At 60.6% G+C, this 113917-nt stretch carries 102 protein-coding genes and 5 pseudogenes (1 of these 107 cut by a window edge); 45 read left to right on the forward strand and 62 right to left on the reverse strand.

Features of this window, described 5'->3' with window-relative positions; translation table 11 throughout:
* The 3 genes and pseudogenes from JQC81_RS32890 to JQC81_RS03080 form a co-directional block, all read right to left on the reverse strand.
* Positions 1-617 (reverse strand): annotated as a pseudogene (locus JQC81_RS32890) (transposase); the annotation flags it as partial.
* Positions 618-1256: 639 nt separating this feature from the next.
* Positions 1257-2444 carry a multidrug effflux MFS transporter gene (locus tag JQC81_RS03075; RefSeq protein WP_312887463.1) on the reverse strand — a complete coding sequence of 396 codons (1188 nt, stop codon included), beginning with the start codon at positions 2442-2444 and terminating at the stop codon, positions 1257-1259.
* Between the two features lie 227 nt (positions 2445-2671).
* Positions 2672-3268: a TetR/AcrR family transcriptional regulator gene (locus JQC81_RS03080; RefSeq protein ID WP_203270257.1), complete on the reverse strand. Its 597-nt coding sequence runs from the start codon at positions 3266-3268 to the stop codon at positions 2672-2674.
* A 78-nt stretch (positions 3269-3346) separates the two neighbouring features.
* Between JQC81_RS03080 and JQC81_RS03085 the strand changes: the two genes are divergently transcribed.
* The 4 genes and pseudogenes from JQC81_RS03085 to JQC81_RS03100 all read left to right on the forward strand — a co-directional run.
* Entirely contained in the window at positions 3347-4537 is a 1191-nt protein-coding gene (locus JQC81_RS03085) for a thiolase family protein (protein ID WP_203270258.1), read from the forward strand.
* Positions 4538-4672: 135 nt separating this feature from the next.
* Positions 4673-5782: an ABC transporter substrate-binding protein gene (locus JQC81_RS03090; RefSeq protein ID WP_203270259.1), complete on the forward strand. Its 1110-nt coding sequence runs from the start codon at positions 4673-4675 to the stop codon at positions 5780-5782.
* 63 nt (positions 5783-5845) lie between these two features.
* The gene (locus tag JQC81_RS03095) at positions 5846-5992 is read left to right on the forward strand and encodes a hypothetical protein (RefSeq protein WP_203270260.1); all 147 of its coding nucleotides are present in this window, start codon (positions 5846-5848) and stop codon (positions 5990-5992) included.
* Positions 5993-6213: 221 nt separating this feature from the next.
* A pseudogene (locus tag JQC81_RS03100) lies at positions 6214-6413 on the forward strand (MFS transporter); the annotation flags it as partial.
* 96 nt (positions 6414-6509) lie between these two features.
* On the opposite strand, the gene JQC81_RS03105 reads toward JQC81_RS03100, so the two are convergent.
* From JQC81_RS03105 to JQC81_RS03140, 8 genes are all read right to left on the reverse strand, one after another.
* Positions 6510-7652 (reverse strand): M24 family metallopeptidase, encoded by a 1143-nt coding sequence (locus JQC81_RS03105; RefSeq protein WP_203270261.1) that lies wholly within the window; start codon positions 7650-7652, stop codon positions 6510-6512.
* 172 nt (positions 7653-7824) lie between these two features.
* Complete coding sequence (locus JQC81_RS03110; RefSeq protein ID WP_203270262.1) at positions 7825-8595, reverse strand: ABC transporter ATP-binding protein; 771 nt, start codon at positions 8593-8595, stop codon at positions 7825-7827.
* The gene (locus JQC81_RS03115) at positions 8595-9431 is read right to left on the reverse strand and encodes an ABC transporter ATP-binding protein (protein ID WP_203270387.1); all 837 of its coding nucleotides are present in this window, start codon (positions 9429-9431) and stop codon (positions 8595-8597) included. The genes JQC81_RS03110 and JQC81_RS03115 overlap by 1 nt, the downstream gene beginning before the upstream one ends.
* A 16-nt stretch (positions 9432-9447) precedes the next feature.
* Entirely contained in the window at positions 9448-10365 is a 918-nt protein-coding gene (locus JQC81_RS03120; protein ID WP_203270263.1) for an ABC transporter permease, read from the reverse strand.
* Entirely contained in the window at positions 10362-11390 is a 1029-nt protein-coding gene (locus JQC81_RS03125; protein ID WP_246520193.1) for an ABC transporter permease, read from the reverse strand. The genes JQC81_RS03120 and JQC81_RS03125 overlap by 4 nt, the downstream gene beginning before the upstream one ends.
* A 116-nt stretch (positions 11391-11506) precedes the next feature.
* A complete protein-coding gene (locus JQC81_RS03130) occupies positions 11507-13099 on the reverse strand; it encodes an ABC transporter substrate-binding protein (RefSeq protein WP_203270264.1) in 1593 nt (530 codons plus the stop codon).
* 17 nt (positions 13100-13116) lie between these two features.
* Positions 13117-13605: a GAF domain-containing protein gene (locus JQC81_RS03135; protein ID WP_203270265.1), complete on the reverse strand. Its 489-nt coding sequence runs from the start codon at positions 13603-13605 to the stop codon at positions 13117-13119.
* A 9-nt stretch (positions 13606-13614) separates the two neighbouring features.
* Complete coding sequence (locus tag JQC81_RS03140) at positions 13615-14187, reverse strand: helix-turn-helix domain-containing protein (RefSeq protein ID WP_203270266.1); 573 nt, start codon at positions 14185-14187, stop codon at positions 13615-13617.
* Positions 14188-14903: 716 nt separating this feature from the next.
* Here JQC81_RS03140 and JQC81_RS03145 point away from each other — a divergent pair.
* Positions 14904-15042, forward strand: a pseudogene (locus tag JQC81_RS03145) (integrase core domain-containing protein); the annotation flags it as partial.
* A 278-nt stretch (positions 15043-15320) separates the two neighbouring features.
* Here the strand turns inward: JQC81_RS03145 and JQC81_RS03150 are convergent.
* Positions 15321-15761 carry a VOC family protein gene (locus tag JQC81_RS03150; protein WP_203270267.1) on the reverse strand — a complete coding sequence of 147 codons (441 nt, stop codon included), beginning with the start codon at positions 15759-15761 and terminating at the stop codon, positions 15321-15323.
* Between the two features lie 93 nt (positions 15762-15854).
* Positions 15855-16637, reverse strand: a complete 783-nt coding sequence (locus JQC81_RS03155) for an AraC family transcriptional regulator (RefSeq protein ID WP_203270268.1) — start codon at positions 16635-16637, stop codon at positions 15855-15857.
* 1967 nt (positions 16638-18604) lie between these two features.
* Between JQC81_RS03155 and JQC81_RS03160 the strand changes: the two genes are divergently transcribed.
* From JQC81_RS03160 to JQC81_RS03170, 3 genes are read left to right on the forward strand one after another with little or no spacing between them, the layout of a single operon-like run.
* Positions 18605-18934, forward strand: coding sequence for an NIPSNAP family protein (locus JQC81_RS03160; protein ID WP_203270269.1), 330 nt, complete (start codon positions 18605-18607; stop codon positions 18932-18934).
* Positions 18931-19305, forward strand: a complete 375-nt coding sequence (locus tag JQC81_RS03165) for an antibiotic biosynthesis monooxygenase family protein (RefSeq protein WP_203270270.1) — start codon at positions 18931-18933, stop codon at positions 19303-19305. The genes JQC81_RS03160 and JQC81_RS03165 overlap by 4 nt, the downstream gene beginning before the upstream one ends.
* Positions 19286-20239, forward strand: a complete 954-nt coding sequence (locus JQC81_RS03170; RefSeq protein WP_246520196.1) for a DMT family transporter — start codon at positions 19286-19288, stop codon at positions 20237-20239. Before JQC81_RS03165 ends, JQC81_RS03170 begins: the two co-directional genes overlap by 20 nt.
* Before the next feature lie 202 nt (positions 20240-20441).
* Here JQC81_RS03170 and JQC81_RS03175 read toward each other — a convergent pair whose 3' ends face one another.
* Entirely contained in the window at positions 20442-21182 is a 741-nt protein-coding gene (locus JQC81_RS03175; RefSeq protein WP_203270271.1) for an alpha/beta fold hydrolase, read from the reverse strand.
* Positions 21179-21976: a DinB family protein gene (locus JQC81_RS03180; protein WP_203270272.1), complete on the reverse strand. Its 798-nt coding sequence runs from the start codon at positions 21974-21976 to the stop codon at positions 21179-21181. Before JQC81_RS03180 ends, JQC81_RS03175 begins: the two co-directional genes overlap by 4 nt.
* 606 nt (positions 21977-22582) lie before the next feature.
* Here JQC81_RS03180 and JQC81_RS03185 point away from each other — a divergent pair.
* The 5 genes from JQC81_RS03185 to JQC81_RS03205 all read left to right on the forward strand — a co-directional run bounded on the left by JQC81_RS03185 (position 22583) and on the right by JQC81_RS03205 (position 26541).
* Entirely contained in the window at positions 22583-23167 is a 585-nt protein-coding gene (locus JQC81_RS03185; RefSeq protein WP_203270273.1) for a GbsR/MarR family transcriptional regulator, read from the forward strand.
* A gap of 2 nt (positions 23168-23169) precedes the next feature.
* Positions 23170-24594 (forward strand): cytochrome ubiquinol oxidase subunit I, encoded by a 1425-nt coding sequence (locus tag JQC81_RS03190; RefSeq protein WP_203270274.1) that lies wholly within the window; start codon positions 23170-23172, stop codon positions 24592-24594.
* 3 nt (positions 24595-24597) lie between these two features.
* A complete protein-coding gene (gene cydB, locus JQC81_RS03195) occupies positions 24598-25605 on the forward strand; it encodes a cytochrome d ubiquinol oxidase subunit II (RefSeq protein ID WP_203270275.1) in 1008 nt (335 codons plus the stop codon).
* Positions 25605-25727: a DUF2474 domain-containing protein gene (locus JQC81_RS03200; protein WP_203270276.1), complete on the forward strand. Its 123-nt coding sequence runs from the start codon at positions 25605-25607 to the stop codon at positions 25725-25727. The genes cydB and JQC81_RS03200 overlap by 1 nt, the downstream gene beginning before the upstream one ends.
* A gap of 115 nt (positions 25728-25842) precedes the next feature.
* A complete protein-coding gene (locus tag JQC81_RS03205; protein ID WP_203270277.1) occupies positions 25843-26541 on the forward strand; it encodes an IS6 family transposase in 699 nt (232 codons plus the stop codon).
* Positions 26542-26623: 82 nt separating this feature from the next.
* On the opposite strand, the gene JQC81_RS03210 is transcribed toward JQC81_RS03205, so the two are convergent.
* Positions 26624-26791: a hypothetical protein gene (locus tag JQC81_RS03210; RefSeq protein ID WP_203270278.1), complete on the reverse strand. Its 168-nt coding sequence runs from the start codon at positions 26789-26791 to the stop codon at positions 26624-26626.
* A 28-nt stretch (positions 26792-26819) separates the two neighbouring features.
* Here JQC81_RS03210 and JQC81_RS03215 point away from each other — a divergent pair, with 28 nt between their 5' ends.
* Complete coding sequence (locus JQC81_RS03215) at positions 26820-27164, forward strand: hypothetical protein (RefSeq protein WP_203270279.1); 345 nt, start codon at positions 26820-26822, stop codon at positions 27162-27164.
* A 651-nt stretch (positions 27165-27815) separates the two neighbouring features.
* Here the strand turns inward: JQC81_RS03215 and JQC81_RS34610 are convergent.
* From JQC81_RS34610 to JQC81_RS03265, 10 genes and pseudogenes are all read right to left on the reverse strand, one after another.
* Positions 27816-28100: pseudogene (locus JQC81_RS34610) on the reverse strand (transposase); the annotation flags it as partial.
* Between the two features lie 238 nt (positions 28101-28338).
* Positions 28339-28422: pseudogene (locus tag JQC81_RS03225) on the reverse strand (IS6 family transposase); the annotation flags it as partial.
* A 93-nt stretch (positions 28423-28515) separates the two neighbouring features.
* Positions 28516-31257, reverse strand: coding sequence for a PAS domain S-box protein (locus tag JQC81_RS03230; protein ID WP_203270280.1), 2742 nt, complete (start codon positions 31255-31257; stop codon positions 28516-28518).
* Positions 31235-31429 carry a type II toxin-antitoxin system ParD family antitoxin gene (locus JQC81_RS03235; protein WP_203270281.1) on the reverse strand — a complete coding sequence of 65 codons (195 nt, stop codon included), beginning with the start codon at positions 31427-31429 and terminating at the stop codon, positions 31235-31237. Before JQC81_RS03235 ends, JQC81_RS03230 begins: the two co-directional genes overlap by 23 nt.
* A gap of 161 nt (positions 31430-31590) precedes the next feature.
* A complete protein-coding gene (locus tag JQC81_RS03240) occupies positions 31591-32748 on the reverse strand; it encodes an RHE_PE00001 family protein (RefSeq protein WP_312887465.1) in 1158 nt (385 codons plus the stop codon).
* 431 nt (positions 32749-33179) lie between these two features.
* The gene (repB, locus tag JQC81_RS03245) at positions 33180-34256 is read right to left on the reverse strand and encodes a plasmid partitioning protein RepB (protein ID WP_203270282.1); all 1077 of its coding nucleotides are present in this window, start codon (positions 34254-34256) and stop codon (positions 33180-33182) included.
* The gene (gene repA, locus JQC81_RS03250; protein WP_203270391.1) at positions 34256-35452 is read right to left on the reverse strand and encodes a plasmid partitioning protein RepA; all 1197 of its coding nucleotides are present in this window, start codon (positions 35450-35452) and stop codon (positions 34256-34258) included. Before repA ends, repB begins: the two co-directional genes overlap by 1 nt.
* Positions 35453-36053: 601 nt before the next feature.
* Positions 36054-36338, reverse strand: a complete 285-nt coding sequence (locus tag JQC81_RS03255; RefSeq protein WP_203270283.1) for a site-specific integrase — start codon at positions 36336-36338, stop codon at positions 36054-36056.
* A gap of 147 nt (positions 36339-36485) precedes the next feature.
* Positions 36486-36719: a hypothetical protein gene (locus tag JQC81_RS03260; RefSeq protein WP_203270284.1), complete on the reverse strand. Its 234-nt coding sequence runs from the start codon at positions 36717-36719 to the stop codon at positions 36486-36488.
* Positions 36720-36735: 16 nt separating this feature from the next.
* A complete protein-coding gene (locus JQC81_RS03265; protein ID WP_203270285.1) occupies positions 36736-36945 on the reverse strand; it encodes a hypothetical protein in 210 nt (69 codons plus the stop codon).
* Between the two features lie 229 nt (positions 36946-37174).
* Here JQC81_RS03265 and accD point away from each other — a divergent pair, with 229 nt between their 5' ends.
* Together accD and JQC81_RS03275 are read left to right on the forward strand one after the other, a co-directional pair.
* Positions 37175-38122: an acetyl-CoA carboxylase, carboxyltransferase subunit beta gene (accD, locus tag JQC81_RS03270; protein WP_203270286.1), complete on the forward strand. Its 948-nt coding sequence runs from the start codon at positions 37175-37177 to the stop codon at positions 38120-38122.
* 109 nt (positions 38123-38231) lie between these two features.
* Complete coding sequence (locus JQC81_RS03275; protein WP_203270287.1) at positions 38232-38612, forward strand: hypothetical protein; 381 nt, start codon at positions 38232-38234, stop codon at positions 38610-38612.
* A gap of 299 nt (positions 38613-38911) precedes the next feature.
* On the opposite strand, the gene JQC81_RS03280 is transcribed toward JQC81_RS03275, so the two are convergent.
* Complete coding sequence (locus JQC81_RS03280) at positions 38912-39817, reverse strand: recombinase family protein (protein ID WP_203270288.1); 906 nt, start codon at positions 39815-39817, stop codon at positions 38912-38914.
* A gap of 751 nt (positions 39818-40568) precedes the next feature.
* Between JQC81_RS03280 and JQC81_RS03285 the strand changes: the two genes are divergently transcribed.
* On the forward strand, positions 40569-41150 hold the full coding sequence (locus JQC81_RS03285; RefSeq protein WP_203270289.1) for an Hsp20/alpha crystallin family protein: 582 nt from the start codon (positions 40569-40571) through the stop codon (positions 41148-41150).
* 184 nt (positions 41151-41334) lie between these two features.
* The gene (locus JQC81_RS03290; RefSeq protein ID WP_203270290.1) at positions 41335-42408 is read left to right on the forward strand and encodes an NAD(P)-dependent alcohol dehydrogenase; all 1074 of its coding nucleotides are present in this window, start codon (positions 41335-41337) and stop codon (positions 42406-42408) included.
* A 25-nt stretch (positions 42409-42433) separates the two neighbouring features.
* On the opposite strand, the gene JQC81_RS03295 is transcribed toward JQC81_RS03290, so the two are convergent.
* The gene (locus JQC81_RS03295) at positions 42434-44305 is read right to left on the reverse strand and encodes a PHA/PHB synthase family protein (protein ID WP_203270291.1); all 1872 of its coding nucleotides are present in this window, start codon (positions 44303-44305) and stop codon (positions 42434-42436) included.
* 175 nt (positions 44306-44480) lie between these two features.
* On the opposite strand from JQC81_RS03295, the gene JQC81_RS03300 reads away from it, so the two are divergent.
* From JQC81_RS03300 to JQC81_RS03325, 6 genes are all read left to right on the forward strand, one after another.
* Entirely contained in the window at positions 44481-45314 is an 834-nt protein-coding gene (locus JQC81_RS03300) for a universal stress protein (RefSeq protein WP_203270292.1), read from the forward strand.
* 27 nt (positions 45315-45341) lie between these two features.
* Positions 45342-47939 (forward strand): cation-translocating P-type ATPase, encoded by a 2598-nt coding sequence (locus JQC81_RS03305; RefSeq protein ID WP_203270293.1) that lies wholly within the window; start codon positions 45342-45344, stop codon positions 47937-47939.
* Complete coding sequence (locus JQC81_RS03310) at positions 47936-48517, forward strand: NAD(P)H-dependent oxidoreductase (RefSeq protein ID WP_203270294.1); 582 nt, start codon at positions 47936-47938, stop codon at positions 48515-48517. The genes JQC81_RS03305 and JQC81_RS03310 overlap by 4 nt, the downstream gene beginning before the upstream one ends.
* A gap of 137 nt (positions 48518-48654) precedes the next feature.
* Complete coding sequence (locus JQC81_RS03315; RefSeq protein WP_281400218.1) at positions 48655-50259, forward strand: MBL fold metallo-hydrolase; 1605 nt, start codon at positions 48655-48657, stop codon at positions 50257-50259.
* Between the two features lie 117 nt (positions 50260-50376).
* Positions 50377-50784, forward strand: coding sequence for a hypothetical protein (locus JQC81_RS03320; protein ID WP_203270295.1), 408 nt, complete (start codon positions 50377-50379; stop codon positions 50782-50784).
* Positions 50781-51092, forward strand: a complete 312-nt coding sequence (locus JQC81_RS03325; RefSeq protein WP_203270296.1) for a c-type cytochrome — start codon at positions 50781-50783, stop codon at positions 51090-51092. The genes JQC81_RS03320 and JQC81_RS03325 overlap by 4 nt, the downstream gene beginning before the upstream one ends.
* 12 nt (positions 51093-51104) lie before the next feature.
* Here JQC81_RS03325 and JQC81_RS03330 read toward each other — a convergent pair whose 3' ends face one another.
* The 4 genes from JQC81_RS03330 to JQC81_RS03345 all read right to left on the reverse strand — a co-directional run bounded on the left by JQC81_RS03330 (position 51105) and on the right by JQC81_RS03345 (position 53804).
* Entirely contained in the window at positions 51105-51542 is a 438-nt protein-coding gene (locus tag JQC81_RS03330) for a universal stress protein (RefSeq protein WP_203270297.1), read from the reverse strand.
* 48 nt (positions 51543-51590) lie between these two features.
* A complete protein-coding gene (locus JQC81_RS03335; RefSeq protein ID WP_203270298.1) occupies positions 51591-52433 on the reverse strand; it encodes a universal stress protein in 843 nt (280 codons plus the stop codon).
* Between the two features lie 62 nt (positions 52434-52495).
* Complete coding sequence (locus tag JQC81_RS03340; RefSeq protein ID WP_203270299.1) at positions 52496-53479, reverse strand: zinc-dependent alcohol dehydrogenase family protein; 984 nt, start codon at positions 53477-53479, stop codon at positions 52496-52498.
* A 40-nt stretch (positions 53480-53519) separates the two neighbouring features.
* Entirely contained in the window at positions 53520-53804 is a 285-nt protein-coding gene (locus tag JQC81_RS03345; RefSeq protein ID WP_203270300.1) for a hypothetical protein, read from the reverse strand.
* A 264-nt stretch (positions 53805-54068) separates the two neighbouring features.
* Between JQC81_RS03345 and JQC81_RS03350 the strand changes: the two genes are divergently transcribed.
* Together JQC81_RS03350 and JQC81_RS03355 are read left to right on the forward strand one after the other, a co-directional pair.
* A complete protein-coding gene (locus JQC81_RS03350) occupies positions 54069-54266 on the forward strand; it encodes a hypothetical protein (protein WP_203270301.1) in 198 nt (65 codons plus the stop codon).
* A gap of 56 nt (positions 54267-54322) precedes the next feature.
* Positions 54323-54874 carry a pyridoxamine 5'-phosphate oxidase family protein gene (locus JQC81_RS03355; protein WP_203270302.1) on the forward strand — a complete coding sequence of 184 codons (552 nt, stop codon included), beginning with the start codon at positions 54323-54325 and terminating at the stop codon, positions 54872-54874.
* A 248-nt stretch (positions 54875-55122) separates the two neighbouring features.
* Here the strand turns inward: JQC81_RS03355 and JQC81_RS03360 are convergent, their stop codons facing one another.
* The 3 genes from JQC81_RS03360 to JQC81_RS03370 all read right to left on the reverse strand — a co-directional run bounded on the left by JQC81_RS03360 (position 55123) and on the right by JQC81_RS03370 (position 58261).
* Positions 55123-55842 (reverse strand): Crp/Fnr family transcriptional regulator, encoded by a 720-nt coding sequence (locus tag JQC81_RS03360; protein WP_203270303.1) that lies wholly within the window; start codon positions 55840-55842, stop codon positions 55123-55125.
* Positions 55843-55932: 90 nt separating this feature from the next.
* Positions 55933-56232: a YdhR family protein gene (locus JQC81_RS03365; RefSeq protein WP_203270393.1), complete on the reverse strand. Its 300-nt coding sequence runs from the start codon at positions 56230-56232 to the stop codon at positions 55933-55935.
* Positions 56233-56524: 292 nt separating this feature from the next.
* Entirely contained in the window at positions 56525-58261 is a 1737-nt protein-coding gene (locus tag JQC81_RS03370; RefSeq protein WP_203270304.1) for an ABC transporter ATP-binding protein/permease, read from the reverse strand.
* 463 nt (positions 58262-58724) lie between these two features.
* On the opposite strand from JQC81_RS03370, the gene JQC81_RS03375 reads away from it, so the two are divergent.
* Together JQC81_RS03375 and tolA are read left to right on the forward strand one after the other, a co-directional pair.
* Positions 58725-59126, forward strand: a complete 402-nt coding sequence (locus JQC81_RS03375; protein WP_203270305.1) for a cupredoxin domain-containing protein — start codon at positions 58725-58727, stop codon at positions 59124-59126.
* A complete protein-coding gene (tolA, locus tag JQC81_RS34680) occupies positions 59123-59626 on the forward strand; it encodes a cell envelope integrity protein TolA (RefSeq protein WP_512699539.1) in 504 nt (167 codons plus the stop codon). Before JQC81_RS03375 ends, tolA begins: the two co-directional genes overlap by 4 nt.
* A gap of 278 nt (positions 59627-59904) precedes the next feature.
* Here the strand turns inward: tolA and JQC81_RS03380 are convergent, their stop codons facing one another.
* Positions 59905-61080, reverse strand: coding sequence for a PRC-barrel domain-containing protein (locus tag JQC81_RS03380; protein ID WP_203270306.1), 1176 nt, complete (start codon positions 61078-61080; stop codon positions 59905-59907).
* A gap of 955 nt (positions 61081-62035) precedes the next feature.
* Here JQC81_RS03380 and JQC81_RS03385 point away from each other — a divergent pair.
* Positions 62036-62494: a hypothetical protein gene (locus tag JQC81_RS03385; protein ID WP_246520198.1), complete on the forward strand. Its 459-nt coding sequence runs from the start codon at positions 62036-62038 to the stop codon at positions 62492-62494.
* Between the two features lie 234 nt (positions 62495-62728).
* On the opposite strand, the gene JQC81_RS03390 is transcribed toward JQC81_RS03385, so the two are convergent.
* On the reverse strand, positions 62729-63538 hold the full coding sequence (locus JQC81_RS03390; RefSeq protein ID WP_203270307.1) for a hypothetical protein: 810 nt from the start codon (positions 63536-63538) through the stop codon (positions 62729-62731).
* 247 nt (positions 63539-63785) lie between these two features.
* Positions 63786-64730 (reverse strand): endonuclease/exonuclease/phosphatase family protein, encoded by a 945-nt coding sequence (locus JQC81_RS32895; protein ID WP_203270308.1) that lies wholly within the window; start codon positions 64728-64730, stop codon positions 63786-63788.
* Positions 64731-65473: 743 nt separating this feature from the next.
* On the opposite strand from JQC81_RS32895, the gene JQC81_RS03400 reads away from it, so the two are divergent.
* Entirely contained in the window at positions 65474-65905 is a 432-nt protein-coding gene (locus tag JQC81_RS03400; RefSeq protein ID WP_203270309.1) for an EF-hand domain-containing protein, read from the forward strand.
* A 155-nt stretch (positions 65906-66060) separates the two neighbouring features.
* The gene (locus tag JQC81_RS03405) at positions 66061-67308 is read left to right on the forward strand and encodes a DUF1236 domain-containing protein (protein WP_203270310.1); all 1248 of its coding nucleotides are present in this window, start codon (positions 66061-66063) and stop codon (positions 67306-67308) included.
* An 87-nt stretch (positions 67309-67395) separates the two neighbouring features.
* Here the strand turns inward: JQC81_RS03405 and JQC81_RS03410 are convergent, their stop codons facing one another.
* Together JQC81_RS03410 and JQC81_RS03415 are read right to left on the reverse strand one after the other, a co-directional pair.
* On the reverse strand, positions 67396-68958 hold the full coding sequence (locus JQC81_RS03410) for a phospholipase D family protein (RefSeq protein WP_203270311.1): 1563 nt from the start codon (positions 68956-68958) through the stop codon (positions 67396-67398).
* A gap of 603 nt (positions 68959-69561) precedes the next feature.
* Positions 69562-69942, reverse strand: a complete 381-nt coding sequence (locus tag JQC81_RS03415; protein ID WP_203270312.1) for a response regulator — start codon at positions 69940-69942, stop codon at positions 69562-69564.
* Positions 69943-70385: 443 nt separating this feature from the next.
* Here JQC81_RS03415 and JQC81_RS03420 point away from each other — a divergent pair, with 443 nt between their 5' ends.
* The 4 genes from JQC81_RS03420 (at position 70386) to JQC81_RS34250 (ending at position 76709) form a co-directional block, all read left to right on the forward strand.
* The gene (locus JQC81_RS03420) at positions 70386-71504 is read left to right on the forward strand and encodes a branched-chain amino acid ABC transporter substrate-binding protein (protein WP_203270313.1); all 1119 of its coding nucleotides are present in this window, start codon (positions 70386-70388) and stop codon (positions 71502-71504) included.
* Between the two features lie 185 nt (positions 71505-71689).
* Complete coding sequence (locus JQC81_RS03425) at positions 71690-72235, forward strand: GNAT family acetyltransferase (protein WP_203270314.1); 546 nt, start codon at positions 71690-71692, stop codon at positions 72233-72235.
* Positions 72236-72549: 314 nt separating this feature from the next.
* Positions 72550-73662, forward strand: a complete 1113-nt coding sequence (locus tag JQC81_RS03430; RefSeq protein ID WP_203270315.1) for a mechanosensitive ion channel family protein — start codon at positions 72550-72552, stop codon at positions 73660-73662.
* 1370 nt (positions 73663-75032) lie between these two features.
* Entirely contained in the window at positions 75033-76709 is a 1677-nt protein-coding gene (locus JQC81_RS34250; RefSeq protein ID WP_376772364.1) for a DUF4118 domain-containing protein, read from the forward strand.
* A 165-nt stretch (positions 76710-76874) separates the two neighbouring features.
* Here the strand turns inward: JQC81_RS34250 and JQC81_RS03440 are convergent, their stop codons facing one another.
* Entirely contained in the window at positions 76875-77852 is a 978-nt protein-coding gene (locus tag JQC81_RS03440; protein ID WP_312887466.1) for a mechanosensitive ion channel family protein, read from the reverse strand.
* Between the two features lie 372 nt (positions 77853-78224).
* Here JQC81_RS03440 and JQC81_RS03445 point away from each other — a divergent pair, with 372 nt between their 5' ends.
* A complete protein-coding gene (locus JQC81_RS03445; RefSeq protein WP_203270318.1) occupies positions 78225-78629 on the forward strand; it encodes a hypothetical protein in 405 nt (134 codons plus the stop codon).
* A gap of 306 nt (positions 78630-78935) precedes the next feature.
* Here JQC81_RS03445 and JQC81_RS03450 read toward each other — a convergent pair whose 3' ends face one another.
* The 4 genes from JQC81_RS03450 to JQC81_RS32900 form a co-directional block, all read right to left on the reverse strand.
* Entirely contained in the window at positions 78936-79130 is a 195-nt protein-coding gene (locus JQC81_RS03450) for a hypothetical protein (protein ID WP_203270319.1), read from the reverse strand.
* A 667-nt stretch (positions 79131-79797) separates the two neighbouring features.
* Complete coding sequence (locus tag JQC81_RS03455; RefSeq protein ID WP_203270320.1) at positions 79798-80466, reverse strand: response regulator transcription factor; 669 nt, start codon at positions 80464-80466, stop codon at positions 79798-79800.
* The gene (locus JQC81_RS03460) at positions 80463-82454 is read right to left on the reverse strand and encodes an ATP-binding protein (protein WP_246520200.1); all 1992 of its coding nucleotides are present in this window, start codon (positions 82452-82454) and stop codon (positions 80463-80465) included. Before JQC81_RS03460 ends, JQC81_RS03455 begins: the two co-directional genes overlap by 4 nt.
* A 268-nt stretch (positions 82455-82722) precedes the next feature.
* Entirely contained in the window at positions 82723-83097 is a 375-nt protein-coding gene (locus JQC81_RS32900; RefSeq protein WP_246520201.1) for a hypothetical protein, read from the reverse strand.
* On the opposite strand from JQC81_RS32900, the gene JQC81_RS34255 reads away from it, so the two are divergent.
* The 3 genes from JQC81_RS34255 (at position 83065) to JQC81_RS03475 (ending at position 86077) form a co-directional block, all read left to right on the forward strand.
* Positions 83065-83697, forward strand: a complete 633-nt coding sequence (locus JQC81_RS34255) for a Crp/Fnr family transcriptional regulator (RefSeq protein ID WP_376772365.1) — start codon at positions 83065-83067, stop codon at positions 83695-83697. The two genes, JQC81_RS32900 and JQC81_RS34255, sit on opposite strands and share 33 nt — an antisense overlap.
* Before the next feature lie 441 nt (positions 83698-84138).
* Positions 84139-84492, forward strand: coding sequence for a PRC-barrel domain-containing protein (locus tag JQC81_RS03470; protein WP_203270323.1), 354 nt, complete (start codon positions 84139-84141; stop codon positions 84490-84492).
* A 118-nt stretch (positions 84493-84610) separates the two neighbouring features.
* A complete protein-coding gene (locus JQC81_RS03475; RefSeq protein WP_203270324.1) occupies positions 84611-86077 on the forward strand; it encodes a phospholipase D-like domain-containing protein in 1467 nt (488 codons plus the stop codon).
* Positions 86078-86158: 81 nt separating this feature from the next.
* Here JQC81_RS03475 and JQC81_RS03480 read toward each other — a convergent pair whose 3' ends face one another.
* On the reverse strand, positions 86159-86872 hold the full coding sequence (locus JQC81_RS03480) for a PRC-barrel domain-containing protein (protein WP_203270325.1): 714 nt from the start codon (positions 86870-86872) through the stop codon (positions 86159-86161).
* A gap of 351 nt (positions 86873-87223) precedes the next feature.
* Between JQC81_RS03480 and JQC81_RS03485 the strand changes: the two genes are divergently transcribed.
* Positions 87224-88765: a Do family serine endopeptidase gene (locus JQC81_RS03485; RefSeq protein ID WP_203270326.1), complete on the forward strand. Its 1542-nt coding sequence runs from the start codon at positions 87224-87226 to the stop codon at positions 88763-88765.
* A gap of 226 nt (positions 88766-88991) precedes the next feature.
* On the opposite strand, the gene JQC81_RS03490 is transcribed toward JQC81_RS03485, so the two are convergent.
* The 10 genes from JQC81_RS03490 to JQC81_RS03535 all read right to left on the reverse strand — a co-directional run bounded on the left by JQC81_RS03490 (position 88992) and on the right by JQC81_RS03535 (position 99675).
* Positions 88992-89519: a superoxide dismutase family protein gene (locus tag JQC81_RS03490; protein WP_203270327.1), complete on the reverse strand. Its 528-nt coding sequence runs from the start codon at positions 89517-89519 to the stop codon at positions 88992-88994.
* 279 nt (positions 89520-89798) lie between these two features.
* A complete protein-coding gene (locus tag JQC81_RS03495; protein WP_203270328.1) occupies positions 89799-90716 on the reverse strand; it encodes a cytochrome c oxidase assembly protein in 918 nt (305 codons plus the stop codon).
* 4 nt (positions 90717-90720) lie between these two features.
* On the reverse strand, positions 90721-91086 hold the full coding sequence (locus JQC81_RS03500; RefSeq protein ID WP_203270329.1) for a hypothetical protein: 366 nt from the start codon (positions 91084-91086) through the stop codon (positions 90721-90723).
* Between the two features lie 5 nt (positions 91087-91091).
* Positions 91092-93647, reverse strand: a complete 2556-nt coding sequence (ctaD, locus tag JQC81_RS03505; RefSeq protein WP_203270394.1) for a cytochrome c oxidase subunit I — start codon at positions 93645-93647, stop codon at positions 91092-91094.
* Positions 93648-93670: 23 nt separating this feature from the next.
* The gene (coxB, locus tag JQC81_RS03510; RefSeq protein WP_203270330.1) at positions 93671-94600 is read right to left on the reverse strand and encodes a cytochrome c oxidase subunit II; all 930 of its coding nucleotides are present in this window, start codon (positions 94598-94600) and stop codon (positions 93671-93673) included.
* Between the two features lie 113 nt (positions 94601-94713).
* Positions 94714-95142 carry a c-type cytochrome gene (locus JQC81_RS03515; RefSeq protein WP_203270331.1) on the reverse strand — a complete coding sequence of 143 codons (429 nt, stop codon included), beginning with the start codon at positions 95140-95142 and terminating at the stop codon, positions 94714-94716.
* A gap of 10 nt (positions 95143-95152) precedes the next feature.
* On the reverse strand, positions 95153-96160 hold the full coding sequence (locus JQC81_RS03520; RefSeq protein WP_203270332.1) for a c-type cytochrome: 1008 nt from the start codon (positions 96158-96160) through the stop codon (positions 95153-95155).
* Complete coding sequence (locus JQC81_RS03525) at positions 96157-97926, reverse strand: GMC family oxidoreductase (RefSeq protein WP_203270333.1); 1770 nt, start codon at positions 97924-97926, stop codon at positions 96157-96159. The genes JQC81_RS03520 and JQC81_RS03525 overlap by 4 nt, the downstream gene beginning before the upstream one ends.
* Before the next feature lie 9 nt (positions 97927-97935).
* Positions 97936-98733, reverse strand: coding sequence for a gluconate 2-dehydrogenase subunit 3 family protein (locus JQC81_RS03530; RefSeq protein ID WP_203270334.1), 798 nt, complete (start codon positions 98731-98733; stop codon positions 97936-97938).
* Between the two features lie 360 nt (positions 98734-99093).
* On the reverse strand, positions 99094-99675 hold the full coding sequence (locus JQC81_RS03535; protein ID WP_203270335.1) for a c-type cytochrome: 582 nt from the start codon (positions 99673-99675) through the stop codon (positions 99094-99096).
* Positions 99676-99678: 3 nt separating this feature from the next.
* Between JQC81_RS03535 and JQC81_RS03540 the strand changes: the two genes are divergently transcribed.
* Together JQC81_RS03540 and JQC81_RS03545 are read left to right on the forward strand one after the other, a co-directional pair.
* Positions 99679-99855, forward strand: a complete 177-nt coding sequence (locus JQC81_RS03540) for a hypothetical protein (protein ID WP_203270336.1) — start codon at positions 99679-99681, stop codon at positions 99853-99855.
* A gap of 270 nt (positions 99856-100125) precedes the next feature.
* Positions 100126-100728, forward strand: coding sequence for a DedA family protein (locus JQC81_RS03545; protein ID WP_203270337.1), 603 nt, complete (start codon positions 100126-100128; stop codon positions 100726-100728).
* A 519-nt stretch (positions 100729-101247) separates the two neighbouring features.
* Here the strand turns inward: JQC81_RS03545 and JQC81_RS03550 are convergent.
* The 3 genes from JQC81_RS03550 to JQC81_RS32915 form a co-directional block, all read right to left on the reverse strand.
* Positions 101248-101400 carry a DUF3309 family protein gene (locus JQC81_RS03550; RefSeq protein WP_203270395.1) on the reverse strand — a complete coding sequence of 51 codons (153 nt, stop codon included), beginning with the start codon at positions 101398-101400 and terminating at the stop codon, positions 101248-101250.
* Between the two features lie 1821 nt (positions 101401-103221).
* Entirely contained in the window at positions 103222-103947 is a 726-nt protein-coding gene (locus JQC81_RS03555) for a hypothetical protein (protein ID WP_203270338.1), read from the reverse strand.
* A gap of 1197 nt (positions 103948-105144) precedes the next feature.
* Positions 105145-105345, reverse strand: coding sequence for a hypothetical protein (locus JQC81_RS32915; protein WP_246520218.1), 201 nt, complete (start codon positions 105343-105345; stop codon positions 105145-105147).
* Between JQC81_RS32915 and JQC81_RS32920 the strand changes: the two genes are divergently transcribed.
* A complete protein-coding gene (locus JQC81_RS32920; protein ID WP_312887467.1) occupies positions 105325-105525 on the forward strand; it encodes a BON domain-containing protein in 201 nt (66 codons plus the stop codon). The genes JQC81_RS32915 and JQC81_RS32920 overlap by 21 nt on opposite strands.
* Positions 105526-105720: 195 nt before the next feature.
* The gene (locus JQC81_RS03565; protein ID WP_203270340.1) at positions 105721-106491 is read left to right on the forward strand and encodes a PRC-barrel domain-containing protein; all 771 of its coding nucleotides are present in this window, start codon (positions 105721-105723) and stop codon (positions 106489-106491) included.
* A gap of 543 nt (positions 106492-107034) precedes the next feature.
* Here the strand turns inward: JQC81_RS03565 and JQC81_RS03570 are convergent.
* Positions 107035-107517 (reverse strand): PRC-barrel domain-containing protein, encoded by a 483-nt coding sequence (locus tag JQC81_RS03570; RefSeq protein WP_203270341.1) that lies wholly within the window; start codon positions 107515-107517, stop codon positions 107035-107037.
* Between the two features lie 1388 nt (positions 107518-108905).
* Here JQC81_RS03570 and JQC81_RS03575 point away from each other — a divergent pair.
* Positions 108906-110753 (forward strand): extracellular solute-binding protein, encoded by a 1848-nt coding sequence (locus JQC81_RS03575; RefSeq protein WP_203270342.1) that lies wholly within the window; start codon positions 108906-108908, stop codon positions 110751-110753.
* Positions 110754-111835: 1082 nt separating this feature from the next.
* On the opposite strand, the gene JQC81_RS03580 is transcribed toward JQC81_RS03575, so the two are convergent.
* Together JQC81_RS03580 and JQC81_RS03585 are read right to left on the reverse strand one after the other, a co-directional pair.
* The gene (locus tag JQC81_RS03580; RefSeq protein WP_203270343.1) at positions 111836-112717 is read right to left on the reverse strand and encodes a YihY/virulence factor BrkB family protein; all 882 of its coding nucleotides are present in this window, start codon (positions 112715-112717) and stop codon (positions 111836-111838) included.
* Between the two features lie 79 nt (positions 112718-112796).
* Positions 112797-113917: the 3' portion of a GMC family oxidoreductase gene (locus tag JQC81_RS03585; protein ID WP_203270344.1), read on the reverse strand. Its footprint extends 484 nt past the window's final position; the window shows 1121 of its 1605 coding nt (coding positions 485-1605); its start codon lies off the right edge, out of view; its stop codon occupies positions 112797-112799.

The raw sequence follows: 113917 nt of genomic DNA on the forward strand, positions 1-113917 counted from the left end.
CTGGTTGGGCCGCTCGGGCTGGCATCGCCCCTCCCGTTGCACCACCATCTTGCGGCGCCGCGGCTGCTTGCTGCGCAGGGCCAGCCCTTCCTCGCGGTAGAGCCGGTAGACGACATTGCGACCGACGGTCCAGCCCTCGCGCTTGAGCAGGATGTGAACGCGCCGGTAGCCATAGCGCACGCGCGTGCGCACGATCTCGTGCATGCGCTGGCGCAGCTCGTGGCGCGGATCCCTCGTCAGCGGCTTGCGCTGGGTGGAGCGATGCTGGCCTGTGACCGAACACGCCCGCCGCTCACTGTAGCCATGGGACGCTTGCACGTAGCGCACCACTTGCTTCAGGAGCGCGGGCCGGGAAACTTTTTTGACAGCACATCCTGCAGCACGGCTTTGTCGAGGCTGAGTTCGGCCACCAGCCGCTTGAGGCGGGCATTCTCCTCGACCACCTGCTTGAGCTCGCGCACCTGGTCCGATTCAAGGCCCGCGTACTGCTTCTTCCAGCGGTAAAAGGTCTGCTCCGAGATCCCGACCTGCCGGATCAGGTCCGTCACCGGCAGCCCCAGTTCTGCCTGCTTCAGGACCGCCACGATCTGCTCAACCGAGAAGCGCTTCTTCCTCATGACAAACCTCCTTCACCGCAAAAGGAAATCTGCCGAGAAAACTAACATAAGAGCTGGACCACTTCCCCCGTGTCACCTCAATCCGGACGAGCAACTCGCCCTGCTCCAGGAAGACCTATGCGGACCCAACATGGTCATGCGCATCGTATCCTTCGAAGGGCGGCCATTTGCCTACGCATAGGATTACGACGTCAGCTGCTGGCCGCAACCGCACCTCCGCGATCTGCCGCTGGGAACCAGGGCAGTCGACGCCTTTATTGGCGAGGTCAGCATGATCGGATTCGGACATGGAGCCGCATTCCTAAGGCTCCTGGCTCAACGTCTTCGAGACGATGGTGCTCCTGTTGTCGCCATCGCCCCCCATGTCGAAACCGACGGGCTCAACACGCCTATAGTAATGTTTGCGAAAGTTGAATTCCTGGTGCGCGTTCATGGCTTTGCCATTCCCCCTAAGACTTGCTTCATTCTAAGGATAACAGTCATGGAACGGCACGAAATGTCTCGTAACACCTTCCGGCTTTTTGCTGCGACAGCTGCGTCGTAGCGAAGTAAGAAGGCTTGAGCGGAGCTGCCGAAGAACGGCAAGGAAATCTTGGGTTGGATCGCAGATCAACTTTCGGTGGCTATAGGGGCGGCAGCTTAGGAACGATGGTTCGGAAATAACAGGAACGCGAGGAATGACCCTCCGAACAGGAGGCCACCAAGTGCCATTGTCGGAGGGAAAGGCAATGCTGTGCCCAGGGCGGTGCCAATTGCAGCACAAGCCATTTGCAGGAACCCAAGGAGCGCCGATGCCAGGCCGGCTTGTTGGCCAAATGGTTGCAAGGCGATTGCTGTACCAAGCGGACTGACCAAGCCCATCCCGAACAGAAACGTCGTGATGGAGACTACAAACAAGGTGAAGCTCGGTGCGGCCGTTTCCGTAAGCAGGATTGCGCCTCCTGCGATAGCGATTATGGTACCTGCAACGGCAACCTTTCGTGCGTCCCAGCGGCGAGCCAAGCGCGGAGCGAGCAAGCCCGCCCCAAATACCACAAAGACAGTGCCCGCAAAGAATAGGGCGAGGTCCAAAGGAGAAAGTCCGAGAACATCAATGAGAATTGTTGGAGTAACGCCGAAGAATGCGAACAGTCCTCCTGCGAGGAAACCAACAGCTAGCCCCGGCCGGATGAATTTGACATCGACAGCGAGATTCACATAAGCCGATGCAACAGTTCGGACTGAATGTGCCGCGCGCCGATCGGACGGATGAGTCTCACCCATTCTCGCAAGATAGTAGAGGCCCAGCACCCCGCCGAGAACGCCAACTAAGATGAATGTGGAGCGCCAGCCAAATATCGCTCCAAGTGCGCTTCCGAGCAGGGGAGAGAAGCCAGGGGCAGCCGCCATTGCGATCATCGTTAGAGACAGAGCCCTCGCCAGTGGCTCGCCTTCAAACAGATCCCGCGCGATGGCCCGCGACAGAACGGACGCTGCTGAGGCTCCAAGGGCCTGAATGATACGACCAGCTATCAGCGTCCCAAGACTATCGGCAGACGCACAGATTGTGCAGCCAAGGATGAACACGATCAATCCTCCGAGCACAAGTTGCCTGCGTCCGAACCGGTCTGACAGCGGCCCCACAACGACTTGCCCCGCTGCGAAGGCCATGAAGAAACTGGAAAGCGTCAAGCTGAGGTCTCGTGACGAGATTCCGAAGGCGGCCGCTAACGCAGGGAACGTCGGGAGTATGATGTTCGTCGCGAGCATACCAATCGCACCGAGGCATGCCAGGAGCGTCAGCACACCGCCTGTTGACTTGCTCTCGCTGACCGTGGCCGCAGCCACATTCGCGTTCCTATTGGTTGTAGGCACAGGTCGTCTCCCTCAGGCTCAGTACTGGACGTCAGTGCGTCAGTGTTATGTTAAAACCCGATCTCACTCAGCTTGTGGGCTCGCCGGCGGGAGTTGCGTGGACTCGTCCTGTCTCTGAGGATCAGGAGTGTAGAACGCGAACTCTCGCTGGCTTGGTTTTTCTGCTTTCGACATAGGACAGGTAGTGTACCTAGAACTCGCTAGGTGTTCCGCTGCGCGAGCCGCAGGGCGGCGTCCTGTCCGGATAGGAGGATTGCCTCAGCAAGCGCAGGGTCTGCTGTGACACGAGCGAGTTGCAGTGTTCCGATCATGAGCGCAAAGATCGAATAGGCGGCTTCCCTTGCCTTTGCTTTCGACATTGTTGAGGGCAATTCAGAAACGATGATCTCCACCATCTCGTCCGCAGCCTGGGCCATTATGTCCCGGCTTTGCGGATCATTGCGGGCCACCTCCGGAGCAAGAGCGGCGACGGAGCAGCCTTTCCCCGGGTGATTACGATGCGGCATAGACAAATAGCGCCGCACGATAGCTTCCAGGCCATCCTCGCCGCGCTCGCGGGCACCTCGCGCCTGTTCAAGCCAGTCCTCACGTTTACTGGCGTGAGCCTCAGCGAGAGCCTCGCGAACGAGGGCATCTTTGGATCTGAAGTGCGCATAGAAGCCGCCATGGGTAAGCCCAGCCTCGGACATCAGTCCAGCGATGCTGACGGGCTCAATCCCCTGGGCGCGAAACTGCTCGGCTGCAATCTCGACGACCCGTTTGTGCGTCTGCTCCTTACGACCTTTCTCGTACGGCATGCCTGCTCCTCGCTTCCTACTGGACTATGCATTGCATAACACATATGGTATGTGTAACACAATGTATTGGAGATCAATATGCCATCACCCGATCCCGTCGTCATCGCTTCCGGCGTCCGCACTCCTCTCGGGCGCTTCCAAGGCAACCTCTCCGGGATGACAGCCTCAACCCTTGGCAGTCACGTTATTCGTGCCGCGCTCGAGCGGTCCGGCCTTGAGCCCGAAAAGGTGGATGAAGTCCTGATGGGGTGCGTATTGTCGGCTGGCCAGGGGCAAGCGCCAGCCAGACAGGCGGCTCGTGGAGCTGGTCTACCGGATACAACGGGTGCGACTACGGTCAATAAGGTCTGCGGCTCGGGTATGAAGGCAACGATGATCGCGCATGATCTTATTCTCGCAGGATCAGCTAGAATTGTGGTCTCCGGCGGAATGGAGTCCATGTCCAATGCGCCGTACCTCCTGGCAAAGGCCCGCAGCGGTTACCGTGTTGGTCATGACCGCCTGATCGACCACATGATGATGGATGGTCTGGAGGACGCCTACGATGGTGGGCGCCCGATGGGTGACTTTGGTGAGGCGACCGCCGAAGCCTACCAGTTCAGCCGAGCCGACCAGGACGCCTATGCGGCCGAGACACTGTCCCGCGCACGAAGGGCTGTCGCGGAGGGCGGCTTCGCCGCCGAGATCGCGCCTATCCTCATTCCCGGCAAGATGGGCGAAACGACCATCGATGCGGACGAGAATCCCCTCAAGGTGTCGCCGGACCGAATCTCGTTTCTGAGGCCGGCGTTCCGCCCCAATGGCACCATCACAGCGGCGACCTCTTCAGCCAACGCCGATGGATCGGCAGCACTCATTCTCACGCGCCGTTCAGTTGCAGAGCGTGAAGGCCTGCCTATGCTCGCGGAAATTAGAGGCCATGCAACCCACTCCCATGACCCGGCTTGGTTCACGACTGCGCCAATTCCAGCAATCAGAAAACTTTTAGAAAGAGTAGGGTGGACCGTCGGCGATGTGGACCTGTTCGAGATCAATGAGGCCTTCGCAGTTGTCGCGATGGCGGCGCAGCGAGATCTCGGCATTCCTCGCGACATCCTCAATGTGAATGGTGGCGCCTGCGCCCTAGGTCACCCCATTGGCGCGACGGGTGCCCGCCTGATCGTGACCTTGCTCCACGCGCTGGAGCGCCACGGATTGTGCCGCGGGGTGGCTTCCCTGTGCATTGGCGGCGGTGAGGCGACGGCAATCGCCATTGAACGCACCGCTTGAGCGCCGGATGCGCTCGGCTTGGTGGAGAATGGTCCTGCTTGGGCCATCTGACTCCCGGCGACTGGAAATGACTTCCATAACAATCACAGGCTTGTCTCTCGATGATAATTCTCAGGCCTTAGAAGACACGAACACATGAGTACACAACTTCCTGCGCTTGGAGTAGAGCCAATCGTTAAGTCAAGCGTCCGAATCGGTGTCCTGGCTCCGCTAACTCGACCTGGCTGGGTTAAGGCAGGACGACACTTGCTCGCTGGACTTGAGCTGGCCGTTTGCGAGGTCAATGATCGTGGCGGAGTCGCCGGAAGACCACTTGATCTAGTCGTTCGAGACACCGCGGCTGATCCTCAGGTAGCTGCGGAAGCCGTCGATGAGTTGGCTGACCTAGGCGTTGTTGCCTTGGCGGGTGAGTATCATAGTGTCGTCGCTCGCGCCGCTGCTGCCAGGGCCGACGCCCGCGGCCTGCCGTTCCTCTGCTCATCAGCCGTGCTCGACGCGCTCACCGAACAGCCAACCGACTGGGTGGCGCGTATCGCCCCGGCGCAGTCTTACGGCTGGCAGATCTACGCTGACTTCCTCTTCAGCGCAGGCCACCGTCGCATCGCCGTAGCCGCCGACTCAAGTATCTATTGGGCATCGGGAGCTCGCATTCTCCGGGACTATCTCGCTCCACGCGGCGGTACCGTCATCGAACTCGACATGCGCTCGCTTCCGCCTAGGGCCGTGTGCGACGAGCTTGTCGGCAATGGTGCCACAGCGTTGCTTCTTCTGGTCGGCCACCCGGAGCCGGCAGTGTCGATTGTCAAATCCGTTCGCCAGGACCAACGGCTTGTCGGGATTATGATTGGTGCTCCAGCCGGGCAACCAGAGTTCACCGAATGGGCGACGTTGCTGGGCAGCGGCGGTGCCGCGATCCCGTTCCTGCGCTACCTGCCCGACCGCCTCAGCCCGCTCGGGACAAGAGTCGCGACGGCCCTCCGCAACCAGCTAGCCGAAGAGCCTTCCTTTGTCGCCTTCGAGGGCTATGACACGATAGCCGTCCTCGTCGAGGTATTGCGCTCTCGTGCGGGCTGGGCGCACGCTGCCGATCCTTGGTCGCGGGTCGTAGCTGAAGGCACTCGTGGCAGGATACAGTTCTCCCGCGTACCAAGGATCAGTGTGTGGCAGTGGGCTTGGGCGCCAATCCAAGTCGTTGATCGAGATCCGGAGGAACCAAATCGCTTCCGTACACTCTACACGGCATGATCATGTCTGGATGGACTTGCTTCGCGAAAATGGAGAGCACTTCAATGAACCGGGAGGATCTCCATGCCCCAAACCTATCAACGCTTTACCAAAGAGTTTCAGGATGAGGCCGTTCGGCTTGCTCTGACCAGCGGCCGCAGCCGCCCCGCTCGGCGTCATTCGACGCTCGACTACGTCAGTCCGGTTCAGTTCGAAAGGCTGACCGGATAGACAGCAAAACGCCCTCCACTAAACCGAAGCAACTCCACAAACGCTTTGTGATGTCTCGCTGGTGTGCGATCGCCAGCCTGACTCCGGGTTTTTGTTGAACCTTTGGTGGTTGATGGATCCCGCTGAGAAAGCGGAACTTCGCATGCTGCAACGATAGAGGCTGGTTCGTGCGCGTGCGAACGACAGAGATATCCCTGCACCTCGCAGGGTGTCGCGAGTAGATCGGGCTCTGCGTTCTGTCGTCGCCTGACTGGTCAACTCGATGGACCTGTCCGTGCACTTTCTGGCGATGCCCGCCATCGTGGGGGATCTTGACCCGGCGGCATCGGAACTGCTCTGGATCAACGACATCTACGGCTTCATGGTCACGGGCTTTCTCGTGACCATGGGCACGCTCGGCGATCGCATCGGCCGTTGGCGTGACATTCGCTCCATCGACCCTGTCAGAATATAGATGCGCTCCATGTGCGCAAAGAGCGGTCCGAACAACAATGCTCCGCAAGTGCACCGGAAGGTTTTAGGCGAATGGTTCGGTTGGGCTTTTAGCGGGCATGGTGAACCAGCTGGGACCAGTGTCGGTCATATGAATGTGGTCCTCAAGGCGGATGCCGAATCTACCCGGAAACACGATCATCGGTTCGTTCGAGAAGCACATCCCGGGTTCAAGTAGGGTCGAGTTGCCGGAAACTAGGTAAGGCTCCTCGTGGATCTCGAGCCCGAGCCCATGGCCGGCGCGGTGAGGGAGGCCTGGAAGAGCATAGCCCGGCCCAAGACCATAAGTGGAAAGAACACGACGGGCCGCATCATCGAGACTGCCGCAAGTTGCTCCTAAACGGGCTGCCTCAAAGACAGCCTGTTGCGCCTCGCGCTCAATCGCCCAAGCTCGTGCGAATTCCCTAGTCGGCTTCTCCAGCACGTAGGTGCGGGTTATGTCGGAGTGATAGCCGTCGATCCGGCAGCCCGTGTCTACGAGCACGACATCACCGGGTGCATAGACTTGGTCGCTGTCCGCACCGTGCGGATGAGCGGTCGCAGGCCCGAAGGAAACGATGCAAAAAGAAGAGCCGCCATGCGCGCCGAGAGCCCGGTGCTGTTCATCAGCATACCGCACCGCCTCGGACGCCCGCACACCCGGCTTGATGAAGGCATGCACACGACGCTGAACCTCGAGCGTCAGGCTCATGGCATGTTTGATAAGATTGATCTCGGACGGGGATTTGCGGATTCTCAGGTTGCGGATCAGCCGGCCGCCATCGACCAGGCGCTCAGCGCCAAAGACGTCGACAAGCTGATGGTAGACGAACAGCGGCAGGCTATCGTCGAGGGCGAGCTTCACGCCGGGTTGTACGAGGGAGGCGATCAGCGCGGCGCTACTTTCGTCCTCCTGCCAGGTGACGATTTCACCATGGATCCGAGAAAGGGTTTCGACACGGCTCCGCTCGAACTCAGGGACAATGTAGTAGATGCCATCTAACGTCACGAGAGCGCCAAGCAGGCGTTCGCTCGGACGCCAGACAAGGCCAGTGAAATAGCGCAGGCTCTCTGTCGAGCCGAGCAAAAGGCCACTGACGCCTCTCTCCTCAATAGAAGCTTGCAAACGCGCGATCCGCTGTTGCCGCTCCTCATCCGATATCCTCGGGACAGGGTGAGACCAGGACATGTTAGGTTTCCTTTCCTCGCGTTTGTACTTTGAGTGCGCGAAATGCGGCATTACTCGCCACGAGGGCATTGCTGATGAAACTGCTGCGGCTTGCCTGAGGTCAGGGCACTAGGCCGATCCCTTGGGTTGCCTCACAGATCCGGACCTCTGATATCGCCAGGGTCTAGATCATCTACTGCGCCGCGCTTTCTCCTGAGGCGGTGATTAGCTCCCGCGTATAGGGATGTCCGGCTTTGCGCATGATCAGGTCGTCGGCGGAGAGCTGTTCAACGATGCGACCTCGCTGCATCACCGCCAGCCGGTCGCAGACATGTGCGATGACGGCGAGATCATGGCTGACGAACACGCTCGTCACAGATCGCTCCTGCCGGATCACCGCGAGAAGATTCAAGATCTCGGCCTGAACGGAGGCATCAAGCGCGCTGGTTGGTTCGTCGAGCAGAAGCACCTCCGGTTCGAGAGCAATCGCGCGGGCAATTGCCACACGCTGACGTTGTCCACCGGAGAGTTCGTGCGGAAATCTGTAACGGAACCGCGTTCCGAGACCCACCTGATCCAGCACTGCGGCTATGCGGCGATCGAGATCGGTAAATCCGTGCAGCTTCAGGCCGTCGGCAATGATGCGGTCGATTGTATGGCGTGGATTGAGAGAGGCATAAGGATCCTGGAACACCATTTGAACACGCCGGTGAAAGGCGCGCGGTGGGGAGCGACCCGGTTCCAGGTTCATGCCGCCGATCATGATCCGGCCCTGCCAATTAGGCGACAAGCCCGCAAGGACCCGCAGAAGGGTCGACTTGCCGGATCCCGATCCGCCGACCAAACCGAAGGTCTCTCGGGGCATGACGGCGAGGTTAGCGCCGAACACCGCCTGAAATCGGTTACGGCTCACGCCGTAGAACACGTCCGCGGCCTCGACAAGAATAAGAGGCGAGTGGAACATCAGGCAGCCTCCCAGGACGGGTCGCGGGATAGCGTCGGCAGCATGTGCCCACGGGTGGCTGGCGACGGCAGGCACGCGAGCAGACCACGGGTATAGGGATGTGTCGCTGCGTCGAGGTACCGGGCGTCGAGGGTTTCCACCACCCGCCCGCGATACATGACGAGAATGCGATCGCAGAAGCGGGCCACCATGGGAAGATCGTGGCTGATGAGGATGAGCCCGAGGCCACGATCCGTAACGAGGGTATCCAGCAGCCGCAGGACCTGTTCGCGTACGACCACGTCGAGGGCACTTGTCGGCTCATCGGCGATCAGGAGGTTGGGGCTCGATACCAGCATCATGGCGATCATCGCGCGCTGTCCCATACCACCGGACAATTCATGCGGATAGGACTTGTAGACCCGCACGGGATCGTCGATGCCGACCGCTTCAAGCATTGCAAGCGCCCGCTCGCGGCGCTCGCCGCGCCTGATGGGCTCGTGCAGGCGCAGGGTCTCCTCGATCTGGTTGCCGATGCGTTTGATGGGATTGAGGGAGAATTTCGGATCCTGCAAAATCATGCCGGCCTTCTTGCCGCGAAGGGCCTGCCAGCCGCGCGGGCTCAGGCCCATCAGGTCCATATCCTCCAGCTGCAGGGTCCTGGCCGTCACCTGGCCGGGTGGCCGGACGAGGCCTAGGATAGCACGGGCGGTCATGGACTTGCCCGAACCGGACTCGCCGACGACGCCGATCTTCTCTCGGCCCATCGTCAGGGAGAAGTCACGCACCACCGGAACTGGTCCGCTCGGGGTCGGAAAGGTGACGGTCAGGCCGTGAACTTGGAGCAGCGGTTGCATCATGACTTCCCACTCCTCAATCGTGATGCTTCGGATCGAGCACGTCACGCAGACCGTCGCCAAGCAGGTTGAATCCAAGGCTGACGAGTACGATTGCGAGCCCAGGCACTGCGGCGACCCACCAAGCGTCGAAGATGTGGTCTCGCCCGGCAGCGATCATCGCGCCCCATTCCGCCATTGGAGGCTGAGCTCCAAGGCCAAGGAAGCCGAGGCCCGCGGCGGTCAGGATGATGCCGGCCATATCGAGCGTGGCCCGGATTGCTGCCGAGGACAGGCACAGCGGTAAGATCTGCCCTGTGATGATCTGGCCGCTCGGCATGCCCAGCCCACGTGCGGCCTCGACGAATTCCGAATGACGCAAGGACAGGGTTTCCGCGCGGGCGAGGCGCGCATAGGGCGGCCATGCCGTGATCGCAATGGCAATGACCGCATTAACGAGGCCCGGCTGCAGCACTGCGACCAAGGCCAGGGCGAGGATCAGCCGGGGAAAGGCCATGACGATGTCGGTGACACGCATCAGCACGGCTTCGACCCAGCCTCCAAAATAGCCGGCGAGAAGGCCGATCGCGACACCGAAGGGGGCCGACAGGGCCACGACTAGAACTACGATCATGAGCGTCGGCTGCGCGCCGTAGAGGAGGCGGCTGTAGAGGTCTCGCCCCAACTGGTCGGTGCCGAGCCAATGAGCCGCACCGGGTGGCGTCAGGCGCGCCGCGAGGTCCTGCGCCATGGGATCGTGGGTCGCGAGGAGCGGCGCCAGGATGGCCGCGAACACCAAGGCTAGGACAATAAGGCTGCCGGCCAGCGTCGAGGGATTACGGGCAGCCCGGTGGAGCGCCCGTGCGAGCTGCACGAGCCGCGCCTGCGTACGGGAGGACGGCTCAAAGCGAGTGCCGACAGGTTCAGGAAGAGACGGAGAGGATGCGACGATCATCGGCTGCGGGTCCGGGGATCCAGGATCGGGTAGAGGATCTCAGAGATTTTGTTGAGCAGGACGAAGCAGACGCCGACCACGAGCGTTCCGCCGAGAACGGCGGGCATGTCGGCGGAGAAAAGGCTGTTGGTGATGTAAAGACCAAGCCCCGGCCATGCGAACACGGTCTCCGTCAAAACGGTGCCTTCGAGCAGCTGCGCATAAGCGAGGGCGATGACAGTGATCACCGGAACGAGCACGTTCGGCAAGGCGTGGCGCCAGAGAACGTCCGCCTCCGAGGCGCCCTTCAGGCGCGCTGTCGTTACGTATTCCTTGCTCAATTCTTCAATCATGAAACCGCGGGTCATGCGTGCGATATAGGCGAGCGAGAAATAGCCAAGCAGCAGGGCCGGCAGGGCGATGTGCGATAGGGCGCTGCGGAACGCATCCCAGTCCCCCGAGTAAAGGGTATCGACCAGCATCAGCCCGCTCCACTCCTCGACAGAATAGCGGTAGGCGGTGTCGATGCGGCCCGGACCGCCCGACCACCCGAGCTGGGCATAGAAGATCAGCAAACCGATGAGGCCGAGCCAGAAGACCGGCGTCGAGTAGCCCAGCAGCGATACGCTGCGGATGATCTGATCGGGCCATCGATTGCGCCGATGCGCGGCAAATACACCGAGGGGAACGCCGAGAATGATGCCGACCAGGATGCCGAGGGTCGACAGCTCGACGGTCGCCGGGAAGACGCGCGCGATGTCCTCGGAGACTGGACGGTTGCTGAGGCTGGACTGTCCGAGATCTCCGCGCGCCACTCCGCCGATGTAGCGCCCGAACTGGATCCAGACCGGCTGATCGAGGCCCAACGCCTCACGGGCCTTGGCATAGGTCTCGGCAGACGCCTTGTCGCCGACGGCGGCGACGACGGGGTCGATCGGCATGACGCGACCAACCACGAAGGTGACGAGGAGAAGGCCCACGAGCGTGATGAGGAGCGCTGCAAAGCCACGCGCCGCCATCACTCCCCCTAAGACCAATCCCCTCATCGTAACCTCCCTCCGGGCATCGGATTTACCGATACTCTCCCGTGATCAGTGCAGCGTTATTCACAAGCCTTGAGCCGTATCAGCGGAAAGCGGGGTCCCGTTTTCCGCTAATTGCGCTAGTTCTTCGTCACATTGCGGTAGACGACGAGATCGTTCGTCGGGCCATGGATGAAGCCCTTCACCTCGTCGCGCAGGGCAACCTGAGCCTGGGCCTGGAACGTCATCGACCAAGGCGATTGCTTCAAGACTTCCCGCTGCAGATCACGATACATGTCGAGGCGCTTGGTCGGATCACGCTCCACAAGCGCGGCCTTCGTCCTAGCTGAAAGCTCGGGGATCAGCCAGGAATTGCGCCACGTCGTGGTGCTCTGCGGAGCGGTATCCGCATTGTCGACATTATAGGCGAAGGCCTTGGCGTTGGAGTGCGGATCCATGAAGTCCGGCGCCCAGTAGAGAAGCATGCCCTCATGCTGACGCGCCCGGTACTTGGTGATCACTTGGGCAGAGGTCCCCGGGATAAGGTTCACCTTGATGCCAGCCTGTCCCATCGTGGCCTGGATCGATTGCCCGATATCGGTGAAGGGCGGAGACGAGATCATATCCACGTCGATAGTGAGTCCCGAGGGCACATTCGCCTTGGCGAGAATGTCCTTGGCCTTTGCCACGTCGAGCTTGTACGGGTTCTCGTTCACGGCACCCGGGAAGCCCTCCGGCCAGAAGGTCTGATGCACCTTCATCTGACCCTTCAACAGCGTGTTGGCGATGCCGTCGTAGTCGATGAGGTACTTGGTGGCCTCCCAAATCGCCGGGTTCTTCAGCTTGTCATGCTTCAAATTGAGGCTGAAGAAGTGCAGCGCCGCCTGCGGATAGGTCTCGACCTTGATGCCTGGCTTGTCCTTGACGGCGGCGATCTGATCGGGGCCAAGGTTGCGGGCGATGTCAGCGTCGCCCGACTCGATCATCAGGCGCTGGGTCGAAGGCTCGGCCACATGGCTGAGCACCACCTGGTTCATCTTGGGCGCGCCCTTGACTGCATCCTTGTTGGCGTCGAGCACCACCGCCTCGCCTGGCCGCCAGACACGCAACTTGAACGGGCCGGAACCGGCGGAATTGCGCGACAGCCAAGCGTTGCCGAGGTCATTATCCTTGGCATTCTTCGTGGCCTCCTTCTCGTCCACGATAGAGCCGGGGCGGGCGGCGAGTGCGTTGAGCACGAAGGAGGGCGCGAAGGTTTCAGGAATCGTGAGCGTTACCTCAGTGTCGGACGCTTTCTTGATCATCTGCTCGACGTTGTCCGGCTTCCAGCCGAACTGCGTGAGGATGAACGCCGGTGCCTTGTTAAGGGTGACCACGCGGCGTAGCGAGAATACCACGTCCTCCGGGCGTACCGGATTGCCGGAGGCGAACTTGGCGCCCTGACGCAATTTGAAGGTGAAAGTCCTGCCGTCCTCAGAGACGGTCCAGCTCTCAGCGAGGCCAGGTGCGATCTTGTCGATGTTCAGCGGATCGTACTCGACCAGGCGGTCATAGATGTTGGCAACGATCTCGCCGCTCGTGAACTCGTAGGCTTGGCCCGGATCGAGGCTCACGATGTCATCAATGTTCTTGGCGACAACGAGCACATTCGGCGGTGATTTGGCTTCGACCGACACCGCACTCATCGTGAGTGCGAGAGCGGATGCAGCCAGCATGAGACGCATCGGTTTCATTGGTGTTCCCTCAATCTTTAAGCAGCCTGCTCCAGGAGGACCGGCAGGATCTGCCTTGCGATGATCATGGCCATGTCGACGTGACGCTCTTCATAGGCGCCTTCGCGGTCGAGCAGATTCACGGTGCCGAGCACCGCCCCACCGAAAATGATCGGGAGGTTCATCACGCAGCCCAGGCCAAGGCCCGTGATGGTCTCGTGGTCGGGAAAGAGTGGGGCGAAACCGGCCGGCGTCTTGGCCAGGAACGGCTTCATCTCGCCTCGCACGCGCTGGGTGTAGGCGTTCGGCAGCACCGGCTTGCGGCCGCCGACCGGATAGACATCCTGGTTGGTCGAGTAGATCCGCTCCACCTCGCGTCCGCCTGCGAGCATGCGCGTGACGGTATAAAGCTTGTGCCCCACGGCCTCATCGAAGGCCTCACCGGCCGCTTCCAGAATGGCGGAAGGTTGCTGGGACGCCGCCCAGGCATTCTGCACGTTCATCGCGAGCTGGATCACGTCTTTCATGGTTCGTCCTCAGGGATGGATGCCTTGCGGCTGGTCGCCATTGCGAAAAACAGGCACCGTGCCAACCCAGATCAGGGTCGCGAGGTCCTTGCCCCGGTTGGCATAGGAATGGGGGCTATCGCCACGGAAGTGGCAGGTATCTCCGGGGCCGAGCACGACCGTGGTTTTGTCAATGGACTGCTGGAGTTCCCCAGACACCACGTAGATCCACTCCTCGCCCGTGTGAGAGATGGTCTCCGCCCGGTATCCCGGCGGAACGTGGATCATCACGGCGTCAATCTGCTGTCCCGGAAAAACAGTCGAGAGGCGCTCGTAACGCAGTGCAGAGTCGCCAATTGAGAACCGGGCGCGCTGGCCGGCGCGGGTGACTGCATCCGCATTCAGACCAATCTGAACGAAGGTCGAGACCGGCAGCTCAAGCGCCTCGGCAATACCGGCGAGACTTCCCAGGGAGGGCGTCGCCTTGCCTCGTTCCACCAGGGAAAGGAAGGCTGGCGAGATGCGGGCCCGCTCGCAAGCTTGAACAAGAGTAAGGCCCCGCTTCTGGCGCTCTTGGCGGATCAGGGCACCGAGATTCGACACCAGCACCTCACGAGCTTGCCCGGAGGAGTCAGAGAGCGCGTTGAGGGGTTGGTCGTTGATGTCCATAAGCTCGACTGTTGCATAGATTTTTATTTAAGTAAAATTTTTTTACTCAGATTGGCGCCAACTCTTTGGACAGGACCTCAGTTTGGGGATTGCGGAATGGACCGACCCATCATCACCGGGCGCTGTTGCTTTCCGGCCTAGACCATCGCTCGTGCCGTTTGGCTGGACTTCCGGCTCCTGCCTGAGCCAGGATTGGTCGGCAGCTGCTTTCCGAGCGCAGGGTTGCCGCCTCTTGCGAGACAGTTCCACACTTATGGGAGGCATCACAGACTGCGAGTAACGCACAGAAACAGCAGGCATTTAGCAGAATGAACGGATACCAGCTTGACGATGCCCTACAGAATAAATGTTGCTTAGTAACATTTATTCTGTAGGGCATCGTGTGGCATGATGGAGGTGGTTCAGCGAGACGCACTTGTAACGCGGCACGGTGCTGCTGTGGGAGAATCCCAGAATGCATATCCGCTATTGTGGCCTGCCTCCACAAAGGTGGTGCTCCCTGATGTATGGCTTTCGAGCCGAAGGGAGGACGAGAGGATGAGCAAGAAGAGACACACGGCTGAGGAAATCGTTTTAAGCTGCGGCAGGTGGATGTGCTGACGGCGCAAGGCCGCACGGTAGCCGAGGCAGCCCGGTGTGACCGAAGTTAGCTCCCGGATAAACTGCTAAAAGGCGAAATCTTCAATACGCTCAAGGGGGCTCAGATTGTGATCGAAACAGAGGCGCCACTACAATACCGTGCGCCCGCACCCATCCCTGGGCTCCGAGCTACCCGCCCCAGAGGCAGTGCTCTAGCCGGCTGCGCAACCCCGACCAGCTCCGCCGGCCACCCCGGCTGTAGCGCCTCGGTCGATCCTCCATCACCGTTTCTCGACCCGGCATCTCGTCTGGTACGTCGCCGATCTCGCGTGGAAGGAAGAGGCGCGGCGGATGAGCAATGGGGCGCAGAGCCGATCAATGCTCGCACAGGAGCTCGGATTGCCAACGTCGCGGTACCTGTGCGGCTCCTGGCAGGGCAACAGGCCGCCGGAATTGATCTGGGAAGGTGATCCGGCAGCGGCCGCTCGTCAGGACAGGAGCCAGACTGAGTCCACGGGAACGAAAGCAGGGTTCCACACGATCTCCCAGACGTGCCCGTCGGGATCCTGGAAGTAGCCCGCATAGCCGCCCCAAAACGTGCCTTGGGCGGGCTTGAGGGTCCTGGCCCCAGCCTTCCGGGCTTGCTCCATGACCTCGTCCACCTCATCCTTGCGGGTGACGTTGTGCCCGATCGTGAAACCCGTCGGGCACGGAGCCGTCTGCGGCAATCCCGTGTCGTGGGCAAGATCGGCGCGAGCCCACACGGCCAGCTTCACCTGGGACTGAAGGTCAAAGAAGGCAACGGCTCCGTGCTCGAACTCCTTGCCGACGATACCATCGGTCGACAGCCCGAGACCGTCGCGGTAGAACGCAACAGCCCGTTCCAGATCCTCAACCCCAAGCGTCAACACCGAAATACGTGGTCTCATTCGTCCTCCGCTCCATGTACGGCCGACATCGGGACGGCCGCTGGATCACATCATGGCAGTGTCGGGAGGAGCCGTCTTGAACAAAACGGCCAGTCAAGCTGCCAACTGGTGCACGAGCTCGCTTGCCGTCATCCCGCAGAGGGACTGGATCTCGCGCGTGAGGTGGGCTTGATCGGCATACCCGGCACGGAACGCGAGGAGGGCCAGCCCCTCATCCGCTTCCGTTCGCGCGAGAGCCTGGAACCTCTGAAAGCGCAGGATCCGGTCGAGGGTCTTCGGGCTGTAGCCGAAAAGCTCATGGCACAGGCGTCGCAAGGTCCTCTCGCTGACCCCAAGGCGTTCGCGCAGCGCCTTGATCTGGCGCCCTCCGACACTCGCGCCGGCCCTGAGGAACTCGAAGATCATCTTTGCCTCCTGGCGCGGGTGTTCCACCCTCAGTGCCTCGGCGGCCAGAAGTTCCTGCAGGACACGGAGCTTGTCTCTCGTCGAAGACGCCGCTCTGATCCTATCCGCGACGCGGTCGGCCTCGCTGCCCCAGAACTCTGTCATTGGGACTTCCCGCCCGACGATCCCCGTCAGAGGCTGTCCCAACCACTTGGCTGCGGATCCTGGTCTGAAGCGAATGCCGAGAACGATAGCGCCTGGTCCCAGTTCCGGGGTCGCAGCAGTGATGTCAGGACCCACAACCGTGAACCGATCGTCCCGCCAGAGGAGATCGACGCAGCCGTCCGGGACGACGGCGACAGGTCCTAAATGGTCCACGGCGACTGAACTCATCCACACGCACTGGAAATGGGGGAGCAGCCGGGTGATCGGAAGGGCCTCAGTATATCGCCCGGCCCGGTTGGCCAGGATCGGCGCGTGTTCACGCGGCATGACAGATCAACCCTCCTGAACGGTTCCAAACCCATCGGCAAAATGCCACTCGGGACGATGATCTTCAATGGGCTGAAACGTGGCTCTTCAAAGGGGCGGCCGCTCGAAACTCGATCCGTAAGCACTACAGCGCTATGTTGAGATTTGCCAGAGGAGCCTAAGGCCATCAGTGGTTCCGACCTGGTTCACGCGTTAGCGCTTCTTTAGTGCGTTCAGGGCGGCTGAGACGTGCGCCACGAAACGGGGGAGGCCTGGGTCATCTGCTACTCTGTGCTTCAAGGCAATCCGGTTTGCACAGTCAGCCGAGGACGCAGGCTACCCAGTCTCACACAGTGCCTCAAGACTCGCAGCGGTCTTATTGAGACGAGCCAATTGATACCGAAGCTGAGCCTCTTGTCTGGTGCGCTTCCGCTCGGCCCTGACAACCAGTAGTTCCTTCTGCGCCGAGCCATAGCGCGCGATCACCTCGCCGATCACGGCAACCTGCTTCCTTGTAGTCCCGATCCTGAGTTTCAACTCCCCGATCTCGCTGAGCCGTTCCGCGCGCTTTTGTTTCGGCTCCTCCTCAACGTTCACTTTGTCCAACGCCAGAAATGGTGTCGGAGACGACCCAACGGGCAGGATCAGGTCTGGTGGTTTTTGCTACCGAATGCCAGTTTTGATCAGTCGTGATCAGGCTGGACAAGCTGAGTCTGAGTTGAGGAGCATGGTCCTTGGCTACCACCAATCTCGACGTCCGCTGAACGACGCAGCTTCCCATAGAACACGCCTGCGATTCACTCGTTGCTTGTGTGGAAGCATTGATGTCAGGCGTAGGAGCTAGCTTGAGGAAGCTCCAGTGAGCCGTAAACCTTAGGGACACGGGCCGAAGAGGCCACTGCCGGCCATCGATGAACGTTCTATATCCTAATGATTTTCACGGAAGTCTTGCAACGGATTTGCCTGAGCGTAGAGAAAAGCCGGCGATCATCTCAGGTCGATGCTGCAGGCGGCTGAACTCGCGGCGCGTCAACCGGCGGGGATCTGCGGCTGATCCAGGCAATACCGTCTCTATGGCTCGCTCAAAGAACGCATTGCACCGCTCCTCCGTATTAGGCCCGGATGCATAGACTGGCAGGCAGGTCACGGCAGCTCCCTGCGGATGGTCCATGCTGTAGGTAATGGGTCGTGATCGATGCGCGTTGAGCCGATCCGAGGCCGCCAGCAAGGGCATGCCTATCCGTCTCCGTAAAGAGTGCAGAGCCGAGCCAACAGAATCGCTGAGATGCACGTGCGGAAGTGACGAACATAAAGGCTTCCATACGGCGAGATCGCTGCGATGCTCGACACCTCGCGTCGCTTGCCTACCCGCTGGAACACCGGAGTGATCCCGCTGCACCTTTCTCGAGTGCCGCCCATCGCGCTCCTGAATCGTTGTGGTAAGGCGCAACACGCCAAAGGCGTGCGCTTTGAGAGACCGCTCCAGGTAGTGCGGTGATAGCGCGCCCAAACTTCCGCTCGATCAGGGCTGCGAGGCCGTCGAAGGGCTCGCGCTCCGTGGCAGAGCCGGCTGCCATGGTACCCCGACCCAGGTGCGGCCCGCCGAGCCCAAGCCTTCTCATCAAGGCGGGGCGATGGTCCCGGAGTGGGCCGATCCTCCAGGCTGCGGGGTCCTCCTGGACCAGGCTAACGACCTACCGGCAGACCCTGGTGCGACTGCCCCTAGCTGCAGGGCGATCCCATTTCGGGGGAGCTGTTCCTCGAGCAGCAGCCTCGCCGCCAAATGGAGCTCCTCCATCTGTTGCGGGGTCAAATGCATCGCTCGCCAGATGACTCATTCATAGTTGGGTCCTTTATATGGCTACGCACATGCTAGGAGACAGCGGCAATGACGGGACCTTCTTTCATACTTCGATCATAGCCGAAGCAATACTGACCCTCAATTAGGTAGACAAGAATTCTAACGTGCCTCAGGAGGGCGCCCGAGCATGATCACCTGCTTCATCCGCTACGAAATCGATCCCTTCAAAGTGGAGGCCTTCAACGAGTATGCCCGCAATTGGGGCCAGGCGATTCCCCGCTGCGGCGCCGACCTGATCGCCTATTATGCCCCGCACGAGGGCTCCAGCACATTGGCTTACGGCGTGTACACCATCAAAGACCTGGCCGCATACGAGGCCTATCGCGAGCGCCTGAGGAACGACCCTCAAGGCCGCGCCAATTATGAATTCGCCAAGCGCGAGCAGTTCATCCGCCGGGAGGGCCGGGTCTTCCTGCGGCTCGCATCGGCGCCCCATGCGGAGCTGATCAAGCCATGATCGCGGTGATCTTCGAGGTCTGGCCCGACGGGGATGTGGGCAAGCGGGATTATCTCGGCCTCGCGGCGGCGCTGCGCTCCGACCTCATGGCCATGGATGGCTTCATCTCCGTCGAGCGCTTCCAGAGCCTCACCGAGCCGGGAAAGCTCCTGTCCCTGTCGTTCTGGCGCGACGAGGAGGCGGTGCGGCAGTGGCGCAATCGTCCCGGGCATCGAATGACCCAGGCAAAGGGACGCAACGGTGTGTTCGACAACTATCGTCTGCGGATAGCTAGTGTCGTCCGCGACTACGGTCTGCACGACCGCGACCAGGCTCCAGCTGACAGCCGCGATGCTCATGGAAGGACCGGCAATGACATCGATGGTCATTGATCCAAAAGTTGATCGCCGGCGCTATCTTACCGGGGCGCTGTTCGGCCTTGCTGCCGTGAGCATCTGGGCGGGCTGGATGCCGGTCACGCGCCTGAGCGTGACTACCTCGCTGACGCCGTACGACCTCGCCATGCTGCGGTTCGGCACGGCAGGGCTCCTGCTTCTTCCCGTGTTGATCCGCCATGGTTTGGCCCTCGAGCGCCTGAGATGGTGGCAGCTTCTGATCATGATCGCAGGGGCAGGAGCTCCGTACTCGCTGGTGGCTGCAAGTGGCCTTAGCTTCGCTCCGGCCGCCGATGCCGGAGTCCTCACCCCGGGTGTCATGCCGCTGTTCGTGGCCATGCTCGCGTCCCTGGTGCTGCGGGAGAGGATTGCATCGCAGCGAAAGGCCGGCTATGGCCTCATCTGTGTCGGGGTGCTCGCGATTGCGGGCCTCACGGCGTTCCTGCCGGGTCAGCAGCGGAGCTTGGGGCATCTGCTGTTCCTCACCGCTGCCTTTATGTGGGCGTGCTACACGATCATCCTTCGCAAGGCGGCCCTGGCGCCGCTCCACGCCGCTTCCATCGTAGCGGTCGGATCAGCCGTGGGATTCACTCCGATTTACCTGACAATCCACGGCCTGCACTTCATGCAGGCTCCCATAGAAGATATTGCTTTCCAGATGGTGTTCCAAGGTATTGTGGCGACAATCCTCTCACTCTACCTGTTCGGCAAAGCGATAACAATCCTTGGTGCATCGGCGGGGGCGGCATTCGGGGCACTCGTTCCGGCGATGGCGGCACTGCTGGCGATCTTCATTCTGGAGGAGACGCCGTCCCCGAGCGACTGGGCTGGCATTCTGGCCGTGTCCCTAGGCGTGTATCTCGCCAGTGGCGCCCCCCTGTGGCGGCCAGTTCGGAGGGCTCCTCCCGCTGGTGCCGCGGAAAGGACATGACTCTCCCTATCGCAGGTGAATGCACAGTCCTCATCGGCAGCAGCATGATAATTTTGCACGACCGAGACATCTCCGGCCCTCTCCATGATGTCTCCATTCGGGCTTGCGCACCAGTTATCGGAATGCACTGTCGAGCAAATGGAGATAGCACAATTGGCCGCAGGGTGCGGGAGCACTGCTGGGTGGGCGACCGGGCGATGCTTCAGCCCATCAGATTTGCGAGCACCATCTGGGCAAACGCTTCCGGCGCTTCGAGCATCATGAGGTGACCCGTATCAGGCATGTCAGTGTTGCTTGCAGCCCTTTGAACAACCCAATCGGGCACGTTCCAACCCCTCCGCGCGCGGGCGCCGGCAATCAAATGAATGGGCAATCCCGCCGCCAGCAGCTTACCCACACCGCCGAGGTATGCCGGTGCGCCCGTCGCGGCGACCACAGCGCGGGCTTGGGTGCGGAGTGTCGAAGCGGGCTGGTTGTCGAGCCAGGCCGTTGCCGTCGCAATTGCCCAAGGCGTTGGCGGCACACCCGACCGGGCAAGCCAAGCCGCGACATCGGCGTGGAAATCGCTGACCTCCGCTTCGACCTCGGAGATAGTCTGAGTTGAGATCTTTTGCGACCAGAACGCATCACGGAGTGTGAAATTTCCCTCCACGCTTGTGAGCGAACGTACCAGCCCCGGATTGTGGTGGGCAAACAGCACCGCCACGGCGCCGCCGACCGAGTGGCCGACCACGTGCACCGGCTCGTCGACGCGCTCACGCAGCCAGGCCGCCACGTGGCCGGCCTGATCGTCCAGCGTCCAGGTCGCCGGAGCATTGTTGCGGTGTGCGCCATAGCCGAGGAGGTCTGGCGCGAGCACCCCTGTGTCGCCGAAGGCCTCGAGGATCCTCGGATCACTCAGTGATCCGAACAGGCCGTGAATCAGCAGGACAGGTGCCATCATTCCATCTCCATTTCCAAGCCGCCCATCTCGGCGGCGAGTTCGTTCATCTCCTGGACGTGCGTCCGGTCATGTCGGTGAATCTCCTCGACAAGCTCGAGAAGCGTCACGCGGCGGACACCGTCGCGCAGGCCCGTGCGTTGCCGCTGCACGGGCGACGTTTTCTCCAGCAGGCGGAGAAGCGCCGCACGGGCACGGCCGAGGGCGGCCAGCGCCGCTTCAGGGTTCTGGGTGGCGTAGCCGCGTTCGGTCGCCATCGCGAGACCATCTACGGAGGGGAGCTCCGGCAGATCCTCTGCAAGCACCAGCCTCACGCGCTCGGCATAGACAGCGTCGAGGTCGCGGAGGTGACAGAGGTACTCGACTGCGGACAGGCCCGTGCCTACCGGGCGGTCGCGACGCCGCGCGAACCGAACAGCCGCGAAGCGCCTCCCAATCTCATCTGGGAGGGCGCGCAGCGCTGCGAGCAGTTCGGGAAATGGCAGGCGCCGGGGCAGCGGTGTCCATATAGCGCCGTAGGTGAACAGGTCGCCAGGGACGCGGCCGCGGGGGCGGAGTACGTCATGATGGTGGAGCCGCATTACCTCCGCGACGGCGGCGCCGCAGAACTGACGCGCGGCCTGATTGCCGGCTATCTCCGGGAAATGCGTTTGGAGATCATGCACGATGGCGGCGATCGCCGGCACGCCCACGCGCGACAGGGCTGCGTACTCAAGGTAGCGCTCGGGGGCGTTCGCCAGCGCTTCAAGCTGCTGCCCGAGGGGTGTTGCACGAAACTCGTCGAAGCGCGAATGCATCTAACAGATCAGAGCGTAATGTCGCGGAATGTGCTATTACACCCATACACGGATTGCACCCCCCCTGCTCTTCCCGACAGTATGATAGCAACTGCCAGAAGGGTGGCTTCAGATCTTCTCTGCTGATCCCTGTCCTTTGCGAACACTAACTGTTCACTGTATGAGCGGACATTCAACATAGCTCCGGGGTGTAAAAGGAACGATCTTTCCGCATACGGTCGGATCAGAGCTGTCATATCCGGGGCAAGCTTCACCTCTTCGCTCAGCAACCTTATTGTCTGAGAGGAACTCATCTCGGGTATCCTACGAGGATTGCCGGCTCCGAACCAACATGTCGCGGCCTCAGCGCCGGATCGTCCCGTCAACCGCGATAATCTATGCCGGAACTAGATCTGCTCAGCTAGGCAGATACTTAAAAGAAAGTGCCGGTAGAGCCAAGCATTACGAGCGATAGTTAGCGTGCCTGTAGAACCACGGCGAGTCACACTACTGTGTACGCTGACAGACGAAGATCAAGAGTGGGTGGGGAAGCTCCATAGGCGTGCCACTTGACGTAGATCAATCCGTGCCGATATTTCAGTAAATTCTGAAAGTTCAGGAGATCCCGTGAACCTCCCTCCCCTCGTCCAGACCTTCGTGCTTCACTTCGGCGAAATGGGCTCTCGCTGGGGCATCAACCGCACCGTCGGTCAGATCTATGCACTGCTCTACCTGTCCAAGGAGCCACTGAACGCCGAGGACATCGTGGAGCGGCTTGGCGTCTCCCGCTCCAACGTGAGCATGGGCCTCAAGGAGCTGCAGGCGTGGAACCTGGTGCGGCTCCAGCACAAGCCTGGTGACCGGCGCGACTACTTCTCGACGCCCGACGACATCTGGCAGATTGTCCGCACACTCGTCGAGGAGCGCAAAAAGCGGGAGATCGACCCGACCATGACGCTCCTGCGCGAGGTGCTCATGCAGGAGCCCGCCAGCGCCGAGGAGCGCCATGCGCAGGAGCGCATGCGGGAGATGCACGATCTCTTTGAGCTTCTCACCGGTTGGTATGCCGACGTGCAGCGCCTCGATACCGAACGCCTCGTCCAACTCCTGACGCTCGGCTCGAAGGTGCAGAAGATCCTGGAGATGAAGGATCGCCTCTTCGTCGTGCCAGGATCGAAGAAGAGCCGCCGCGACGATCCCAAGGAGAAGTAGAAATGTTCGACCAGTTCGACGCGCTCCTCCTGGCGCGCTTCCAGTTCGCGTTTACGGTCTCGTTCCACTTCATCTTCCCCTCGTTCTCCATTGGGCTTGCGAGCTATCTCGCTGTGCTGGAGGGGCTGTGGCTGTGGACCGGGCGTGAGGTCTACCTCAACCTGTTCAAGTACTGGCTCAAGATCTTCGCCCTGGCGTTCGCCATGGGCGTGGTCTCGGGCATCGTCATGTCCTACCAGTTCGGCACCAACTGGGCGGTGTTCTCCGACAAGGCCGGGCCGGTGATTGGGCCGCTGATGGCCTATGAGGTCATGACCGCCTTCTTCCTGGAGGCGGGGTTCCTCGGCATCATGCTGTTCGGCATGGGACGCGTCGGCCGCAAGCTGCACTTCGCCGCGACCCTTGCGGTCGCCATAGGCACCTTCATCTCGGCCTTCTGGATCCTCTCCGCCAACTCATGGATGCAGACGCCGGTCGGCTACACGATCAACGAGGCCGGGCAGTTCGTGCCACAGGATTGGTGGGCTATCATCTTCAACCCGTCCTTCCCCTACCGCCTCGTCCACACGGTCATGGCAGCCTACCTCACGACCGCCCTCGTCGTTGGCGGCGTCGGCGCCTGGCATCTGCTGCGCGAGCGCGCCAACATGGGCGCCCGGGTGATGTTCTCGATGGCCATGGGCATGGTGGGTGTTGTCGCCCCGCTCCAGATATTTGCAGGCGACATGCACGGCCTCAACACGCTTGAGCACCAACCCGCCAAGGTCATGGCGATGGAGGGGCATTTCGAGAGCCACCCGGACGGCGCACCGCTGATCCTGTTCGGCATCCCCGACCAGGAGGCAGGCACGGTGCGCAACGCCGTCGCAATCCCGAAGGCATCCTCGCTCATCCTCAAGCACGATCTGAACGCGCCCATGAACGGACTCGACACGGTCGGCCGTGCCAACTGGCCCTACGTGCCCGTGGTTTTCTGGTCCTTCCGCATCATGGTGGGCCTGGGCTTCGCGATGCTGGCTCTTGGCTTGCTCAGCCTGTGGGCGCGCTTCCGCGGCCGGCTCTACGACTGGCGCCCGCTGCACTGGCTCGCGCTGGCCATGGGTCCTGCGGGCTTTGTGGCGGTGATCGCCGGATGGGTCACCACCGAGGTCGGGCGGCAGCCCTTCACCGTCTACGGCCTGCTCAGGACGGCACAGTCGGCCTCGCCGCTCGAAGCCCCGGCTGTCGCCGCGTCGCTGCTGACCTTCATCGTCGTCTACTTCATCGTGTTCGGCGCGGGCACTGGATACATCCTCAAGCTGATGGGCAAGGCCCCGCATCCGGGCGAGACCGGGCCCGAGGCCGGCCCCGACCATCCCATCCGCACCGCCGGCATCACCCCGGCCCCTTCAGTCAACCCGGCCCGCACCCTCGGCGCGGAGGTGTAAGCCATGGCAACCCTCTTCGATCTCCCGACCCTCTGGGCCTTCGTCATCGCGTTTGCGGTCTTCGCCTACGTGGTGATGGACGGCTTCGACCTCGGCATCGGCATCCTGTTCCCGTTCTTCCAGCCGGGACCCGAGCGCGACAGCGCCATGAACTCGGTCGCGCCCGTCTGGGACGGCAACGAGACTTGGCTCGTGCTCGGCGGCGGCGGCCTGATGGCAGCCTTCCCGCTCGCTTACGCGATCATCCTGCCCGCGCTCTACGCGCCGATCATCGCCATGGTGCTGGCGCTGATCTTCCGCGGCGTCGCCTTCGAGTTCCGCTGGCGCGATCCCGGCCACCGTCGCTACTGGGACTTCGCCTTCACAACAGGCTCGATTGTCGCCACTCTGGCACAGGGCATCACGCTTGGCGCCCTGCTCCAGGGCATCGCGGTCGAGGGACGCTCCTACGCCGGCGGCTGGTGGGACTGGCTGACGCCGTTCAGCCTCCTGGTCGGGGCTAGCCTCGTGGTCGGCTATGCCCTGCTCGGCGCCACATGGCTGGTGATGAAGACGGAGGGCATGGTTCAGATCCACAGCTACCGCCTCGCCGGCAAGCTCGCCATTGGGCTGATCGCGTGCATCGGGCTGGTCAGCGCGGCGACGCCGTTCCTCAGCGGAGCCTATTATGAGCGCTGGTTCGCCTGGCCGCAGGTGCTGTTCACGGCCCAGGTACCGCTGCTGGTGGGCCTGTGCTCGGGAACGCTGCTGGTGAGCCTGGTGCGTCGCTGGGAGTACTGGCCGTTCCTGCTGACGTTGGGGTTGTTCGCCCTCTGCCTGCTCGGGCTCGGCGTCAGCATGTTCCCGTACGTGGTCCCGAACGCGGTCACCATCCACGAGGCTGCGGCACCGAACGTGAGCCTCCAGTTCATGCTGGTGGGCGCAAGCGTGCTGATCCCGATCATCCTTGCCTATACCGGGTACTCGTACTGGGTGTTCCGCGGCAAGACCGGACACGAGGGATATCACTGATGACCAAAGATCTCGAACAGGGCTCCGCTGTCAGGCACTGGCTGTGGTTCGTTGGCCTCTGGTCCGCGGGCGTCGGCACGACGGGAGCAGTCAGCCTCGTCATCCGGTTCTGGCTAACATGATAGTCGAGGCGGCACCGTCGCATTAGCTGAAGGTTGACCAAGATCGAGGGAACTGTCGCAAACCCATAAGTAATTCAGTTCGGTCTATGCCTTCGGTCAACTCCGGAGGTGCATGATGTTCAAAGGCCGTCATTTCGATCGCTCAGTGATCCTGCTGTGCGTCCGGTGGTATCTGGCCTATAGCCTGAGCCTCCGGAACCTGGAAGAGATGATGGCCGAACGAGGCATTGAAGTTGATCATGCCACCATCCATCGCTGGACGGTCCACTACGCCCCGCTTTTGCTGGAGCAATTTAACCGACGTAAGCGAGCCGTCAGCCTGAAGTGGCACGTCGATGAGACGTACGTCAAAGTGCGCGGACGGTGGATGTATTTGTACCGGGCGATTGACAGCGATGGCGATACAATCGAGTTCTGGTTCAGCGAGCGCCGGAACCTCACGGCTGCCAAGCGCTTCTTGCGCATGGCGCTCAAGCGGCATGGTAGACCTGAGCGGATCGTCATCGACGGCAGCCAAACCAACTATGAAGCAATCCTGTCGTGCGATACCGAGAACCGTTTGCGGGATCCATCAAACTGCCCGCTTAAGCCGATAAAGGTTCGACAAAGCGCTTATCTCAACAACCGCATTGAGCAGGACCATCGTGCTGTCAAACGGCGGATTCGCCCAATGCTTGGGTTCAAATCAGTGAAAAGTGCTCGGGCGATCCTTGGTGGCATCGAGATGATCCACATGTTACGGAAGGGACAGGCGAAATACGTCTGCACTCAGCAATCATCGCTCGCCGAGCAGTTCGAGCGGCTCGCCGCATAAGTGGATACGACCTGCGCTAGGATCTTCCTGCCCCGGGTGGAAATTGCGACAGAACCCTCGTCCGGGACGCGTGCCCAGAGGCTCACGCCTTCTCCGCCATAGAGGGGCGGGCATATGGGTCATGCAGGATAGCTTTGCGCCTCAAGGCATTGGCCGTGACGAGAGCCGTCCGTTCGCGCGGGATCAGCGCACCGAGGAAGCCAACTCCGGTAATACGCTTGAAGATCCAGCGAGCCGTACCCATCATCATGGACGGTCGCAACCAGGGCTTGGAGATCATGACCGCAGATGACACATGGGGTCTCGAGGAGCGGTTTTGGCTTGAAGGACCCTCGTTCTATGAAAACCATTTAGACCCTGAGTGCCTGATGGCGTTTCCGGGAATGGGAGTGATGCGGGCGGGGGAGATCCTCGAGAGCCTCAGGGATGCCCCGCGCTGGGCGTCCGTTGACATGGCCGACCGTACCGTCGGCAGGCCCTGCGATACCCTCGTGGTGCTTGGATACAGGGCGATGGGCTACCGCGAGGGGGCCAACCCCTACCGGGCCCTCTGCACCTCGACGTACCGGTCCGACGGCGTGGGCTGGAAGCTTGTCCAGCACCAGCAGACTCCTTCGGGATGACCGATTGCCACCGGACCTGAGGGATGCTGTCCAGACCTTCGGTCGGGTATCGGAAGGTGCAGTTGGTGGTCTTTGCTGCCGAGTGCCGGAGATCTCGGTGGCTACGAGGCGCGCCGTCGGCTGACCTAATCCCTGGAGGTTTCCCTCAATCCACATACTCTGATCCGGGAACGTCTAGGTGAAGCGCTGGCCTGTCTGCTCCCACTGGCCGAGCCACTTCCCCGGCTTGGTGCGGGAGGCATCGAAGATGTACGGGCTCACCTCGCCCTCCTCCATTTCCCTCCCCAACCCCACCACCCGGATAAAAGGTAATCACGAACTGGGACTCATCCGCTATGCGGGTGCACTGCCAAAGGGCTTTGTTCTCTTATTCCGGGAGTTTTGGTCAAGCCCTTTGAGCGGCCCTTTCCGTCAGTTCGGCTGATACCACCTGTTGGGTCATGGTTCTCTCCGCGGTCGGCAGACACCGCCGCATGATGGGGTCGGAGGCCTCAGCCTCGCCATGTTGCATACGCGGTCAATCTGCTCCCTGAGGTTCAGGTCTCAGGCCGCAACGGAGCCCACGCGATGGCTGCTGCCTCGTCCCAACAAGGGACATCCTACCGCCAGCTCTGGCGGATCTCTTGGGGTGACTATCTCATGCGGGCTGCCCTTCCTGGCAAGGCGCGTCCCCCACGCCTTGATCGGTGACCAGCGCGAGACGCGGTTGAGAATGATGCCCGCCGCCTCAAACAGATACGTGCGCGGCAATGGATCACCGCACTTGGAGATCCGACCGCTTCGATCGATCTCGCCTGACTGATATCGTCGTGGAGTCAGGCCAAGGTAAGCCCCTACACTGGACGAGCTCGAGAACCGGTCTGGTGTGTCGATGACACTGATATAGGCCAACGCGACCAGAGAGCCGATACCGGGAGCCGTCATGATGCGGCAAGCAGAAGCCGGTATGCTCAACTTCGCGAACGCGGCCATTCTCATCCACGCGCCCTGCGCAGTGTGGCCGCCCGTCTCCTGAACGTGGCTTGCGCTATGCTCAGACATGGCACTCTCTTCGACCCTGAGGCCACCCGAGCGCTTCCCACTTCTTCATGATCCCAGACCGCGCAGACACTCAGATCCGGCTTGTTAAAAGGTGGGGAATCCCATCAGGACCAATGTGACATCACCCCTCGCGATCCCGCAGGCTCAAGTTGTAGGTGAGATACCACCGCACGCAGAGCAGAATTACCGATCGATCAAACTGCCTGCCCTTGAACAGGCTGCTTCATCCTCTCCCGCCAGCGCAGGCCATAGCCCAGCGTGAGGAAAGAAAGAGTTGCGACAGCACCGTGCGGAATGCTTCTGACCGGTCTCACGCGCTTTGGATAGGAACCTTGAGGGAGAAGACCAGGCCAGTCGGCTCAAACGCAAGTTGAACCCTCCCCTGGAGCTCCTGGGCAAGACTGCGCTCAATCAGGCGGGTGCCGAAGCCACGATGGGTTGGGACCGGAACAGGCGGGCCACCGCTCTCGGTCCAGGCAAGATGTAGGTGAGATCCGTTTGCTACCGGACTCACAGCCCAGGTGATCCGGATCTCGCCCGTTTCGTTTGACAGGGCACCATATTTGACGGCGTTCGTCGCCAGTTCATGAAGGGCCATCGCCAGAGCAAGCGCCATCTGAGGGGACAGACGCACGTCAGGACCTGAGACCTGTACACGGTTTTCACCTTCATGCCTGTAAGCGGCTACAGCCCCCATGACGATGTCCTTGAGACTTGCTCCCTCCCAGTTCTCTTCCGTCAGAACGTTATGGGCCAGGGACAGGGCAATCAGACGCTCCTCAATGCCCCTTTGTGCCTCCTGCGTTGTCTTTGCGTTGCGCAGCGTCTGCGAAGCCACCGACTGAACCGTGGCGAGCGTGTTTTTCACCCGATGGTTCAACTCGTTGATCAGCAAGCGCTGGTGCTCCTCCCAGCGCTTGCGCTCGGTGATGTCGCGGAAGATAGCTGCGGCCCCAATCACCCGACCATCGGTATCCGTCATCCGGGTTGCCAGAACCGACACATCAAGGAGGCAGCCGTCCTTGCGGCGGCGCTTTGCTTCCAGGCGAATGCTCCCTTGGGCGATGGTCTGGTTGAAGGCACCGGACTTGACCTTCTCCCCGGTCACAGGGTCCGGCGGCACCAGAAGGTTCACAGGCTGGCCAACCGCCTCAGCCTCGGTGTAGCCGAACAGCGCCTCAGCCCCCCTGTTCCAGGTCAGGATCCGTTTACCTGCGGCATCGAACGAGATGATGGCATCAGGTGAGGAGGACACGATTGCTGCCAGCCTGGCATTCGCCTCTTCGCCTTTCTTATGCTGCGTCACATCCAGGACCACGCCACGGGAGCGGAGTACCCTGCCCGCCTCATCCCGGATGTACTCGCCGCGTCCGTGGATCCACCGATCCGACCCGTCCGGCAGGAGGAGACGCAGGGGCCAATCAAATTGGCGGATGGACGGGTCCTCCCGAAGTTGGCGGAATTCGCTCTGGATCTGCTCGGCATCATCGGGATGGAAGCGGGCGTAGACATCTTCAAGGGTGAGATGGTGGTTGGCAGGATAGCCATAGAGGACATTCAGGCGCGGCGATGATTTGATCACGCCCGCTACATAGTCGACATCGAAGATGGCGAGCGAGCCCGCTTCCAGGGCAGTTCTAAGTTCCTGCTCACGCTCCTGCAGGGTCTGCTCGTTCTCCTTGCGGTCAGTGATGTCCAAAAGGACCCCGAACGAACGGGAGAGCTTCCCATCCGAGTCCAGGTCCATCTCGGCACGTATCAGGAACCAGCGAAGCGAACCGTCGAGACGGTAGAATCGGAACTCGCCCTCAAAGAACTTTTCGCCCCGCCTGATCGCTTCTGTCACGGCGGCCACAAGCCGGTCTCGGTCGCCAGGATAGTAGTGGGTGCGAACCTCTGGCGCATCGAGTTGAGCCTCAGGCGGATAGCCGAAGAGCCGGTTTAACTCCGGCGTTGTCGTGATGGTGTCCGTGGTAGCGTCATGCGCCCACACGGCCATACGCCCGGCATCCAGCGCCAGCCGCAGCCGGCTCTCGCTCGTACGGAGGGCTGCCTCAGAGCGAGCACGCTCAACAGCGTCCCAAGTCCGCTCGGCCACGTCCTGAATGAGACGGATCTCCGGGCCCGTCCAATTGCGCGGAACGCTGCTGTGAACGTAAAGGGCGGCAGCCATACGCCCGTGCTTGATCAGGCTCACCGTGACAGCCGCCTCAATCCGCAGATAGGCAAACGCTGCCAGCGATCCTGGGCTGCTCGTTCGAGGATCCGTCGCGACATCGCGCACGACCAACGGCTCGCCTTGCTGCAAGGCGGAATGAATCTCCGGCCCAAAGGCTGTCAGGTCGTGGGTGCCGGCATGATGCTCGACGGTGCCGTCAGTCCAGTTCCGAGGTGTGGTGAAGTAGCGGGCGGTCCCGTCCACATCGCCATAGCCAACCCGGCTGACCCCGAGGTGCTGTCCCAGCATCTCAGCTGCAGCATGGACTATCTCAAGCGGGTCGGTCAGTCGCCGCAAGCGGTCCGTGAGGGTGAGCAGGAACTCCAGCCGTTTCTCCGCCTGAACCTTGCTGGTGGTTTCCTGCAGGGTGCATAGTGCGCCGGCAACTTGCCCTGCTTTGTCCCGGACAGGGTTGTATGAGAAGGTGAAATAGGTCTGCTCCGGCTGCTCCCTGCGATGTAGAACCACCGGAAGGTCCTCGAAGTACGAGGACAGGCCAGCGTATGCTTGATCGACGACCGGCTCAATTAAGCTCCTGACCTCAGGCCAGATCTCGAAGAGGCTTCGCCCAAGCGCCCAAGGGTGCTTTTGTCCGAGAACCGGGATGTAGGCATCATTGTAGATGAAGATGCGTTCTGGCCCGCACAGAAGGAACATCGGCGCTTTAGACTCAAGTATCACCCCGACCAGATAGGTCAGGCAGTCGGGCCATTGCTCCATCGGGCCGACGGGAGATGATGCCCAATTGTGGTCATTAATGAGGTTCGCCATCTGTCCGCCATCGGGGAAGCGGTGTGCGGAAGCGCCGGCTTCAATGGCCTGGAGGTGACGCATTTGCCGTCCGTTTGGTTTGCCGCTGCGCACGGCGTTCCCGTTCATGAAGAAGCCGGAGAGCCGCTCGTATGACCTCGCTTGCGCCGCGATAGAGCCCAGAGGCTATCGTGCTGTCGATGAAAGCATCGAACTCAGGCTTGCACGAGACATTGCGGGTCTTGCGGATGATCATGGATTAAGCCTGGAGCGGGGTGCACAACGACGATTGGCACACGGCACAGCGTAAGCCAAGCACCTTTGTCGCCGCGACTAGGCTGATTGTCTCATGTCCACTCCGGGTATGCCGGCATTCTGCCGGTACGAAAGCGGATCCAACTTCGGGACTGTGCCCTGCTATACGATCCCCCATGCTCTGTAGCGGGTGCGGCCGGTGAGCTCTCTTGGTAGGGCGCCCCCGAGCTGGGCCAGCATCAGGTCAACCGCCTTGGGCGTGACCTTGAGCAGCTTGGCCCCGAGCGGCAACGTCACCAGCGGGCGCGACAGGAACAGCTCGACCAACTCCGGCAGCTTCGAGTTGGAGCGGGTCTTGGCCGTGACCCGGCTCATCAGCTCGCGGGCGAGGATCAGCCGGTCGAGGTCCTTGTGAGCGATGGCAAGCGCCTCCTCCAGCACCTGGCAAAAGCCCTCCAGCTTCTCGACTGCCCCTTCCCTCCCCTGCGGCCGGAACTTCGATTGCTTGAAGCCGGCGGCGAGCGGCAGCAGGTGGGCGGTGAGGCCCCTCGCCCGCAGGATGGCGGCGGCCATGATCAGGCCGAGCCAGGGCAGGCGGGTGTAGAGGTTGAGATCGAGCCACGCGTTCCACGCCACCGCAGCCGCGGCAATCGCCGGCCAACCGCTGGTGCGCTTGACCACGTCGAGCCACAGGTCCTCGGCTTCCGCCTCGTCCTGATCGGGATCATAGACCAAGTGCGAGCGGCTCTTCGGGATCAGGGTCTCGCCGGCCAAGACCTTGCCGGTGCGCTCGAGCAGGGCATCGATCTCGGCAAAGTGTGCTTTCCACGGATCGGCATCATGAGCATAGGCCGGATAGGCTTCTTCATCCTCCGGATCCGGCCGCTTGCACTTGGACCGGGTGGGCTTGTCCTCGGCCACGGGGCCGATGCCGCGCAGGGCGGCCAGGCCGTCGATGGACAGCGGCCACGGCGCCTTGCGGGCCATGGCGGTGCGCCGGGCGCGGAGGGCGGCGGCGGCGCGGGTGAGCTCATGGGTGGGATGACGCACATCCATGCCGGCATCGTGCAGCACCAGATCACCCACATCGACAAGATGGCCGTCGAGCAACAGAGCGCGCACGGCCTCAGTCATGTCGCAGCGGGACTGCCAGCCGGCCGCCAGGCCGGAGGCTTCTAGGCGGGCATCGAAGCGCAGGATGCTAATGGTGATCGGCTCGAGCCGGCCGGCGATGCGCTCCCACGGCAGCTCCGGCAGAGCGTAGGTGCGCTGAACCAGAGGCTCCTCATCGAACTCCCCTGCCCTGCTGCCGAAAGCCACGCTTGCACCCTCAATCTAAGTTATTGATAGTCCGAGCTATAGCTGAGCAAGAAGAAGCAAAGCAAGGACTTGCTACAATGGGAGGTGAGACCGTTTAGCACTCTGCAAAGCAGCATTCACAGAGAATGCAATCGGCGCAGGCGAGGAGCGGCTCTGAGCATCGTCGTAGCCGACAGCTGGGGCGCCGATTGGCGCCAGATCCTTGTATCATAAGCCATTTTCTGACGCGTAGAGGAAGCTCTGCTCTCCCTAGCTGGTTAACCAACAGGCTTGAGGAACGTGTGCAAACGATCGATTGAACTTGATGTTCGTCTGTGTACATATCCCCTGCAGATCCTCGCAGAGAGAAACGCGGGATAAGCCTTTTTGCTCCTCGTGATCCCAATTGATAGAAGAGGTGAAGGCGGAGGCATCCTCCGCCATTGTGCTGACTATTTCGCGTTCAGGGATGCCTCATAGTCTCGATAAAGCTCTTCAAGCTTTGAGAATAGGAAGGCTCCAAATTGGCGATCAACAGTCTTATCAATTTGCAACGTATATCGAGCATCGGTATCCGTAATGCGGGCTAGTCTTCTGCCTTTTGGATCATTCCAGAAGATCTGCTGTTGAGAGACTTCGACTTTCTCCTTTCGGGAAAGTTTCGCCAACAATGCCAGGAACCGCTCGTCCGATGACTTTTGAGCGAATTCGGGCTTCGCGACGATCTCGGAGGCTTTATCGAAGCATTTCTGCAGTTTGAAAATCTCGGTCAGTTCATGCCACCGCGGGCGGCCAATGCCAGGAGCAGCTCCAACAGCTAGGATAATCTCGCGAGGGATTTTGGTCGCGACAGAGATCATCCCGGACAGTTCGGTTTTAGAGACTGCTAGTGATGATCCAATCACCTGCCTATTGAATCCGGCTTCCTCCAGCTTCACGGCGAAAAGGGCTTTCTCGATGTAGCTCAGGTCCAGGCGAGCGTTGTTTTCTTGGCCTTGTGCGATGACCAATTCTTCGTTCGATAAATTTCGAACAATCGCACGAACTTTGATGCCGAGTTTGCGAGCGGCAGCAACTCTTCGATGCCCGTAGGCAATCTGATAATGCCCCTCCCTTTCAGGATGAGGACGCACCAGAATCGGAACCAACTGGCCTCGGTCTTTTATCTGTTCGATCAACTCGGTGGGGGGCTGTGATGAATCTTCAAAGCGATCTGAGACAAATGATGCGAGGATCTTGTCTGCCTCGATCTCAACGATGGTCTCGCCGGCTTCAAGCTGGCTCTTGAGAGCGGCAATTTCTGCGCTGGATTGTCCGCGCATATTTTCCAAGGCGCTTCCGACAGCACCTACAGCATTGCTCCCCCGCGCGAGGACCGATGACCAGCTAGCACCAGGCTTTACAGGAGCCGTTTCAGCGGACTCTGCTCGGATCGGCACGACATCAGACTGGGCTGCCTGCTGCTCGACTTGAGGGTTGACCCCGACATCATCCTCGCCGAGGATCGCGGCATAGTTTCGCTTCGCCATTACATTCTCCCCCAAGCTTTCTTAATCAGATCTTCGATTTCGCTGTTGACGCTGTTGAGGGCCTCCATAGCCCTATCATACGTCGACTTCGAGTAACGTTCCTTCGAGACCTCATAGAGCGTTTGCTTGTTGATACCGGCATCTGAAATTGCAGTGCTCTTGAGCATGGCGCTCTTAAGAACGAAGTCGCCAAACATCTTCCGCATGAAGGCAACCATGTGACTTTGCGGGAGATCCCCCGGTTCGAAGCGGGTAACGAGATAGCGGATCCAATCGTAACGAACGGTCCCGCCAGCGTTCCTGACCACCGTAAGGAGATCCGAGGCCATTTTGAGAAACTGGCTCATCGACATCACGTCCAGCATCTGAGGGTGAACTGTAATCACCATAGACGTCGATGCACTGAGAGCAGAAAGTGTTAGAAACCCTAGTTGAGGCGGACAGTCTATGACAACAACATCATATTGATCTGCCACTGCCGACAGAGTGATGCCAATTCGCTCGAAGAATAGCGATTCTTCCGGGCTACGATTTACGAGGGCTTTGGGAGTATCGTGCTCAAATTCCATGAGCTCAAGATTTGCTGGAATCAGATCCAAGCCTGGGAAGTACGTCTGCCTGATGATCTCACGTGGATGCCGAGCCTGATCGTCGTACCTAATCGAACCGTAGATGGTTTGACCGCTGTGGACATCGAATTCGGGCTGCAGGCCATGAAGTGCAGTAAGGCTGGCTTGTGGGTCGAGATCCACCGCCAGGACCCGGTATCCGTTAAGTGCTAGGTATTGGGCAAGATGAGCTGCCGTAGTAGTTTTTGCGCTCCCGCCTTTGAAGTTGACGCAGGAAATAACCTGCAAATGCTCGGACGCGGACCTGTGCTTGACGTACTGCCTACCGGACTTGCCAGTCTCATCTAGGTAGGAGCGGAGGGCGAGAACGTCCTCAAGTGAATATTGCCGCCGTCCATTCGGAAGGGTCTCTGCTTCAGGACCTTTACCTTCAAGGGATAGCTGCCGCAGGTACCCATCGGCAACGCCGATTAGCTTCGCGACCTCTCCGGAAGAGAATTTTCGAAGGGTCTTTTGAGCTAACGGCGGATGCATCTTAAGACGCTGGTCGTGAAGCTTCTTCGAGAGAGACAGCGCGTGTGAACGGATGGTTTCCTCATCCACCCACTGCGGTGCTTCAGATTTCATCTGTGCTAAGGCCACTGCGCCCTCCTAGATACGGTTAACAGCGAGCCAAAGGGCTGCTTTCCGTAACTAAGCGGCTAAAATTCTTTACAATTGGTTAAGGAAGGCTCTTATTCTCGCGCAGTTCGAGAACGTGCAGGGTGAGTGTTCACAGCTGTGAACTTGAATAGATCCCATAGTCAGCAGCTACATCGCCCCCTCCCCTTTCTCTTTTCGGATTGGCAGTTCACAGCTGTGAACACGGAGGATGATGGCGACGGCAGACCCCTAAAATCAATAACCAGCCGAAGCGTTGAACCGCTAGTTCACAGCTGTGAACTAGACCTGTCATTGATCCGTCCCTTGGTAGATAGACATCGCTGAAGTTCACAGCTGTGAACGCACTGGAAAGGTTTTGGGATGCTCTAGGTGCCGTTCCTGACCGACAGGCTCCGTGCATGTTCTTGCTCGTCGTAGTAGCCGCCCGCCTGCTGGACGGACTCATGAGCGGATTGACGCATCACGTCCACCAACGGGATCCGTCGCGTCCTGCTTGCGTTATGAAGCCTGATCGCAGTCCGTGGGCGCTGAGATCCGCCGGGCCCACCCCCACCATCCGGCGGCGTTAATTGAGAATGAGGTTGACCGACTGCGGAGTCAGTGAGTTGGCTCCGATGGAGCCATCCTTTCGAACCTCCTTGAAGATCGGCCCGGAGGTGATGTTGGCGGCCTGCATCCATTCGTGAAAGGCAACAGCCGCAGGGCCCGCAGCAAACACTAAGGCACCCTGCCCTGCCGTGGTGGCTTTCGGCCGGCCGAGTGCAATGCGAACACGGCGGACTGTTGGCGATACGGGGTCCGCTGGCCGCAGCTTGATGGGATCGGCCACGCTGATCTGGGAGTGCCTCACGGTCGCTACCTCGCTCCGCCGCCCGCCGGCCGCGATCAGGAGGATGGCCCGATCGCGGAGGTCAATAGCTTTGGAACCGCTGCAGGTAGCCACGAGTCGGACGAGGATATCGCGGGTGACGAGCTTGCGGCTCTTGCTCTGAGGCTCTCAAGCTGAAGTCTTCATAGCCAAGTAGCGAGCCTTCCTGATGCCAGGATGCTCGAACGGCGGTTCAACGCCTTTCCACTGGTGCAGGGTCGCCCAGTTGGAGTGCCGCAGGGAGACCGTCTTGGGAGCATGGGGCCCTTTGACCATGAGGATCTTCCAATCCCAGTGGTCTTCGGTAAAGTCGTCGGGCACGCCATGAGCCGCATTGATGGCGCTCTGATCTGGGGCCCACATATCGTGGCAACGAACTTCAGGACGAGCTCGGGATCGGCCGGGCATGGGAATGGGCTTCCGGTTGCGGCGCTGCACAAAGCCTCGAGATTGGGAGATCAGAGGCGGGGGCGCGCAGCGTGTTGGCGCCCATCCCAGTACCGGCAAGATGCTTCAGGGTGGCGACATCGGCGTCGGTCAGCACCGCAGCATAACGATCAGCCGCCGCAATCGGAAGAACGGCCGCCAAGGCGTCGAGTTCTCTTGCCCGAGTGAGCTGTATTGCCGGACACACCAACGCTCTTTGTCCCCTGATCATGCAGTGCCATCTTCGGATCTGCCCTGGCCGAGCTATGGCCGAACCCCTCTGACTTGTGAACTGTGACTGAGCAGCAGAGAGGGGCCGACCAGTTCGGCGTCGCACTCCTGCTGCATTCCCGTGGTCTGTGCCGCGCCGGCAGATAGGGAAGGAACGCCGCGTGAGCTGGATTACCGATGTCGCACCAAAGATCAAAACTCTGTTCAAGCGGGATGCACCCGAGAATCTTTGGATCAAGTGCCCGGATTCCGGGCAAGTAGTGTTCCAGAAGGATGTTGAGGCCAACCAGTGGGTGATCCCCAGCTCCGGCCACCACATGCGCCTGTCAGCGACCCAGCGCCTGACGCTGACCTTCGACGAAGGCCAGTGGACGGACGTGCCAGTCTCGGACGGAGAACCCGATCCGCTGAAATTCCGAGACACCAAGCGCTACACCGACCGCCTAAAAGAGGCCCGGACGAAAACCGGGTTGGTGGACGCGATCAAAGTCGGCACAGGAACGGTCGAAGGCCTGCCGCTGACCGTGGCAGCCCACGACCCAGATTTCATCGGCGGCTCGCTCGGGGTGGCGGCAGGGGAGGCGTTCATCAGGGGCGCCGAAACGGCGATCGAGCGGACCACTCCATATGTGGCGTTCACCGCGTCAGGTGGGGCCCGGATGCAGGAGGGCATCCTGTCCCTCATGCAGATGGCCCGCACCACGGTTCTGATCCAGCGGCTACGCGAGAGGAAGCTACCCTATATCGTCGTTCTCACCAATCCGACCACGGGCGGGGTGACGGCGTCTTATGCCATGCTGGGCGATGTCCACATGGCCGAGCCGGGAGCCCTGATCGGTTTCGCCGGGCCACGGGTGATCGAGCAGACGATCCGCGAGCACTTGCCCGACGGGTTCCAGAGGGCCGAATTCCTGAAGGAACACGGCATGGTCGACATGGTGGTCCACCGCCATGATCTGCGCTCGACACTGGCGCGCCTGTGCCGCCTTCTCATGCGACTGCCTGCTCATGGGGCCGAGATGACACCCGATACCATGGTGGATAATGGGTCGGATCATCATGAAGCTGACCGACCGGCGCCTTCCGCTGAACAGAGCAGCCCTTTGTAGGGGGAGGGGCCATTCTCTCGCGCAGCCACCAATACCGTCACCGTTTGGTTGAAGGACGAAGGCGTGGCGGCCAGTATGGTTAACGAGAGGAAAACAGGCTGGAGGTGGCATGGCGCGAAACCCGGTTCGCGATGAGCGACAAGGGGACCTGTTCGGGGCACCTCCGCCACCTGCCAAACCGGTCCGCCGGACCTCCCCGCCGAGGCCGGTGCGTGAGGAGACCCGGGCGCCGGAGCCAGTGTCGTTGGGCACGCTCGGCGCGAAGGCAACAAGGCCCGAGATCAACGAACTCCTGGATAGCATGCCGGATCAGGAACTGGCCTATCTCGCGGTAGAGGCTACGCGGCTCGTGAAGCGCAGGCTCGCCCGAGGGCAGGGGAGGGGGCTCCGGCCAAAAGGCGCCGGCAGAGGCAAGTCGCCTCTTGATGATGCCCTCGTTCGGATTGGCGGCGAGCTGATGGAGTTTGAGGACCCGGGCGAGACGTGGTGAGCCAATGGGAGGAGGCAGCATCCTTGAGCAGCGTGGGTCGGCGGGCAGGGCGATATTGGGAAGCCTCGCCACCAACGTGTTGAAATCTACGAACATCAGGGCAGGGCGCTCGAAGCTCTGGAGAGCCGGCTCCAGCGGAAGCGCCGTCGCGGCTATGGAATCCGAGGCTTGTAGGTCAATTTGACCTACCGGCGACCTGTCCACTACCTGCTGGCAGGTCATCATGATCGATCAAGGGTGGCACAAGCTATCCAAGTGTCGCACTTCGAGCGCAAAATCTGGTGACAGCAGCGCTATCACTAGATGTCAGGGACTGCGAGGCCCATTTTGCGGGCCCGGTCGAGCTGGAATTTGACCGAACTGGCCTTCCATTCTCTCCCACCTCGTGGCGTCCGCTCCCGCATCCCCTCGAGCTGAGCGCCGATCTCACGCAGGGTGAGGGTCGGATTAGAGATCGCAATGCCGGCAATCAGGGTCATGATGCGGTCGTCCGGCGGCCGTCTTCCGGCTTTCCGTAACAACTCCGGCTCAGCCATCCGCTCGGCGACCAACCGCTTGACTGCCCTCCGAAGGCTTTGATCCGTCCACCGCTGGCCTCGTGCATTCAGCACCTGCACGACATCTCGCCAGCTATGGTCCGGCCGCATCTGACGGACAACGGGAAGGAAGGAATTGGCTGCCGTCAAAAGGTCGCCCAGATAGACGCGGTCACGGGCGAGGGCGGTCTTGCGGATTGCCTCCGGCCGTCCCTCACGCAACCCGGGGTTCCCTGGCCTCTTACCCTTAGCCACCGCCGCCTTCATGCCAGACTTCGTGCGCTCCGAGATGAGCGATCGCTCCAGCTGAGCAACGGCGCCCAGAACCTGCAGAGAGAACACGCCTTGCGGGGTCGACGTGTCGATCGGATCTCTGAGGGATTTGAAGTGGGCACCTTTCTCCTCAAGCGTCTCGATCACTTCGAGCAAATGGCTGACCGACCGAGCCAAACGATCGAGCCGAACGACCACGAGGACTTCGCCCTTCGAGATCTCTCGGATGAGCCGGGAGAGAACTGGCCGAGTTCGGGAGGCGCCGGATCCGTGCTCCTGATGGATGACCGCGCAGCCGGCAGCCTTGAGCTCGTCGAGCTGAGCGTCGGTTGCTTGCTCCTCGGTTGAGACGCGGGCGTAGCCAATCAGGCGCTGGCGAGTAGGGGAGAGAGCCATGGGTTGATTTCTGAGCGATTTCGGCCTCTTGTACACATTCTGCGATCACGAGAAAAGGATCGTTTGAAGACGTCTTTCAAGCCATTCTGTTAACCAGCGGACAAGGGGAGGGCTTCCCTCCAGCCTGAGAAAATGCTTTGAAAACAAGGGCATTAGCGGCTCGGCTGATAAGAAGAGGCCGATACAAGCCTCCGCGATCAGATCCCAAAAGAAGCCGCTTACGATGCCGTCCGAGAAAATAGCGCGCCCCTAAGGCCACGCCGTAGCTAATCCCTACTTAGCTTTCTCTGTTGCAAACCCACCTAGCTATATCAATAGCTTAGCTATCGGGACGAAGCGTAGCTTTCGGAGGATGTGAGGTTTGGAGAATTTGAATGAAAGAAGCCTCGCTGAGATCGATGCGGCTTCTGCTGTGATGGTGAGGGTGAGGTAAGGGACCGAGAACTGCTCGCTGGACATTCACGACAGTCGGAGAGGGGAGGGCAGGTCAAGAGCGAAAAGCGGACCTTCACAAGGCCAAGCCGAAGGGCTGTCCGTGACCCCAAGCAGACCTTCGCCGAATTACGTACGCGGAATGTCGATTCCAAGATGGCCGCTGGAGGACTATCATCGGTGCTGCGGATCGGGCGCTTTCGCGACAGCTTACCCATGGCGGAAGCGAACGATCCGAACATTCAGTCCGAGTTGTGTTGCCCTTCCGGAGCGGAACTTTACCCGCCCGGCATCACAGGTTGATGAGGAGGAATGCACAATGGCCCGCAATCCCATGCTCCCCTTCCGCCCCGGTGGCGGGATGTTTCCAGGTGATCCCTTCCTGTCGCTTCATCGCGAGATGAACCGCCTCTTCGATGATGCCTTCCGCGGCATCGGCTTGCCCGCTGCCACTGGCACTCAGGGGCAGGGTGATGTCGGCAACTTCGTGCATGCCAGCATGAACGTGTCCGAGACGGACACGGAACTCCGGATCACGGCCGAATTGCCCGGTGTCACCGAGCAGGACATCGACGTGAGCCTAGATGACGACGTGCTGACCGTCCGGGGTGAGAAGAAGTTCGAACGTACGAACGAGAAGGAAAACTTCCACTTCGTCGAGCGCTCCTACGGCACCTTCCAGCGTTCGTTGCGGCTGCCCTACGCCGTCGACTCCGAGCAGATCCGAGCCAGCTTCGATAATGGCGTCCTGACCGTGACCGTGCCGAAGGCCGGACGGCAGGAGCGCTCCCGGCGCATCCAGGTCCAGGGACGGGGCACGTCCGGCCAAGGCGGCACGAATGGACCTGGACAGCAGGCCACCGACAGGTCGGGCCAATCCGACGACACGAAATCCGGCTGAAGCCGGCCCGCGCGAACCGTCGGCGCGTGCCTGTTACCGCGATGGCAGTCCTACGCCACGAAGACGCGAGGCTCCCGGATCTGACTTGATCCGCGTCAATGTCGGTCCCCGGGAGCCGCGCCATGATCCACATCGCGCACCCTCGGGGCTACGACGCCCCGCATGAACCAGCCGGAGGACTGCCATGCCCAGGATGAAAGCCGCCATCTTCGTGGAGCCGGGTCGCATCGTCCTGGATGAGAAGCCGATCCCGGATATCGGACCGCTCGACGCGCTCGTGCGCATCACCACCACGACGATCTGCGGAACGGATGTCCACATCCTCAAGGGCGAGTATCCCGTCGCCCGTGGCCTGACCATCGGCCACGAGCCTGTCGGCGTGATCGAGAAGCTCGGCTCGGCCGTGCAAGGCTACCACGAGGGCCAGCGGGTCATCGCCGGGGCGATCACCCCGAGCGGGCACAGCGCAGCCTGCCTGTGTGGCTGCCACTCGCAGGACGGAGCCGGCACGAAGCATGGATGGAAGCCGCTGGGCGGCTGGCGCTTCGGCAACACCATCGACGGCTGCCAGGCCGAATTCGTGCGCGTTCCCGATGCCCTGGCGAACCTCGCCCCGGTGCCGGACGGACTCACGGACGAGCAGGTGCTGATGTGTCCGGACATCATGTCGACGGGCTTCTCCGGCGCGGAAAGCGGGCGCATCCGCATCGGCGACACGGTGGCGGTCTTCGCACAAGGCCCGATCGGCCTGTGCGCCACGGCCGGCGCCCGCCTGATGGGCGCGACCACGATCATCGCGGTCGAGAGCGTGCCCGCGCGCATGGAGATGGCGCGCCGGATGGGCGCGGATCACGTGGTCGACTTCACGAGGGCCGACCCCGTCGAGGAGATCATGCGCCTCACCGACGGACGCGGCGTCGACGTCTCCATCGAGGCGCTCGGGCGGCAGGAGACCTTCGAGGCGGCGCTGCGGGTGCTGCGTCCCGGCGGCACGCTGTCGTCGCTCGGCGTCTATTCGGGCGATCTCAGGATCCCGCTCGACGGCTTCCTGGCGGGATTGGGCGACCACACCATCCGGACGACGCTCTGCCCGGGCGGCAAGGAGCGCATGCGTCGGCTCATGGAAGCCATCGCATCGGGCCGTGTCGACACACAGCCGTTGGTGACACATCGCTTCAAGCTCGATCGCATCGAGGAGGCTTACGACCTGTTCGGCCACCAGCGTGACGGCGTGCTGAAGGTGGCGATCACCCCATAGGTATGGGGAGAGTTCACGGGTCCGATCAGGCCTGCATCACGTAGGTGCCGGGTGCATCGCACAGGGCAGGGTAGCCGTGTGCAGGTGCGCCCAACGCAGGTGGATCGGCAAGCTCCCCGGAACGTGAGGCCAGCCAACGCACCCATTCCGGCCACCACGAGCCCCTGAAGCGGGGGGCGATCCCGGTCCATGTGTCGGGGTCCAGGAAGTGGCCCGCGGCCGATTTTGTCAGGACCTGGAAACTTCCCTTCGCATTGTCCGGTCCGGCCACGATGCCGGCATTGTGACCGCCCGTCGTGAGAAGGAATGTCACGTCGGTATCGGCGAGCAGATGGATCTTGAAGGCCGAGCGCCAGGGCGCCACGTGATCGCGCTCCGTGCCCACGGAAAAGATCGGTGCCCGGATGTCACTGATGGCAATGGAACGGCCTTCGACCTGGAAACGTCCTTCGGCGAGGTCGTTGTTGAGGAAAAGCTGCCTCAGGTAGTCCGCATGCATGCGGTAAGGCATGCGAGTCGCATCGGCATTCCAGGCCATGAGATCGTTCAGGGGTGTCCTCTCGCCCATCAGGTAATGCCGGACGAGCCTCGACCAGATCAGGTCGTTCGAGCGCAGGAGCTGGAAGGCTCCGGCCATCTGCCGGGTGTCGAGATAGCCCTGGCTGCGCATCAGGTCCTCCAGGAAGTGGACCTGACTCTCGTTGATGAACAAGGTGAGCTCTCCGGCCTCCCGAAAGTCGGCCTGCGCCGCCAGCAGGGAGAGGGTTGCCAGGCGCGTGTCCCCGTCGCGTGCCATCGCGGCCGCCGCGATGGAGAGGAGCGTGCCGCCAAGGCAGTAGCCGACCGCATGAACCTTCCGATCGGGAACGACCGCGTTCACGGCATCCAGCGCCGCCATCACGCCAAGCGTCCGGTAATCGTCCATGCCGAGATCCCGATCCTCCGCTGTCGGGTTCTTCCAGGAGATGATGAACACCGTGAAGCCTTGGTCCGTGAGGTAGCGGACGAGCGAGTTCTCCCGAGACAGGTCGAGGATGTAGTACTTCATGATCCAGGCGGGCACGATCAGGATGGGCTCCGGCCGGACCTTCTCCGTCGTTGGCGCATACTGGATCAGCTCGATCAGACGGTTGCGGTAGATCACCTTGCCCGGCGTAACCGCCACGTCCCGGCCCACCAGGAAGGTCTCCACGCCTGCGGGAGGCTTCGAGCGGACAATGCGCTCCCAGTCGTCCAGGAAGTTGCGGAAGCCCTGCACGAGGTTCTGGCCGCCCGTTTCCAGGATGCGCCGCTGCACGACCGGGTTGGTCAGGAGGAAGTTCGACGGGGATGCCATGTCGAGGATCTGGCGCGAGATGAACTCGACCACGGCCTGATGCTGCCTGGTGACGCCGTCGATCCCTGTCGTCGCGTTGTCCCACCATTGCTGCTGGAGCAGGAAGCCCTGCTGAATGAGGTTGAAGGGCCATTGCTGCCACTCGGCCTCGGCGAAGCGTCTGTCCTGGGGCAGCGGTTCGATGCACGGCTCGCATGTGCCTCCGCCACTGGCGCAGCGCGAGGCGAACTGCGCCAGCCGCGCCCATTTTCGGGCCGCCTTGGTGGCGAGCTCAACCTGCTTGCCCGGCGAGATGGCGAGATTGACGGCCCAGTCCATGTAGGCATCGAAGACGGCGGCCGGTGACAGGCCACCCGTGAGACGCGCCAGACCCGCATGGGCGGCATGGTCGAGGGCGTCCCGGACCCGATGGAGTTCGGCATCGTCGGACGCTTGCGACCGAAGGGACGGCGAAGGCACCGCTCGCGCAGGAAGCCGATCCGGCCTTTGCTCGGGAAGCGGGACGGCTTGGGCCTTCGGCGAGCGACCGCCCGTGAGAGCGCCAGTCGTATGGGACGGCATTGCAGCCTCCGGACTTGACCCCGCGTACCGAGGTCGGTGGATCGCTCGACAATGAATCCGAACGTTCTCGGGCGAATTGCGTCAGATCAAAGCATTCACCCCGAATTCGACCACATGATGATCGATGGTTGCTTCGGCACAACGGCTGTGTCCGGGCCCACGGAGGGAGAGAGCGATGATCAAGGACATCATGGTGCATCTCGATGGAAGTCCCGAGGACGAGATCCGGCTGGAACACGGGCAGGCCCTCGCGTCATCCGGACGGGCCCATCTGATCGGCATCTTCACCAACCTGCTGCCCGACCTCACCATCGCCATGCCTATGGATGGGGGCGCGGCCGCGATCCAGGTCCTGACCGAGCTACAGGACCAAGCCCTGACGGACGGTGATGCCACCGCCAAGCGCCTCACCGAGCGGCTGGCCAGCCTGCAAGTGCCGAGCGAGATGCGCCGGCTCGACGAGACCTACGGCGCCCTGTCGGCGAAGGTGGTGGAGCAGGCCAGGTGCGCCGATCTCTTCATCGCCACCCGGCCCAATGGCGGGACCGAGACACCCGACTGGTCGGACCTGGTCGAGGCGGTGCTCTTCGGCAGCGGACATGCGCTCCTGCTCGTGCCGCCCGGCCGCCACCGGCAGGGGCCGATCCAGACCGTGCTGGTGGCCTGGAACGGCAGCCGCGAGGCAGCCCGCGCCCTGCGTGAAGGCTTGCCCTTCATCGAGCAGGCGGCGCGCACCGTCGTGCTCGTCGTGGATCCCCCGTCAGATACCAAGTCCTGGGCGGAGGTGGAGGGTCACCTCGCAAGGCATGGCGTGGTCGCGGAGGTCGCCACGGCCGAGAGCCAGGACCGCCGCGTCGCCGACGTCATCCTCGACGAGGCGCGCAGCGTGTCCGCGGATCTCATCGTCATGGGAGGGTACGGCCACACCCGCCTCAGGGAGCAGGTGTTCGGGGGTGCGACGCGGGACATGCTAGCCGCAGCGGACAGCCCGCTGCTGGTGGCTCATTGAGGCGGACCCGTCCAACCGGGAGCGGACATGACTGTGCATGCGCGAACGGTACCGAGGGGCCATGACGCGGACGCCGCGACGGTCGCACCTGCGGGCCTGACGGGCCTCGACGAGGCCGAGGCGCAGCGCCGGCTTGCCCGGCATGGGCCCAATGCCGTCGCGGGGAAGCGCTCCCGTGGCCTGGTCGACATCGTCCGCGGGATCCTGCGCGAGCCGATGTTCCTGCTTCTGCTGGCCGCCGCAGGCCTCTACCTGGTGCTCGGCGACATCGGGGAAGGTCTGTTCATGACGGCCGGCGCCGTCGTGACGATCGGCCTGGTGGTGCTGCAAGAGGCCAGGAGCGAGCGGGCACTGGCAGCCCTGCGCGAGCTGGCCGAGCCCTTCGCCCGGGTGATCCGCGGCGGGAGCGAGCGGCGCGTTCCGGCGCGCGATCTCGTGCCGGGCGATCTCGTCCTGGTCGGAGAGGGGGAGCGCCTGCCCGCCGACGGTCTCCTGATCGGGGGCGACGCACTGACGGTCGACGAGTCGGCCCTCACCGGAGAGTCGGTCCCGGTATCGAAGCGTCCCGCACCCAGCGGCACGGACGGAGCCGGCGACCCGGAGCCTGGCGGAGACGACACCCCGTACCTGTTTGCCGGGACCCTGAACGTGCGCGGGCAGGGCATGGTCCACGTCGTGCGCACGGGTCCCTCGACACGGCTCGGACGCATCGGCGCCTCGCTGGCCGCCATCGAGGACGAGCCGACGCTGCTCCAGAAGACGACCGGCGCGCTCATCGCCAGACTCGGCATCCTCGCGCTCGCATTCTGCGCCATCGTCGCCGTGGCGTACGGCGTGCTGCGGGACGACTGGATCGGCGGCGCGTTGTCCGGCATCACGCTGGCCATCGCGCTCCTGCCGGAAGAGTTCCCGATGGTGCTGGCGATCTTCATGGCGCTCGGGGCCTTTCGCCTCGCCCGGGACAAGGTGCTGGTGCGCCGCGCCGCGGTGATCGAGACCCTCGGCGCGGCGACCTTCCTGTGCGTCGACAAGACCGGGACGTTGACCGAGAACCGGATGGCTCTCACCACGATCTGGCGGGACGGCAGGGTTCAGGAACTCGAGGACGGCAACAGGCTGCCGGAATCCATGGTGCAGACGCTCCAGGTGGCGGTTTCGGCCTCGGCCATCCGCCCTGTCGACCCGATGGACCGTGCCGTCCGGGCGGTGGCGGAGCGGTTGTCCGGCGAGCCGGGCAGGGCTGGGGACCCGCTTCGCACCTATCCGCTCCGTTCCGAGCTCTTGGCATTCGTTCAGGTCTGGGCGGACCCAGGAGGCGCTGTCCTGTATGCCGCGAAAGGAGCGCCCGAGGCCATTTTCCGTCTCTGCCGCATGGGCGATGACGAACGGGCCGCGATGGACGCGGTGGTTGCGGGACTGGCGGGCCGCGGCCTGCGGGTGCTCGGCGTTGCGTCCGTTCGCGACGACAGGGACCGCTCCGCAGCTCGCAAGGATCTGACGTTCCGGTTCGAGGGACTGATCGGCTTCGCCGATCCGGTGCGGCCCGATGTTCCCCAGGCGGTCGCCGAGGCGAAACGGGCCGGGATCACCGTGGCGATGATCACGGGCGACTACCCGGCCACGGCCCTGGAGATCGCCCGCCAGGCCGGGATCGACACGGGTGCCGGCGTGCTCACCGGGCGGGAAATTGCCGAACTCGACCCGGACAGCCTGCACGAGCGGGTCCGGCGGATCCGGGTCTTCGCCCGCATCATGCCAGAGCAGAAGCTCGCCCTTGTCGAGGCGCTGAAGGCCAATGGCGAGGTCGTTGCCATGACCGGGGACGGCGTCAACGACGCGCCGGCGCTCGAGGTCGGCCATATCGGCATCGCCATGGGGCAACGCGGCACGGATGTGGCGCGCGAGGCGGCGGACCTCGTCCTGCTCGATGATCGGTTCGTCTCGATCATCGGCGGCGTGCGGCTCGGGCGGCGCATCTTCACGAACCTGCGCAAGGCGCTGATCTACGTGACGGCGGTCCACGTGCCCATCGCCGGGCTGGCCCTGCTGCCCCTCGTCATGGGCCTGCCGCCGATCCTGTACCCGATGCACGTGATCCTGCTGGAACTCGTGATCGACCCGGTCTGCTCGCTCGCCTTCGAGGGGGAGCCGAGCGAGCGGCACGCCATGGAGAGGCCGCCGCGTCCCGCGCGCGAGCCGCTCTTCGGCACTTCCCAGATCGTGCTCGGGTTCATCCAGGGAGCCGTCGTTCTTGGAGCCGTCCTCGGCCTTTATGTCTGGGCACTGAACGTGGATATCCCTGAGACGCAGGCGCGCGCATCGGCGTTCGTCGCCCTGGTGGTCGGAAACCTGGTGTTGGCCTTCGCCGATGCGGCGGAGCCGGGCACCTCGTTCTTCGATCGTAGCCGGTTCGCCTTCTGGGTGATCGGGGCCGTGGCTGCCGCCATCGTCGCCGTGCTCCTTTACGTGCCACCCCTTGCCGCCGTTCTTCGCCTGTCGCCGCCGAGCCCGTGGTGGTTGGCAGCAGCCCTGATGATCGCGGTCCTGGCGGGCGGCTGGTTCGGGTTGGCCAGGCGACTCCGGGCGGCATCGATGCCACGCAACGAGCAGCGGACACCGGCATGACGCACATCACCATCATCCAGGGGCATCCAACATCCGGAGGCGGGCATTTCTGTCATGCACTGGCGGACGCCTACGCCGAAGGGGCCTTCGCAGGCGGCCATCAGGTTCGTTTCATTACCGTGGCCGACCTCGATTTCCCGCTGTTGCGCTCGAAGGCGGACTGGGACGGTGCCTTGCCGCCAGCCCCCATCACGGAGGCCCAGCGGACGCTGGCCTGGGCGGAGCACCTCGTCATCATCTATCCTCTCTGGCTTGGAGGGATGCCGGCCATTCTCAAGGGCTTCCTGGAGCAGGCCCTGCGCCCCGCGTTCATGACGGGCGGTCGGGAAGGGGCGGGCTGGAAGAGCGTGCTCAAGGGCAGGTCCTCGCGGATTGTCATCACCATGGGCATGCCGGCCTTCGCGTATCGCTGGTACTTCGGAGCGCACAGCCTCAAGAGCCTCAAGCGCAGCATCCTGTCCCTCGTCGGCATCGGCCCGAACCGGCACACGCTGATCGGCATGATCGAGGGCATGGGTGACAGTAAGCGGGCAGCAAGGCTCGAGGCCATGCGCCGCCTCGGCAAGAGGGCTCGATAACGCCTTGCTGGCCAGGTAAGGCGCAGGAACGGTCTCACCTTGTTCCGAGGGCTTGACCGGGATCAAATGCGACGGCTCGACCGAGGTGTACGAAGGTGCGATCCTTCCGCCCGACAATTAAAGCCCGGGAGAGAACCTTGTCGCTTCGCCTCCACTTCCACGGCGCCGCCAGAACCGTGACGGGTTCCTGCTTCATGCTCGAGACGGAAGCAGCCCGCATCCTGGTCGATTGCGGCATGTTCCAGGGGTCGAAGGAGGAGAGGGAGCTCAACTACCAGCACTTTCCGTTCCGCGCCGCCGGCATCGATGCCCTCTGCCTCACCCACGCGCACATCGATCACAGCGGTCTCGTGCCGAAGCTCGTGAAGGCAGGCTTCGATGGCCCGATCTACGCGACGGCCGGAACGGCCGACCTTGCGTCCATCATGCTGCCGGACTCCGGCTACATCCAGGAGATGGAGGTCGATCAGCTCAACCGCCGCAACCGCCGCCGGGGTCGTGAAACCGTGTCGCCGATCTATACGGAGGAGGATGCGGTCGCGTGCCTCAGGCAGTTCCGGCCCGTGGCTTACGGGCAGTGGCAGGAGGTCGCCCCTGGCTTCCGCGCCCGCTACTGGAACGCCGGCCATCTCCTGGGCTCGGCCTCCATCGAGATGGAGGTGACGCATGGCGGCGAGGAGAAACCAACCCGGCTGCTGTTCTCCGGCGACGTCGGCCCCGACCACAAGCTCCTGCAACCGGATCCCGATGGGCCGCGGGACCTCGATTACGTGATCCTCGAATCCACCTATGGCGATACGGATCGTGCGGGCACCACCATCGAGCACCGCCGCCGGATGCTGCGGGATGAGGTGCGCGCGGCGAGGCATCCGAGCGGAGCGTTGCTCATTCCCTCGTTTGCGGTCGAGCGGACGCAGGAGCTCCTCGTCGACCTCATGGAGCTGATGGAAGCGGGCGAGTTGCCCGACATTCCGATCTTCATTGACTCGCCCCTGGCCTCGAAGGCCAGCGTCATCTTCAAGCGGCATGCGGGAGAACTCAGGAACGGCGCTGACCTGGTCCAGGCGCTCGAGTCCCGATGGGTCCGCTTCACGGAGACCGTCGAGCAGAGCAAGGCGATCGACCGCATCCACAGCTTCCACATCATCATCGCGGCGAGCGGCATGTGCGAGGCAGGCCGCATCCGGCATCACCTGAAGGCCTGGCTCTGGCGGGACGAGGCCACCGTTCTCTTCGTCGGGTTTCAGGCGCAGGGCACGCTCGGACGGATCCTTCAGGATGGCGCCTCGAAGGTCCGGATCCACGGTGAGGAGGTGAAGGTGCGTGCCAGGATGCGGACGCTCGATCTCTACTCGGGACATGCTGACGGGCCGGAGCTGAAGGCCTGGCTTGCCGAGCGTCTTCCGGTTCAGCGCGGGGTCTTCCTCGTGCATGGCGAGGATCCGGCCCTCAAGGCGCTGCAAGCGTCCCTCGGCGATCTCGATCATGTGCCCGGTGCGATCATTCCGGAGATCGACGACGTCTATGATCTGGCGGGCGACCGCGCGGTCCGGATCGAGCGCCACGAGGAGCGGCTGCCGCCTGCGGGCGCCGGACACCGCGACTGGCACAACGACTATGCGGAACTGCTGCTCCAGATCAGCGACGCTGTCGAGGCGGCGGCCGACCGGAAGGCGAAAGGGGTCATCATCAGGCGCATCAGGGATGCCTTGAGGAACGGGTCCAAGGACCAGTCCGGCTGACTTGCCCGTAATTCCGCAGCGGATTGATCGGGATCAAGGCGGCCGGGCGGGTTCGATCTAGGCTTTGCCACAATGTCGAGGTCTGTTCGAGACCCGCGTGAATTCCGGGAGGGACCGATGCTCCATCACGTCACGCTTCATCTGGCCCGCAGCAAGCAGTTTCCCGAGGGCAGTCCGCGCTACGGCTACGAGATCACCGCACCGCTCGATGACGAGGGCCATCTGGATCAGGAGGAATGGTCTGACAAGCGGGCGTACTGCCGGGTCCGCCGGTTCTGGGCCGACGAGGGCGAGCGCCAGGGAGTTCTCGTTCACCGGCCGGGCGGGGCGGGTGGAGCGACCTGGATGATCGACTACAACCAAGGTCGGCTTGGCGACGAAGAAGCGGGCTATCACCTGCATCAGCATCGTTTCGTTGAGGGCGAGTACATCACGATCGAGGACGATGACGACAAGCCCTACACGTTTCAGATCGTCTCGGTAAAGCCGGCAGAACCGGGCAAGGCAGGGGGGCATTGGAGATGAGGCTGGTCGCTCTTCTCTGCCTCGCCATCGCATCGACAGCCGCCATGGCCCAGTCCGGACGGGTGCAGCGCGGGTTCACGTTCGCGCAGACGAACTGCTCCCAATGCCATGCCATCGGCCGCGTAGGCGAGAGCCCCGTTCCGGAGGCCCCGCCCTTCCGGACCCTGCACACCCGCTATCCCGTCGAGGACCTCGCGGAGGCCTTTGCGGAAGGCATCACGACGGGCCACCCCTCCATGCCGCAGTTCCAGCTCGATCCCGCGCAGATCAACGACCTGATCGCCTACCTGCAATCCATCCAGGGCTGAAGTCCGTCTGGATCACCGCACGACGAGGACCGGGATGTTCGAGTGTGCGAGCACCTTCATGGTCTCGCTCCCGAGAAGGAGAGCCGAGACCCCTCCGCGCCCATGCGAAGCCATGACGATCAGGTTGCAGACGTGATCCTCGGCCATACGGATGATCGCCCGATAGGGCGCGTCGTCCTCCATTTGAAGCGTCGTTGCCTCGACACCCAGGTTGCGCGCGATTTCGGACGCTTCCGACAGGGTACGGTCGGCCAGCTTCTGCATGTGTTCCCTGAACGAATCCGATGTTTCCTCCAACTGATCGGCTTCAAGCGCGAAGACATGGAAGCGCTCGGTGACCGTCAGGAGCAGGACCTTGGCACCAAGGGACTTGGCGAGGTTGACCCCGTGTTCGACGGCCCGCACCGCCAGTGACGAGCCGTCGGTGGCAATCAGGATGTTCTTGTACATGCAGACCTCCCTTGGTGGAGAGGGGGCGCGAATGCCAAGCCTCTACTGTCAGTACGATAGGAACAGGGGCACCGGGGCGTTCTTGAGCAGCGATTGCGTCGTGCCGCCGAGCACCATCTCGCGCAGGCGTGAATGGACATAGGCTCCCATGACGATCATGTCGGCGCGCGTCAGGTGGGCATGGTTGCGCAAGGTTTCGGCTACGTCCCCCTCCATCGCGGGCAGCGCGAGGACGTTCAACGTGACCCCATGACGGGTGAGATGCGGCGCGATCTCAGCACCGGGCACCGTGTGCGCCAGGTCCTTCTCGCCCGTGACGCTGACCAGCTCGACCTGAGTGGCGGCCCGCAGGAACGGCAGTGCATCGTTCAGGGCACGTGCCGCCTTGGCGCTGCCGTCCCATGCGACGACGATCTTGCCTCCCGCGAAGGCTTCGCGACCCTGTGGCACGACGATGAGAGGTCGGCCGCTGTCCATGAGCACGGCCTCGATCAGCCCGCGATCAACGGCCAGGGCAATCGGTTCTGCGTCGAGGATCGACAGATCATGGGCGCGGGCAAGGGAGGTAAAGCTCTTGATGAGGGCCGGATAGGCGAGCTGCGGCGCCTGTGTGGTGCAGGCGACGCCCGATGCGGCCGCGGCCCGTTGGGACGAGTCGGCGACCGCGCGCGCAAGCGCATCCAGCCGACGGTTCTCGGCGGCCACCAGCCCTTCGGCGATGGCGCTGACGAAGGCATGGGTCAGGGTGAGCTTCAGGGAGGCGGCCTCGACAGTGACATGGGCGTCCGACTGCCTGGCGAGCGAAAGCCCGTAGGGCAGGGCGGACGAGCGTTCCTCGGCCTCGCCTTCCTCCGTGATCCCGATCAGGATGCTGCGAATGTTCTCGATCATGACTTCCTCCCTCTGAACCTGTGGTTCGATTTCCGGACGCAATGACATCTGCTTCCTTTGCATCAGGGGACGAGGACCGCGGCCCCCTGGAGCCGTCCCGACCGCAGGTCATCCAAGGCCTCGTTGGCGGCCTCCAGTGGGTAGCGCATCGTCTGGGTCCTGATCCGGGCCTCGGGGACGATCGCCAGGAAATCCGCGGCGTCCTGTCGGGTCAGGTTGGCGACGGAGACGACCTGCCGCTCCTCCCAGAGAAGCCGATAGGGAAAGCTCGGGATGTCGCTCATGTGGATGCCGCCGCAGACCACGCGGCCGCCCTTGCGCACGGCCTTGAGCGCCAGGGGTACGAGATCGCCCACGGGCGCGAAGATGATCGCCGCGTCGAGGCTTTCCGGTGGCGCTTGGTCCGAGCCTCCGGCCCAGGCTGCGCCGAGCGAGCGGGCGAAATCCTGGGCGGCGACATCGCCCGGGCGCGTGAAGGCGAAGACACGCCGTCCCTGACACGTGCAGACCTGAGTGATGATGTGAGCCGCTGCACCGAACCCGAAGATCCCGATCCTCTCACCGGGACCAGCGGCCACCAGCGAACGCCAGCCGATCAGTCCGGCGCAGAGGAGCGGAGCCAGGGTAACGGGATCGCCGTCCTCCGGCAGGCTGAAGGCGTACGCCGAATCCGCAATCGCATGGGAGGCAAAGCCGCCGTCGCGGGTATAGCCGGTGAATAGCGGCTCGTCGCACAGGTTCTCATGTCCCGAGATGCAGTAGGAGCAATGCCCGCAGGTATTGCCCAGCCAGGGAATGCCTACACGGCCCCCCGGTTTGTGACTCCGGACCCCGGACCCGAGGGCCTCCACCCGTCCCACGATCTCATGGCCGGGGACGAGGGGAAGCCTGGGATGCGGCAGGTCGCCATCGACCACATGGAGATCGGTCCGGCACACCGCGCAGGCTTCCACCGCAACGCGGATCTCACCTGGACCCGGTGAGGGCCGAGGCCGCTCTTCAAGACGAAGGGGCGTGCGCACCTCGTGGAGGACCATCGCCTTCATGGACCGGACCTCTTCTCATCACGCAGTCCCAGGGCGGGCTTTATCGTTCGAAACAGCCCTTGGCCTGCTCCTGCAAGTCCTCAAGTGCCGCAACGTAGGGTGCGCGGCGGTCCTGATGGTCTTGCCAAAGCTGGGCGATCTTCCTGCGCTTGAGGCTCTCGTCGCCGCGGCCACGTTCGATGGCTTCGAGCTTCTGCTGACAGGCAAAGTCGATGTCGACCAGGTCGGCCAGGAGTGACTGGAGCCGGGGCAGAATGTCGGGCGAGTACACCCGATTCGAGCGCGATGGTTCCTGGAAGCGCAGATGCTCCACATCTGTTGACATGGCTTCCTCCGCTGGGGTTCTGGTTCTTACAGCGTCCGCCTACGCGACTAACCTAGGTTAATCAGAACAATTCGGTGAACCTGAGGCAGCTTGGCGGCCGGCGCTTCCCAGATCCGAATTCGACAGAAGGATGTTGAGCGGGTTCACCTGCCGCCGCCTTGATCTGAATCAAACCGGCCCAACGAAGAAGTGCTATACTGAGGCAGTCTCGTTGAAGGCAGGACCGGACGGATCCTGTGCAGCCTTCGGCCGATGGAGGAGGGCATGATCTCCTGGATCGTCCGTCTCTTGATGATCGCCGCCGGTGCCGTGACGGGCTGGGTCGTCGCTGAGGACGCGCCCAACTTCGGGATCATCCAGGTCATGGTGGCACTCCTGCTGCTCACACTCATCGTAGGCGTGCTGGCGTTCTGGCCATCCACCTGGGCGGCGCGGCTCAACCGTGTCCAACGGTCGCGATAGTCGACTTCCTATCAATTCCGTCCGCGTTGGATTGCGCGCCATCATGGAGGCGGGAGATGGACGAGGAAATCAGACGAAAGATTCTGACGCTGCTCGAGCAGCACCGGATCATGACGGTTGCCACCCTCAGGCCGGACGGCTGGCCGCAGGCGACCACCGTCGGCTACGCCAGCGAGGGCCTCACCCTTTACTTCCTGTGCGGCCTGGACAGCCAGAAGGCTGCGAACCTCGCTCGGGATGACCGGGTGTCCCTGACGATTGACCACGACACGTCGGACATCATGGCGATCAGCGGCCTGTCCATGGCAGGACATGCGCAGGCGGTGACCAACATGGCGGAGGCGGGCAGGGTGATGGGGATGCTCGTGCGGAAGTATCCCGAGCAGACCTCCCTGCCAGGGCCGATGCCGGCCCCGGAGGAAGTCCGCATCTTCCGCGTGACGCCGACCGTCATTTCGGTGCTCGACTACTCCAAGGGCTTCGGGCACACCGATCTGGTCAGCATCTCCGAAGACCGGGAAATGCCTTTCGACATCGTCGAGGAGGCCGATGAGGGGTCCTTTCCCGCCAGCGACCCGCCCGCGTGGACGCGGACAACCACCCGATAAGGAGGGACGTCGAGGTCAAAGGCTCCCCTTGATGCAGGTGCCCGTCTGGACCCTGATCAATTCTGAGACTTGCTGGCGCGGCGAGTTATGCGTTGGCATCCCGCTTGTTCTCCCCAGAGCCTGAGCTTCCCTCATAGAAGTCTTGCTTGTAATCAATCCGACGAGCGTTAGCGCAATGCCGGCGAACGCCTGCTGTTGGCACTTCCGAGACATTGCGCCAAAGTCAGTTCGGGAGTGCATAGCGGATGCTATGGCATTGGCAGCAGGCGTGCGAAGGTGTGGCGGATCCGGCCGTAGCACTCGCAGGTGATCTCCTCGAGGCCAGCCCGATCCGCGATGATGATGCCGCCGCGCTGCTGTGTGATCAGCCCCTGTGTCTGGAAGGTGCGCAGCACCGTACTGACCGTGGAGCGCTGCACCCCGAGCAGCTCGGCCAGATCGGCATGGGTCAGGGGCAGGAGGTCCTCGTCGATCCTGTCCCGGGTGCTCAGGAGCCAGTTGCAGCAGCGCGCCTCCACTGTGTGAATGGCATTGCAGGAGACCGTCTGGAACGTCTGGGCCAGGAGCGCTTCGCTGTAGCTGAGCACCAGACGCTGGATCTTGGGACGGGCGCGCATCACCTCCTGCATGCGATCAATGGCGATCCGGGAGGCGGTGCCGGGCACCTGCACCTTGTAGCGCCCGAAAGCCTCGCGCGAGACAATGGCGCTGATCAGGCCGAACAGCCCCTCCCGCCCGAAGGACGCCACCTCGACGAACTGGCCCTCTTCCATGACGTTGATCAGGCCCACGGTGGCATCATGCGGGAAGTAGGTGTAGCGGATGGGATCCCCGGCCTCATACAGGATCGTGCCTTTGGGCAGGATTACCACCTCCAGGTGCGGCTCCAGCCAAGCCAGATCCTCAGGCTCCAGGGCAGCCAGAAGCCAGTTTCTGCGGTGATGAGCCTTCGACGTCGGGTAGGCCATGCCAGCCTTCAGATCCACCAGGAAGCCAAACAGTATGAAGAACCCGGGGCGTGCGCCACAACCCAGGTTAAGATCACGGAAGCCTTACGCTCACCCGGTGCTCTCTGCGTTGTCGATGATCAGCGGCGTGTCGAAGTACTCGATCGTCGGGGGAGTGCCGAAGCGCTCGGCAATCCGCTGCCGCCAAGCGTCAGAGTACATGGCCTCGGCGGCCTCGCGGCTCTCCCACAGGTAGACGCCGCCTCCGGTCTGGTCCGCCCCGTGCAGGTAGTATTTGCGGACGAGCCCTGGCGCTCCTCGGAACTGAGGGGCGGAGTGCTCATAGGCTTTCTTCACCTCGTCTGGGGAGAGGCCTTGGGGCAGGGGAAAACGCACGATAGCCGTGATCATCATCAGCTCCTAGATCGCTGGTAGACGTCTCAGTTGGAACACGGCTGTACTATCGCTGAGAGCTCTCCAGCTCGAGGTGCGAAAACACACCGGAATGTCGCTTGTTGGCATGAGGCGGAAGTGCTGGAGCGAGTGGGCCTTAACCACCGTAGTCGAGCCCCAAGCCCCGTGCCCCTATGATCGGCCCCACGAGACTTCATGCTCTCCAAAACGGCGCGCTGCGATCCATGGCTCCTGCGAGAAACGAGGCGAGGAGCCGTTCTGTGCCATGATGAACGGACATTCGGCTGTTCTAGGGTGCTCTGATCCCTATTCGACGCAACCAATCAGAGAAGTTGCGCAAAGCAGGGGGAGGGGTGCGGACGAGCAGAATCGCTCCTTCTCTCGTCTTGCGGATCTGGAGGGTGCGGGAGTGGAACTCTTCCAAGCCCGGTCTGTGTCCGATGGATAGAACAGAGGCGCCTTTCAGCTCATTTTCGAACAGCGACAGCATGGAAGTCTGGTTCTCGTCATCAAGAGCCGAAGTTGCCTCATCCATGAAAACCCAGCGTGGTTTGTGAAGAACGATACGGGCGAAGGCGACCCGCTGTTGCTGGCCGAGCGATAAAGACTGATCCCAGCGCCTGTTCTCGTCCAGAGCGCCCAGAAAATCGCCCAAGCCGCACCGCTCGAGGGCTGCTCTGACCTCGTTATCGCTGAAACCGTCCGGTGCTGCGGGGTAGCACAGTGCAGCACGCAAGGTTCCGAGCGGAAGGTAGGGACGTTGCGGCAGAAACATCATCTGCTCGCCAGGAGGGATTTGGATCTCGCCTGAACCCCAGGGCCAAAGACCCGCAATGGCGCGGAAGAGAGTACTTTTGCCTGAACCGGATTCTCCAACAATGAGCACGCGCTCGCCTGCTTTAATCTCAGCATTCGCACCCTCAAGGATGATGCTTCCGTCGCTCAAGGCAATCGAGAGATTCTCAAACCGCAACCAGCCACGGGGATGGGGCACGATTTCGATCTTTCGGTTTTCCTCTACTGTCCTATCAAGATCCAACGCAGCCTGTCGGAACGTGGCTATTCTCAACAGCGCCGAGCGCCAATCCGCGATTTTCGGGAAGTTATCGACAAAGTACCGTAAGGATCCTTGCACCATACCGAAGGCTCCCACCACCATCATCATCTCACCGAAACTGAGACGTGCGGCAAAATATCCGGGTGCGGCCGCCAGGATCGGCACCACGATGGCGAGCCATCCGTATCCTGATGTGATCCATGTCAGGCGTGCGAGAGCGCCAGACAATCGGCGCGTCGCCAGGAGAACGGCATCGACGGTGAGATTTAGACTGCGTCGCTCATCCTGCTCGCCATTGTAGAGCGCAACGCTCTCAGAACTCTCGTTCACACGGACGAGAGCAAACCGCAGTTCGGCCTCCCGTGCATATCGAGTGGTGTTCAGGGGGATGAGAGGGCGTCCGACGAGCCAGGTCAGGCCGGACCCGATGCTTGCATATCCAACGGCAATCCAGACCATGTAGCCGGGAATAATGATTTCCTCTCCCTTGTACTCGAAACTCGCATAGGAGGAGAGCGTCCAGAGAACTCCAATGAAGCTGACGAGCATCAGGAAAGCCTGCAGCATTCCTACTCCCAGCTCTGTCGTGAACTCAGAAAAGAGTCGACAATCTTCCTGCATCCGCTGATCCGGTTGCGCGCCTGCACGCCCGACATGACTGAGCTGGTAGGCCCGGTTGGGCTTCAGCCAGACATCAAGAAGAACATGGGTCAGACGCTCGCGCAGGCGGATCTTCAGACGTTCCTGAAGCCAAGTCTGAGCGACCACCATGACGAGGAGAAAGGCGATAATACCTAGAAAGATCACAAGCTGCCAGAGAAAGGCGGTAGAGTTACGTCTTTCAACAGCGTCGAAGAAGGCGCCGTTCCAGGCGTTGAGGCGCACCTGCCCGATCATGTTGCCGATCAGAATGACGATAATCGCCAGCGAGAGGCGTGTGATTGGCCATCCTTTTCTTCTTTCAAACATTTCTCGCAGCAGCAGGTAGAATTCGCGGAGCGCGTTATCGGAGTTCTTATCCTGTGCAGGCGCCGAGCCGTGCTGTGCGCCGATCTCCGGACCTATGCTACCGGGACGCGGAAATGTCCCCTGCAGTTCAGGTCCAACTGAGTTGGAAGAGCGTTGAGATCCGAAAGAAGTAGAATCAGTCATAACAGCATTACGGCGCTACAAGTGCTCGTCTCCCTATGAACAAAGGTTCAAGCGTACGCGGCGGGCCAAGTTCCAGCGTAAGGCAATTGAGCATCGTTGTGTCGTTCGCCGCATAGGATGCTTAAGCTGGAGAGACATGATTTCTGTCCGGAAGCGTACTTCATCTATCAATTAGTATTGGACCCACAGGGTCAGACCAAATGTTGCCAGTTGTGACCGAAAATCCATACAAAGGCTTAATGCTCGAGAGAGGACAATCCCTAGCCAAAGGAACCGCGTCATGGCCCAGATGATGACCTCGATGTTCACGGCCATTGCAGCACTAGTCTCGATTGCTCCTGCCGCCGCCCAACAGGCTCAGAGTGCCGCTAAGCAAGGTCCCCCAGCTGTCCATATCGATCTGCACGAATGGGGCCTTGGGCTGGATGGGCGTGCAACCATTCCCGGCAATGAGGCTGTGTTTGAGATCCGCAATACTGGTTCTATCCTTCACTCCTTCGAGATCGAGGGTAAGATCGACGGCAAGGAAGTCGAGGTTATTTCCGGTCGCCTGCAGCCGAGCCAGACCACCAGTTTCACTCTCCGCCTGCCCGCTGGCGAGTACACAGCATACTGTCCGGTGGGTAACCATCGCGAACGAGGCATGCTCGCCACCATCTTGTTCCGCGGCAGCTTTTCATGATCTCGGACGGGTCTCCGGCGAGTGTCGGTTCCGTCGCGAAACCTCAGCGCGCCTGTGCCATTCTCCTCGTGTTTCTCCTCAGTACAAGTGCAAGCGGCACTCAAAACGGACCCTCGACGGCAAGGAGGCCAGAAGGCCATCAGCTTACTAAGCTGAAAGATGTTTGGCCGGCCCTTGTTCGATGCTGGCGACCGCCAATAGGCTCACAGGGGCAGGAAACCACCCTTCGCTTTAGCCTCAAAAGAACAGGCGAGATCATTGGCACGCCAGTTGTAACTTACTCGCGCCGGTCAGGGAATGCGGCCGCGCGTCAGGCTTTCACAACGTCTGCATTGGCAGCAATCACTCAATGCACACCGCTCAACTTAGCTGATGGTTTAGGTGACGCTCTTGCCAGTCGCATCATCTCGATCCGGTTTGTCGGATCGTCTGATGTTTATATCAGGGCGGCTCAGACGTATCAGCATCTGAGAATCGAGCGCGGCAGAGCTGGCGAATGAAACCAGGAAATGAACCGCGTCCATCCTGTAACTGGGAGCCCAGCAACACCCGCTATTCGTTGCACCACTTATGAATTCTTAGAAGGAAGAGCCAGCCAATCATCCAAATGCGGTGGGAGGCTCGTAACGGGGCTCCCGCAGGGTCGTGACTGGCCGCACACTGGTGTGGGCGGCGCTGGCCAACAAGTTCCGGTCTTACGATCCAGACTAGCAGCGGAGCGCAGCATGGCCGTGGCACGTATGCCCGGCCATGCTGGTTTCAGCTAACCTCTGAACACTCAGAACCACTTGCGCTCTGCGAGGTCGTTGAACTCGTTCTGGGCCAAGACGCCATCCGAGTCTGCGTCCCATATGTCGTACATCCCGGGGCTGAACTCGTTCTCAGCCAACATGCCATCGCTGTCGACATCCCAGCGGCCGTAATAGCCGATGCGGTCGAACCCGGAGCGGAATTCGTTCTGGTCGAGGACACCGTCGCCATTTGCGTCGAATGTGCCGTAGGAGACCTGCTGGTTGGCCAGGCCCCAGTTGCGCCACCCCCGGGTGAACTCGTTTTGCGCGACGCGCCCATTACGGTTCATGTCGAACACATTGTAGAGGCCGTTGTAGAACTCGTTCTCTTCCAGCCGCGAATTCTGGTTCGCGTCCCAACGGCTGTATATGTTGCCGCTGACGCGTGAGAATTCCCGATCGGTCAGTTCGAGGTTCTGATCCCTGTCGATGTTTCGGAACGTCCACTGGGTCGGAACGGCCCCGGTGACTTCCGTCCGGGTGCCTGTCGGCGCGGCGTTGCTGGCCACTGCCTTGTTCTGCATCTCAACGCGGCTCGGCAGCCGGTCGTAGTCGAAGCGCGCCAGATTGACGATGTCGGCCTCGGCATAAGGCAGATTGTAGTTGGCCAACCCCGGGCTCCAGCCATAGCCATCGTAGTACGGGAAGGCACGGAAGCCGGCACCGTAGGCGGGCGTGGCGTTCACAACCAGTGCCTGGAGCATACCGTCAGCCGAGAAGATCAGGTCGTTGACGTAGCCGTAGCTGCGGCGATTGGCGAGATAGGCATAATCATCGATGAGGTCTGTCGCCTTCCAGAGCTGGGTGCTGGTGTCAAGATCGTCATTCACCACCTGGGTGCGCTGCGTATCGGAGCGGGTCAGGAAGAAGTCAGCGGCATAGGTATAATCCTCGACATTCTCCTGGGTGACCGGAATGGTCACGCGGTCGAGGGTTGGGCTGACCTGTAGCTGATCCCAGGGAACGAACACATGCGTGTCGCCGATGTCCCAGAAGCCGCCGACCTCGGCGATGATGCCTTGGACACGTCCCCCCTGACCGATGATGATATTCTCGATATCGCCGATCTCCTCGCCCGTCACACCGTACACCTCGGCGTTGTCCATGAGCCGCTCGGCGCTCCAGCCATTCTGGTAGAGACCGTTGTACGTCCAGTTGTTCAAGGCAGCGCCTGGATTGGTCCCAACTTGGGCCCCGACGGGAGATATGGATCCTACTCCGAGTGCTAGTGCGAGCACAGCGGGAGGGATCAAACGCTTGAATTCCATGGTGTTACTCCTGTCCGGTTCGCAATGGAAACGTGGAATGCGGCCAAGTGCGGTGGCGGCCCAGCTCCATGGGTTGGGGCACGCGCACGGTCTAGTGAACAACCGGAGCTCGCACCGGGCGTTCGGCGCGAATCCTGGAAATGGGTACGGTAGCAGACGCAGCAGGCGTCATGTGCCGTCGGGAGCCCTGCGGCCGCTGCTTCTCCGAGCTTCTCGTGTACAAGGGTTGGACCGCCACGTCTCACACAGGCGTTGCCGCTGATAGCGCAACGGTCTGCTTCCGTACCGGAATTGCCCGGGCTATCCGCCGTCGGCCAGAACCGACACAGGTGCAGAGCATTACCTCTCCAGCTCGTCGGTGCGTACCTTATGGAAGTTCCTTTGGTCGTGAGCCGGGCTGGCTGTCTGGAGGGCATGCGCCAACATGGCAGGCCGGCATGCTTGAAAACACCCGCCCGGATCAGCCACTCGATCTCCCGCAGGACAGGCGAGCCGGCCTCATTCCCGCGACGGGAACATCGGGTCCAGTCCGCACCTAGAGGTACCCGCGCCGCAGGGCTGGGTGACGGCCGGACATAAGGGAGATGACGATGGTATTTCAGCGTGATCCATTCGCTCCCGCCGCTCCTAGCGGCCAGCCTCGCTACCGGAGCCGATCCCCGTGGGGCTGGGCCATCGGCGCATTGGCAGTGATCCTTGTTGTTGCCGCCATATTCGTCTGGGGCCTGCCTGCCGACGAGTCCCTCACGACAGGTGTTGTAGCTCCGTCTGTTGATGCAGCCCCGCCAACCGCGCCAGCCTCTAGGCCATAGCGGCGCCGCCTTGATCATCCTCTGAAATGGAGAGTTCAATGGAACACAGGGATATCGATCAAATCCGCGGTTTTGCAGACGTGCAACCCAGCCCGCCACAAGTGCTGACCCGGCGCGAGCGCCTGGAGCGCTGGGCCGAACTGCTCGAGCGCGATCCCAACCGCCGGCTCAGCACCCTGGGCGAGATCGAGTTCGCGCCGAGGGATGAGCGCCCCTCCATGCGGGCCGACAACTCCCCCCTGGCCGTTGCCTTCGAGGATCCGGTCCTGCGCGCTGCCGGACTCCGGAGCGACAGGCTTGGCGATGCAATGGCCTTCTTTCAGATCTCGGAGGACGGCGCTCACTACATCATGTGCTCCTGCCTTTTCGGCCAATCCATGTCCGCCGGCACGGCTGCCGCCCGGGTGAGAAGCATGGATCAGGTGCATTGGCTCGTTCCAGCCAGTGTCATGGCCGGGCTGGCCAGTATTCCTGTTCTGCTCCACCTGCTCGGATGAAGAGCATCCCGATGGTGCCATGCGCTTCGGACAAAGACGGCAAGCGGGTCTACACCGCTACGGCTCCAGCGCTCGCTCCTGGAGCGCATCCCTGAGAGCAAAATGGAGGCGACCTGGATGATCCATCCAGGTCGCCTCGTAGACAGTAACGGCGTTGCTACAGGGAGCGTCCGCGGCCAGCGGGGCTCCGCCGGCAACCTTTGGGTACAGCCACATCACGGCCGAGGAGCGGGGTTACCCGCCTCTTGGGGTGTTCAAATCTTCACGCATGCCCTGCATCTGGTTGGGCGTGAGTGGGCGTGGCTCATAAATGAAGCCCGTGCGCCCATCCACCCGAATGTTCACCTCCCGGCCGCGCCAATCCGCCGTCGCGGTATAGCTGTAGCCATCCCTGCTCAAGTTCGAGATGTCGGCGAACCCGCGCGACTGGAGATCCCGCCGCACCTGGTCAGGATTCAACAGGGGAGCGGAGAATTGGTCCCGACTGGAGGCCGTTTCAGAGGTGCCTTTCGAGCCGAACTGCGGGCCAGAAGCGGATGCGCCACCTTGGCGCTGATTTGGGTCGGAAGACTGGCCCCGCTGGCTTATGGAGTCGGTTGCTCCCGACGCAGCCATCGGCGGAGGATCGACCAACATCAGCACAGACCTTCCATCTGGGATGCGGGCTTGAACCAAATAGGTGGCATTCAGGATCCGGATGTTCTGGAAACCAGCTTGGCGCAGCTGGTGGCGCAGCGCAGCGCGCTGGTTCAGGCGGCTATGCGCGTCGAGACGACTTTGGCTTGGTGGGCTCTCGCCCGCAGCCGAAAGATCGCCCGCAGGCCAGGTCCTGTTGTACTGCACCGAATCCCCGTGGCGCTCCGCGGCGGGAGAGAGCGGACCAGGGATCCAATCCCGTTCGATGCCCGGCGCATTGGAGCCGAAGATCTGGTTCCGCGCGTCTTGGTTCTCCTGAGAGTCGCCGGACCTCGACTGGGCGAGCGCGAGAGTCGAGCCGCCCGCCAGCAAGGTGGCCGCGAGTGCGGCAACTGACATCTTCCGCATGTTCACCTCCTGTGACATCGCAATCCTGACTAATGACTGCTGATGTCAGGAGATCCAGGCAAGGCTACGAGTCCGTACGACACCGGACAGATAACCGGTTAGCGGCACCTTCATGGCCGGCTTTGGGGCGGCGGCCACTCCGGATCGCAAGAGACATGAAGTGTCTTGTTCATCTCCACAGGCACACTGTGTTGAAATCCCATCCTGTGGAAATGGCCGGTGTGGTCTACCTGGAGCGCCCTTTTTGTCAGTCGCCCGTCTCGGTTTGGCGGTCCTCAAGGATCAGATCCACCACAACCGGGAGATGGTCTGAGCCCACACGCGGACCTGTCTCAACAGCCGTGAGCACGACGCCTTTTGAAACCAGCACATGGTCAATTAGGACGATCGGGATCAGCCGATTGGCTGGCCAACTCGCTGCAAACGTCTGTCCCCATCGCAAGTCTGCCCACTCGGCCAACTTGATGAGCTTCCACGAGAACGGTGTCAGGTTGAAGTCGCCACCAAGGATCAACGGCGCTTGTCTTGAGCGTGCAAACCTGATGAGCCGGTCGATGTCGCCAGGTTGGTGCAGCCACTCGAATGGGTTTGCGGTGTGCACGCTTGCGATCTCGAACAATCGACCATCCTGCTCAAAGCGGGCCCAGACGGCCAATGGCCGGCCCCGTCCGGTTGGAATGATCCCACTGTCGGACCAACGCCACTTCGACAGTAAAGCAGGCCCGGACCGGGAGTGCTCGTCGAACAGAACATAAGGGTAAGCGGAGGCAAGCTGATTGAGGACAGCGGCCTGGTCACCTTGACCGACCTCCTGGAGCAGGATCACATCCGCATCGGTCTGCTTGATGAAACCCATGATCCTGTTTGCCTGTCCATTCACGATCCAGGTGTTGAGGGTCGCCACTCTCAGATCAGGTTCAGCAGCCGCATGTTTCAGTGCGCCATAGCAGAGCGCAGGGACGATCAGCAGTGCGAGATTGACGGTGAATAGCGCACTTGCGGTGGCGGTGAGCCTCCGGGAGCGGAGCCCGAGAGAGAGAACCAGCAGCAAGCCCGTGCCCAGAGCCAGGAACGGACGGAAATGGTTGATTAGCTCAAGGGCCGGCCACCATGGCGCCAGCAGCCCTGCGAGAGTTACGGCGGTGCCAAGGCTCAAGCCTGCGTCGATTAGGTGGGAGGAGAGTGCCCGCACGAATTCCTACTGCAATTGGCAAGGGGGTGATTGCGCGCCACAACCGCCCCCGGACGAGAGTGCTGCCAAAGCGACGCGACTTGCGCCGGTCGGTCATGCTAAGCCAGGGCTAATTTCCGAGCCGGTCCCTGATCTTGGTGTTGTCGGAGATCCACAGGGCCCATTCCATCGCAAGACCGAGGCCAGACAAGGTGGCGGAGGTCCGTCCTCTCGTGATGATGTCTCGAGCGTCCGATGGGTTGCTGTCATTGTGACGGCGCTTGCTAACATTCCAGCTTTCCTTCTCGTACAGCCCCTTTCATCAGCGCCGTCGAGCGCTTTGCACGCCGGCCGACTGCCATCTCAAGGGAGGCCAAGGCCTCTATGCCTTCTGCCGAATGAGCCCGAGGGCGGATCCGACCAAAGCTGCTCACGCTTCTTGCCCGGAAGGTTATCGCAGACCAGAGACGACGGTTGAATCCGCTTCACCATGAGGGGAATTCAACTGGGTCCAATATGAACCGACTCTTTTCTGGTTAGAGACACTGGCAAATATAGCGCGCCTTAGGCTTCATATAGTGGCACGCGAACCGCGTAAAACTTGAGTGCTTTCTCCCATATATCGAGCCAAGTACGCTATTGTACAATCTAAAGATCGAACCGGCAGAGAAATCACTCGTTGCATTTCTAGTGTCTGAGTGGTGTGACGCGACGATGTCTTGCGCACCTTAGCTCAGCCCCCACTAAGCAAAGGAGATTGGTCTATGAAACTGTTCAGCAACGTTTCCCGTGTCGGAGTGTGCGCCGTTGGTCTGATGCTGCTCGCGGCTCCCGTGAGCGCTGCGGAATTCAGCGAGTGGGACGCGAATGCAGATGCGCGATTAACGAGCGAGGAGTTCCGGACGAACTTTGAAGAGGTCGGCATCTTCAACGCATGGGATGAAAACGACGATCTGGGTCTGACGGAAAGCGAGTTTGAAACCGGCTTAGGAGACGATGCCACAGCTTTTAACACCCGCTTCGGCGACAAGGCGTTCGACGAGTGGGATGTGAACGACGACAACAGGCTGTCGAATGATGAGTTCTACGATGGCGTCTATGCCTCCTACGACAGCGACGGCGACAAAATCATTGAGGAGCCCGAATTCGGCGACATTGGCGACGACATCGGCGACGGCGGCTTCTGGGACGTCTAAGCCCATCACACGCGGAGGCGGGCTGCGAATACCCCCGGACTGATAGGACAACGCAGCAACGGGCACCACACCGCGACTGTGGTTTGCAGACCCGCCTCTTCCAGCATCGGGCAAGCCTTGGGCTTGCCCACCTCAACCGATGTGGAAGGTTTCTCATGCATAAAATTCTGCTTTCGACTGTCGCCGCCTTTGCCGCCGCCGTGTCATCCTCCTCGTTCGCCCAAGAAGCGCCGGCCGCAAAGAAACAGCCGATTCCGGAGGCGGCATCCGACGGCGCGCATGCCAAGCCCAGTGGAGCGGCTTCGCAAGGGTCAGCACCGACCAAACTTCCGCAGACCAGCGGCCCTTCGGCCGACAGGGTTCAACCTGATTCCGGAAAGGCGAACTCCTCGGCAGGTGCGCCCGCAAGCGGATCCGACCAGAAGACGCCGACCACGGAGGCTGGGGGGGAGCGGAACGGGTCACCAACCGAACAAGCCCGCCGCCAAGCTTCGGAGCAGCCGTCCGCGACACAGGCTCAAGACGCAGGCAAGGCCAACAGCTCTGATGCTACGAAGAAGACAACTGCGTCCGATGGGGAGGGGCAGGGCAAGTCCCGCAAGCGCGCCGCCGACAAGAACGGCAATGGCGACCAGAAGACATCCCCAAGCACCAGCGCCAGCGCCAGCGATGATAATGGCACCAGCGGCAAGACCAAGCAGAGGATGCCGACCTCGGGAACAGCGCGCGGGACCAGCACCGAGAGCAACAGGGCTGGTCCGGCCACGACCACGGAGACTACCCCCGTGGAGACCAGCCGCTCGTCCGCCACCACGCAGCAGAAGTCCTCGAATTCCCCTCAAAAGCAGGACACCGGCGCCGATGCCGCAAGCTCGACCTCTATCAAGCTTTCAAGCGAGGAGAAGTCGCGTGTTGTGCAGTCGTTCACCGCTCGGGAGGTTAAGTCTGTCGAGAATGTCAGCTTTTCGATCTCAGTCGGCGTGAGCGTCCCTCAGGACTTGAACCTGCGTCCAGTGCCGGCCGACGTTGTGGAGATCGTTCCAGCGTACCGCGACTATCGCTATGTGGTAGTCAAGGATCAGATCGTGATTGTGAACCCGAAGACCCGCAAGGTTGTGGAAGTCATCGAGCGGGGCGCCACAACGGCAAGCCTCGGGACCTCCCAAGGATCGGGCTCGCTGAGCCTCTCGCAGGACGAGGAGACTACCGTCATCAAGACCCTTCGCAGTGATGCCTCGGCCGTATTCCACGAGGGGGCGACCGTGCCGCAATGCGTGGAGTTGAGGCCGATTCCAAGCACCGTCGACGTGCCGGAGCTCCGGTCGTATCGCTACGTAGTAGTCGAGGACAGTGTCATTCTCGTCGAGCCGGATTCCCGGCGCATTGTGAAAATTCTCGAGTAGAGGTCTGTCAGGCCAGGGTCGCCAATCTCGGCCCGGCCGGGCCGAGATCTCTCAGGGCATCGCCGGAGCCGTCGGCAGAGCGGCAGCCTACAGGAGCCACTCGACCGGAAGGATACGCATGCCCACCGCGAGCAGCCGCGCCGGCAGCGTGGTGTCCGGCTCCCGGGTCAACACGGCGGCATCACCGATCCAGACCAGTCGGCCCCGGCGCAGCTCGACGCGATAGCTTTGGGACGGCGACCGCACCTGCCTCATAATCGTAGCAAGCTCCTGGGCGAAGGCTTCTCCCTCGATCAGCAGCACCAGCTCCGTGTTGTACTCCGCCGAACGCGGGTCGAGATTGTAGGAGCCGATCACAGCCAGACGCCCGTCGGCAAGCATGAGCTTGGCGTGCAGGCCGGCGCCGCCCGAGCTCCCCAACAGGGAGAGGGCACGGCGAACCCTGGCGTCCGGCTGCAGTTCGTACAGCTCGACGCCGGCCGTGATCAGGCTGCGGCGGCGGCGGGCATAGGCGATCTGGGCTGGCAGGACATCATTGGTACCCAAGGAGTTGGTCACAGCCCGAACCGACACCCCACGCGCAGTTAGCAGCCGGAACCATGTCAGATCCTCGTCATCAGGAATCAGGTAGCCGCTCTCAATGTCCAGCGAGGCACGGACATTGCGGAGGGCATTCCTGAGCGATTGTTGCAGTCTGCCTGCTTTTGCATCTCCTCCTGGTGCATCATCCAGCACGGTCGCCGGCGCCCAGATTAGGTTGGACAGGAGCGAATCCAAGTCGGGAACGCGTTCGGCAAGCATCCCGTCGGTGCCGTGTCGTGATCCTCCAGCTAGGCGGCGTCGGCGCAGACAGTCTTCGATGCTGCAGTCCAATTGAGCCAGGATGCGCGCGACCTCAGCCACTTTCCCATGTTCCTCCACACCAAATGCCGCTGACGGCATGACGAGCTCGCTGGCCCAGAACCGCTCGAACGACGCCTCCACCGCCTGCGCCGCAGGCCCGATGGTCAGCACGTCAAGATCGCGAAAGTTCATGTTGGCCGCCAAGCCGAAATAGACATCGCCGATGTTGCGTCCGCCGATGACTGCGGCGCTGCCGTCCACCACCAGCGCCTTGTTGTGCATGCGCCGATTCAGACGGTGGAAGGAAAACAACCAGTTGAGAAAATAGGCGCGGCGCGTCACCGACGGGTTGTAGACCCGCACCGTAATCTGCGAATGCGCCGCGAGCGCGCGCACAAGCCTCTTGGTCGAGTGGGCATGCAGATCATCGAGCAGAATGCGCACGCGCACGCCGCGTTCAGCCGCCTGAAGCACCGCCCGCGCCATGAGGCGGCCGGCCAGATCGTCGTGCCAGGCGTAGTACTGCAGGTCGAGCGTGTTGACCGCAGACCGCACGAGCACAAGGCGCGCCGCGAGGGCCGTAGGGCCATCGGCGAGGAGGCGGTGGCCGCTATGGCCCCCGTTGGTACCTGACCCGTGATGTGCCGCCTTCGTCAGAGGCGAGAGGCGCATGGGCCGCTCAGGCCGGAACTCGTCGTTTCGGCTGATGAGTTGCCTTCGTGCCTGCCTGAATCGCCTCTCCATGAAGGTGACAAGCACCCCAACGGTGAGGATCCCGGCCAGGGAGCGGATCGCCCAGCGTGTCATCAGCCTGAGCATAATAGTCAAGGCTGCACAGGTATCGGGTTGTCCAACAGACAGCCAAGCAGTAAATGGCCGGAATAGCTGATGATCAAGATGCCAGGGTTCATGGTGCGGACCTCCGGTGCGATCGAAGGACTATGCTTGTAATATTGGTGCATGTGAGACCTCAATCACATCCTGACGATCGCCACGGAACCTGAACCGGCACTATGTTGAAGTGCAGCTGCCGCAGCGGACCGAAGCAGAACAGATCATGTTAGGTCAGAGTTCCTCTGATCTGCAGCCTGTCCGGCCCGCTCAAGGAGACCCTGCTCGAATTGCAACAGGAGGGCTCTGTTGCCTGTACCCCGGGCAGATCACAATCCACGGCCGCTCCCATTTGGAAGCAGGCCCGCACTCTTCGCCGAGCCAATGGCGCCGGACTTGGCCTAAAGCTTAACGTTTCTTCCTGGTACCAGTTGTATGGCGCCCGATCAGCGCTGCTGCCTGAACAATGGCATGAGTGCTCGAGTAGCGATTGTGGCGGATACCAGCTCCGGGCTGATCGCCCGTGATCTTCACCGAACAATGTGCAGCTCCACCTCCGCGTTGAGATCTCGTCGGTATCTAGCTCCGCGTGGCTGTGCCAATCTCCTGCAGCAGCACATCCACCGGCACTGGACGTGGCAGAAAGCAGCCGTCCCCGGGAATGTCGGCAGGATGCAGATGCCGGACATGACTCGATATGATCACCAGCCCCAGCGACGGCCACCGGTCGTGGGCCCTTCTAGCCAGATCCAGCCCGTCAGCTCCTGAGTTGAGGTCAAGATCAGCCAGGAGAACGCCCACTTCGGGCCGAGATTCTAGGGTGGTCCATGCCTCCTCAGGATCCTCAGCTTCAATCACCGCAAAGCCGGCCTTAATCAGGGAGGCCGTCACACCTGTGCGAACCGAAGGCTCACTCTCCACCAGCAGAACCGTGGCTTTCTTCTCAAGATCGTCTGTCATCATGGCTCAGCCCAACACAAACAACAGGGAAAGACCGCGTGCGCGCCGCCGGTTCCGGCTCGCCGAAAGCTTCTGAACGGAGGTGAACACAAAAACTCGTGATGGCCGAAGTAGGGGCAAAACACGGTGTAATCGCGCGGATCAAGCTGCCAGCCAAAATCACCTCCTCAATGCTCCGAGGTGCTCAGCACCAAGTGCGAGTCTTGCGGGGCAGTGCTGGGCATTTTGGAGCCGGCTGCGCGATCCCGCCTCTCCCGCATTGTGAACTTGGTTCGCTTGAGGACTCACTTTGGACAGGGGATCCAAAACTAAGAATGCTGTTCTGGCGTAATCTCAAAGAATAGTCGATTTCCCGTGCGCCTTCGTATCGTAGGCTTGGCGCTAAGGGCGTTGGACTCGGGAATCCGCCGATTTGTATATCATCATGTGAAGAAAGTGCTGCGATGAAAATAGGATCGTGGATATTCGCCTCTGCCGTAACACTTGCGGCCGAGATCGGGATTGCGAAGGCTGAAGATATTACGATTGCCGTCGCCGGGCCGATGACCGGCCCGGTTGCCACGATCGGGGAACAGATCAAACGCGGCGCTGAGCTTGCAGCCGAAGCAATCAACAAGAGTGGTGGTGTCGACGGGAAGGCCCTCAAGATCGCCATTTTTGACGATGCTTGCGAGCCAAAACAGGCAGTAGCGGTTGCGAACCGGATTGTCTCTGAGGGTATCAAGTTCGTCAATGGCCATGCCTGTTCCGGATCATCAATCCCAGCTGCCGGGGTTTACGCAGAAGCCGGCGTCCTCATGATGAGCCCAGCTTCCAGTGCCCCCAAGTTGACGGATGATGCAGCAGAGAAGGGCTGGACGACCATCATGCGGCTGTACGGTCGCGACGATGCGCAAGGCAAGTTCATTGGCCCTTGGATCCGGGAGAGGTTTGGATCCAAGAGGATCGCGATTCTTCACGACAAGAGCGCTTATGGGAAGGGATTGGCCGACGTCGTGAAATCCTCCTTGAACAAAGCAGGCGTCCAGGAGGTGCTCTACGATGGCATCAATCCAGGAGACAAGGACTATAGGGCCGTGATCAATCGCCTGAGGGCAGAAGGAGTCGATGTTGTTTACTTCGGCGGGTATCATACCGAGGCAGGTTTAATGAAGCGTCAGGCCGCTGACCAGAATTACAAGTTTCAACTGATCACTGGAGATAGCATCGCTACGCCGGAGTTCACATCCGTTGCTGGTCCAGCGGGCGAGGGAACCATTTTTACCTTTCCTTCTGACAACCGCGACAGTGAGGCGGCACGAAAGGCATTAGAGCAGTTTCAACAAGCTGGATTCGCGCCGGAGGGCTTCTCCCTCTTCTCCTACGCTACGATCCAGGCTATCGCTGCCGGCATAGATGAGGCAAACAGCACGGATCCACGAGTTGTCGCAAAAGCATTGCGGAGCGGGAGCGTCGACACTGTTCTCGGCCCTATCAGCTTCGATGAAAAGGGCGATATAAAAGAACCAAAGTACAACATCAACGTCTGGAAAGACGGAAAGTACAACAAGCTAGCATCATGAGGAATTGAGAAGGCCTCAGATCAAAGATCCGAACCAGATGGATGCGACAGTCGCGACTAAGAGGCTACGTGCTGAAGGTTTGATCTCTATTGCGCACGTGTTCGGGTTGGAGCGTGCTACGACGGCTGGACCGAGGTTCTGTGCGCCAAGACCGGACGGCACTAGGCACGTTACTGGAGCTCGGAGTGACCTTCATCTACGCAACGGTGGGAACCGGCACGGCCTCGCGCACTGCTTGGAGTACAAACCTGATGCATTTTCTGTCCCGTCTAATGTTCGGCATCGCCGGCCTTGTGTTGATGCTGCTTGCTCTTGGCCTCATTGCGTTCGGGTGTTGGCGCCTCGGAGTTGCCATTGTGAGCCCTGGAGCACTTCTCGAGGATCCGCTGCTCGGGACCGTAGGATACGTGATCATCTCAATTGCCGTGTTCGATGTCGCGAAGTTCCTCATCGAGGAGGAGGTGCTGAACGGCCGCGAGCGCCGGATCGCGTCGGAGGCGCGCAGGAGTCTCACCAAGTTCATTTCAACCATCGCCATAGCGGTTTTCCTTGAGGCATTGGTGACGGTGTTCCGCGTTAGTGCGAGAGACGTGACACAGCTGCTTTATCCGACTCTGCTGCTCGTTGCCGCCACACTCCTGATCATTGGCCTTGGCCTTTATCAGCGGCTTAGTGCGACGGTGGAACGCCAAGTCGATGCGAATGACCGATCCGCCGAGCGAAAGGCATGATGTAAGGGTGAGTACGCGCTTCAGCTCGCTCTGCCGGGACAAATTGGAACTGGCATGGCAAACCTGCGGATTCTCCTTCGGCAAGGCGCATAGCGTTACCCGCCATAAGGTGCAGCATCTTGGTGTTGCTGCGTCAGTCTACTGCAATGCCAACGCTGAGGGGCTTCCCACTCGCTTCGGAGTTGTCTTGGAATGAGGGGAATTGCCGCGGGTTCGAAGGTGTCCATCAAGGTGAGAGAAGCCCTTCTCAGGATCCGATATCATTCGTCGGAACACACACACCAGGTTGGCGTTGCGTCCCCATGCGAGACATCATGCTGACGATATCGAGCGCCATGGCGCAATGGCAGGCTTTGTGGCCGAACTGGCTGACCGGCTTCGCGGTCTTGGCCGTAGTGGCCTTCCTGCTGTTGTTCCTTCACTCTGTTGTTATGAATGCCCTACGCTTGGTGCTGCGGGGCAGGCTGGCCGAGTTCGCGAGTAGACTGCTGAAGAGGATCGGCCCGCCAACGCGGCTAGGTGTGCTCGTGGTCGGCCTCGGAGTTACCTTGCAGGGACTGCCTGAGCGGGTGGTGGGTCACGACTTGGTTGAGTGGGGCCTGCTGTTCGGCTTCATCATATTCCTGGGCTGGGGCGCCATCACCATTGTTAACACAGCCTCGGAGTACTACCTGCGGCATGCGCTGAAGGGCTCCGAAGACAGCATGCTCAGCCGCAAGATCCTGACTCAGGTGCGTCTTCTGCGAAGAACAATCGTCTTCGGCCTCGGCTTTCTGACACTGGCTGCCATTCTGATGACGATCCCTGCGGTGCGGCAGTACGGGGTCAGCCTTTTCGCCTCGGCAGGTGTCGCGGGGCTTGCTATCGGTTTAGCGGCGCGGCCCGTGTTGTCGAACCTCATTGCAGGCGTCCAGCTCGCGGTAACACAGCCCGTCCGTCTTGGCGACGAAGTGCTGGTCGAGAGCGAGTTCGGAACTGTCGAGGAGATTCAGACCACCTATGTGGTGATCAGGCTGTGGGATCTGCGCCGCATGGTTGTCCCGCTTTCCTACTTCATGGAGAAGCCCTTCCAGAACTGGACCCGGCAATCGACTTCAATCATCGGAGCCGTTCACTGGTACTTGGACTACTCCACCCCAGTCGAGGCAGTGCGAGCCAGATTTCTTGAGCTGCTGAAGGAATCCCCGCTCTGGAATGGGGATGTCGCGGCCCTGCAGGTGACCGACGCTAAGGAAGGGACCGTCGAACTGCGGGGGCTCATGAGTGCTGCATCATCAGGGGCGGCGTTCGACCTGCGCTGCGAGATCCGTGAGAAATTGATCGCATGGCTGCAGGAAATCTACCCCCATGCTCTACCCAGAGGTAGGATCGAGGTCGAGAATTTTCCGGCTTATCCGCCGCAAGGTGTGGGCGGACGGCACCACTGACATTGCATGCTGTCCCACGTCAGTGACGACCGCCCAATCTTGTGATGAGGCTGCTAGGTGGAACATGCCTCAAAGGACGCATCATCCTTAGCGCGAAATGGCTCATTACAGTTCGGACATGCCCCTCTCGAGGATGCCCAAAGCTGGATGGAACCGCAGCTTGCGTGGCGCTTTGCCAATGGGAAGGTCATGGAGGAACGCCATATGTCAGGAACAGCAAAGCCCCAAGATCCGTCATCCGAGGAGTTCGATATACCTGGGCCCTTACCAGAGCTTCCAGAGCTTGATCCCGTTCCGGAGGATGGGAGCCCGGCTGACCACAAGGGGCCGGCACCGGATGACGTGCCTTTCGTTCCGCCCCCAGGCACTCAGTAAGGGCGAGAGGAGCCGAAACGTATCTTTCCGCTTCAGAGGCACTACAGGAATGTTACAGACCTATACAAAGGTCCGAAATCGTGCCGAAGGGTAAACCTTGAGCTTAAGATAATTGGGCTGATGGGTTAGGGCTGGGAACGAATTCTTAAAGCGTTGTTATCGGCTCCCTGACTCGATCGTCTCTGGTCCTCGCCGAGAGGCGGAATGGTCTGGTGGAGTAGCAACCTGCCGTCATGACCCGGGGTCTGATCCTCAGCTTTGCGGCGCTGCAGAGATATTCAGGCCGCACGATCTCATCACGAAGCTGCGCCGCTCACCCGTGTGGAACAACCTCCGATGGCGGCCGCATACAGCCTCCCTTGGTCGTTGTGGCTACCACTTTGCATGTTGGGGAGCCATGGCGTAACCACTGTATGGAGCCAGGGTAGGGAAGGTGGTCGCGGTGCTCAGACAGCGATGGAACGCAAGCGGCTAGCAGTGACTTACAGAGTTACCAATGCAGATCGACGGAAGCCGCCATGTCGGACATGCCACAGCCCGGTGCGCCAGCAACGCCGGCCTCCAAACCAGTCTTTCCTCCTTCTCCCGAGTTGCCCAGGACTGACGAGCCGGCCGATGTTCCGCTAGCCGATCCAGGCGCACTACCTCAGCAGGACGAGCCACAGCAAGTGGACATACCTGCTGCTCCTTATCCGCCTGTCGGCTAGCTCAGGCGTTGATGGAACATCCCACCCGGTCAGAACTATAGGATCTGAGCCGGTCTCCCCCGGAGTTCGAACTCCTGCCTAGAAGCAGCACCTTGGCAGCTACTGCGGGTGCCAAGAAGGAAGTGGCCGTCGAGCATTTTCCTGCTTACGCTTGGGGCCACCCAGCTGCACAGATCGGTGTCGCACGCCGACCAAGAACAGGCGGCACCCAAGTAGCTTGGCATAGTGACAACTCAAGCCTACAGTGGGCCCGCCGCATGTGGCCGGCTGCAACACGTGGTTTCCACTATGGTTGGATCAGACCCCCCAAACCGCGATGTTGCCCGGTTCCCATTGTTGGGAGCCGACAAGTCCGAGTTGGCTGGTCTTGAAGCTGTCCTTCGGAGACTCGCAATCTCCATCTCCTCTCAAGAGGTGATGGAGATCATCACCCAAGCAGCCCGTGCCCTCCTGCACGCCGATGGCGTCACCTTTGTGCTGCGGGATGGTGACCGCTGCTATTACGCGGAGGAAGACGCAATCTCGCCCTTATGGAAGGGCAAGCGCTTCCCAATGGAAGCATGCATTTCTGGATGGTGCATGATCAACGGGCAAGGTGTTATCATTCCTAACATCTATGCTGACGCCCGGATCCCGCACGACGCATATAAGCCAACGTTCGTTCGCAGCTTGGCAATGGTGCCGATCGGGAAGGATAATCCGATCGCAGCAGTCGGGGCGTATTGGTCTCGGTTACGAGAGATCCCGCCTCCCGAGTTGGACCTTTTGCAGGCACTTGCGAACGCCGCCGCCCTAGCCCTCTCCCATGTCGAGCTCCGACGAGCGCGGAGGGACGAACGGGAGCTGTACAATGCTGAAGGTTCGACCCACCAGCGCCCACAGGAGGATCCTACTCCGCCAACGCCGGCCCTGTTGCGTCAGGGGCTCACGACGTCGGCTGATCGACATCCAGCCGACGGGCAAGTGTCTGCGTCTTCCGAGAGCACCATATTGGGAGATAGTGCTGCACTTCCAGCGAATGCGGAGGATTGGTTTGCACCGGTTATGCGACCACATTCGCCAACCGCCTACGCTGTAGCTGTCACGTGCGTCTTGTTAGCCACTTTGGCCCGTCTCGCATTCGGGTGGTGGTCGCCGGCGGAGCTAGCCCCGTTCACCACGTACTTTCCTGCAGTTCTCGTGGCAACGCTCATCGCTGGAGTGCCGAGCGGTCTGCTTTGCTTAGTGTTAGGCGGAGCTCTCAGCTTGTGGGCCTTCATGCCACCCGAGTTCGCCTTTGCTGTGAGATCACCGGCCCACATTGTGAACCTCTCTCTTTATGTTTTCTCATCCATCATGATTCTTTGGGTCGCTGAACGGTACAGGCGTGCCCTTTGCCGCCTGCGGCACGAGCAGGGGTGGAGAACGCTCCTGCACAAAGAACTCCAGAGTCGTTTGAACAATACGCTAGCTGTCGCGCAAGCAATCGTCAGCCACACCCTTGAGACTTCTCCCCAGAAGGCCCGCAAGATCAACAGGCGACTTGCGGCGCTAATAGCAACGACCCGTTTTGCCGGGGAGCTGCGCCAGCAGGCGGTCGATCTGAGGAGCTTGGTTGAATCTGAACTGGAGCCCTATGGAACGGCTCGTATTAAGATCAAAGGCCCACACATCGGCTTAGAGCCCAAGCTCAGTCAGGCCCTTGCTCTCGCCCTTCACGAACTCGCGACTAACGCAGCTAAATACGGTTCGCTCTCCGTCCCGGAGGGACACCTAGCAGTCACTTGGTCGATTTGTGCCGGTCAAGTCCGCCTCAGTTGGGCTGAACGTGCGGGTCCGCTCGTAGCCACTCCGACGAAACGAGGGTTCGGGACATCTTTCCTTGAACGGATCCTATCTGACGTTGATGCTACAATTAACATGAATTTCGAACCGGAAGGCTTGGTATGTGGGGTCAGGTTTGCCGCAAGCTCAGCAATCTCGTAACTAGCAGGGTCGGATCGAGATCTTGCCGCAATCCTTCCGTTGAGCGTTTCCCGACCCACCCGCTATATGGCCATCCCAAGCTCTATGATCGTCTAGAACACACTTCAGCCTCGCTGCCATGCTCACCTGCCTGCCTGTCATTCCGCAATCCGTCTGTCATGCCATTCACATCCGGTCCGCCGGAAGGCGCAGGGTGAGCGCCGGCACTCCCACCACCTCGAAAGTGGCTGATGCAATCCCAATTCCGGCTTGCTCATACGCGACCAGAATATCCCGAGTCATCGCATCCTTAAGCTCGCGCACCCCGTGGTCTTGAGCAACGAAGCGTACCGTCAGCTCCAACCAGTTGTCTGTCATGCGCCAGTATACGCGCGGCTCGAACTCGGGATTCTGCATGAAGTAGCGGCGTTGCAGCTCCTTCTTCTCAGCCTCCTTCATCCTCACCAAGGGTATGGTGTACCGTCGTGCCACCTCCAGCAGAATGGCCTCGGCGCGGGCGCGGTTAGCATCGTACTTGATCGGAGTTGTGATTTCTTCGAAGAGAAACGAAAAGTCGCGCGTGTAGTTGTAAATTGGTTCGTCGAAGATCTTTGCGTTCGTCACGGTTACGATCCGACCAGTGTATTGACGCGCCTTCACCCACATGGCTGGGTCAGCATTCTGAACTGCCGGCGGCTGCCCCATCTCCATAATAGTGGTCTGCATGAAGTCTAGGGCGATCACATCCCCGCGCACCCCGCCCATGACGATCCGGTCACCGACATTGAACGTCCTGCCGCGCAAGATCACGAGATAGCCGGCGATCGCAGTGATCACGCGTTGAAGAGCGAAGGCTAGGCCCGCAGTGACCAGCCCGATGGCAGTCGTAAGCCGGGCCGGATCGTCAAACCAGATCGAGACAAGCGCCATGACGGCCACAAGAGCAATGAGGATATTCGCTGCCTGTCGGATCCAGAACCGGGTCCGAAGCCGGCTCACGTCCTGGGCGGCCCGCCCAACAAGGGCATGGAGGAGACGCGAGATTATAACAATGATGAGGATGATGACTGCGGTCAAAAGCAGCTTACGACCGTTCTCTGGGGTCACGCCAATCAGGGTGATGCCGAAGAGCTGGAGGGCATCATCGGGGCCGGTGAAGCTCACTTTATCCTCCGTTCGGCGGACCATTCGACCGAAAGGACGCAGCATCCGTGCCGTAGCGGGATTCTTGGGCGTTCATGATGCCATGGACTCTTGTAAACTATCACGCGGGCGGCGATCCGGAGGACCAGACTCAGTACGGTAACGCTCCTAGAGCAGGCCATCGCAGCCACCCCGAAGCGGGAGCAAGGATTGTCTCTTCATAACCGGGTTAGCACAGCTCAAGCCCTAGTACTCGCATTTAGCCGAAGGCGAGTGCCTCTGACGCGAGCGGGCCATGATCTGCGACAAGCCCATTCCACTTGGAGGGAGACTATGGAACACCGATGGAGGAACCAACTCCACACCCTCGCGGACGTTAGTGAAGGCCGGCCGATGAAACTGACGTCTAAAGCACGTCTGGAGCTTTGGGCCGAGCGCTTGGATCGGGAGCCACAGCGCTGCCTGAGTACTTTGGGGGAGATTGAGCTTGCCTCCCCTAGCGAGCGTCCGTGCATGCGCTCTGATAATTCACCGCTCACGGTCGCCTTTGAGGATCCTGTACTTCGCGCAATTGGCTTAAAGAGCGACAATTTCGGAGACGCCGTCAGCTTTTTCGACCTCACCGAGGGAGATGCTCATTACATCCTATGCTCATGCATGAATGGCTCCACCATGACGGCGGCGCAGGCAGCCCAGCGGGTGCGGAGTATCACTAACAGAACGACGGAGCTGCGCGTGTTACTCAGCTGCTTGGTCGGTGCATTGGCAGTACTGGGTATCAAAATGTTGCTCGGCTGAAGGGTATCAGGCGCAAATGCGAGCTTGGCCCGCAATAAAGACGCCAATGTCCATTTGCTCTCATGTGGGCGCATCTCGCTCACGGTGCGGTGCTACCACAACATGCTGAAGTCACTTCGGGATACACTTGCAGCAGGTTCCACCCCTTAGCTCTTCAGGAGCACTAGATCCTGAATTGCGATACAGCTTGGGAAGGCAATCGATGCTCATCTTCTGACGAGCACATTTGTTCAATGGATTAATCGGATCGTGCGCCAGTTTAGACCTGCTCCTCATAACGATGCACTCGCGTTCCGAGCGAGTGCGCTAGTGATCCACAGGTACAATAGAGTGTCCGCCATTGTTCGACGTTCCCAAAGCTCCGTCGATTGCCCTAAGCAACTCCTCGACTTCGGCGAGTTCGAGCGCCATGGTCACTTGTGCATCGTCACCGAATTCGATGCACAACGTCACAGCACCGTTACTCGGCCGCGCCTCAAAACGTATTGCGCGGTTAATCATTGATACCTATCCTTCCGTCAGGCCACAGTGTGACCACTTCTTTCTAGAAGGATGGTCCTCAATTGATCTGGCGTCATCTGGCAGCCAAATGATCTCGGTCCGCGCCCGTACTGAGACGCGCGGTCAGTCGCAATATGATAGACAACCAGCTCTCAATCGACGCGTTGCCCTTTGAACGGCATCATCGAAGGAGCGTCCGATGAGACGGCAAACAAGAGCCAAGCGCTGGGTTCTACGCGAACTTGAGCGTATCGAGAACATTGCTTGTAGCACCAAGCCAGATGGTTGCGAACGAGGCAGATCCTCTATCCCGGATGATCAGTGTGCGCCGGCTGGAGGCGCTTCAGAGGTATAAGGTTCTGTTTCTCGAGGGGAGTTCCGGCCGGTGGATCCAGAGTTGCGGGAGAATAGGCGCCCAAGGAGGCGGGTTGATCCGCCCCAGTTAGCGGCAGGCAGGAGTGTGGCACGCAATCTTGAGCCCCGGAAGATCGGCTTGGATATCCTGTACCTGCATATCTTGAGCGCAGCTCGCCGGTAGCTCCGCCGCCTGCGATCGGGGAGGTTTCATCCGAATCGTGAACCCGAGGCTCGAACCTACCTCGCGTAGTCCGGATCAACATCGTCACACCACCTGAGGTCAACGGAAGGCGAGCGTGGTACCTACTTTTCAGTCATGACTGAGATCTATAAGCCAGCCTTGCGAAGCTCCATAGCGCACGATATCGGCTCGTGTTCGCAATCCCAGTTTCTCGGCCGCCCGCGCCTTGTAAGTCTCGATTGTTTTAACGCTGATGTTGAGGCGCGCGGCAACTTCCTTGTTGCTGTAGCCCTGAGCAGTCAGCTTCAACACTTCAGTCTCACGCTGGCTAAGTGCTTCCGGGTCATCGGATGGTATCGCTCCGCCCCTGCTCCCACGGGCTGCATTGGACAGCGCCCGGTCTGCAACGGCAGGATCCAAGTAGATGCCTCCGGCTGCCACGGCTCGGATCGCCCGCACGAGATCTTCTGCGGCAGAGCGCTTCAGGAGATACCCCCGGGCGCCTGCCTGCAGGAGAGGTTGGACGTACGCTCGGTCTTCGTGAACAGTCAGGGCCAGCAGTTTCACGTCGGGACAGGATGATGCAACCCGCTTTGCCAGATCAATGCCGTTCAAGTCTGGCATTGAGATGTCGATCACTGCCACGTCGGGTAGCTTGTCGCATATCATCTGGAGAGCAGCGGCCCCGTTTGTGGCCTCTCCGACGAGTTCAATTTCCGGAGCCGCTTGAAGGAGAGCTCTCACTCCAGCAAGTACGACGGGGTGATCATCCGCAAGGGCGACTCGGATCTGGGTCATGGCCTCAGCTCATAATGCGAAAGCGGGATTTGGATGAAGAGGGTTGTTCCCTCGCCAGGAGCCGACTCGATCTCCAGGGTGCCGTTGACCAGCGTCAAGCGTTCTTTGGCGCCCGAGAGGCCTAGCGGCGGCCCGTCGATTCGACTTTCTACCGCAGACATTCCACCGGGCTCATCAGGGTTAAATCCCACCCCGTCATCCTCAATGATGATCCGGAGTTTTTGCCCCCGGCGCTCAACGACTACGCTTACATTGTTGGCATTCGCGTGCTTTAGAATGTTAGTAAATGCTTCTTGCACCACTCGGTACACGACTGTCCCAACTTCCGGGGGTAGCTGCTCGTCCACACCGACAAAGTGAGTGTCCACTTTGATGCCAAAGCGCTCACCCCAATCGGAAGTGAATGCGATTAGAGACTCTCGAAGGCCAAGATCGTCGAGAGCTGTCGGTCGAAGGTCCGCTGCTGCGCGATGGATATCACGTCCGATATCGGCCGTCAGCGATTGGAGCCAGCGTACCTGCTCTAAGATGCTCGTCGCCTCGACGTTCTGCTCGAGGGCCTTCAGTCCCAGCGACAGACCGGTGACCGTTTGACCGACCTGATCGTGGAGTTCACGTGCGATGCGACGTTGCTCGTTCTCCTGCGCCTCGGCGAGACGTCGCAGAAGATCAAGACGTTCTGCCTGAGCTCGCTTTTCGGGCTCGATGTCGGCGACCACTCCGTGGATGACTGGCTGGTGACCACCCGATGCATTGAGTGCACGCCCGGTAACCTTGATCCAGTGAAGGCTGCCATCCCGCCGTTCAACACGGATCTCAGTGTTGAGCGTAGAGCCATCTCTGAGGCAGCGCTGTGCGGCAGTTTGAATTGTGGGGCGATCATCTTCATGTATGGTTTCAAGGAAGCGCTCAGTCGGAACGCTCTCTTCGGGGTTGGAATCAGGCCCTCTCGGCAAATCCAGCAGAGCCCAGCATCTCTCCGAGCCAAAATACTTGCCGCGACCAAGCTCCCACCGCCAGGTTCCTAGTTCTGCTGCCTCAACGGCGACAGCACCCCGTTCTTCGCTGAGAGCGAGTGCTAGCTCGGTACGTTCCACCTCAGTTTGCCTGCGCTGTGCGATATCCCGTGCCATAAGCGATGCGAGAACCAGCGCGAGCAAAAAGCTCGCGAATCCACCACTCGCCAAAATGTACACGGATCTAGATACCGGAGTGTTCAAGACCTCGCTTGGCACACCGAGATGAACGGACCAATCACCGGTTTTCGGAAGCGTCCGATAGAAGGTCTCCACCTCGACCCCCTCCAACGTGGGCGCGACATAGAACCCTGCCGGAGCTCGCTGAATTGCCTCCCGCAGACCGGGCGACGCCGGACGTCCAAGTTCTGTATCCTGAGCAAGCGTCCGGGCGATGAAGTTGCCCCGCGCGTCCACGACAGCGCCTACCCACTCATTGGGAACGCCGGCACTCTTGAAAATCTCGCTTATGGCGTTCGGAATGAACGAAATCGTCATAATATAGATGAGTTGCCCCTGGCGAATGACGGGGGCACGAATGGCGACAAGGCGCTTGCCCGAGATTGGCCCGACCGGACCGACGCCGCCCACGGCGGACTGGCGGGTTCGGAGAACTTCGTCAAAGCTTTCCCGGTCAGCCGTTGGGCCAAGCCTCACCCCAAGAGGCCGCAGGAGATTGACTAACTGGGTCCCGGAAGGATCTGCAAGCTCGACTGTTTCCCACAAAGGGTGGGTCGCCTTCACGCGCTGGGCTTCCGTGTAAAAGCCTTGCAGTGACGGTGTGTCGAGAGAGGCCGAGGCGGCAAGAGTTTCAACAACTTGGAGTTGCGCGTCCATTTCGGCGGCAATTCGTTCTGCGACCTGGTTAACGGTCTCGAAAGCCCGTCGACGCGCCTGCTCACGCTGCTGTGTCGCAGTGATGTAGGCCACCCAGCTGCCGAACAAGAGGAGCGGAATGATGGCAGCGATCATAAGAGACAGGAGAGGTCGTCGACTGAACCCGAGCGACAACCAGAGCCGGCGCCTCAGAGGATTTGAATGGTTCTGATCCATCGAGCGCGATCCGGCACGGAGCTGATCGTTGCGAGACATCATGCTGGCCTTGATCCGAAACTGCAACCAGGGCGGGCACCGCTGGTTTGGGTACACCAAAGCGCCATCCTTTCTAAATGGTCTCTCATCTAGCCTACAATGTCACGTTTCTACCCGACACGCCTGAAAGGGATTAGCGACGTCGCGGTCAGGGAAAACCTGACAGCCCTGCGGTATCGCCCGACTGCCAATTCCACCTGCCTTCCACGACATTATGGCAATGCAAGGTTGCTTCGAAAGTGACCTGAGCTGAAGCCAACGCCAACCTGACCGTTAAGACGGGAGCCCGGAAATGTTCGTTCAACCGCAAGAGCTTAGCCTTAGCAGTCAAAGACCTCTCAGGCCCGCTGCCTCGCTCAAGTCCGTTCATGCACCCCTTGTTCGGCTCGACGAGATGCCGCTGAGGAATGGATTGCTGACTACTCTGCCGGCCGAAGTACTCGAGGAGTTGCAGCCCTATCTGGAGCGAGTGGTTCTTAAGCGCCGTCAGGTGCTGCACGAGCGTAATCTGCCGATCGCGCATGCCTATTTCATTGAGCGAGGATTGGCGTCATTGTTAGCGCGATCTGGCGATCAAAGCATGCTGGAAGTCGGAACGCTCGGCCATATGGACTTCGTTGGAATACCTCTTGTTCTTGGAAGCGCGCGCACGCCATACAGATGCGTTGTACAGGTGCCAGGCGAGGCTCTGCGCATTACAGCGGAAGATCTTCGTCGAGTGCTGAGCGGCATTCCATCGTTGCACCACCTCCTGTTGCGTTACATTCAAGTAAGAACGGTGCAGAGCACCCAACTCGTGGTCTGCAATACCCGGCACACGCTCAAGCAAAGGCTGGCTCGATGGTTGCTCTTCGCTCAGGATCGGATCCATGGCAACGAGCTGCCCTTAACTCATCAATTCCTCGGGCGCGCCCTCGGCGTCCGCCGAGCGGGCGTCACGACCGCAATGGGACGCATGGAGGAGACTGGCCTGCTTCATCGGGGACGCGGTCGGATCGTCATCCTGGACCGCGCCGGTCTCGAGGCCGAGGCTTGCGACTGCTACCGCACCCTTCGAGCAGAGCATGGGCGGCTTGTATGTGACGAGGTCGCTGCGCCGCCACTCGCTGCCCTCCGACAGTAGTCGGCGCCAGCCAAACCATAAGCTTGCACCTATTGACTCTCGGATCCTATGTCCAGGTGGCGAGAAGAGGGGCGAAAGCCTGTCATGGTGCCTGCAATACGCAACGAGGCCCTGAGTTCGTTGCCGTACGTAAAATGTTCTTGAATGGCCGACAGGTGAAAACTGCCAGCCGCCACACCCGTTCTTACACTCTCGCAGGAACGAGAACCAGCCACTTGAGAAGTCATGGAGGTAGAAATGTTTAGATTTGCCTGGCAGAGCTCCAAAACGAGTGCGGGCGCCCTGCCGATGTTCCTTGCTGCGATAACTGTGTCGACAGCCACAATGGCGTTCAATGAAGCGCGGGCCCAGACAACGGCACCAGCTCCCTCGCCGCAGCCGAACCAAGCTGCCCCTAGCCAACCAGCCGCTCCCAATCAGCAACAACCGAGTTCCCCGCCGGTGCAGCCCGGAATCCGCGCAGTCGACCCAGCCACCGTCCGACTGACATTCTATACTGTCCAGCCCGCCGACATGCTCGCCTCGAACCTCCTCGATGCGGACGTTTACAACCTGCAGAACGAGGAAATCGGAGAGGTTGAAGACATCGTCGTCGATCAAGGACGCGTTATTCGAGCCGTCATCATCTCGGTTGGAGGCTTCCTGGGCCTAGGCGAACGCAATGTCGCGGCTGATCCCGGATCTCTCGTTCTCATGCGTGAGGCTGGAGGCGAGATCCGCGTCGTCGCCAACACGACACGTGAGGACCTTCAGAATGCACCCGAGTTTAAGTTCGAGGGGAACATGAGCCGATAAGGAGCGTCAGGCTTAACCCGGGCAGCTGTTCGTGCCTGCGGGTCACGGTTGAATTACTTTTCGATCGAGGGGCTGGCCGGTCATAACGGTGTCGCCGCAACTCTTGACGAGTGCTCCGATGGACAAGCCGATCTTGGAACCGGGCGAAACGTGCTGGCGAATGGCCAAGGCGGACCGTCTTGCATTGATCATTGACGCGGCCTCCTATTTCGCGAGCTTGCGGAGAGCGATGGTCCAGGCCCAACGCTCGATTTACCTGATCGGCTGGGATTTCGACACGCGTATTCGGCTCGACCCGAGTATAGAGGATGAGTGGCCAGACAAGCTCGGCCCGCTGCTGAACGCCCTTGTGAAGGCGCGGCCCGAGTTGGAGATTCGCGTCCTAAAATGGGACGTCGGCGTGCTCCAAACTCTCGGACGCGGTGCAACACCCCTGTTTATCCTTGATTGGGTGGCAAGCAAGCGGGTCCACTTTCGGCTCGATCACGTTCATCCGGCTGATGCATGTCACCACCAGAAGCTCGCCGTGATCGACGATGTGCTGGCATTCTGCGGCGGCATCGATATCACGGTCGGCCGGTGGGACACTCGCGAGCATCGCGAACAGGATCCACGCCGGACCAGTCCTTGGGGTTTCACTCAGCCCCCCTGGCACGACGCGACAGCTGCCGTCGACGCAGAGGCTGCATCAGCTCTCGGTGACTTGGCACGCGAGCGCTGGAAGCATGCAACCGGAGAGGACCTCGCTCCGCCCGGATTGGACGAGGAGATCTGGCCGGAGACCCTCTCTCCCACTCTCACGGATATCGAGGTGGGCATCGCCCGAACTCAGCCCGCCTATGATGGGCAACCCGAAGCACGGGAGGTCGAGGCTCTCTATCTCAGCGCAATCGGCAGTGCGCAAGAGGCCATCTATATCGAGAGCCAGTATCTTGCGTCCCACACGATTGGCGAGGCATTGGCCGCCCGTTTGGAACAGACTGGAGGGCCCGAGGTCATCATTGTCGCGCCTCTGACAGCGGAGGGATGGCTTGAAGAGGAGGCAATGGGAACGGCTCGTGCGCTCGTCACCCGACGCCTACGCCGAGCGGATCGGAAGAGCCGGCTCCGCCTGGTCTACCCAGCGAACGCGAGGGGAACACCGATTTACGTGCATGCCAAAATCATGATCGTTGATGACCGCTTCCTGCGTGTCGGATCCTCCAACCTGAACAACCGTTCTATGGGCCTCGACACTGAGTGCGACATTGCCGTGGAGGTTCGACCCGGAGCGCGAAATGAGGATGCCTCGCGAGCAGCGATCCGCACTGCCCGCAACGATCTCCTCGCGGAGCACTTTGGTGTTGCGATTGAAATGGTGAATGCTTTGCAAGACGAGGGGAACAGCCCAATCCAAATCATCGACATTCTGTCGAGGCCATATGGGAGATCACTTCATCCGCTTCCACTCCCGCATCTCAATGCAGTGGAGGAAAGACTTGCGGCAAGCCATCTCTTAGATCCTGAGAAGCCGGAGACGTTGCAGCACAAGCTGCGGCGACTGTTGGCGTGGGCCATGCCGGTAGCTCAGCTGAGAGGCGACTAGAAATGAGTTCGGCGCTCGCGCTACGCTTCCATGCTCCTGAGGCCGGATCACATATTCCAGCCTTACCCGTAGCGCAGTTCGTTACAGCGCTGCGCCTTTGAATTTGGTTGGATCGACGCGAAGTCCTGCCATCTGGGCCTGAGAATCCATCACAAACGGCAGGCCATAGTAGCCGGCGGCGGGATCCCACCGGCCGGTCGTGCCCGGGTAAGGAAAAGCATAAGTGCCGCCGCCGGAGGCGACATCGCGAGCTATAAGCACGGCAATAAGCCGGCCAGACTTGTCAAACACGGCATCGGACACATAGCCGTAGCCATAGCCGGTCTGCAGCCGAGCATAGTCCCCAAGAACCTCCGTCAGCCGGAACTCCCGCGGGGCAGTAGGAACTCCCTCCGTTCCGGGGAACAGACCATACTGCGGCTTCTCGCTGTTGTTTGCCAGCCCGGTACTGACCCCATCCTGACCGGGTGTGAGGTCCACTTCATCCCACGGAATGCGATAAACCGCATCAGGAATGCCGAGGGCGCCGCCCCCTTCCATCACCATGGCCGCGAGACGGCCATCCGCGTCAATAATGAGGTCGCGCACGGTGCCGATGCGATTTCCACCCTTACGCATAACAGGCTGCCCGAGCAGTTGCTGCGCCCGCCAACCCGTGTACAGCAGGTCAGGTGAGAGTTGGCTGACCTGCCCTTCAAGTCTGGGTTGGACAGCCGGGTTCTGCTGCTGTGCGAGTACGGGCGATGCAACGATCGCCGCCATGAGCAGTGGAAGTTGGATCCGCGAGAGCATCATACGCCGTCCTCCTCGCAAGCGCGATCAACCAGTATAGAACGGGCAAAAAATGCCGAGGGCACAACCCGGGTTCTCTTCTCTGTTCAGCAGCGTACCGAGACTCTTCATCCTGAGCGGTCCCAAGGGCAGAAGTTGCGAAACGTCTCCTTGTCTACCCCGTTCATAGAAGTCGAAGCAGGGCATTGCCGTGATCTGTGAAGCGCAAGCGAGCGTAGCCAGTCTGTCCTGACACTGCGAGTAAGGTGAGGATTACGAACACTTCATCTCGCCGTAAGGACAACTTCACGCGTCTGCCCCCATTTATTCTGGCATCTGGGGCACGTCCCCGACGAGCTGATGGAGTATGCAGTAATGAGACACTATCTTCTTTCTTCTCCGGGGCCGCATCGCACGCGACGGACCCCGAAGGCAAGATCTGCTCTTCTTGGAGCCGTTGCACTTGCCGCTCTTGTCACTACCGCTGGAGGGGTTGCGCTTCCTGCCTTCGCTCAGGCGCCGCAGACCATTGTCGCTCCGCAATCGACTGTGCCCTCATTCGCCGATGTGGTCGAGCGGGTGAAGCCTGCCGTTGTATCAGTCCGGGCGAAAGCCGGCGACGCCAAGCAAGCACAGGTCAGTGGCGACCGGCAGACCAGCCCCAACTTCAATCTTCCGGACTTCGGCCTCCCCGACGATCATCCCTTCCAGGAGTTCTTTAAACGCTTCCGCGGTGAGGGAGGTCGGGACAGTGAGGCGCCCCGCTTCGGACGGCCGGGCCCGCGCCAGGGCATCTCCCAGGGATCTGGCTTCTTCATCTCGGCCGATGGCTATCTCGTGACCAACAACCACGTGATCGACAAGAGCTCCGAGGTCGAGGTGCTCATGGATGACGGCCGCACCCTCCCGGCCAAGGTCGTCGGTACCGACCCGAAGACCGATCTCGCCCTGCTCAAGGTCGAGGAAGGCGGACCGTTCAAGTTCGTCGAGCTCGCGCCGGAAGTCCCGCGCGTGGGTGACTGGGTCCTTGCCGTCGGCAATCCCTTCGGCCTCGGCGGCACTGTGACAGCGGGCATCGTCTCGGCGCGTGCCCGCGACATCGGCGCTGGCCCCTATGACGATTTCCTCCAGATCGACGCGCCGGTGAACCGCGGCAACTCCGGTGGGCCGACCTTCAACCAGAAGGGTCAGGTGGTCGGCGTGAACACCGCGATTGCCTCGCCGTCCGGCGGCAACGTCGGCATCGCGTTCGCGATCCCGTCCGAGACCGTTCGCAACGTGGTGACCCAGCTCCGCGAGAAGGGCGCCGTCGAGCGGGGTTACGTTGGAGTTCAGATCCAGCCCGTAACAAAGGATATTGCAGCGAGCGTTGGGCTCGACAGGAGTGAGGGTGCTATCGTTGCCCGGGTCGAGGATGGCGGACCCGCAGCGAAGGCCGGCATCAAGACGGGCGACGTCATCATCTCGGTGAACGGCAAACCTGTGGAGGATGCGCGGGACCTGTCGCGGATGATCGCCTCACTGAACGCCGGCTCCACTGCTACCCTGCAGGTTTGGCGTGATGGCAAACGGCAGGAAATCCCCGTCACGATCGCCAAGATGTCCGGCACCTCCGCGGCTGCGGCGGACCCACAGCAAGGCACCGAAATGGGCAAGCTCGGGCTGAACCTCGCCCCAGCGGGTAACAACAAGACGGGTGTCGCGGTTGTCGGCGTAGAGCCTGGAAGTCCGGCAGCTGAGAAGGGCTTCAGCACTGGCGACGTGATCAAAGAGGTCGCGGGGCAACCGGTACAGACGCCGGCTGATGTGAAGGCTGCACTTGAGGCAAGCCGCAAAGATGGCAAGAAGAGCGTGTTGTTCCTTGTCGAGGCAAGCGGTGGTACCCGCTTCGTCGCGCTCCAAGTTCCTGCGGCTTAGCGCCCGTGCAGAGGCTCACCGCGGACTTCACGCCGCGGTGAGCCGAACCCGTAGTCTGATGATCCTGTGGACCTCCAGATCGGCACTTCTGCGTCAGGAGCCTTGAGGCATAGAACGAAAGCACCCGGGATCTCGGTAGAATGCCGGGCAGCGGGCCAGAGAGCCTAACGCGCCAGCCCCTTAGGAGGCGCACCTCCTCAACGAAGCCAGAGCTTCCTACATGCTCCTATCGGTCGCGCTGGATTACGCCGCACGCGATCCGGTCACCAGCCGCCCCTGAGGGCTGACTGCGGTAATCGTCGGCCATAGCATGGATCACGAGAGCGGATCCATCTTGATCGAATAGGGGCGCTTGGCCATTGAAGCTTACGTTGGGATTGAAAACTTCAGCAAGCAGCTTGCCGTCATCTTCCACGGTCTGGTTCGGCATATCGCCGGCGTGTGGCCCAGCCTGCTGCCAGTAGCCGTGCTGTGATCCCGTCGGATTGTAGTGGCCGCCCGCGGACTCGAAGCCGGCTTGCCCATCGCAGCGCCCCACTTCGTGGATATGGAACCCGTGAAGGCCAGATGGAAGATTCGCGGCCTCTGCCCTGATCAGTACGCCGTTAGGAGTCTCGATCAGAGTTGCCGTTCCAATAGATTGCCCCTTCTGGTCCATGAAGACAGCCCTTGCACTCAGCGGCGTGGACGATGGCTGCTGAGCCAAAACAGGGCTGACACCTAGGATGAGACTTACGTAGACAAGTTTGTTCATGGTCGCCATCACTTCTAACCTGGACTGGTTTGGTCATAATCTTCGGAAGCGACAATGACTGGATGGCACTCCCGACTGTCTCCCGATAGTCGAGAGCACAAGGTCACTGATCCGAGGTTTACACGGCAAGTGTAGTCCACGGATCTGTTGCTTCATGAAGCGCCTGCAGGCAGAACCGGCAGCAACAACGGGCGTTCCGGTGGAGCAACCTGCCTCACCTATCCAGTCAGTACGCTGATGAACCAACGGCAGGCGGCTGCGGATCGTGCCGTTGGGGCTTCAGGAGGATTGGTGCGCCGGAAAACGATACCGTCCTGATGAGATCAGGAGCCGTGCGGCTAAAGCTAGACATGCGAGGAGATAGATGAAGCTAGCCGGCACCCACATGATTAAGCCAGCGAGTTGCTGATCAGCAAGGGGATCAAGCCCCCATTGTTCCGGTCCCCGCTGGTACCAGGGATAAAGCAAGGTAGGTGAGAAGGTGATGAGGGCGCCCAGGAACCCGCCGTAAACAAGCGTCAGGAAGCCTGCTGCAATACCAGCCGGCACGGTAGCGGTGCTCCGCAGGCTTGCAGCGAGGCTATGCCAGAACAGCATTGCGGTTGCAAAGAAGGTGACGTGCTCGAACGCATGGACGGCTTCATTCCGCAATGCAGCTTCGAAGGGCGCTGGAGCATGCCACAGCCACAGTGCGGCACCATGGAGAGCGCAGGCGGGAAGCGGGCGGATCAGGAATGCGGTCCACTCGGCGAAGACACGAACGCCAGAACTTCGTCCCAGGGCGCGCCGTGTCGTCTTTGGTAGGAACCATGGCAGGGCCCCTCCTGGCAAGCCGGCCAGCAGGAGAGGGGGCGCCACCCCGATGAGCAGGACGTGCTGGACCATGTGCGCCGCCAGCAAGGTTCCGCTCAGTGAATCTAGAGGTGAGACCAAGGCTACAATGAGGATTGCCCCTCCACCTGCATAGGACGCCACACGGGCAATGGAGATGCCGCGACCTAGCCCGGCATGGCGCCAGAGATTCCTGACTCCAACCCCATAGAGCACAAAGGCCAGCGGCAATGAGACCAGGACCCACGGCTCCGCCGACCAGTGGTGCCATACGTTACTAGGCTCTATCGGCTGCGCGCTTTCATGCGCGAAGGCCGGAATGGAGAGAAAGATCATCAGGACAGCTGATACAAGCGGCCTCATCATCGATTCATCCGCAAGGTGGGATCATGAAAGCGGGCAGACCGTTCCAGGCGACGGCAACGAAGGAGAGAGCAGCGATTGTCATTGTGGTGTACCGCATGAAGTCGTTAACGGGTTTCCGGTCTCGCGACGCACGGGCTGGTCCCCGCCTCCAGAGCGCGAGAAGGAGAACGACAAGCACGCCGGCCAGCGCAACGACTGTAGTCCCGACGACCACCAGTGGAACGATGCCAAATCCTAAGTAGCTCTCGCCTGCAAAGTGCCGAGCACAAGCCAGTGAATTGAAGGCGTAGACGAGACCGAAGTGGGCGCCCCAGATAAGGAGCCCCCCGATCATGAATAGCGATTTTCGGATGAAGTCGGTGTCACCCATCGATCTTACCCCAGGAGTCTCGGGAAGGCGTGGACGATGAGAAGGGCAACGAGGCCCTGCGCGACACCGTAGTGCCAGAACAGCTGCGTATTGTCGAAGGTCGACCGTCGCACCCGATTCAGCCGGCCGGCTAATGAACGGACAACGGTGTAAAGCCCCATGATCGCCAAAACCGCAACGACGAAACCTTGGTAAGAAGCCAGACTGTAGACGACTGCACCATAGCCCGACTCGGAGGGGCGCAGACCCGTCTCAAGCTGTCCGAAAACCTCGAGTGCAACACTCCCGATTAGCAAGGGTATAGCTACTAAGAGGGCGATACGGGTTAACCAAGCGCTCCGCTCGGGCACTTGCGAGAGCCTCCTTCCTGCAAGCCAGACGAGAAGGCTGCTTGCCACAAGAAGCGCCCCCGCACCCACGGGCCACCAAATGGAAGGCAGCGCGGCTGCCGACGTCGGCCAGATGCGCGGGTTGACGGTCCAGAGAAAGAGATAGGAAAAGACAATACAGCTGAAGACCATTCCCGTCACCATCATCAGGATAATCATCGCCCACCAGGAATGGTTCATCGATCCCGTGACATAGGTCGGTAGCCTCAGCCCGCCGCCAATATCAACGTCACCAACTTCAGCAGGACCTGGATCGGTGTCCCACAGCCACCAGATGACGCAGACGACGGCAAGAATCCCGCAGATGAAGGCAGGAATGTAGAGCTTGATCGTCAGACCGATGAAAAACGATGCGGTAAAAAAGGCCGCGAAGACCGTGCGCCAGCTCGGTCCCGGGATCTGCAGCACGTATTGTGCCCTCGCATCGATGGGACTGGTGACGATTGTCTCGCGCCCGCGTGTCGGTGCCCCCGGAAGGTAATACCGGCCTGCTTCAACATGGTTAGCCAAGCTGGGCTGATCCCACAATGGTTCACGACTGGTGATGATGGGGATAGAACGTGTCTGATAGTTGCCACTTGGGAGCCATTCCAACGTACCGGCATTCCAGACGTTCCCCAGATCGCCTTGATAGGGACGGAAGTTCTTCGCCAAGTCGATGAGAAAGATCAGCACGCCTGCGCCGATCATGTAGGCGCCAAGCGTCGAGATCAGGTTGAACGTGCCCCACCCCATTTCGGCGAGATAGGTGTAGGTGCGTCTGGGCATGCCCATAAGACCAGTGATGTGCATGGTGAAGAAGGTCACGTTCACACCGATGAAGATGAGCCAGAACGCCCATTTCCCGAGGGTCTCCGACAGGGGCCGCTGAGAGGCAGTCGGTGCCCAATAATAGAAGGCGGCGAACATGGGAAACACCATGCCGCCGATCAGGACATAGTGGAAATGGGCGACGATGAAATAGGTATCGTGAGCCTGCCAGTCGAACGGCACCATCGCGACCATAACGCCTGTCAGCCCGCCGAGGACGAAGATGAACAGGAACCCGAGGATGAAGTAGGTCGGCGTCTTGTTCTGCAGCTTGCCGGACGCAATCGTCGCGATCCAAGCGAAGACCTGGATTCCAGTCGGTATCGAGACCGCCATGCTAGCCGCCGAGAAGAAGCTCAAGGAGAGCTGCGGCAGCCCCGTCGTGAACATGTGGTGGACCCAAAGGCCGAAGCTGAGAAACCCTGTGCCGATCACCGCAAGCACCACCAGGCGGTAACCGGCGAGCGGCGTCTGCGCCATAGTGGGCACGATCATGGAAACCATTCCGGCGGCAGGAAGGAAGATGACATAGACCTCTGGATGACCGAAGAACCAGAACAGGTGCTGCCATAGCAGAGGATCGCCGCCTTTCTCGGCGATAAAGAACGGCCAGTGGAAGGCGCGCTCGAGCTCCAGAAGCAACGTGGCCGCTATGATTGCCGGAAACGCGACGATCACCATCAGGGCGAAGACGAGCATCGCCCACGAATAGACCGGCAGCTTATCGAGGCTTTGGCCCGGGGCTCGGGTTTTTAAGACGCCGACGATGATCTCGATCGCACCCGCAATAGCCGATATCTCGATGAAGCCGATACCAAGGAGCCAGAAATCGGCGTTGATGCCTGGCGAGTAGATATAGCTCGTGAGCGGTGGGTACATGAACCAACCGCCATTCGGCGCGAGGCCGAAGAACAGGCTCGTGAAAAACGCAAGCCCGCCAAAGAAGTAGGCCCAGAAGGCATAGGCCGAGAGCCGCGGGAACGGCAGGTCGCGGGCGGCCTGCATGTTGGGGAGGAGAAAGACACTTAGAGCCTCGACCATCGGCACGGCGAAAAGAAACATCATGATCGTGCCGTGCATGGTGAAAAGCTGGTTGTACAGCTCGTGCCCAACGAGCCGGAGCTCCGGCTGTGCCAGCTGGGTCCGCATGATCAGGGCCAAGATGCCGGCTAGAACGAAGAACAGGAACGCCGTGCCCACATACCAGACACCAACATAGTTGTTGTTCACGGCGGAGATAAAGTGGATGCCCTTGGGCTGCTCCCAAACTCGCTTGAGTTCCTCAAGTTCGCCTCTCGGGCGAGGAGCGGGATTGGGCAGCCGGACCGGTCCGCCTTCCTGCCTGACGCGGGTGTCCGCAATTCCGCCTTGGAAGGTTGCATCGCTCACTTGAGGCTCTCCAGATAGGCCGCGATGGCACGCAGCTCCTCGCCTTGCAGATTGCCGAACGAAGGCATGAGGTTGTCCGGCTTCAGATGCTGGGACGATGAGACCCAGCCGGCCAATGTCCCGATATTGGTGGGATATGTCCCGGCAGCGATTGAGCGGCGCCCACCCACGTACGTCAAATCAGGCCCGACCAGTCCGGCGGCCGACGTGCCCCGAATGGTATGGCAGGCACCGCAGCCATTTTCCAGGAAGAGCGTTTTGCCCCGTACGAGGAGTGGAATGACAGGTTCCGCAGGAGGGATTGCCTCCCGAGCGTACCAAGCCTCGAACTCGTCCGGCGGCAGCGCAATCACGTAGAAGGCCATCAAAGCGTGCTGCGCACCGCAATACTCGGCGCACTGTCCCCGATAGATGCCGGGGCGCTCAGCGGAAAAGCGGGTGACATTCACGCGCCCAGGGATCATGTCGAGCTTGCCGGCAAGACTGGGCACCCAAAAAGAGTGGATTACATCCTGGGTCTTGAGAACGAACTCGATGGGCCGACCCGTCGGCACCTTGATCTCATTTGCGCTGACGAGCCGAACCGCTCCCTCGGCGTCCACGTAATGTACGCGCCACCACCAGCGCTCACCGATCACCTCTACGCGCAGAACAGCCGGCTCGCCCGTCACAAGCACTCTGGATATGGATAGCCCCCAGGTGAGCAGAGCTGTCAATGTCACGACAGGAAAGATGATGCCGAGGCCGATGATAAACTTTCGACCCGTCATCCAGCCTCGCATCCTGGCCGGAGCAAGGATGGCAAGTGTGGCCAGCCCCATAACCAACAGGAAAATCAAGGCCGCGCCGATGATCATCACCCAACTCAAGGTCTCGATGATCGCGGCGTGAGGCCCGTATGTCACCATCGTGGATTGGATCCACATCAGCGCTCTATCAACGATGCCAGCAGGCTGGGCCGAGGCTCCGGTCGTGCCGAGAACGCCAGCGAACAAGTATGAGAGGACAGCGGTTAGGAATCGATGGTGTCTCATATCCGTCACCGCAACGTATAGAGGTAGGCAGCCACGTGGCGGGCTTCCTCATCGGACAGGCCGAGATCCGGCATTCCCGTGTGCGGGGCAATGGACGGCGCGTCCTGCACCCATCGCACAAGCAAAGACGGTTCGTTGGGAACGACGCCGCCGATGAATTGGCGCCTGCCGAAACCTGTCAGCGGCGGCCCTACGATTCCATGTGCGCCTTGGACGCCAGGAATGACGTGACAGACACCGCATTCATAGGCTGCGATGATGCGGCGCCCCCTCTCGGGCTCGCCGCCAGCTACACGCGTGATCCTCAACTCATCGAGTGGCTGGCTGGCCTTCTGAGCGGAACCGTCATCATTGCAGCCGGCGAGCATCATGAAGAGCGCGGCCGACACTATCCTGCGCATTTGACCCGGGCCGTTCCGCTGCCATAGGAGCATCCATCTGCTCCTACGGCTGGTTGCGGGAGGGGGCCCCCGTGGTGGTCGTGGTGCCACGTGGCCTTTCATCGACAGGGGGCGAGAGATAGGGCGGCAAAGCGTTGGGAGGGAGCGGACGCCGCGGGAGACCCAGAGGCGGTTCTATTGCCGGAGCCGGAGGCCCGGCGGGCTCCATGCCTGGAACCACGACGGAGCCACGTCCCGGTTCGGGCCTTTGCACAGCACCGACATCAGTCGGATTTTGCCCGGGCGATTGCCTGGGCTGCACTGCCGGAGATCGTCCCCCTTCGGGAGCATAGCGGGCGTCCTGAGGGATCACCTCCCTCGGTCGTACGGAGGCATAGTAGAGCGAAACCGCTCGAATCTGCTCGTCCGTCATGGCCTTGGCGATCATCTCCATAATGTTCATGGGGTCGCCGTCCCGCCGGCCTTGCTTCCAGAGCATCAATTGATGCTGCAGATAGGGAGCGAACTGGCCACCCAGAAACGGATAGATAGGGGCTTGGCCGATGCCGCTCGGGCCATGACACCCATCGCAGGCGGGCACACCCTGTGACGGTATGCCAATGGCCGCAATGGCACCGCCGATCTGCCGGACCTGGACGTCCGCACGCGGCTCGGCCGGGTATGGCGCGTCCTTGATGCTGGCGTAATAGGCTGCGACATCCTCCATCTGCTGCGGCGTGAGCGTCCGGGCGATCGGCGCCATGATGTCACTTGGGCGAAGGCCCGATGCATAATCCCGCAAGGACTTATAGAGGTACCAGCCGGCTTGGTCGGTCAGGCGCGGAAAGGCTCCGCTCGAGTTGCCTGCCCCGTCGACTCCGTGGCATTGGACACACCCGATTCTCTGTTCCGCAAACATGCCCCCGATGATGATAAACCTGCCACGATTGGGATCGGCTTCGTGGTTGCGCTCGCGCTGATCGCTCAGGCCGAGCAGGGATTGTGAGAGCGCGGCGGAGGTAATGACGGCGCCCGCGATCACGGCCGCACCGATTTGGACTGCGCGGATCATGGCTGCACCAGAGGGCCAGGGTTTTTCAGGTACTGCTTGATCATGGCATCCGCCGCCCAGTAGGCGAGGGCGCCAACAGTGTCCGTGGGGTTGTAGCCCGCGTTCTGTGGAAAGACGGACGAGCCCATGACCCACAGGTTATGCAAATCCCAAGACTGCAAGTAGCGGTTCACGACGCTCGTCTTCGGATCGGTGCCCATGATGGCGCCGCCTGTGTTGTGCGTCGTCTGGTAGGGTACGATACTATAGTGATCGTCCAGCCATCCTACACTCATCTGTTTGCCGCCCATCGCTTGAGCAATACCGGCCATCTTCTCGGTGATGTAACGAGCCATGAGACGATCATTATAAGGGAAGTCATAGGTGAGCATCCCGAGCGGCTGGCCGAACGCATCCGTATAAGTCGGATCAACGCCGAGGTAGTTGTTCGGATGAGGGATTGAGGATCCATGGAACCCGAGCGAGACCGTGCTGTTGTAGTGCTGCCGAACCGCCTGCTTCCACCCAAGCCCCCACCGGGGCGTCCCTTCGGGCACCGGATGGTGGTAGATGGGTCGGCCTGTCGTCTGATAGGCCGCAATGTAACCGCCGCCGATAAAGCCCAAGCCGGAGTGATCGAAGCTTCCGTTGTTGAAGTCGTCGATGGCGGTTCCGAGGGCTCCAGCGGCCATGAAGGGGTTGATGCGCTTTTCACCGTCATAGAAAACCTCGGCGCCGGTCATGGTCTGATAGGTGTAGTTGCGCCCGACCGTTCCTGTCCGGGTCTCCGGATCATACGGCTGACCAATGCGTGATTGCAGCATCAGGATGGGATTGTGGTGCGCGAAGGCGCAAAGCACGACCATGCTTGCCGGCTGGAAGACCTCTCGACCCTGTGCGTCCACATAGGTGACCCCACTGGCAACCTTCGCTTGCCTGTCCCATTCCACCCGAAGGACGTAGGAGTGGGTGCGCATCTCAAAATTTTTGTTGGCCAGAGCGAAAGGCAGGATGCACACCTGAGGGCTTGCCTTTGCGAAGTGTTCACAGCCGAAAGGATCGCAAAAGCCGCAGTACATACAGGGCTTGATTTCCGCCCCAAAAGGGTTCGTGTAGTGGCGCGTCACGTTCGCTGATGGTACGGGAAATGGACGGTATCCCAGTTGCGCCGCAGCTTGCCCGAAGAGAAAGCCGGAATGGGACTGTTTCATCGGCGGATTCGGGTAAGGCTCGCTGCGTGGCCCCTCGAAGGGGTTTCCGCCAACCTGAATCTGCCCCTTGATGTTGCCTGGCGCTCCGCTGATCCCCATCACCTTTTCGAAGAAGGTGTAATAAGGTTCAAGCTCTTCGTACGTGATGCCCCAATCTTGGATGGTGACATCGTCATCCAGGAAACCGCGCCCGTAGCGTTGCTCCGCCCAGCTTTTCAGGACGAACCACTCGGGCTGAAACCGCCAAGTCTGGCCGTTCCAGTGCGTCGCTCCGCCCCCGACCCCCTCGCCCGGCAGGAATGATCCAAGTTGGCGCATTGGCAGAGCCTGCTGGCCAACGAAGTTGCGAAAGGTAATGGTCTGGACGCTAACATCCTGAGCATAGGCGTGACGCACGTCGTACTTCAGTTCGTCATGCATCGTCGGTGATTGAAAATCCGGCACGGTCTGGCGCATTCCACCGCGTTCGAGCGCAACGACTGTCTGACCGGCCTCAGCAAGCTCCTTCCCCAGAATGGCAGCAGTCAGGCCACCTCCGACGAGCGCGACGTCCACAGGCTTCATGCGCACCGTCATGTTGTACTCCTATTGCCTCTGAGCGTCATGGGTGTGGCCGTCGAGGTAAGCCTGTCGGGCTCCGGTGTCACCAATGCTGATTGGTGGGCGTGTGTATGGAAGATTGTAGAGTTCGACCAAGTCGATGAACTGCGCGTAGGCGCCAGGAAATCCGACCATCCGCCAGCCCACCATATCCCGGTTTCCACCATAAACCGGGTCACCGAAGAAGCCTTCGATGGTGTTAGCGAGCAGGGTCTCGAAGAAAACAGGTGCTGGGAGAGAAGGAAGCTCAATGGCCCCGCTTTCAAGCGAGGAAAGCACCTCGTCCATCACGGGTGCCCCGAGATCCCAGAACTCGCGTCCGCTATAATTGGAAGTGACATGGGCGCGAGTTTCCGCAATCCCTATCCTGTAGAGTTGGGCTGGAGTGTAGCGCAGCTGGTAGCCTTGCTGGGGAGGGGCGTCAGGGACCCACGGACCTTTCAGGTACATCCGCGCTCCGGCACCGTACGCGGCAGCGAGCTGGCGATCGATGAAGTTGAGAACGCCCGCCCAAGCAGCTCCCGGCCATTCGGAATCCGAGGGGATGAGGCGTTCGACAGCAGCGTCGACGAACCGAGCTTCTTCGTCGTTGAAGAAGAAGAGCATACCGCGCTCGGCCGGCAAGTCCGCCCGAGGCGGTGGAGAGGACAGAGCATTCTGCCTGCCAACCTGCGCAACCTGAACAGGATGCTCCTCGGCGGCCGCATGATCCGGAACGGTAACGGCCACACTGGCAACTCCGGCAACTTTGAGGAGATCACGACGTGAGAATTTCTCAGTCACTGTCTTTTCCTTGTGTTCAGTCTTCGAGTGAGACCCAAAGACACGCCTGGTAAACGGCAGGTGTGCTTCGGTAGGGTTCACACAGCTCAGGCCGCGGCAGAGGGGGCACCCTGATCGGTCCCGGCGCACTCTCTGTGACGTCTTTTGGACCGCTGTAGCCTGTTGTTGATCCGCTGGTCGTTCCTGCGCCCACCTGAGCCGTCTGAGCCTTATTGACACTTCCCTGGACAGGCGACGAACTGCCTTGTTCGGAACGGTCACTGCTCCTATTCGAGTTGCCTTGCGCAAGCACCGGCATGTGACTGAAGCCCATAATAGCAAAGCCGGCGACAATGAGTGGGCGAAAGGTCAGGCGCATCTTTACCTCGCCGAACTTGGACTGGGTGTCGGGGGCAGGGGAGCCGTCGATGCTTGATGTTCAGCCTTCTCAGGGGTGACAGTTCGCGGGCGGATTGCTGCATAGTATTGAGAGACAGCGTGAATCTCGTCATCCGTCAAACGCTTGGCAATGTTTTCCATGACGCCGAAGCCGTCTCCCTTGCGCTGTCCGGTTTTCCAAGCCTGCATCTGGCCCTCCAGGTACCTCGCGTACTGGCCCGCTAAATAGGGGTAGGTCGGCGGTAGACCGACACCATCCGGGCCGTGACAGTTGATGCATCCTTGAACGCCGCGTGTCGCACTTCCGACTGCTGCAAGCGCGGCACCGTGCTGCAGGATTTGAGGATCCACACGATCCACAGGTGGATAATCGGCCGCCTTCTGCGCAGCGTAATAGGCAGAGACGTCGCGCATCTGCTGGTCATTCAGCGCCTTGGCGATGGGTGTCATTACCGCGTTTTGGCGCACACCTGACGCGTAGTCCTGCAGGGAGTCGAAGAGATACTTGTATGTTTGATCCGTCAGTCGGGGGAACACAGCTGCCTTGTCACCTTTGCCATCCATTCCATGGCACTGGAAGCATGCTCCCGCCTGCGGACTTATCGCGGGCGACCCGGGACCTGCATCTGGGCCGGGTGGAACGGCATAGACTCCAACGACGACGGCGCGCCCTCTCTCGACATCGGCTCTGCCGATGTCGTACGCGGCGGCTTCCTCCATGCCACTCTGCGCCTCGAGCTCTGAGAAGGCTGAGGCACCGGCCATGAACACCAAAGCCGCGATTAGCAGATTTTGGGCGGACACTCTCTTCCCCTCGGGACGTTCGTTGGGGTGCAACGGTAGGCTGAGGCGCCCGTTCCTGATCTGCAATGTTCAGGTTGATCCTTTTAGTACGGTGGCGGACAGACCTTTGTTCAACGGTTCAAAACCAAGAGCGGCCCGCGCAGTTCAATGAGACACTACGCTAAGGCGGAGCGCTACCCGGAGCCGAAGGTAGCCCTACCGGAAGATGCTATGTTCGAGTGGATTACAACCTTCATCGAAAGGACAGGGTACATTGGCATCGCGCTGCTGATGTTGGCAGAGAACCTGTTCCCGCCCATACCGTCTGAGGTGATTATGCCGCTCGCTGGTTTCACGGCGGCCCGCGGGGAGCTCCAGATTATGCTCGCCGTGCTGGCCGGCGTCATCGGCTCGGTCATCGGCACCTCCTTCTGGTATCTCCTCGGACGGTGGATCGGAATGCATCGTATGAAGTCCTTTGCGGCCCGCCATGGACGATGGCTCACTTTGACGCCGCAGGATCTGGACAGTGCCGAAGCGTTCTTCTCCCGCCACTGTGGGAAGGCAGTCTTCTTGGGACGTTTGGTCCCCGCGATACGGACCTTGATCTCAGTTCCCGCTGGTATGGTGGAGATGAGTTTCGGCCGCTTCCTGTTGTACTCGACGCTGGGCACCGTTCTCTGGACAACCCTCCTGGCCGGAGCAGGTTACGTGCTGGAGTCCCAATATCGTGTGGTGGCCGAATGGCTCGATCCTGTCACGAACGCGATCCTGGCCATTGCTGTGCTGTGGTATATCTACCGGGTAGCCACCTTCGGCTCAAAGGCCAGCTAACGCGCCTTGCTGAATTGGCAAAGCTAAGCCAATGGGCGTCCCTGCTGTAGGAGTTGGTGTCGCCAGAAGCATCGCACCGTTGCCTGTCCTGTGGGCCAACCTTTGCCCCCCTTCATCACTTCTCGGAAGAGCATGTAAAACTCGCGAGAGACATACTCTCCCCCACTGCTCGGCGCAGGCCCTGACATCATCCGTTGGCCAAGTGTCTCAGCGCTGGGCCGGCCTCAGGGGTCAAGTTCCTTGGGAAACACCAACAGTGCCGTTGCCCGTCACAAGCAATCCGGCGCAGATCTGACCAAATCTCTCATGGTACGCATCCGCTCAAAACTAAGTGCTCACGTTGCACCTTTAGTCCCAAGCGTGATCTAGCCGTTTCTGTTCCTGTACTTAGAATCTGATCACAGGGGATTGTTCTTCTCTTCCTCTGCTCCTGCCGATTTGGCCACGTTGCATGACAGGCAGGGAAATCTACACCGCGACATGGCTCCTCATCGCCGCAGAACCGATGTCGATGCTAGGCTAGCCCAAGACCAACAGGCCGACTAGCACCACAAGGATCAGACCAAGGGCACCACTGGGCCAGAGACCCCATGTACGGCTATATGGCCAAACCGGCACAGTCGCGATGATGAACAAGACCACCACCAGGATTAGAATTGCGCTCAGCGGCATCACGACTGACACTCCGCGTTGGTCGAACAGATATTAGCCCACTTCCCGGAATCCTGGAATCAGATCCGGAAGTGAGCGCCGGACGTGTCGAGGAAGTGACCGGCAAGCCCATGTCGGGCGGCCTAAGTGGTTCGGCGCAGAAGGCCCCTTGCCCGGTTGCTGGTTTCGCGGGTCGCTTGGAGGAGTACCTGCACATATCCTGCGGAGGTTGACACCTTGCTGGTGCTGCATGCAGCCACCCAGCACCGCTATAATGGCGATGGGTTTGCAGCGCAACCAACGTAGGCGGCTCCTTGCAAGTTCCCAGTACCGCTAACGCGATATCCACCTTAGATGCTGGAGCCTAGATCTTGCGGCCAAATTGACGTCGAACATGTTTATACGGTCCGGTGGCCTCTGGGTGCCCCTTGCACCTCTCCTGAGACGCGAGGGGCGGTGACATCCCGCCCCTCGCGTTTGATCAGTGGGCTGAGTGGTCGAACAAGACCATTACTGTTTGGGTGCAGTAGAGGCGCCCCCGGTCGAAGATCCAGAGGATCCACTCGGCGACCCGCTTGTGGCCCCAGTTGTCGCAGGTGCTCCAGTACGATCCATCGCAGGAGGATTGATGACGACCAGGATTTGGTCTCCATCCTTTGTCGAGCCCTGGACCAGGTACGTAGCATCAAGAATCCGGACGTTGGTGAAGCCTGCGTCCTTCATGACTTGGCGAACTTTATCCTGAGACATAGCTTTCGGCATCGCGTTCGATGCGGGCTGCGCTGATTGAGAGGACGATGACGAGGCGGGTGTCCCAGATTGGGACTGTGCAAGCGCTGCGGTGGACCCGAAGGCCAGTGCTGTTAGCACAGATGTCGTCAGTATCATATCATGCATTGTAAGCTTTCCTCTTCGTCTTTCGATCTCGTACGGCTCACAGAAGGTAGGACATCCTAATTCCTGACCCCCGCACGATTCATTGGACTGTCCAGTCCGGAACCAGTGCCAACCATTTTCAAGCGGCGGCTGGTTCCCTTCGGGTTGGAAGCTGTCGGTTGGAGCCCTTTAAGGGGCCGTTCGCGACAGTTGGCACCGGCAATGGCACCTGATCAGTGAACAGACCCGCATGGGGGACGTTCCTGTCGAATGCGCGAAGAAAGTACGCTGACGGACCAGTGCTGCCCGAAACATACGGACCCGGATAACACGTGATCACGACATCAACATCGTGAAATTGTCCGGAACGGCGCCGAGAAGCTGTGCGAATCAAGCAATGTGGAAGCGAGCAATCGTTGAGCCAAAGTTTCTCCGCCGACCTGCTCGCGCCTCCTGCTGACGAGATACCCATCGTGGTTTGTGAAGTTGTACGCTGAATGAAAGCGCCCCTAGATTTAGCATCGGGATCATATCAGGATAGACGTGACCGCGGGTTCAATCGACCTCGCGTCTGTCGCGATCCTTTCAGGTGTTTGATGGAAATTGGCGCTAGGTGAGCCGTTACCGTCGGAGCAAATTCAACCCGAATGCGTACATTGGGGATCCACTCCGCCCCTTGCTCCCATGGGTGTGGTCGGTGTCGGCAATCAGCCGGATTCGTAGCGATAGGTCAGGAAGATCTCCTTTCGTTCCACCGTGCACCGGTCCGGTCTGGCCATAGAAGCCGCAGCAAACCAAGGTTGAGGCGCACATCATACCGGCTAAGATCCGACTAACGGATTGGCCACGTCACTTGTGCGAAGCCGCTTCTGAGCTCGACGCCCTGATCCAAACCGCCTGTTGGGCTCTATGTCACCGAGAGTAAGGCTAGCTCCAATGCGGCTGCCAATCGCCCGCAGCCATGCCTCACTCCTCTGCAGAGCAAATCCAGCCACTTTCGTTGTCATCGCAGCGATAGATCTGCTGCCCCGTGTTAGCCAAACCTTCATTAACTGGGGTCGACCCAGTTTCGCGGGGAGTATCGTCCCGGGAGGCTAACGCGGACAGTTGCTCCTCAAGAGCAACCAGCTCACTCCGTCGTGACGCCAGCTGGTTCGCAAATCCTGCGAGTTGCTGCTGCAGGGCCGCGGACCGCTCCCGCGCCTCGTTTATTTCCGCCATGACGCGATCCCGGCTCACCGTGATCTCGCCGACCGCTCTTACCATTTCCGCCCGACGACGCTCCAACTCAGCTAGCTCCTCCCGTGCCGCGGTGAGATCCTGTTGAACGTCTGCCTGAGCCTGCCGGGACTCCTGAAGCCGCCGATCTGCTGCCTCCGCTTCACTGCGGATAGTGGCTAATGCCTGGACGGTTTTCTCCTGCTGCTGTTTAAGACTCGCCAAGTCCGCGCGCGCAATGCTGATCTGGCTCTGGAGGCTTTCAGCGGTTCCTGCCGTGCGCCTCAGTTCTTCCAGCTGGCTGACGGCGACCTGGTGAGTGGCTTCGAGCTGCTGGATACGTTCGTTGAGATATGCCTCTTGACGCGAGCTGAACCCAATCGACCAGATTGCTACGATCCAGCCGACCGCCGCCACAGCGGCAATGGCAATGAAGCTCGGTCTTCTAGAAATCTGCGAAACTCCATTGGACATGGCGCACCTGAGAGCGGTCTCCTGGCAAACAATGGACGTGGCACTCAGCCAGTTCCTGACTAGAGACACCCTCGGTACGCCAGTGATCCGACTTCCGCGTGTAGCGCCGTCCTCGCACCTGCAGACGCAGCTGCTATGCCCGAGCCGATCAGGTTGCCGCAGGCACGACTATCAGGAACCCGCTCGATGCAGGGTTCGGTATGCTATTCGGTTGGAAGCAAGAGAAGTAGTACTCGCCGGGCGCCGGAGTCCGCAGAAGGACCCTCACTGTACTCTTGGGTGCAACGAGAAATCCTCCCTTCACCAAATCCATGACGAAGCCGGCGGACTCGATGTGCTGCGATGCCTTGAAGAACTGGGGCGCAACGAACATGATGGGGAACTCAGAACGATTGATAACCCTCAAGTCAAGAGGATCCCGCGCTGGCAGTCGGGCCCGTGGCGGACCGCACTGCACGTCACTGTTGACCGTGTTCATTGTGATTTCGACAGGCGTCGCAATTTCGCCGCCGACCGCAGGTGAGCGTGGTACCTGACCGGAGGCTCCTTTCCCAGCCGCGGTTAGAACTGCCACAGGCCCAAGAAACAGTGTGGCGAGCTTTAGCGCATGATTCATTCTACCCATGGAAGTATACCTCAGTGACGCCAGGGATCGTCTGGGGCCCGCCGAAGATGATCGCCGGTGCCGCGGGTAATATCTTCGATACGGCCCTTGGTTCGGCTCATGGAGGCTCTTGGTCCGGTGGTGTACAAACAACCGTAGTTACGGCTGATCTCCGTCAGCCTGCTTTGAGGGAACCTGGAAGGATCAGCAGAATTTCCCGGTGACACTGGACCTTACATTGAGAGGACTTCAACATGGCCGATCGAAACCGGAGCTCCAACAGCGGTTATCGAGCTGCCGACGAAGGTCTTAACGGATATCTCCGGAACGAGTACCGCGCCGACGAGGGAGCCTACCTTGAGCGGCGTCCTGCCTATGCACGTTCCGGAGAAGGCGAAGAGGATCCATGGTTCTTGGACCCAAGGCTGCCAGGCAGTTACTATGAAGAGAGAAGCTTCCCCGGTCCCAGATGGGCAGCCGCTCGCGCAGAACCGCTTCGCCGAGAACAGGGCGAAGCTGAGCGCCGGACTCGCAGGACCTCACCGCGCAGCGCAAGAGATCACTTCGGGAACGCGCGATATGGTACCTCCGTTCTAAGCGGCACTGCTGGCCAGTCCAGCAAGCGGGACCGCGAGGCCGCGCACAAGCTCTTCCGCGCCGCCGGAGCGTTCTACGAAGACCTGACCAGGGCTGTTGGCCTGGAGAGCCATGACGATCTCCGGCAGGATTACAGCGGACGCGGGCCCCGCAACTTCCGGCGCCCGGACGGACGGATCCTTGACGATGTAGGCCAACGGCTCACTGAAGACGGGTACGTCGACGCGTCTGACATCGAGGTCTCAGTCCAGGACCAAGAGGTGACACTCTCCGGAACAGTTTCGACACTCTTCGAGAAGCGCCGGGCGGAGGATATCGCCGACTCCGTGTCGGGAGTGACACATGTTCAGAACAACCTGCGTGTTCGACCGCGTTGAAGATCCGGCAGCGAGCGTGTGAACTTGAGGCAAGAGGTCGCTCAACAGACATCAGCAATCACCGACTAACAGGATCGCGAACCGCACGGTCCGCTGGCGTACCACGTCTTTCTACGTTCCCAGGAACGGCTCGTGTATTCACGGACTTCGTCATAGGTCGACTGATTAACCGACTAGAGGTCAGAAGGTCAGAACATGCTTCTCAGAACATCAAGTCTCAAGAACTTGTCGATCGCCGCTCGGGACGGTGAGATCGGCAACATCAATGACCTCTTGTTCGAGGACGACACCTGGCGAGCTCGCTGGCTGGTCGTAAGCACCGGATCATGGCTTTTTGGCCGTAAGGTGTTGCTTCCAGCCTCTCACGTGGCTCCCTCCAAACCCGGCGCGACCTCAATCGTCGTCGATTTGACAAAAGAGCAGGTAGAGAGCAGCCCAGGAAGCGGTGTCGATTTGCCGGTTTCTCGTCAGATGGAGACGTCAATCTATGAGTCCTACGGGTGGACGCCCTACTGGGCAGCCCACGGCATGGCCTACGCGTCGACAACTGCTTTTCCCGTGTTCCCTGTAGCCCCCATCCCGGCGGCGCCAGGCGCACCCGCCGTGGGTCCTGTTCCCGTGGACGGCACCCACGGCGGGAGCCGCGGTCACGAGCAGCCGAGTGGCGATCCTCATCTTCGCAGCGCCAAAGAGGTGACCGGATACTATGTTCGTGCGGCGGACGGCGATATCGGGCACGTCGAAGACCTTCTGGTCGATGGGAGCAACTGGTTGATACGGTATTTGATCGTGGACACAAAAAATTGGTGGTCCGGCAAGATGGTTCTCGTCACGACAGAATGGATCGATGACATCTCCTGGACCGACGAAACTGTGCAAACCTCTCAAGCGCGTGATGAAATCAAGCGCGCGCCGGAATACAATCCGGCCCTGCCCATAGATCGTATCTCAGGAAGTCCCGCCTAGTCAGGCTCAACTTCCGGGATGCTATGCGATCGAACAAAGCCCCGCGCATTTGGCCTTCTCGGCGGGAGCAGGCATGTAGGAACGTACGCGCTCGCGCCGACGCTCTCCGGCGGCGAGCTTACAACTAGAGAGATCTCGCCGCGCCTGAACGAAAACAAAAGCTGATCCAGTTTCACAAGATCAGCTCTCCGTCCTCGAACTGCACTGCTCCTCTAGCCAATCCCAACTGACGTCATAATGGCGGAGTTTCACCTGTAAAGAGAGTGATACTAACATTCTCGGCCTTCTCATCGAACGAAGTATAATCACTGTGCCTTGGCCTTTATACAACGGCAAGGGTAACGATGCGAAACAGAACTGCTCGGCCCGGACGGCGGCGTAGATCTGCTCAGGGACGTACAACCACCGCACGGAGGCCAGCAACTCAAGATGCAAGGAATGGCTTACCTGCCGCAGAATAGCGTTCGCTAAGGTCAGGCATGGACCGAAGTTGCGTGGGTCCTGCTCACTGGAAGCATGGTACATGCTTCCAGCGACGAACATTTACCTTCGCCTTACATTGATGATCTCCGAGTCTGCTAACTCGCGATACTTGTGGTCATTCACGTCCCAGTCGGACACCGCTTCGAGCTCTGCCTCAGTGAGGCCTGGAACGACAAGGCGTCCACCCTGAACGTACACGCGATCCACTGGAAGAGGGAACTCCTTATCACCTAAGCCCACAAGGCCGCCACGTTCAAGCACGAGGAATGTCCGTCCATCAGTCACATTCAGAACGATCCGCCTCACGCTTCCAAGCCTCTCACCACGAGGAGTATAGATGTCGCGGCGCTCGACTTGTCCTACACGCATAGCTTGTTCGGGAAGGACGGCATTATCCTGAGCCCGCGAAATGTTTACCTGGGCCTGGAGCGCCGACGGCGTAAGCTTGCCCTCGCCCCTGTCCGAGGCGGTCTGAGCCAGGGCAACGCCTGGACTTAGCAAACCGGTGCCGAGCAATGCCGCGACAAGAGACCCTTTCATCATGTGCAACTCCTCAAGTAATCTGCCCAGACGCGTGTCTTATTGCCGGACACCAAGCGTCGTCTCGGCTAGAGCGGCGCAGCGTTGGCGCTTCAGCGCACCAGGCTTTCTGACAGCCAACATATCCTAGTGGCAGACGTTCCTAGACTAGACATGCGTCTTCGTCGGGTTCGTACGCTAGAGAGCAGAATTCATCGGACTAAGCGTCAGACCCCTGTTTGGCGGATGTCGTTAAGGGCGGATGCGCAATGCTCGCGTGCCCATTTTGCTCACCACTCATACAGTGTCCGCTGGAGTACACGGCGGTTAGGTAGGAGGAGAACTGCCCAGAGGGTTTTACATTGCCTTCATAACGACGAGCGGCGAGGGCTCGCTCCGGCACTTTGGATCACGCAACCGGATCCGGCTGCGGACAAAGCCTCAGCGCCATTGCGCGAGGTTCATTCGCGTTAACCCTCACGGCTGTCGAACCTCGTGGCTCGCAACCGCTAGCTTTGCCCGCTTCACCGGCTCGAGCGCGCCACTTAGAACAGTGGAGTTCAGGTATGAAACTCTTGAATGGAATCCCTGTCGTGAGTATCGCAGCAATCGCTTTCGCCCATAGCTCTCATCCAAGCTGGGCTCAAGTGCCATGTGCTCCACGCGATGAAATCGTCGATGCACTTAGCGAACACTATAAGGAAGTTCCTGCGGGAATCGGCTTGGCGCCTCCGAGCCGCGTGTTCGAGCTATACGTCTCTGACGGTGGTACCTGGACGCTTTTGCTCACGACCGCAAGCGGGAGATCCTGTGTGATCGGGGCTGGAGAGAACTGGGAATCCAGTACAGTATCGACCAAGGGAAGTGCCATCTAAGCTCCGAAACAGCAGGCACGGGATATTTCGCAGGACAGAGACATCCTGACCTGGCGGCGGCAGAAGCGGTGGCGTGTCGCTCCAGGTACGGTGGCGTACCGGATTGTGGCTACTGATCCTTGATAGATAAACCCTGTGAACGTGACGGCAGGTGTCAAATTGCAACCTGGTTCTCTGTGCCCCGTCTCGAGTTCAAGGCTTTGCCGGTTTAGAGCGTTAGCGGCGCTTCTCATCATGGAAGGAGAGTGATCCATGCTGCACGGCCGAAACAGGTCTGGATACCCACAATCGGACAATGTGCCTCAGAGTTACAAATTGTTCATTGGGCTGTAAGGCTCTCTCTATGGGCAAACAGCAAAGTCTAGAGATGAGGCGCTCGTCGCAAGTCATCTTGGCAGTGTGTAGAAGACCCCTCTGCCGACACTGTGCGCCGGAAGCCCGCCTAATCAGATCAGATGCGAGTAGATCTACTGTCACAATCTGACCAGCATGCATGAGCCCAGCTTGATGGCGGCCAAGTACCCGGAGAGACAATCTATGATCAGCCGTGCCGCATGCATTGTCGTTGCACTTTATGTAGGGCTATCGCCCGCCACTGGGCAGGAGGAGGGATGGCGCCACGGCCTTGCCCTGATGGGAACGCCAAAGTACGAGATCGGCTTCGGCCACTTCGATTATGTTAACCCAGATGCTCCAAAGGGCGGCCTCGTACGATTTGGGGTGCAGGGTACCTTTGACAATTTCAATCTGGTCGTCTCCGGGGTGAAAGGCGAACTTGAGGCGGGCATCAGCCGGCTCTATGACACACTCATGACGCGCTCGATGGACGAGGTAGGAACGGTCTATGGTCTCCTGGCGGAAGCCGTGCGATACCCTGCGGACTACTCATCTGTTACCTATCGCCTCAATCGACATGCCCGATGGCACGATGGGAGAGCGGTGACACCCGAAGACGTCATCTTCTCCCTTGACTCGCTGAAGACCTACTCCCCGCTTTACGCGTTGTACTACAAGAACGTCTCTGAGGCAGAGAAGACAGGAGAGCGCGAGGTCACCTTCACCTTCAATGAAACCGGCAATCGGGAACTGCCGCAGATCGTCGGACAACTTCCTGTACTGCCGAAGCACTGGTGGGAAGCGACAGGCCCTGACGGCAAGTCGCGGAATATTGGGGAGACCACTCTAGAGCCCCCTTTGGGATCAGGCCCTTACCGGCTGAAGAGCTTTGAGGCGGGTCGCACGGCATCCTACGAGCGGGTTCCCGACTACTGGGGGGAAAGCCTCAACGTCAACCGTGGCCAGCACAACCTCGATGAGGTTCGATATGAGTACTTTCGAGATGCGACAGTGCTCCTCGAAGCGTTCAAGGCAGATCGGATCGACTATCGCAGCGAGAACATCGCACGGCAGTGGGCAACTGCGTACGACTTTCCAGCTGTTCACGACGGCCGCGTGGTCAAGGAAGAGTTTCCGCTCCGTGCAATGGGTGTTATGCAAGCGCTGGTATTTAATCTGCGACAGGACAGGTTCAAAGACGAGCGCGTTCGCCGCGCATTTAACCTCGCCTTCGATTTTGAAGATATCAATCGCACTCTCTTCTACGGCTTGTACGACCGTATCGACTCGTTCTTCTTCGGTACCGACTTGGCTGCCACAGGCCTGCCCGAGGGACGAGAACTCGCGATCCTGGAGAGCTTGGGCGACAAAGTGCCGGCATCGGTGTTTACGGAGCCCTATCGCAATCCGATCAATGGAACGAACCAGGCCGTCCGCGACAATCTACGTGAAGCAATGCGTCTCCTCGAAGAGGCAGGATATGAGTTGAAAGGGGGGCGGATGGTGAGCAGGCTTACTGGCGAGCCGCTGACCGCCGAGTATATTACGGCTGATCAAAGCTTCGAGCGCGTGATCCTACCCTATCGGCAGGCGCTAGAGCGGATTGGCATCGGCCTGAGCGTTCGGGCGCTTGATCCTGCACAGTACCAGAACAGAGTACGCTCGTTCGATTTTGATATTACGACACATGTGTGGACACAGAGTCTCTCGCCAGGCAACGAGCAGCGGGAGTACTGGGGTTCCGGCGCGGCGGATCAACCGGGGTCACAGAACATTGCCGGTATAAAGGACCCGGCCATCGACGCCTTGATCGAAAGAATCATTTTTGCTGGAGATCGTGAGGAACTCGTGGCAGCCACGAGGGCGCTCGACAGGGTTCTCCTCCACCACAACTACGTGGTACCGCAGTGGTACTCGCTCGTAGCCCGTACCGCACGCTGGAACCGGTTCGGACGCCCGGTCGACCTCCCTCGGTATGGTGGATCAGCCTTTCCGGACGTTTGGTGGTATGATCCGGCTCTGGCCGCCCGGGTAGGCACAGCGCGCTAAAGCGGTCGTACGTGCATACCTTGATCCGATTTACTCCGTTCAGCGGATCAAAAGCGCATGCTTTCCACTTGAGGCTGCCGAGACTTAATGGAGGCGGCTCCTCCGGAGCCTAGCCAAACACGAGCGGTCGCCATGATCGCCTTCCGCCTCTATCTGATCCCGTAGGTATGCCATTGAGGGCGAGAGCAACGATTACAGATGCCCCATGTGGGGGTCCACATGGGGCATCCAACCGAGGAGAGTGTCTTCTTCAGTGAGCCCCGTAGCAGACCTTTCCCTGAACCTCGGGAGGTGTTTGCAGCAGCCGCTACGCGCTCACGATGACAACCTCTACATCGGGCCCATGTTCACGGTCAGGCTCCGGTTCCGGTACGATCCTGTACCAACGAGGACACATGGCGCGTCTATTCGAAGTGAACTGCTCGTAGGTCACCACAGGTCGGTGCAGGCGATGCCCGATCTGATTAGAAAGCTTTCACCTTGTGGTTCTCGCGGAAGCTGAACTCAATGAACCTCGGTTCCAAACCGTGAGGTATATTCTCCAGGCGGACGCAATTCATGAAATGGCAATCGTATGCTCAAACCGTACAGTTCCGCACCATGACCACCTGCGATGCCGGAACTGGACCAGCGGTTTTGGCTTGTACTTCTAGTCAACTGGCGGATCTCGTTTGGAACTAAGGCCATGCCAATGTGGCAGGCGATGCATTTCAATCGGATCTCGGCAGTGGCTGTGATGATGCAGATGCTCCTGACCAAATGCTCTTCAGCTAACTGCCCCGCTCCTATGTTTCTGCATCAGGACGGGGCCTTCTGTTTGAGTTAGGCAGGTACATTCTGAGCGTTTTCAGACGCCGATGAGATGATCACGGCTCATGTGGGCTCCACAGGCCCGCCGGCAGCTTCGTGGCAATCTAAAGAGCCGCTGCCGTTACCCCTGCGGAGCGGCCGTCGAGATGGTTGAAGCGGATTAGCAGGGACATTAGCCAATTAATCATGCTGCTCACGGCAAGCTGCAAGTCGCGCAAGCGTAACGTGCGAGCTCAAGATTGTGGACATCGGAGATGCGCTCTTGGGGTTGCTTAAGAGGCGATCCTACCTTCGTCAGTCCTTGCCGAGCCTTTAGTTCCCTTTTCCTTCATCAGAGCGGCATCCAGCTCTGCACCGACCAGAACAGCAATCATTGAAAGCCAGACCCAGACCATAAAGCCCATCACTGCGCTAAGTGACCCGTAGAGTTCTACGAAGCTCCGGAAGGACGAAACGTACCAGGAAAAGAGAGCGGAACTCGCAACCCAAAGAGTGGCCGCGAGGAAGCTGCCCAGAATTATCGAGCGCCACCTAAACGCTTTGCGGCTTGGTCCAAACCGGTAAATGACTGAGATCACCGCACTAACAATCAGCAGGAGTACTAGCCAGCGTAGGATTTCAATGAGATAGGTATGGCCGCCGCCGATCCCTAGCATCTTCAAGCCTGCGGGCACCAGCAGGACCGCACCGAGCGCGAATACGAGGAAGATGATCGCTCCGATAGTGAAGGTGAGGGTTGCCAACGTAAATGCAAAAAAGCCTCGGGTCTCCTTGCAGTCGAAAATAGTGTTCAAGCCACGAAACAGGGCCTTCGTCCCCTTGTTTGTGGCCCACACTAGCATGAAGAACCCGACGTATGGCGTGAACACCACAACCTGTTCCTGTGATGCTTCCGCCTCAGAAAGGCGCCGGACCTGCTGCATCAAAACAGAGACGCTGCCTTGCGGGATCAGCTCGGAATATGACCCTAACAAAGTGTCAAGCCGCAGGGGATCGACAAAGAGACTGACAAGCGTGACTATTGCGGCGAGCGCTGGAAAGAACGCGAGAAGCACGAAAAACGAGATACTAGCCGCGACAGAGGTAACACTGTGACTGAGAATGCCCCGCCAAACCCGCCACGTCGTAACATAGTACATGCTTTCTTGTGCCATCTGCTGTCAAACCTTCTCATGCGGAGCATAACTCATGCAACTTCCCAGGCTCCGGCATTAAAGCGCTGAGTTCAGGTCGCTACTCTAGCTCCCGAATACTTGCACGGACTACGTCAGCGATCAGCAATGACAGCGCTGCAATCGTGAGTGTCGGATTAACTGATGCGATAGATGGAAAGGTGCTACTGCCTGCTATGAAGAGGTTTGGATGATCGTGAGAGCGGCAATTATGATCGACCACCGAGCTCCGAGGGTCACCTCCCATGATCGTCGTTCCCACGAGATGGTTGTTTCGGACCCAATCCTCGTCGAACGTGATTTCTGTTGCGCCTAAGATATCGGCGATCCGCTTGTAATCGTTGCGCGTTTCTTCCGCACTCCGCCGGACGTACTCATCGATCGAATATCGGATCACCGGGCGTGGGATCCCAATCGGGTCCATCAGCGTCTCGCTCGGAACGATGCGGTTGCTCGGGTCAGGTAGCTGCTCGTGGAAGCTGTCCACGCGTAGCCGCCTGATGGATATGTCTCGGATCCTATTGTCAAGTCGGCTTCCAAGCAGCCCCTCATCCAGCGCGTTCTGCGTGATATCAAGTGTGTCCACTCTGTTGGCGAAGTGATACTTCCTGGCTGCGTAATGGCGCCTGAATGCACCATCCCGGAGGCTCACCACTGAGGTGATCTCCTGGGGTCCACGGCCGGGGTATACTGGCTCGCGTATAACCATATTGGCCCCGACGCCAGGATGATCCATCAGGTTGCGTCCCACCATATCGGACGAGTTGCCAACACCCGCGGGCGTCCTTTCCGACTTGGAGATGAGCATGAGCTTGGGCGTTTCAATTCCGTTGCACGCCAGGATAAATACGCGTCCGCGTATTGTATGAGTCGCTTGTAGGGGATCCTTATACTGGATCGCCCGAACTCGCCGCTCAGGACCGACATCTATGAAATTGGCGACTGCGTTCTCGATGAGGCGCGCTCCGGCCTCTTCGGCCAGACGGACGTGGAGATCGCCGCTGTACTGAGCTCCTATCGGACAGATGGGCATGCAATTGTTATTCCCGCAGCAGGGCGGCCGTCCGCGGAATGGTTTTGTGTACCGGGCCACAGGTTCCGTGACCGTTGTAAGCCCAGCCGGACTCAATTTTCGGACCAGATACTGGTCCATGGTTGACAGTGGTATGGGAGGGAGCGGAA

This window comes from Microvirga arabica, from assembly GCF_016811235.1.
Lineage (GTDB): Bacteria > Pseudomonadota > Alphaproteobacteria > Rhizobiales > Beijerinckiaceae > Microvirga > Microvirga arabica.

Excerpts from the sequence above, each read along its gene's own strand:
- JQC81_RS03180 (WP_203270272.1), bottom strand. The coding sequence starts at position 21,976 with ATGCATTCGCGCTTCGACGAGTTTCGTGCAACACCCCTCGGGCAGCAG.
- JQC81_RS03320 (WP_203270295.1), top strand. The coding sequence starts at position 50,377 with ATGCTCCATCACGTCACGCTTCATCTGGCCCGCAGCAAGCAGTTTCCC.
- tolA (WP_512699539.1), top strand. The coding sequence starts at position 59,123 with ATGATCTCGGACGGGTCTCCGGCGAGTGTCGGTTCCGTCGCGAAACCT.
- JQC81_RS03415 (WP_203270312.1), bottom strand. The coding sequence starts at position 69,942 with ATGACAGACGATCTTGAGAAGAAAGCCACGGTTCTGCTGGTGGAGAGT.
- JQC81_RS03375 (WP_203270305.1), top strand. The coding sequence starts at position 58,725 with ATGGCCCAGATGATGACCTCGATGTTCACGGCCATTGCAGCACTAGTC.
- JQC81_RS03160 (WP_203270269.1), top strand. The coding sequence starts at position 18,605 with ATGATCACCTGCTTCATCCGCTACGAAATCGATCCCTTCAAAGTGGAG.
- JQC81_RS03475 (WP_203270324.1), top strand. The coding sequence starts at position 84,611 with ATGGACAAGCCGATCTTGGAACCGGGCGAAACGTGCTGGCGAATGGCC.
- JQC81_RS03445 (WP_203270318.1), top strand. The coding sequence starts at position 78,225 with ATGAAACTGACGTCTAAAGCACGTCTGGAGCTTTGGGCCGAGCGCTTG.
- JQC81_RS03460 (WP_246520200.1), bottom strand. The coding sequence starts at position 82,454 with ATGATCGCTGCCATCATTCCGCTCCTCTTGTTCGGCAGCTGGGTGGCC.
- JQC81_RS03565 (WP_203270340.1), top strand. The coding sequence starts at position 105,721 with ATGCTTCTCAGAACATCAAGTCTCAAGAACTTGTCGATCGCCGCTCGG.
- JQC81_RS03115 (WP_203270387.1), bottom strand. The coding sequence starts at position 9,431 with ATGCAACCGCTGCTCCAAGTTCACGGCCTGACCGTCACCTTTCCGACC.
- JQC81_RS03205 (WP_203270277.1), top strand. The coding sequence starts at position 25,843 with ATGTTCAAAGGCCGTCATTTCGATCGCTCAGTGATCCTGCTGTGCGTC.
- JQC81_RS03085 (WP_203270258.1), top strand. The coding sequence starts at position 3,347 with ATGCCATCACCCGATCCCGTCGTCATCGCTTCCGGCGTCCGCACTCCT.
- repB (WP_203270282.1), bottom strand. The coding sequence starts at position 34,256 with ATGGCGAAGCGAAACTATGCCGCGATCCTCGGCGAGGATGATGTCGGG.
- JQC81_RS03390 (WP_203270307.1), bottom strand. The coding sequence starts at position 63,538 with ATGCGGAAGATGTCAGTTGCCGCACTCGCGGCCACCTTGCTGGCGGGC.
- JQC81_RS03430 (WP_203270315.1), top strand. The coding sequence starts at position 72,550 with ATGCTGACGATATCGAGCGCCATGGCGCAATGGCAGGCTTTGTGGCCG.
- JQC81_RS03570 (WP_203270341.1), bottom strand. The coding sequence starts at position 107,517 with ATGATGAAAGGGTCTCTTGTCGCGGCATTGCTCGGCACCGGTTTGCTA.
- JQC81_RS03190 (WP_203270274.1), top strand. The coding sequence starts at position 23,170 with ATGTTCGACCAGTTCGACGCGCTCCTCCTGGCGCGCTTCCAGTTCGCG.
- JQC81_RS03555 (WP_203270338.1), bottom strand. The coding sequence starts at position 103,947 with ATGTCCAATGGAGTTTCGCAGATTTCTAGAAGACCGAGCTTCATTGCC.
- JQC81_RS03335 (WP_203270298.1), bottom strand. The coding sequence starts at position 52,433 with ATGATCGAGAACATTCGCAGCATCCTGATCGGGATCACGGAGGAAGGC.
- JQC81_RS03515 (WP_203270331.1), bottom strand. The coding sequence starts at position 95,142 with ATGCTCCTATGGCAGCGGAACGGCCCGGGTCAAATGCGCAGGATAGTG.
- JQC81_RS03120 (WP_203270263.1), bottom strand. The coding sequence starts at position 10,365 with ATGATCGTCGCATCCTCTCCGTCTCTTCCTGAACCTGTCGGCACTCGC.
- repA (WP_203270391.1), bottom strand. The coding sequence starts at position 35,452 with ATGAAATCTGAAGCACCGCAGTGGGTGGATGAGGAAACCATCCGTTCA.
- coxB (WP_203270330.1), bottom strand. The coding sequence starts at position 94,600 with ATGTGGATCCAATCCACGATGGTGACATACGGGCCTCACGCCGCGATC.
- JQC81_RS03230 (WP_203270280.1), bottom strand. The coding sequence starts at position 31,257 with ATGCGTCACCTCCAGGCCATTGAAGCCGGCGCTTCCGCACACCGCTTC.
- JQC81_RS03290 (WP_203270290.1), top strand. The coding sequence starts at position 41,335 with ATGCCCAGGATGAAAGCCGCCATCTTCGTGGAGCCGGGTCGCATCGTC.
- JQC81_RS03125 (WP_246520193.1), bottom strand. The coding sequence starts at position 11,390 with ATGAGGGGATTGGTCTTAGGGGGAGTGATGGCGGCGCGTGGCTTTGCA.
- JQC81_RS03170 (WP_246520196.1), top strand. The coding sequence starts at position 19,286 with ATGACATCGATGGTCATTGATCCAAAAGTTGATCGCCGGCGCTATCTT.
- JQC81_RS03155 (WP_203270268.1), bottom strand. The coding sequence starts at position 16,637 with ATGCCGCGTGAACACGCGCCGATCCTGGCCAACCGGGCCGGGCGATAT.
- JQC81_RS03110 (WP_203270262.1), bottom strand. The coding sequence starts at position 8,595 with ATGTTCCACTCGCCTCTTATTCTTGTCGAGGCCGCGGACGTGTTCTAC.
- JQC81_RS03410 (WP_203270311.1), bottom strand. The coding sequence starts at position 68,958 with ATGACACGCTGGGCGATCCGCTCCCTGGCCGGGATCCTCACCGTTGGG.
- JQC81_RS03280 (WP_203270288.1), bottom strand. The coding sequence starts at position 39,817 with ATGGCTCTCTCCCCTACTCGCCAGCGCCTGATTGGCTACGCCCGCGTC.
- JQC81_RS03215 (WP_203270279.1), top strand. The coding sequence starts at position 26,820 with ATGACCGCAGATGACACATGGGGTCTCGAGGAGCGGTTTTGGCTTGAA.
- JQC81_RS03150 (WP_203270267.1), bottom strand. The coding sequence starts at position 15,761 with ATGAGACCACGTATTTCGGTGTTGACGCTTGGGGTTGAGGATCTGGAA.
- JQC81_RS03450 (WP_203270319.1), bottom strand. The coding sequence starts at position 79,130 with ATGATTAACCGCGCAATACGTTTTGAGGCGCGGCCGAGTAACGGTGCT.
- JQC81_RS03520 (WP_203270332.1), bottom strand. The coding sequence starts at position 96,160 with ATGATCCGCGCAGTCCAAATCGGTGCGGCCGTGATCGCGGGCGCCGTC.
- JQC81_RS03325 (WP_203270296.1), top strand. The coding sequence starts at position 50,781 with ATGAGGCTGGTCGCTCTTCTCTGCCTCGCCATCGCATCGACAGCCGCC.
- JQC81_RS03105 (WP_203270261.1), bottom strand. The coding sequence starts at position 7,652 with ATGTCCTGGTCTCACCCTGTCCCGAGGATATCGGATGAGGAGCGGCAA.
- JQC81_RS03340 (WP_203270299.1), bottom strand. The coding sequence starts at position 53,479 with ATGAAGGCGATGGTCCTCCACGAGGTGCGCACGCCCCTTCGTCTTGAA.
- JQC81_RS03535 (WP_203270335.1), bottom strand. The coding sequence starts at position 99,675 with ATGGATGGCAAAGGTGACAAGGCAGCTGTGTTCCCCCGACTGACGGAT.
- JQC81_RS03575 (WP_203270342.1), top strand. The coding sequence starts at position 108,906 with ATGATCAGCCGTGCCGCATGCATTGTCGTTGCACTTTATGTAGGGCTA.
- JQC81_RS03580 (WP_203270343.1), bottom strand. The coding sequence starts at position 112,717 with ATGGCACAAGAAAGCATGTACTATGTTACGACGTGGCGGGTTTGGCGG.
- JQC81_RS03135 (WP_203270265.1), bottom strand. The coding sequence starts at position 13,605 with ATGAAAGACGTGATCCAGCTCGCGATGAACGTGCAGAATGCCTGGGCG.
- JQC81_RS03525 (WP_203270333.1), bottom strand. The coding sequence starts at position 97,926 with ATGACGGTGCGCATGAAGCCTGTGGACGTCGCGCTCGTCGGAGGTGGC.
- JQC81_RS03370 (WP_203270304.1), bottom strand. The coding sequence starts at position 58,261 with ATGTTTGAAAGAAGAAAAGGATGGCCAATCACACGCCTCTCGCTGGCG.
- JQC81_RS03130 (WP_203270264.1), bottom strand. The coding sequence starts at position 13,099 with ATGAAACCGATGCGTCTCATGCTGGCTGCATCCGCTCTCGCACTCACG.
- JQC81_RS03310 (WP_203270294.1), top strand. The coding sequence starts at position 47,936 with ATGACGCACATCACCATCATCCAGGGGCATCCAACATCCGGAGGCGGG.
- JQC81_RS03365 (WP_203270393.1), bottom strand. The coding sequence starts at position 56,232 with ATGATCACGGCTATCGTGCGTTTTCCCCTGCCCCAAGGCCTCTCCCCA.
- JQC81_RS03385 (WP_246520198.1), top strand. The coding sequence starts at position 62,036 with ATGGAACACAGGGATATCGATCAAATCCGCGGTTTTGCAGACGTGCAA.
- JQC81_RS03275 (WP_203270287.1), top strand. The coding sequence starts at position 38,232 with ATGGCGCGAAACCCGGTTCGCGATGAGCGACAAGGGGACCTGTTCGGG.
- JQC81_RS03405 (WP_203270310.1), top strand. The coding sequence starts at position 66,061 with ATGCATAAAATTCTGCTTTCGACTGTCGCCGCCTTTGCCGCCGCCGTG.
- JQC81_RS34250 (WP_376772364.1), top strand. The coding sequence starts at position 75,033 with ATGGTTGGATCAGACCCCCCAAACCGCGATGTTGCCCGGTTCCCATTG.
- JQC81_RS03330 (WP_203270297.1), bottom strand. The coding sequence starts at position 51,542 with ATGTACAAGAACATCCTGATTGCCACCGACGGCTCGTCACTGGCGGTG.
- JQC81_RS03080 (WP_203270257.1), bottom strand. The coding sequence starts at position 3,268 with ATGCCGTACGAGAAAGGTCGTAAGGAGCAGACGCACAAACGGGTCGTC.
- JQC81_RS03545 (WP_203270337.1), top strand. The coding sequence starts at position 100,126 with ATGTTCGAGTGGATTACAACCTTCATCGAAAGGACAGGGTACATTGGC.
- JQC81_RS03200 (WP_203270276.1), top strand. The coding sequence starts at position 25,605 with ATGACCAAAGATCTCGAACAGGGCTCCGCTGTCAGGCACTGGCTGTGG.
- JQC81_RS03350 (WP_203270301.1), top strand. The coding sequence starts at position 54,069 with ATGATCTCCTGGATCGTCCGTCTCTTGATGATCGCCGCCGGTGCCGTG.
- JQC81_RS03360 (WP_203270303.1), bottom strand. The coding sequence starts at position 55,842 with ATGGCCTACCCGACGTCGAAGGCTCATCACCGCAGAAACTGGCTTCTG.
- JQC81_RS03175 (WP_203270271.1), bottom strand. The coding sequence starts at position 21,182 with ATGATGGCACCTGTCCTGCTGATTCACGGCCTGTTCGGATCACTGAGT.
- JQC81_RS03480 (WP_203270325.1), bottom strand. The coding sequence starts at position 86,872 with ATGATGCTCTCGCGGATCCAACTTCCACTGCTCATGGCGGCGATCGTT.
- JQC81_RS03485 (WP_203270326.1), top strand. The coding sequence starts at position 87,224 with ATGAGACACTATCTTCTTTCTTCTCCGGGGCCGCATCGCACGCGACGG.
- JQC81_RS03455 (WP_203270320.1), bottom strand. The coding sequence starts at position 80,466 with ATGACCCAGATCCGAGTCGCCCTTGCGGATGATCACCCCGTCGTACTT.
- JQC81_RS03090 (WP_203270259.1), top strand. The coding sequence starts at position 4,673 with ATGAGTACACAACTTCCTGCGCTTGGAGTAGAGCCAATCGTTAAGTCA.
- JQC81_RS03345 (WP_203270300.1), bottom strand. The coding sequence starts at position 53,804 with ATGTCAACAGATGTGGAGCATCTGCGCTTCCAGGAACCATCGCGCTCG.
- JQC81_RS03420 (WP_203270313.1), top strand. The coding sequence starts at position 70,386 with ATGAAAATAGGATCGTGGATATTCGCCTCTGCCGTAACACTTGCGGCC.
- JQC81_RS03490 (WP_203270327.1), bottom strand. The coding sequence starts at position 89,519 with ATGAACAAACTTGTCTACGTAAGTCTCATCCTAGGTGTCAGCCCTGTT.
- JQC81_RS03165 (WP_203270270.1), top strand. The coding sequence starts at position 18,931 with ATGATCGCGGTGATCTTCGAGGTCTGGCCCGACGGGGATGTGGGCAAG.
- JQC81_RS03285 (WP_203270289.1), top strand. The coding sequence starts at position 40,569 with ATGGCCCGCAATCCCATGCTCCCCTTCCGCCCCGGTGGCGGGATGTTT.
- JQC81_RS32900 (WP_246520201.1), bottom strand. The coding sequence starts at position 83,097 with ATGCGCGATCGGCAGATTACGCTCGTGCAGCACCTGACGGCGCTTAAG.
- JQC81_RS03540 (WP_203270336.1), top strand. The coding sequence starts at position 99,679 with ATGGCACTGGAAGCATGCTCCCGCCTGCGGACTTATCGCGGGCGACCC.
- cydB (WP_203270275.1), top strand. The coding sequence starts at position 24,598 with ATGGCAACCCTCTTCGATCTCCCGACCCTCTGGGCCTTCGTCATCGCG.
- JQC81_RS03295 (WP_203270291.1), bottom strand. The coding sequence starts at position 44,305 with ATGCCGTCCCATACGACTGGCGCTCTCACGGGCGGTCGCTCGCCGAAG.
- JQC81_RS03235 (WP_203270281.1), bottom strand. The coding sequence starts at position 31,429 with ATGATCATCCGCAAGACCCGCAATGTCTCGTGCAAGCCTGAGTTCGAT.
- JQC81_RS03355 (WP_203270302.1), top strand. The coding sequence starts at position 54,323 with ATGGACGAGGAAATCAGACGAAAGATTCTGACGCTGCTCGAGCAGCAC.
- JQC81_RS03495 (WP_203270328.1), bottom strand. The coding sequence starts at position 90,716 with ATGATGAGGCCGCTTGTATCAGCTGTCCTGATGATCTTTCTCTCCATT.
- JQC81_RS03305 (WP_203270293.1), top strand. The coding sequence starts at position 45,342 with ATGACTGTGCATGCGCGAACGGTACCGAGGGGCCATGACGCGGACGCC.
- JQC81_RS03550 (WP_203270395.1), bottom strand. The coding sequence starts at position 101,400 with ATGCCGCTGAGCGCAATTCTAATCCTGGTGGTGGTCTTGTTCATCATC.
- JQC81_RS03095 (WP_203270260.1), top strand. The coding sequence starts at position 5,846 with ATGCCCCAAACCTATCAACGCTTTACCAAAGAGTTTCAGGATGAGGCC.
- JQC81_RS03260 (WP_203270284.1), bottom strand. The coding sequence starts at position 36,719 with ATGTGGGCCCCAGATCAGAGCGCCATCAATGCGGCTCATGGCGTGCCC.
- JQC81_RS03300 (WP_203270292.1), top strand. The coding sequence starts at position 44,481 with ATGATCAAGGACATCATGGTGCATCTCGATGGAAGTCCCGAGGACGAG.
- JQC81_RS03210 (WP_203270278.1), bottom strand. The coding sequence starts at position 26,791 with ATGATGATGGGTACGGCTCGCTGGATCTTCAAGCGTATTACCGGAGTT.
- JQC81_RS03500 (WP_203270329.1), bottom strand. The coding sequence starts at position 91,086 with ATGGGTGACACCGACTTCATCCGAAAATCGCTATTCATGATCGGGGGG.
- JQC81_RS03400 (WP_203270309.1), top strand. The coding sequence starts at position 65,474 with ATGAAACTGTTCAGCAACGTTTCCCGTGTCGGAGTGTGCGCCGTTGGT.